Source organism: Tamlana flava, assembly GCF_041287255.1.
Taxonomy (GTDB): Bacteria; Bacteroidota; Bacteroidia; order Flavobacteriales; family Flavobacteriaceae; genus Tamlana; species Tamlana flava.
The window spans coordinates 57,672-173,014 of the sequence record NZ_JBGGTX010000003.1; the positions used below are offsets into that span (position 1 = coordinate 57,672).

Below are 115,343 nucleotides of genomic sequence, written 5' to 3' on the forward strand. Positions count from 1 at the left end.
ATGATGTTCTTGGTATGATGCTATTAGGTATAGCTTTTTTTAAAATGAATATCCTTTCGGCTGAAAAATCATTTAGGTTTTATGGAATCATGGCTATTATAGGTTACAGCATAGGGTTAACGGTAAATTATTACGAAACCAAATTAATAATAGACAGCGGCTTTTCTTTTCTTGGAATCTCAAAATCCTATCTAACCTATGAACTTGGGAGAATACCGGTGTCATTGGGACATATCGCTATGATTATGCTTTTTTGCAAAATGCCAATCTTAAACTGGTTGAAAACAAGTCTCTCAGCAGTTGGTAAAATGGCATTAACCAATTATGTCATGCATTCGGTATTTGCACTATTCATTTTTACAGGGGCTGGATTTGGATTATTTGGTAAATTGCACCGTCATGAACTTATGTATATCGTATTTTCGATTTGGATTTTCCAACTTATCATTAGCCCAATCTGGTTAAAATATTTTTATTTTGGCCCATTGGAATGGATTTGGAGAAATCTTAGCTATCAAAAAAAATACGTATTCAGAAAATAAAACATTCAACTTATGTTAAAATCTACCCGAATTGAATCCATAGACATTTTAAGAGGAGTTGTTATGGTTATAATGGCCCTTGACCATGTTAGGGACTATTTTTATTACGGCTCCTTTTTTAATGACCCCACAGATTTAGAAACAACAACCCCTATTTTGTTTTTTACGCGGTTCATTACGCATTACTGTGCTCCTGTTTTTGTTTTTTTGGCGGGTACTTCAGCGTTTTTGTATGGTAGCAAGAAAACTAAGCCCGAGCTTTTTAAATTCCTATTTACAAGGGGTATTTGGCTTATTATTCTGGAAATCACTGTCAATAACCTGATTTGGAAATTTGACCTCACCTTCAGTCGATTAATTCTTCAAGTTATTTGGGCCATTGGATTAAGTATGATTGCACTTTCATTTTTAATATTTTTATCAAGGAGAGCTTTAGTTCTTATAGGTCTTATCATAATTGCTGGCCATAACACGCTTGACCAAATCGTCATGAATGGAAATAGCTTGAAGTCTAGTATTTGGTATATTTTGCATCAAAGTAACTTCATTTATATTTCGGACACACACCGCATAGGTGTTTTTTACCCAGTATTGCCATGGATTGGTATCATGATTTTGGGTTATTGTTTGGGGGCATTGTATAGCAAAAACTATGAGCCCGCATTAAGAAAAAAATGGTTGCTCATTATAGGAAGCTCAGTCACAGTACTTTTCTTTGTAATAAGAGGTATTAATATTTATGGAGATTTAATGCCATGGGAGGTGCAAGATACAACCACAAAAACAATTATGGCGTTTTTTAAGGTAACCAAATATCCACCATCGCTAGCTTATACTTTAATTACACTGGGGCCAGCGCTGCTGTTTTTATACGGTATCGAATCTGTAAAAAATAAAATAACCGACTTCTTTTTGGTTTTTGGTCGTGTACCCTTATTTTACTATTTCCTACATGTGCTAGTTATTCACTCTTTGGCTTTGTTTGGTATGTTGATATTTGGCGGAAATTGGCAACACATGATCATTACGGCAGAAGTATTTGACAACGCATTGCTAATTAATTACGGATACTCCCTATTTATAGTTTATTTGGTTTGGATTGGTGTTATAGCCTTCCTATACTTCCCAAGTAAAAAATATATGCTCTACAAGGCAAACAACAAGGATAAATGGTGGTTAAGTTATTTATAACTACTCCCTTAATTTACCTGCAAAGAGGCTTACGTTTGAATTAAAGGGGTTCCCTGATGCGCGCCTTAGTATAACCACCTGACCACAATGCCAAATTGCGTCGCTAATTGGCCCGTTTATTAAATTCCAAAAAGGAAATTTTTCATTATCAAATTGTGAAATGTCTTCGGTTGTTCTTAAAATACCTGAAGCCTCTTTTAAATTTATCAAGGTTTGCCTTCGCTTGTCATCAAATGATAGTTCTTTAATTTTATCTTCTCTTTTTTCTGATGATATACTTGTGAGTATAAAGTTTGAAAGCCCAAAAATATGATCAATAGTTTCTTCACAGGAACGGCCAGATTCACTCGGCCTATAACCTAAGTCCTCTTTCCCTAAACCATGGGTGGCCCAAAAGTATCTAAACCCTAAGCCATCAATCATTCTGGACACTACAGTACCTGCCGAGTAATTTTCGGAATGTTCTGGTATTTCATGATAAGGTAATTTATGTTCGTCCTGTGCCATGGCAAATATTGATGATATTAAAGTTGCTATTAAAATTGAAATTTTCATGCTGCACTAAATTTATCGGTTTTTTATATTTTTTTTTAATGGTACAGGGTTAGTTCCATACTTATCAAATAAGTAAACTAAAGCGGCCATGGTTGCAGCCCCTAATTCAAGCTCTCTTTTATTAATGGCATCAAAAGTATCGTTGCTGGCGTGGTGATGGTCAAAATAACGTTGGCTATCGGGCCTTAATCCTGCAAGAACGTTAGATTCTGTTTTTAGCGGACCTACATCGGCACCACTACCACTTTTTTCAAAATGGTGAATTAAATAAGGCTTAAATAAGGGTTGCCAACTGAGTACTTGTTCAAAACTAGCATCTGTACAATCAAAACTGAACCCTCTTGGCGTAAACCCTCCTGAATCACTTTCAAGCGCAAAAACATGGTTTTCCCCTTTTCGTTTTGCTTCTTCAGCATATTTATTCCCACCACGCAATCCGTTTTCCTCGTTCATGAATAACACCACCCTTATACTCCGTTTTGGTTTAACTCCTGAATTCTTCAACAAGCGCAACACATCCATAGATTGAACAACGCCCGCACCGTCATCGTGCGAGCCATCACCCAAATCCCAAGAATCTAAATGTCCACCAACTACCATATATTCTTCTGGAAATTCGCTTCCTCTTATCTCACCAATAACATTGTACGATTGAACATCCTTTAGCTGTTTACAACTTTGCTTAAAATATAACTTGGTGCCCTTATTCAATTTCAACATGGCACTTAACAACTCTGCATCATTGGTGCTAATTGCAGCAGAAGGAATACGTTTTTCAACCGGTAGGTCCTCATAGGTCATGCTTCCTGTATGTGGTAAATCGTCCAAACGCAAATTCAGAGAACGCACTATTACACCAATTGCACCAAACTTTGTGGCCTCCATAGCCCCTTGGTAGCGCTGGTTAAAACACCCCCCATAAGCCTCAAATGTTTGGATTAAATCTGGTTGCATCGGGCGGTTATAGAAAACTATTTTACCTTCTATGTTCTCTTTCCCGAGGGCTTCAAGCTCCTCAAAATTCTGTACCTCAACCACATTGGCTTTAATACCCAATGCTGGTGTAGCTACCGAGCCACCTAATGCACATATATTTACATTAGTTGTTTTTCCTGGTGCACTTTCAATAAAAGCAAACTCTTTGGCTCCCCTGACCCATCTGGGCACCATTACAGGCTGTAACGAAACCTTATCGAGTCCTAATTTTTCAAGTTCCTCTTTGGTGTAAGCTACGGCTTTTTCTGCTCCTAAGGAACCCGACAACCTACTACCTATTTGATTTGAAAGATAATTTAACCAATCGTAACTTTTACCATTGGTTAAAGATTGGGTGTAGATGGTTTTAAGAACTTCTTGGTCCGTTTGGGCATTACCAACGGAAATTAGGGAAAAAGTGAGTAAGGCTATTTTTAAAATCTTCATGTACTTGTTTTAAGTATAAAGATAATATTTCTGTATAGCTGCGAAATAGCCTGAACTATAAATTTATGTTAATAGCATTTGGTGGTTGCATTAACGACTGAAGTCCTTCGACTGCGCTCAGGATAAACTCAATCCTTTTTTGAGGCACGAAAAAAAGATACAGTGGAAAGCGTGTTAAAATGCCCAAAAATATCTTTAAACAAATGCTTTACCATTTATGTAAACATGCTCTATTTGATGATTTCCAAAAGTATAGGGAATAACATGATAAGAATTTATGGGCTTGGTTAAAATTAAATTTGCCCGTTTGCCAACCGTTATAGAACCCACTTCCTTTTCTAAACCCATGGCATAGGCACCATTTATAGTGGCTGCGTTGATACCTTCTTCTGGAGTCATTTTCATTTTAATACACGCGGTTGACACCACAAAATTCATATTGCCCGAAGGTGATGAGCCTGGGTTATAATCAGTTGCCAAAGCCAAGGGTAAACCTACATCAATCATTTTTCGTGCCGGTGTGTACGGAATGCCCAAAAAGAAGGAACAGCCCGGTAACGCCACGGGAATGGTTTGGGTGCCCTTTAAGGCTTCAATATCTTCTTGTCCCATTTCCTCAAGATGGTCCACCGAAAGTGCGTGGTGCTTTACACCTGCATGCACACCACCAATGGATGTAAATTGGTTTACATGGATTTTTGGTATTAACCCGAACCGTTTGCCAACCTCTAAAATACGTCCTGTTTCATCAACCGAGAAATAACCTTCTTCACAAAATACATCAATATAATCGGCAAGTTTGGCTTCTGCCACCAACGGAATCATTTCATTAATAATGAGTCGCAAATAGCCTTCTTTATTGTTTTTAAACTCGGTTGGAACGGCATGTGCCCCTAAAAAAGTGGCTTTTATGGGCAGATTGAATTCTTCTTTTAAACGTTTGATAACGCGAAGCATTTTAAGTTCGGATTCTACTGTTAAACCGTAACCCGATTTAATTTCAACGGCACCCGTGCCCAATGCGATAATTTCATTTAAACGCACCTTAGTATGTTGGTATAAATCTTCTTCTGAAGTTTGCTGAAGCTTCTTAGCCGAATTTAAAATGCCTCCACCCCTTTTGGCAATTTCTTGGTATGACAAGCCTTTTATTTTGTCTACAAATTCACTTTCACGGTTTCCAGCATAGACCAAGTGTGTATGTGAATCGCACCAAGTTGGCAATATCATTTTCCCTTTAGCATCAATGGTTTCATCTGCCTGCACCTTTGGACAGTTTTTCATGGCTCCAAAATCACTGATGATGCCATTTTCCACCATTAAATACGCATTTTTTATTGTGGGCAATTTGCCCATAACCTTACCAGAAACAAATACAACCGATTTATCCCTAACTTGAATGAGTTCTTTTATGTTTTTGAATAAGGTTCGCATTAAAATAAATTTTCCAATAAATTGTCTTCTACTAAGTTAGGCAAAGTTACCTTTAAATTGGGGGTGCGTTCCATTTCTCTTTTAATAGCAAATAATGCCTCTTCATTTCTTGCCCAACTTCTGCGGGCAATCCCATTGTTTACATCAAAAAATAGCATACTTTTTAATCGCTCTTCAGCTTCTTTGGTGCCATCCAGTAGCATACCGAAACCTCCATTAATCACTTCGCCCCAACCTACGCCACCACCATTGTGGATGGAAACCCAAGTAGCACCACGAAAGCTGTCTCCAATAACATTTTGAATGGCCATATCGGCCGTAAATTTACTACCATCATAAATATTGGAAGTCTCTCGGTAAGGGGAATCGGTCCCACTTACATCGTGGTGGTCTCGACCCAAAACCACAGGGCCAATATCTCCAGAGGCCACTGCATTATTAAAAGCTTCCGCTATTTTAGCCCTACCTTCCGCATCGGCATAAAGAATGCGCGCTTGAGATCCAACCACCATATTATTCTTTTTGGCATCCTTAATCCAAGTGATGTTGTCCTGCATTTGAAGTTGGATTTCCTCTGGTGTATTCTTCATAATTCTTTGAAGTACTTTCATGACTATGTCGTCGGTTTTATCTAAATCCTCCGATTTTCCGGAAGTACATACCCAGCGGAATGGACCAAATCCATAATCAAAACACATGGGGCCCAAAATATCCTGCACATAAGAGGGGTGTTTAAAATCGATATTATTTTCTGCCATTACATTGGCTCCAGCACGTGAGGCTTCCAATAAAAAGGCATTTCCGTAATCAAAGAAATAAGTTCCTTGTTCGGCGTGCTTATTAATTGCTTCAGCATGTCTTCTTAAAGAGGCTTGTACTTTTTCTTTAAAAACTTCGGGGTTTTCACGAATCAATCGGTTGGATGCTTCAAAAGATAACCCAACAGGATAATACCCGCCAGTCCAAGGAATGTGCAACGACGTTTGGTCTGACCCCACATGAATAAAAATGTCTTCGTCAGAAAAACGTTCCCAAACCTCAACTACATTGCCGATAAAAGCTATTGAAACGATTTCTTTTTGTTCTTGGGCCTTTTTTACTCGATTAACCAATTCATTCAAATTATCAACCAAAACATCCACCCAACCCTGCTCATACCGTTTTCTGGCTGCCTTTTCATTGACTTCGGCCGCAACAGTAATGCAGCCGGCAATATTCCCAGCTTTTGGCTGTGCCCCACTCATACCACCTAATCCTGCGGTTAAAAATATTTTTCCTGCAGGTGTTTCACCTTTCTGCAATTTCTTCCTAAAAGCATTCATAACTGTTATGGTGGTGCCATGCACAATACCTTGCGGGCCAATGTACATGAATGACCCTGCGGTCATTTGTCCGTATTGCGTAACACCAAGCGCATTGAATTTTTCCCAATCGTCTGGCTTGGAATAATTGGGAATCATCATACCATTGGTCAAAACTACTCTCGGAGCATTTTTAGATGACGGAAATAAACCCATGGGATGCCCCGAATACATGTGCAATGTTTGCTCGTCGGTCATGTTAGCCAAATACTGCATGGTTAAAAGATACTGCGCCCAATTTTGAAACACCGAACCATTGCCGCCATAAGTAATTAACTCCTCAGGGTGTTGTGCCACAGCAGGGTTTAAATTATTTTGAATCATAAGCATGATGGCTGATGCTTGTGATGATTTTGCTGGATATTCCTCGATACCTCGTGCATACATTTTATAAGTTGGTTTAAACCGATACATATAAATGCGTCCAAAATCTTTCAATTCTTGGGCGAATTCTGACGCCAATTCTTCATGCCATTGTTTTGGAAAGTATCTTAAAGCATTGCGAAGAGCCAAACGCTTTTCATCTTTCGTTAAAATATCCTTGCGTTTTGGAGCTCGGTTAGCATCTGCTGGATTATTATATTTTGGTGGCAATTCTTTGGGAATGCCTTGTAATATCTGCTCTTTAAACGTCATCTTTAGTTTTATCTTAAATTGAAGGCTTTATTCTTTACAAGCTCAATCATGTTATGGATATCGTCTTTTAAAATTCTATCATCTTCAAGTTTTGGAACTTTCTTTCTGATGATTTTATGGTTTTCTTCAATGATATCTGAAAATGTATTGGGTCTTCTAAACTCCAAAGCTTGTGCGCCATACATCAATTCTATAGCAAGTATTTTTTCCAAATTTTCCAAAACCTGATTGAATTTACGCCCTGAAATACTGCCCATGGACACATGGTCTTCTTGCCCCAAAGAGGTTGGAATGCTATCTGCCGATGGTGGAAAACACAATGATTTATTCTCGGTCACCAAAGCCGCTGTGGTGTATTGCGGAATCATAAAACCTGAATTCAATCCGCCACCAGTAGTTAATAATCGTGGTAATCCAAACTTACCTTCAATGAGCAAATAACATCTTCTATCTGAAATGTTGCCTAATTCGGCTGCAGCAATCGAGCAATAATCCAAAGCCATCGCCAACGGTTGTCCATGAAAATTTCCCCCTGAAATCGCTTCGGTTTCACTCAACACAATGGGGTTATCGGTTACGGAATTCATTTCAATTTTGGCCAATTTCAGTAAATGATAATAGGCATTTCTTGAAGCGCCGTGTACTTGGGGAATACAGCGCATGGAATAAGGGTCTTGCACACGCTCGCAATTTTCGTGCGAATCGACATTTTGGGAGCTGTAAAGCAACATCGTCATGCGTTCAGCGACTTCAACCGTACCCCTAAACGGACGCAGTTTATGCAATTCATCACGAAATGGTGCCGAACTTCCTTGGTAACCTTCAATACTGAAAGAACCACAAACATCGGCCAAGTCCAATAGGTATTCCATCTTTTTTAGGCCAACAATGGCATGCGCCAAAATAAATTGTGTGCCGTTGATTAAGGCCAATCCTTCCTTGGCTTTTAGTTCAACTGGTTTTAATTGATGGTTTTTTAGCACTTCTTTTGCAGGAAGGAGGTCATTTCCGACCCAAAATTCACCTTCGCCAATTAATGGCAAAAACAAATGAGCCAATGGGGCCAAATCGCCTGAGGCACCCACTGAACCTTGCTCAGGAACTACGGGTAACAAATCGTTTTCAATAAAATATATGATGCGCTCTATCACTTCCAACCTGATACCCGAAAACCCTTTGCAAAGTGCGTGCACCTTACAAATCATCATAAGTTTAGACAGTTGTTTGTCTATAGGTTTTCCCACACCTACAGCATGGGTTATTAGTAAGTTTTTCTGAAGCAGACTGGTTTCCTCTGGAGATATTTTAACATCACATAATGGACCAAAACCTGTATTAATGCCATATACAGGCTTGACGGCATTTGCCATGGTTTCCACCTTTAGCCTGCAATCATTAATGCTTTTAATGGCTTGCTCGGTTAGCGTTGTTTTTAAATCACCCTTGGCAATAGCCAAGACTTTATCTACCGTTAATTTGTCTATTCCGTATGCGAACATATTTCATTATCTATATTTTGATTGAATTTGATTTCTACAAAATTATTGATAAATTTGATGCCTAATAAGACTATTTTATCTATAAAATAATAACTATAAGTTATCAAATTGAACATAGACACCACAAATACCTTTTGGCAGTTGCAGAAACATTACATTTTCGAAAATCGACAAAATACTTATAATTATCTCGAACCTTAGAGAGCAGACAAATAAAGACACATAGTGCATAATGCTATTATGCTTTTAATAAATTTAGGATAATGTAAAATTAGAGCATAAACAGTTGCTCCAAAAGTTATTATAACCAATTTTAGAAACGGTATAATACGAGATAACAAGGATATTAATACACTTTTGGCTACGAATAAAGCACTGGAAAGCGTAGGTTAGAAAACGATATTGGAAATGATTTTACTTTTTTGAGTATATAACAAAGTAAAATGAATAAATACACAACGCATTAAAGTTTATATTAGAAAAAATAGGGGACCAAACTATTTAAAATCGTTATCTGCATTGTATTTTTCTCATCTTCCATTTCATTTACTTTTCCACAATCACTTGAAAACGAAACGCCCAGTGCCATTTTATTCTATAATTCTTTATACCTGCTTTTCCTAATAAATTTGTCAGCTCCTGTTTTCTAAAGCCTCTCAAAACTGAAAGAGGAGCATCGTTTTTCACTAAATACGAACCATTAAAAATACGAGTTAGAAAATATATACTGTAATAAGCGATTGGATTACGGTGCAAATCATTGATTATAAAACCATTTGAGGTGATTTTATAAATATTTTTGAAAATTGAAATCAGTTCTTCATCTGTAAAATGATGACAAAAAAGCGACATTGCAGCCCAATCATATCTGTTTTCATTCCTTGAATCAATATTAAAAACATTTAACTTTTCATAACTAATTTGAGGAAATTCTTTTGATTTATTTTGAGCATAACTTATCATAAAATCATTGGCATCAATTCCTGTAAGTTTTGTTTTGATATTTTTTTTATCAAACCACTTGGCAATCTGACGAAGCGTATCTCCACCACCACTTCCAATATCGGCAAGCGTTACAGTTTTTGCAATTTCATTTTCTTCTATATTCATACTATTTCCAATTTTATTTTCTTTATACAATATGTCCAAAGCCGAAGTCAAAACTTTATACCCCCCCAAAGTAGTATTTATAAACTCTAGCTCATCAAGATTTTTTTTGAGGTCTTCGGAAGCGAGATTAAGATTGTCCATTAATTCACTTTTGTAGGATCGCGTTTTGAAATTCATTTTTTAAATAATTAAACCTAAAAAATTAAAAATTTTAAAGATAACTCTAAATTTTTATTAAAATAATAGACTTCGAAATAGTTTTATTGATTAAACTTAAATTATTGATAAATTTGATGCATAATAATGCTTTTTTAACAAAAAAATAATAACCATGAGTTATCAAATTGAATATAGACACCTCAAGTACTTTTTGGCAGTTGCAGAAACATTACATTTTAGAAAAGCTGCTGAAAAGTTATTCATTTCTCAACCTGGATTAAGTCGACAAATTAAGGAGATGGAAGAAAATCTTGGTGTTAAACTGTTTGACAGACATAATCGTCATGTTAAGTTCACCGCAGCAGGCCTTTATTTGAAAGACGAACTAACAAAAAACCTTAATAGCTTAGAAGCCATATTACATCATGCGAAATTATTAGAAGACGGCAAGGACGGGCAATTAAACTTTGGCTATGTGGGTTCTGCTATGCAAAATATTATACCGGAGTTATTGATAAATTTCACTAAAGACCATCCCAATATTCTTTTTAGTCTCAAGGAAATGGACAACAATAAACAAATTGAAGGTTTACTTTGCCAAGATATAGATATTGGTTTTGTTAGGCTAGAACGTGTTCCTAGAGGCTTGCATATAAAACCCATTTTAAAGGAACCTTTTTGTTTGGTAGTGCCATTAGAACATCAATTAAATACTTCAAATTTTAAACAGCTTTCGCAACTTAAGGACGAACACTTCATTCTGTTCGACCCCGAATACAGCGCATCCTATTATGAAAAAGTGATGGCCATTTTTGATGACAGTGGATTTTCACCCATCATATCCCATAACACTATTCATGCGGGCTCTATTTACAAATTGGTCGAAAATAATTTTGGCGTTTCCATTGTTCCAAAGTCATTAATAGACGAAAACAACTCAAAAATAAAATTCATTGAGCTCAATAAAATTCCACATAGAACTGTCCTGTCCGTAATTTGGAACAAAGAGAATAGAAACCCCATTTTGAACAAAATTTTGGCTCTAATTCATAACAAAAACATAAATTAGTTTAATTGACAAATAAAAGACTATCTTTGCCGCTTCAAACTCAAAAAATTGAGTTAAATTCCTCAGGGTGAGGATGTGTTACTGGAAGTTTAGGTTTAAGTATGTCGATTCACTTCTTATGTAACACTACATAACATAATCGAATACTTATACAAAAGAATGAGCACATTCCAAGATTTAGGTCTTAGTGACAACCTATTGCAAGCCATTGCCGATTTAGGATTTACAAAACCCAGTGAAGTTCAACAAAAAGCTATTCCTATTTTATTGGAATCTGAAGGCGATTTAGTTGCTTTGGCACAAACCGGAACCGGTAAAACCGCAGCCTTTGGCTTCCCGATGCTTCAAAAAATTGATCTTGATAGCAGAACCACACAAGGTTTAATCTTATCACCAACACGCGAACTTTGTTTGCAAATAACCAACGAAATGAAGCTTTATGGTAAGTACTGTAACGGCTTAAACGTTGTTGCGGTATATGGTGGCGCAAGCATTACCGAGCAAGCGAGGGAAGTAAAACGTGGTGCACAAATCATTGTGGCTACTCCTGGTAGAATGAAAGATATGATTAGCCGAAATTTGGTTGACATTACTAAAATTGAATACTCCGTTTTAGACGAAGCCGACGAAATGTTAAACATGGGCTTCAAAGAAGATATTGACGATATTTTATCGCACACGCCCACAGATAAAAGTACGTGGTTGTTTTCGGCCACCATGCCAAAAGAAGTTGCTGCCATTGCCAAAAACTTCATGTTCAATCCAAAGGAAATTACCGTTGGAAACAAAAACGAAAGTACCAGTCAAGTATCACACGAGTACTATTTAGTAAATGCCAGAGACCGCTATGATGCCTTAAAACGATTGGCCGATGCCAATCCAGATATTTTTTCTGTGGTGTTCTGTCGCACAAAACGAGATACGCAAAAAGTAGCCGAACAACTTATTGAAGATGGTTACAACGCAGGAGCGCTTCATGGCGATTTAAGTCAAAACCAGCGCGATTTGGTGATGAACGCTTTTAGAAAAAACCAAATCCAGATGTTGGTCGCAACCGATGTTGCTGCCAGAGGTATTGATGTGGATGATATTACCCACGTAATAAACTACCAATTGCCAGATGAAATTGAAACCTACACCCACCGTTCAGGAAGGACAGGTCGTGCTGGAAAAACTGGGGTTTCTATGGTTATTGTTTCAAAAAGTGAAGTGCGAAAAATTAAGAGTATTGAGCGTATCATTAAAAAGCAGTTCGAGAAAAAGGAAATTCCTGATGGTATGGAAATTTGTGAAGTGCAATTAATGTCGCTCGCCAATAAAATCCACAACACTGAAATCAACCACGAAATCGATAAGTACCTAACGAGCATCAACACGCTGTTTGCAGACACTACTAAGGATGAATTAATAAAAAAGTTCTTTTCGGTAGAGTTTAGCCGTTTTTACAATTATTACCAAAAGGCAAAAAATTTAAATGTTTCCGAAAACACAAGCGAAAGAGATGGTGGACGTGTTTTTAAAGATGGAGGCGACTCAACCCGTTACTTTATAAACGTTGGCGGTAAAGATGGTTTTGATTGGATGAAACTTAAGGATTTCTTGAGGGAGCTACTGGATTTGGGCAGAGACGATATTTTTAAAGTTGAGACTAAAGAAAGTTTTTCATTTTTCAACACCGAAAATGAACTAAAAGAGAAAGTGTTGGCGCACTTTACCGACTTTAAACATGAAGGTCGTTTTGTAAACGTTGAAGTTTCCGAAAACCGTGGCGGTGGTAAAAGACGTGATGGCAAAAAAGGAGGAAAAAGACGCGATGGACGAAAAGGACCAAAACGAGAGGATTTTAAAGCAGGCTCTGGAAACAGAAATGAAAAAAGACGTTCTGAGGGAAAATCGAAGCCAAGACGTTCCAATTCTGGTGATTTTGCCGCGTCGAGACCAAGACGTTCTAGAAGATAGTTAAACTTTTTTGTTAATGTTTAGTCAAAATAAACGCAGAAAAACTTTCCAAAGATTTTCTTTAGTAATTTTATCACTAAATTCGCGATAATAAATGCTATGAAAAAACACCTAGTGCTAATAACTTTTCTCCTTACTTCGGCTTTTGGTTTAGCCCAAGAAGCTGATAAGGTTTTAGGTGTTGTGATAAATCCTTCAGACAATACGCCTTTAGAAAGTGTAAATATTGTTAACCTTAACCAGGTTATTGGTACTACAACAAATGCAGATGGTGAATTCCAAATTTCGGCAAAACCCAATGACACACTGCATTTTTCCTATTTAGGTTTTAAATCCATAAAAGTTAAGGTAACCAACGACTGGCTAAAGTTTGGAAGTTCAAAAATTGAATTAACGGAACTTGCCTTAGCGCTTGAAGAAGTGGTCGTTAACCAATTGAGATTAACAGGCTATTTGGAGGTTGACATTAAACAAGTTCCCTTACCAAACGATAATTATCGCTACAGCATTTCTGGCCTGGAAGGCACAGGTTACGAAGCTGGTAAAAAATCCACGTTGACCAAGGTTGTCGGTTCTATTTTTAACCCGGCAGATTTTCTTCACCGTATGTTTGGCAAAAAACCCAATGAACTGCGTAAGCTGAAAAAAATGAAGGAAGATGACGAAATCAGAAATTTATTGGCTTCACGTTTTGACCGCGAAATGCTTATGGTTCTATTGAATGTAGACCGTGTAGATTTGGATGAAATTGTGAACCAATGCAACTACTCCAAAGGATTTATACAAACCGCTAACGACCTTCAAATTCTTGATGCCATTAGCGAGTGTTATGAAGAATACAAGCTTTTAAATCGAGGGCGAAGTAACAGATTGTAAATAATAAAACAATATAAACTAAAAAAGGAATCAACATTATTGATTCCTTTTATTTATAAATTGAAATGCCATGCTAACCCATTTTACTTTTCTAAAATTATTTTCAAACTCGCCAACCCTTCCTCAAAATCTTTACCCGCGGCTTTATTCATATTAAAAAACATAAAAAAAACGTTTGATGGCGGCTTGCTTTCCCCAGAAAAACCCCAAACCACATTTGTTTTATTTAAGCCAAGAGCCTCGACTTTCAAGTAAGCATCTGATTCTGATTTCCAAGGTTTAAATAACCGTAATTTTGTTTTAAGGATGTCATTTTCAACAACGCCAACAATTTCCTGTTCACCAGAACCCACATCTTTATTGCCTTCCCATTTTGCAACAAAACCAACCTCGCCATCAACCCCAAAAAACTCCTGTTTCATGGTAGGGTCTTTCTTTTTCCACGGCGACCAATAGTCCTGATTTTTCACAAACTTTAGATAGGCAAAAACCTCAGAAATAGGTTTGTTTATGGTAATACTTCTGCTAACATCAAACTGTTTGGGTGCCACAAGTATTAAAATGATAAAAACGAAGGCTATTACCAAAAAAACATACAAAAGAATCATCATAACAATGGAGAATTAATTGGACTACTAAAGATAGTTAATTTTTGGATTCGTAATAGCGCTTTACAATAGCATCATAACTTTTTAACGTTTTCTTTATCCAATCCATTTGTTTAATAAGTCGTTCATTCTCTGATAATTGCCATTCTATCTCAGTTTGCTTCAATTTGGTGGTAACATGTTGCAAAATAATGGCTGCCGAAACCGAAATGTTCAAACTTTCTGTAAAGCCAGCCATTGGAATTTTTAGATAGCAATCGGCAGTATTTAGAACTTCTTCCGATAGACCTTCGGTTTCCCTTCCAAAGAAAAAACATGATTTTTTTGTTACGTCAAATTCGTGCAAAACGCAATCGTCAGTATGCGGTGTCGTGGCCACAATTTGATAGCCCTTTTGTTTTAAGTCTGCAATACAATCTTTGACGGAATGGTACCGATTTAAATCTACCCACTTTTGCGCGCCCATGGCAATTTCACGATCAATGCGCTTAGTGTTCCGTTCTTCGATTATGTTGACTTCCTGAATGCCAAAAACATCGCAGCTTCTTATAACGGCACTCGTGTTGTGCAACTGGTACACGTCTTCAGTAGCCACGGTAAAATGTTTAGTCCGTTTGGATAAAACATACTTAAAACGGTCCCGCCTTTTTGGGGTTAAATGAGCTTCTAAATGTTCCAGGAGTTTTAAATCTATCATAGTCCAAAAATAAGCATTGTGTCATTAAGAGGAACGAAGTGACATAGTAATCTTTTTTATTTGAAGTTCCATTAAAAGATTGCCACATCACGCCTTGGGCGTGATTCACAATGACGTTAAAGTTATTATCTTTATAATATGAAACATGTTGTTGTACTAACAGGAGCTGGCATGAGCGCCGAAAGCGGCATTAAAACCTTTAGGGATGCCGACGGACTATGGGAAGGTCATGACGTAATGGAAGTGGCAACGCCACAAGGCTTTGAGGCAAACCCTAGGTTGGTTTTGGATTTTTACAACCAACGCCGAAGACAACTTTTTGAAGTAATGCCCAACCAAGCCCATTTTGATTTGGCAGAACTTGAAAAAAACTATAAAGTAAGCATCATTACCCAAAATGTGGATGATTTGCACGAACGAGCAGGAAGCACCCAGGTGACCCACCTGCATGGTGAACTTTTAAAAGTGCGAAGCACTTACGATGAAACCGATATTTTGGAATGGAAAACCGATTTGCTTTTAGGCGACACCTGTAAGCTAGGTTACCAACTCCGCCCCCATATCGTTTGGTTTGGCGAAGATGTACCCATGATTGAAAAAGCAGTTGATATTTGTGAAACCGCAGATGTGTTGGCCATTATTGGCACCTCCATGCAAGTTTACCCCGCCGCTGGTTTAATGCACTATGTGCCACATAATACCCCAACTTATTTTATTGACCCCAAACCCAATATTGCAAGCCAAAAACACCTAACCGTAATTGCAGAAACAGCTACTGTTGGGGTAAGACGGATGATGGGTTTGATGTAAAAATGGCTTCTGAAATTCGCTTTACGGTTTGATATTTTATTAATTTATTTTGAAAGATATTTATTGGCCGATTGACTTATTGCCTTATAGGATAGAACTCCCTCATAGATGTTAAAGCAATCAATTGTACCGATCCAGGTTCGATCTTGTTCAAATCCACTCTTTCCAAGAAACGCAAGTTTATTGCTAATATTTGCTATAATATTTAATGATTGACCATCTGTAGAATTTTCACCAACCAATTTCCCGTCTATATATAGCCGCATGTTTTCATTGTCAAAAGTGGTCACTATGTGATGCTTTTTCCCATCGTTTAGAGGCCAATAAGAGACTTCTGATGATCCATCCAATGGCCATTCATTATTTGTGCAGTTGATGGTTGCCTTCGTCAAATTTCCATTCATCACGGACTGAAAAATAAAGTTGGTTGCAAAGTATTCTACTGAATCCCCAAAATACGAAAACATAGTGAAAGGAGATTTTTCAGTAACAGACTCCAAAAAAGCTTCTAAAGTAATTGATGCGTAGCTGTTTATGTTAATTTTTTCACCCGGAAGCGAAACATATTCCCCTTGATTTGCCAATATTAAATGGCCATCTCTAATCTTTGCACCCCCAATAAGTTTTCCGTGTGCTTTTCCTTTTCTGTCGTTTGCTGTTACATTATCAAAGGTGTAGGAATGCATAAGTTCAGCATGTACATTATCCTTATTATCAAAATCCGAATCATCATGGTTTTTATAATTCCTAAATTCTTGAATAACCAAATCGGGAAAATTAAAAAATAATTGAGGTGGAGTAATATCATCATTGGTCAAAATAACAATCAATAGCCTTATTTCAGGACATCTGTCAATCCTTGCCCGAAACCCTGGGGAATGACCCGAATGATACAGTCTATCACCTAAGTCGGACTTGTTAATTATAAAACCATAGCCAGTGTAATTTTTTCCAGGTGCAAAAATTCTAGCTTGCCGTTCCTTGCCATAGGGCGTAAACATTTTCATTTTTGATTCCTCTGAAATTAGTGTGTTGTTATACAAGGCTCGATCCCACTTAAGTAAATCTCCGGTTGTTGAGTATAGGTTTCCTCCACCTGTGCGAATTGGCCCGTAAATAAATTTTGAATTGTAGGTATCCTTTTCATTACCTGAGTAGCCGGAGGCTCTGTTCATAATAATCTCGTTTGGGGTATCACACCCTGAGTTTTCCATTTCGGCTTTGTCAAAAATGTGTTCCTGCAAAAACTCACAATAGGTCTTACCAGAAACTTTTTGAATAAGAGATGCCATTATAAAATAACCTAGTCCGGAATAATGAAATTTTTCGCCAGGTGCTGCAACAAGGGGCTGTGTTTTGAGATTATCTATTATTTCTTCAAACGGTCTATATAGCATCATACTATCTTGCCATCCAGCCATTTGCTGTGGCACCACAAGACCGGCAGTATGCGTTAATAGCTGGTGGATGGTCATGTCTTTCCATGTATCTGGAATGTCAGAAAAATAGTCAGAGAGTTTATCTGTTACCTTCAGTTTCCCTTGTTCCTGCAATATCATGATAGCCATCGCAGTGAATTGTTTTGTAATGGAACCTATCCTGAATTTGGTTTCTGAAGTGTTCTTAACATTTAATTCTATATTGGCTAATCCAAAGCTTTTCTCATAAATAGGTTTACCGTCTACCGCAACTAATACATTTCCACTGAATTTTTTGAGATTTTTGAAGTAGCGGGTAAAACTCGTAGTATCAATTATTTCTGGGAATGAATCTCTGGAATCATTCAGGTTTTGCTTGTTCGATTCAGAGTTCAGCAAAAAAAGAGTAATCATCATAAAAGCAAAACCCCATTTGAAAGTGTTCTTCATGATTAAATAATTATAATTTCTTATTATCAAAATCACATAAGCACAACTCCAGGTAACTTGTTGATTTAAAGTTAGTTAAAAACTTCTATTAAGTCAAGGTTTGTTTTTAGCTTCAATCCATTTGCCCATAAACTTGGCGCTTTGTAAAGTATGGTGCTGTAGCATTTGCCCTGTAAAGTTGTTTAGCCTTTTGTGGTAAAGGAATTCAGTTGTTTCCAAAACAGTCTTTAAAAACCTTTTTTGATGTTTGGTTTTATTAAATCGGGCATTGATAATCTCAAATCCCTTTTGCTGTTTTTCTACCCAAAGGGTTTCGTTTTTAAATAATTTTACCACTTTTTCTGTAAATGCCTCGGGCGTATCTTCTATAAATCCGTTGGATGGCAACCCTCCAAACATACCTTCTGCCGCAATGGGGGTCATGACGCATGGTGTACCGTTTTGCATAGCGTCAACCAATTTGCCCTTTAAACCTGCACCAAACCTAAGTGGCGCTAAACATATTTTTGCTTCCTGCATCACTTGTTTGACATCATCGGTAAAACCATTTATCAAAAACCCTTCCTTTTGGTTATACAATTGATTCACTTTTTGTGAGGCATAAGCACCGTAAACATGTAGTTCAACTTTTGGGAGTTGCTTGCGTATCAAAGGCCAAATAGCCTCCTTTAAATATAAAACAGCATTATAATTGGGCTCATGTAAAAAATTACCAATACTTACAAAATGGTTCCGTTCTTGAAATTTTGGTAAGTTGTTAATTTGCTCTTTTGAAATACCTTCCAACATAAAGGGCAAATAAAACAGCAAATTTTCATCAACTTTAAAATCCTTTTTAAGGACGTCCATTTCAGATTCAGATATAATCAAAGTCAAATCACTTCGGTAAATACTGGCTATTTCCCTTTTTGCAGTATCGTTAAACAAATACGCCCTATTGAAAGTAACGCCGTCTTTAAAAGCTTGCTGCCTTCCTTTGCGTAGACCATGTAAATCTTCTGTGTCTAAAATTTTAACTGCGTTTGGGCAATGTTCTGCAACACGCCAACCAAATTGCTCTTCAACCATAAAGCGGTCAAAAAGCACAACATCAGGTTGCAACTCTTTTATAAATGCATCAAAACTGGAATCGTTTAATTTTATGGGTACTTGTGAAACCTCAATTGAGGTTAGGTCAAATGCATTTTCATTTTTCGCACAGGCACTAGCAAAGGTTATTAGGTAATTTTGCCCCTGAAAAAATTCAATAAGCTGCATCATTCGGCTACCGGCAGCAGAACTTTTTGGCTCTGGCCATACAAAACCAATAATAAGAAGTTTTTTAGCCACTAATTCAAGAATGTTTTATCTGGCAACATTTGTAAATCACAAAGTTATCTTACACAACGCTTTCACTTCCCCTTTGGGGAAGTATAGGATAGGGCTTCTACTCTGGCTCTGCAGCAATACTGTACTTAAACCGTACCATTTTTGCCCAATCCACAACAGATTTTATTTGTTCGTCACTTAATCTAGCTTCAGTGTGCGTCCAAGTGTATGAAAGCAATGGCATATCCTTTTCCTCAACCTTTTCAATGAGTTCTTCAAATTTATGGTCTTTTCGCTTAATGGAATTATCTACCCAATTAGAAAAATTAAAATGCTTTTTACCGTCCTTAACATGGGCAGCCAACCAATAATTTACAGGGGTAATATTGTTGTACCACGGGTATCGAGTAACATCGCTATGGCAGTCGTAACAAGTCTCCTCCAAAATCAGTTTTACATCCTCTGGCGGATTGGTTTCAGCCAAAAAAGGCTCAATGGAACTTAAGTCTCCTTGATTTTTTTCGGGCCCGAAAAATTGGGCTACCACCAATAGAAGCACTGCTACCAAAAGTATTTTTTTTATAGTCTTCATTTTAATATTTTTAATTATCTATAAAAATAACAAAATCGCTTTGACTACCGCCGAACTTTACAATGAATTAAATGACGTAAATCAATCTCGTGAAAAAAGGTTGTTTTATGCGAATATGGTAATTGGAAATCCCGATTTATTACCAAAACTTTTGGATATTCTTTTTGATGTAGAAGATAAAATGTCGGAGCGTGCAGCTTGGATTTTTGAATTTGTTTGCAGAAAAAACATCAATCTCATTATTCCCTATCTGGACACTTTTACCGAAAACATGGGCAAAGTAAGTAGGGATTCCGCAGTACGGCCTGTTGCGAAAATTTGTGAGCTGGTGGTTTTGGCTTATTGTGACAAAGCGGATAACCCAATCAAATGGGCTTTGACCAACACGCATAAAGAGCGCATTATCGAAACCTGTTTTGATTATATGATCAATAACGAAAAAGTGGCTCCAAAAGCTTATGCCATGAGTGCCTTAAATCTGTTGGGGAAAGATTATGATTGGGTGCATCCAGAATTGAAGCTAATTTTAGAACGTGATTTTTACGAACAAAGTGCCGCTTTTAAAGCACGGGCTAAGCATATTTTGAATAAAATAAAGAAAGGCCAAAAAGACTAAATATAATTCATTAAAAAAATGAATTTTCAATTAAATTAAGGCATCAAACTTCGTACTTCTATCTTCGTACTTCTAACTTTCTTTCCTATCTTTGCAACCTTAAAATTCAAACCGAATATGTCATTATCACCACTCAACGCCATTTCTCCAATTGACGGGAGATACAGAAGTAAAGTAAGCGAGCTAGCACCCTATTTTTCCGAGGAAGCATTAATAAAATATCGCGTTTTAGTTGAAATAGAATATTTTATTGCGCTTTGCGAAATTCCGCTACCTCAACTTAAGTCGGTTGACCATGGTGTTTTTGATAGTTTAAGAGGCATTTACCAAGATTTTTCCGAAGAAGATGCTCTGGCCATCAAGAAGATTGAAAGCATCACCAACCACGATGTTAAGGCGGTTGAGTACTTCATCAAAGAGAAGTTTGACAAGTTAGGTTTGAGCCAGTTCAAAGAATTTATCCATTTTGGGCTTACTTCACAAGACATAAACAACACGGCCATTCCGTTAAGCATTAAGGAAGCCATGAACAACGTTTATGTACCGGAATATTTAATTGTTTTGAATAAACTGAAGGATTTATCGAAAGATTGGGCTTCAATTTCCATGTTGGCCAGAACACATGGGCAACCGGCTTCTCCTACTCGATTGGGAAAAGAAATTCAGGTTTTTGTAACTCGTCTGGAAGAGCAGTTCAATCTATTGAACGACATACCAAGTGCTGCTAAATTTGGTGGTGCAACGGGTAATTTTAACGCCCATCACGTGGCATACCCAAATATTGATTGGAAGGCCTTTGGAAGTAAATTTGTTCAAGAAAAATTAGGCTTGCGACATTCATTTCCAACTACTCAAATAGAGCATTACGACCACATGGCGGCTTTGTTTGATACGTTAAAGCGCATCAACACCATCATTATTGATTTAGACCGAGATATCTGGACTTATGTCTCCATGGACTATTTCAAACAAAAAATAAAAAAAGGTGAAGTTGGAAGTTCGGCCATGCCACACAAGGTAAACCCGATTGATTTTGAAAACTCTGAAGGCAACCTAGGTATTGCCAATGCTGTTTTTGAGCACCTTGCCGCAAAATTGCCAGTTTCAAGATTACAACGCGATTTAACCGACAGTACCGTTTTACGAAATGTTGGCGTACCATTTGGCCATACTCTTATTGGATTTAAATCTACCCTTAAAGGGTTGAACAAACTTTTGTTGAACGAAAGTAAGTTTGCCGAAGATTTAGAAAACAATTGGGCAGTAGTCGCCGAGGCCATTCAAACCATATTGCGCCGTGAAGGTTACCCTAATCCTTATGAAGCTTTAAAGGGATTAACGAGAACAAATTCCAAAATAAATCAGGACTCCATTTCAAATTTTATTGATACCTTAGAGGTATCCAACACAATAAAAGACGAATTAAAACGTATTACACCTAGCAATTACACTGGAATTTAATTTATGTTAAGCGACAAGCAATCTTTAATACTTTCAGGAATAATGGCCATTGGCATTTTTGTTTTTGGAATTTTAGACCTCTTAGATAATTTTGTTGTTTTAACACTCATGACCATTGCCTTCTTCACGATTATTCTCAATCTTCTTTACTTGAGTTCGAAAGCCGAAGAAGAACCGCAAGAACAGGAATTAGAGGAATAAAAAAAAGACAACCCATAAAACTGGGTTGCCCTCTCATATCAACATAACTATATATTACTTGAAGAAATTTGTGATGCGCTCGATTTGCGCTTCTTCAAGATTTGCGTTTTGCATGGCGTTAATTAAGGTTATCATTTTATCGGGACTCATGTCGTCTCCCAAAATCCTAACAATGGCAAAGCCTAATTCTTTTGAACTTCCAAGGAGAATAACCTCATCTGCTTCGTCATCCGTTCCTATATACTTTACCCGTATTTTATTGCCTTTATCGCTAAATTCCATTAAATCGTTGTACTTGCTGTCACTCAAAATAGTCTTAACCTTGGCAAGTTCGGCTTCGTAAGACGTGACATCTTTTTCATTGGCTTTGTAGCCTAAAAAATTCAATTTATCCACCGAATCATATGCCTCCTTTTGTTCTTCGGTAAAACCAGATTTATCAATTTCTATCATCGATAATGGAAAATCCTGGGATATGAAGTTCTTGGCTTCTTGATGGTCTACATAATAGCGTTGCAAACTAACTTCATTACCGCAGCTTGATAAAAAAGCTGCGGTAGTTAAAGCATAAACTAAATATTTAAATGTTCGTTGCATGATTGATGATTTCTTATTTTCCTTTTTCCAGATGCTCGCCACCAGGAATATTCATTTTTGATGTAAGCTTAGATATTTCATTCAAATCGATATCGCCGGTTAGCGCAACAACAACCGTTTCAATTTTACGCTCCTTGCCATTAATTTCAATATTGCTTTCTATCTTTTTATCAATACCATTCACAAAAATTAAAAGCTCCTTAACATGGTCGGCATCCCTGCCTTCCTTTACATAAAAATTAACCTCAGTGCCGTCGTCTCTTACTTCCATAAGCTCCTCTAAACTACTTGAACGCGATTTAACCCATTTCGCAATATCTGTTGAAATTACTTTATTATCGGTTACTATGGTTTTAAAGCTGGTAATACTTTTTACCATATCCATGTAAGCCTTGGCTTCGGCATCATCGGTATCAATGCCAATTTTGGCTATCATTTGAAACATTTTTGGTTTAATGTTTACATAAGTTACATCTACATTTTCACTGTATTTTTCGAAGATGTCCTTTTGGGCCATTCCCACTAAAGGCATTAACATAACGGCCATTACGAATACGATTAATTTATTTTTCATTGTTCTTGTTTTTAAGTTGTTTTTTTCTGTTCGTTTCTTTTTTTGATTTATACTGAAACTGGTTCAGTACATGTTAATTTTTAAAAATTATATTTTTTGTGTTTTCAATTTCGTTGAGATACCCCAAAGTTGATGTTCCTTTGTTCATTTCATTTAAGTATCCAATGGTTGATGTACCTTTGTTAAGTTTTTCAGAAATCATTGCTAACGATCTTGAAACCTCTTCAAAAGCTTTTTCTGGTTCACAGTACGTACCTACTAAATCCGTTTCACAAGAATCGGCATTAAAAAGCGACATCGTAAAATAAACTCCCAACATTAGAACCGCTACGGCTGCGACAGAAATCCATTTGTAATTAAATATACGTTTGGTGTTTAATGGAATGTCCTTAGTAAACTGTTCCTGCTGATTTACCAAAAAATACGCAAACATGGGTTTATAATGCTCTAAATGCGGCGCAACCGTGTCGCTGGTAAAATAGTTTTTCAACACTTGCTCTTCTTTTAGGGTGGTTTCACCGTTTTCGTACTTTTCCAGTAATTTTTCTATATTATTTAATACCATAATTATGAGTATTAGTTAATTGTTCACGAATTGTTTTTCTCGCTCTTGATAAGGCTACACGTACCGCATTATTATTCATATCCAGCATTTTGGCAATCTCATCAAAATCATATTCTTCTATATCCCTCAATTGAATAATCATGCGTTGCTGTTCTGGTAGTTCTTCAATAATTTTCGACACCCAACTTACACTGTCATTCAACTCAACTTGCTTTTGTAATGCTATTTGCTTATCCTCGTAATTACTATGCACAATCTTTAAGTTCTGCGCTTGCTTTGATTTTAACTTGTCAAAACAATAATTTTTTGTCATAGTCATGGAAAAGGCTTCAACATTTTTATACTCTTGAATCTTTTTCTTGTTATTCCACAATTTCAACAGAACTTCTTGAGTTGCATCTTCAGCTTCCTCTGTAGATACCAGCAATCGTTTGGCTAAACGAAACACTTTATCCTTAAAGGGCATTACTATATTTAAAAACTCTGTTTGAGTCATTTTGATTGGCTTACTGAAACAGCTTGGTTACCGCTGTTTGATATTACGACGAACCACATTCCATTTTGTTACAAAAATTTTTTATATCGCAATAATGTAAGTATTTTTAGAGTTTTATAGACTACTTATATTAAAAATGCTTTATGAAAAATTTAAAAGCCCTAATCCTACTTTTTAGTGTTTCTGTTCTGTCTTTCAGTTGTTTTGAAGATAACGATGATGTACCTATTGCCACCAGTGAAATAAACGATTTTGTTTGGAAAGGCATGAATCTTTTTTACTTGTATAAAGATAATGTTCCGGATTTGGCCAACGACCGTTTTTCAAGCAATTCCCAATACGCCAATTATTTGGAAGGTTTTAACAGTCCCGAAAGTTTATTTGAAAGCTTGATTTACCAAAGGCTGACCATAGACCAATTTAGCTGGATTACTCCAGACTATTTTGCCAATGAAGATCTTTTGAATGGCCGAGGGCTGACCAACGGTATGCAATACACTTTTATTAGTCGGTCAACCACAGATCCAACAAGATATGGCATTATATTATATGTTTTACCAGATAGTGACGCTGATGACAAAGGTTTAAAACGTGGTGATATTTTTTATGCTGTAAATGGCACAGAGTTATACTATAATTCACTAGCAGACAACAATTATTCTTTATTAAACGATACAAACTATAGCATAGACCTTGGCACTTATAACACCAATGGCACTTCTGATACGGCTGATGATTCGGTTACTCCACTTGGAACTACTGTAACATTAACCAAAGAAGAACTCACCGAAAACCCAATACACGTGAGTAAAGTTTTAAACGTTGGTGGTAAATCTATTGGCTATTTAATGTATAATGGATTTAATGGAAGTTCTGCAGAATTAAACAATGTGTTTGCCACATTTAAATCTGCTGGCGTTACAGATTTGGTTGTTGATTTACGTTATAATCCAGGTGGATTTACCAGCAAAGCTATTTTGCTGACCAGTTTAATAACTGGACAATTTACTGGCGAAGTACTTAATATAGATCAATTTAATAGCGAATTACAGGCTGAGTTTGAAGCAAGCAATCCCGAATTTTTGGAAGACAGGTTTATTGACAATGAAAACGGCCTATCGTTAAACAGCTTGAACTTGAGTAAAGTTTATTTTTTAACGACTAGATGGAGCGCTTCCGCAAGTGAGTTTACTATCAATTCCTTGACTCCGTACATTGATGTTGTTCAAATAGGTTCCAATACACGAGGTAAATACCAAGGTTCTTGGACGTTGTATGATTCTCCAAATTTTCTAAAAGAAGGCGCCAACCCAAACCATACTTACGCCCTTCAACCATTAATATTTAAATACTCAAACATTCAAGGCAATACCGATTTTATTGATGGACTTCCGCCCGATACGATGTTAAACGAAACCAGATTGAACTTAGGTATTTTAGGTGATGAAAATGAACCGCTTTTAGCTGAGGCCATTTCGCAAATTACGTCAAGTGGCAAACAAATTAGTAACAAATCTGAAAACATTGAGGCCCATATCCCATTTGAAATATTGCAATCGGCCAATGGTAAATTGATAGATGATAGAGAAATTCCTCTCGATATCATTCAACCTATATTTTCTAAATAAGTACAAAATTTTAGATTTTAGATTTTCATTTTGAACGGATTCTTTCTTAAAACAAAAAGTCCCCGGGGCAATACCTCGGGGACTTTTTGTTTTAAAATTTAATGAAACACTTTTTTTAAGGTTTCTATAAATTAATATTTAGGCCTAAAATTATGTTTCTTCCTTTGGTTGTATAGCCCAAAATTTCGAAATAATCTTCGTTGAGTAAATTGCTAACATTTGCAAAAAGCTTTAATTTATTTTCGATTATTCTGTGACTGAAATATAAATCGATTAAAGAAAAAGCATCCAATTGCACATCTTGGTAGGTTGAAAAATCGGTATCTGTTCTTTTACCAACAAATTGATAATTTATGGATGCAATTGTATTTTTACAAAAATTGTATCCTAAGCTTGCATTGACTTTATGTTTTGGCACTCTTAGGCGCACACCATCTTTTACTTCAGTAAAGGTATAATTGGCACTTACCGTTAAATCTTTAACCAGGCTAACCTCCGTTTCTGCCTCAAAACCGTGAACCGTTGCTTCTGTGGTAGCATTTTCATAAGCACTGGTATAAATAATCGTATTCTGTTCCTTTCGGTTAAAATAAACTCCATTTAAACGAACCCTTTGTTTTTGGCTGAATTCAAATCCGCCTTCAATGGTTTTATTCTCTTCTGGCTCCAGGTTAGGGTTAGCCCCAAAAAAACCGAATAATTGAGATAAATTAGGTGCAATAAACGAGGTAGCATATGAGCCAAAAACCTTAGCATAGCCGTCGTTTACCGAAATGCTGTATGAGGGATTTAGACTATATACAAAATGAGAGCCATATTCACTGTGGCTGCTAAACCTTGCACCAGTGTTAATGTTCAAACCAAAATCAGACACATAAACCATATTGATGTACGGATCAGTGTTGGTAAAACCTTCCTCTGCACCAAACAAACTTTTGTAATTACCATAATTTACACCCAAAATGGTATAGAAGGCATCATTAAAGACATATTTGTTAAAAGCATCGAATACATAACTTTCTGCTTCATGTATTGAAGAAAAATCGGAGATGGTCTCACGGTCAATCTTGGTATAAGCAGCATTAATTTGAAAACTTCCATGTTCATAGCTAATTTTCGGAGACAACCCTACTCGCTTTTGTTGTGAACTATATTTATAGTCCGTATCTGAAAAAGTGTAAGTTGGCGGTGGGAAACCATCAATATCAGATTTAAAATTATCATAACTCGCAAATGCTGTCAATTCAAAAGATTTATAAAACCCATAACCTAATTTCATATTGATATTATACCTCGAAAAAGGGTCTTTCTCTGGGTTCTCAGATTTTGCCCCTGATAACCCATCGGCATATCGGTTTCCAAAACTTGCCAAATAGGCCAGCTTCTTAACGGACCCATTAACAAAAACGTTATTGGTAAAACTAGCTCCGTTATAATTCAAATCATCTTGAGTTTGGTTAGTTCCAACAGCGGTTAAAAAACTTCCTGAAAAACTATCCTCTGAAACCTTTTTTGTGGTAATGTTTATCACCGCAGTAGCAGCTGCATTTCCGTAAAGTGTACTGGCCGCCCCTTTTATGATTTCTATTGATTCAACAGTGTTTAAATCTAATAGCCTTAAATCATAATCGTTTGAAACACTTGAGGGGTCGTTTATTTGAATGCCATCAATGAGCACCAAAACCTGTCGATTGTTTCCACCCCTAATGTAATTTCCAAGATTTTGACCTTCCACACCTCGGCTTCCGTTAATTTCTATACCACTTTTTGTATTGATTAATTCGGAAATGGAACGGCCTTGATTGTTTTCAAGTTCTTTTCTGGAAATCTTAACAACCGTTTTCCCTGAATTTTCTCTTTTCAATTCAAAACGGGAATCTGAAACTACAATTTCATCTAGCTGTTCCACCTTTGTTGAATCGATTTGGTTTTGCGAAAAACCAAAAATAGACATACCAAAACACAGCACGCCTAAAACATTTGTTTTTTTGTTCATTTTAATGAATGATTGCTCGAGAATCGCATGGATTATCATACGCAAACTTTTATCCCGAAAGTTTAACTTATAAATTTTGAAAAAGGCAGGTCTCCTGACTTGCGTATCCGTGCTGGTCTTCCCAAAGTTATCATTGCCAATCACGCTTTTTGGCACGATGTGGCAATCTCTTACTTCAGTGACACTAAAAGTATAACACGAATCTCTTTTAAGAGATGCCCAATCAAGTTGGGCACTATGCTTACAGTTGCGGGAACAGTTCTGGAATTACACCAGATTCCCTTTTAATCTATCCACGTGAAATGGACAAAACCAAATTTCAATACAAAAGTAATTTATTAAAAGAAATTGCACCCATTGAAATTATTTTTTCTTGCTCATTTTATAAACGAGGTAAATAAAGCCCAAAAGAAAATGGGCTATAATGACACCAGCAACTATGTATAGTGTTAAATTTGAACCATCTCGCATAAGATTAACTTTAACCAAATGTATAGTTTTTGCAAAAGGAAATAAGTTACCTATGTTACTTGGCTAGAGGTTAAATTTAGGGTCAGATGTTTCGTGGTTATAACAATTAGTCTTATTTTTGAACTATCAAAAAAACATCATCTCATTATGGGTTCTTTATTTAGTAAAAGACAGTTAATCATTATAGCTTTTATAGCAGTTGCTATTGTATTTCGCCTTGTACCTCATTTGCCCAATGTTACGCCAATTACGGCCGCTGCCCTGTTTTCGGGAGTTTATTTTACTGATAAAAAACTAGCTTTTATAATTCCGCTATTAGCTATGGCCATCTCTGATATATTTTTAGGTTTTACGCTAACTTCGGCATTCGTTTATACTGCCTTGATTTTGGTTGGATTGATTGGCATCTATTCTAAAAAAATGAACTTTAAAAGCATTTTAATTAGCAGTATAAGCTTCTTTCTTATAACCAATTTTGGTGTTTGGCTAATTTGGTATCCGTTAAACTTAAACGGTTTATTGGAATGTTACACCTTGGCCATTCCGTTTTTTAGAAACTCATTAATCGGTGATTTCTTTTTTGCCGGTGTTCTATATTTTGGATTCAATTTTGTATCGAACAGATATTTGAAAGTAGCCTAATCGTCTTCAAATTCTTGTCAAAATAATTGATTTCAATTTTCAAGCATGACTAAGGCGTTGCGCCTCTGGTTGAAATTCGCTATATTTAAAGGATTGATTTGCTCCTAAAATCAACCTGATACAATCATTTTTTTCAATTTTCATTCCCTTGAATTGATAAAGGCTAAAAGTTATGGACTTTTACTAACATTAATCTTGGCATTATGAAAATTAAGCTTGCTATCCTATTTACATCAATAGTTGTATTGTTTACCCTTCTCTTTAAAATTTCTCCCGAAGAAACATACGATTACTCAAAAAAGATTGGAGCAAATTCAATAAGCTGTACACCGGCAAATTTTTTGTTAAAAAATGTTGATACTACAAAGCAAATTGCTCCTTTATTCGAAAATTTAGGAACCCACGCTTATAAAGTAAGCACGAATAATGCCCTGGCACAAAAGTTCTTTAACCAAGGTTTAAGGTTAACCTATGCATTCAACCATGCCGAAGCCCATCGTTCGTTTATGGAAGCGGCAAGGCTAGACCCTAATTGCGCCATGGCGTTTTGGGGACAAGCCTATGTTTTGGGACCTAATATTAATGATCCATTGCCAGATGAAGAACGCAAAAACAAATACAACGAAGCGATTAAAAAGGCCAAATTATTGGCAGAAAATGCTTTGTCTAAAGAGCAGGCATTGATAGAAGCATTGTCACACAGATATTCCACCAATCTAGAAGCTGAAGTTGAAGGCTTGAATAAAGCCTACATGGAAGCCATGACAGAAGTTGCGAAGAACTATCCGAATGATGCCGATATTTTAACGCTATTTGCCGCTGCTGTAATGAATACCGTGCCGTGGAATTATTGGGACAAAAAAGGCAATCCTTCCCCGAACATTCCAGAGGCAAAAACTGCTCTTGAGCAGGCCATCAAAATAAATCCGAATCACCCAGGGGCACACCACTATTACATCCATATGGTTGAACTCCCAAAACCGGATTTAGCCGTGCTCAGTGCCGAAAAACTGGGTGGTTTAATGCCTGCCGCAGGCCATATCGTACATATGCCATCACACATTTACATTAGGGTTGGCAGATATAAAGACGCTGTAACTGCCAATCAAAAAGCGATTCTCGCGGATGAGGATTATATCTCACAATGCTTTTCACAAGGTATGTACCCGCTTGGTTATTACCCTCACAACATTCATTTTTTATGGTCGGCATCAAGTTTATTGGGTGCGAGTGATATAGCTATAGATGCAGCAAAGAAAACTGCCGAAAAAGTTCCCGTTGGAGAAATGAAAGAACTTCATTTTTTACAAAATTTTGCCTCTACACCACTTTTGGCCTATACTAGATTTGGTAAATGGAACGACATTTTAACGTTTCCAAAACCTAATAACGAAATCAAACATTTAAAACTTATTTGGCACTACGCGAGAGGTGTCGCCTTTGTTAGAAAGAATAATGTAAAAGAAGCACAAGAAGAACTTGACTCCATTGCCGACCTAAAAAAAGACCCAGAAATGGAAATAATAATTGCCACTGGGTTTGATTCTGGCACAACCATAGCCGCTTTAGCTTATGAAGTTGTAGCTGGGGAAATTGCGTCAGCAAAGAACGATTTGGAAAAAGCCATTAAACATTTTGAAAAAGCCGTAGAACTTGAAGATGCCCTCATCTACAACGAACCTTCCGCATGGCATATACCGACAAGACAAAACTTAGGAGCTGTCCTTTTGAAGGCTGAAAAATATAAAGCCGCAGAAAACATTTTCAAAGAAGACCTAGATATTCTCCGACAGAATGGTTGGTCCTTAATGGGCTTGCACAAAAGTTTGAAAGCGCAGGGAAAATTAACCGAGGCTGAGAAAATAAAATACGAATTTGATGTGGCTTGGAAGGATGCAGATATAGCGTTAAATACTTCCATTTTATAATAACAACGTTTTCCTTTTTAAATAATTAAACCACAAATACCGATGTATATTTCTATAAATTCTTATCAAATTTTAAGATATATATTAGTTGCAAACATTGTAAAAAAGTGTAACATGATACTTTCAAGGCAGATTCTAACCATATTATTGTTGTTAAGCACATTAGGGTGCAAAAAAGCATATGATCCAAATCCTGAGTTAATTACAATTGATTTAGAAAGGGGCGATTTCATTCTATGCAGTGCAGGTCGGTTCGGTGATGTTGACTTTTTAACATCATGCAGTGAAAATACTAGGGAAACATTTAATCTTGCTATCTCTCTTTTACATTCTTTTGAATATGTTGAAGCTGAAAAAGCATTTGTAAAAGTTATTGATGCTGATCCTAGTTGTTCCATGGCCTATTGGGGTGTCGCTATGAGCATATATCACTCACTTTGGATGCAATCGGATAAAAGTTATTTGCAAAAAGGTGTTAAACTTTTAGAAATCGCAAATAAATTTCAACTGAGTGAAAAAGAAAAAGATTATTTAGATGCCATCTGCGTTTTTTATATGGATTGGGAAACGGTGAAACCGGAAACCAGAAAGAATCTTTATGAAAAGAAAATGGAAACTCTTTACCACAAGTATCGAAATGATGCCGAAACTGCTATTTTTTATGCTTTGGCGTTGCGAGCTGCTGCCAATCCTAATGATAAAACATATGCAAAACAAAAAAAATCCGGCAAAATTCTGGAAGACCTTTTTGAAAAATATCCAAATCATCCAGGAATTGCACATTATATTATCCATAATTATGATTATCCAGAATTAGCATATAAGGCACTGAACACCGCAAGACGTTATGCCCAAATAGCTCCTGCTTCTGCACATGCCCAGCACATGCCTTCCCATATATTTACGCGATTGGGGCTTTGGGAAGAATCAATCAAGTCAAATATAAACTCAACTGAATCTGCCCGTTGCTATTCGGAAAGCATTAATCCCTCTGGTCATTGGGACGAAGAATTACATGGCATGGACTATCTTGTCTATGCCTATTTACAGATTGGCGACAATTCAAAAGCAAAAGAACAATATGATTATTTAAAAACTTTTGACCTTGTTTTTCCAGCCAATTTTAAAGTGGCTTACAGTTCTGCCGCCATTCCAACACGTATTGCCATTGAAAACAAAAATTGGTTGGAGGCATCGACTTTACAACTTCCCAAATCAAATATTGATTGGGGTTCATTTCCATGGCAAACTGCCATTCTTCATTTTGGTAAGATATTGGGGCTAGTTCATATTGGTAGTATTTCTGACGCAGAAAACGAACTTGAAATACTAAAAGGGTTACACCAGGAACTTGCTGACCAAAATGATAATTATAAAGCCAATCAAGTTTTGATACAAATAAATTCAGCTGAAGCCTGGATTAAATTTGCCAAAGGAAACCGCAAAGAAGCGCTAGTCTACATGTTAAAAGCCTCTGAATTAGAAAGCAATACATCCAAACATGCTGTGACACCCTGTGAAGTATTACCTGCAGATGAGCTTTTAGGTGATTTATATTTGCAATTGAATGAACCAACCCAGGCCCTAAAAGCCTATGAGTTTAGTTTGAAAAATCATCCCAATAGGTTCAATAGCATATATGGAGCTGCGACTGCTGCCAAATTATTGGGTCATGAAAATAAATCAAAACATTATTTTGAATCACTTGTTAAACTTACCAAAAATGCTGGATGTGATAGACCTGAGCTAAATGAGGCTAAAAAAAACTTAAATTTAATTTAATAAGGTTCAATACTTTGTAAAGTTTTTCCAAATTCTCATCAATTTATAATTCCAATACTTAATCATGAATTTAAAAAATTTATCTTTGGGATTATTTTCTTTATCCAAAATGAGCGATAGCCTTATTCTTATTCTTGCCATTTTAATTTCTTCGGCCATTGGCGGCTATTTAGGAATGCTTTTCACCAAACTGAAGAGTAAAAGTGAACAAAGCACGCTTGAAGAGCGCCAAAAACAAATGGGTTTGACCATTGAAGATTTAAAACAAAATTTGACTAAAATTGAATTGGAGCGTGAAGAAATTCGTCGTGAAAAGGAATTGTTAAATTCAGAATTGGCGAGGAAAAATACAGAATACGAAAACCTTCAGCAATTAAATTTACAGCGTGATAAAGAAATTGAAGAACGCCAAGAACAACTTCGAAAAGATTTTGAACTTTTGGCCAACAAAATTCTAGAAGAAAAGTCCAGTAAGTTTACCGAACAGAACAAGGAAAACATTAAAAATATATTGAATCCGCTTCAAGAAAAAATCAAAACCTTTGAAGAAAAAGTAGATTTAAGCCAAAAGGAAAGCATCAGCATGCATTCGGCCTTAAAAGAGCAGTTGCTCGGCCTGAAAGACCTCAACCAACAAATGACCAAAGAGGCCAGTAATTTGACCAAAGCTTTAAAGGGCGACAGTAAAATGCAAGGCAATTGGGGAGAGCTTGTTTTGGAGCGCGTTTTGGAAAAATCTGGTTTAGAAAAAGACCGCGAATATTTTGTTCAGCAAAGTTTCACTTTGGCCAATGGTTCGCGGGTATTACCCGATGTGGTTCTACATCTGCCAGACAACAAGAAAATGATTATCGACTCCAAAGTATCTTTAACCGATTATGAGCGTTTGGTAAATGCTGATGATGCCGATAAACCCCAATACCTCAAAGCCCATGTAAACTCGGTAAAAAAACATGTGGATCAACTTTCGGAAAAGAACTACCAAGACCTTTACGATATTGAATCGCCAGATTTTGTATTAATGTTTATTCCTATTGAGCCCGCTTTTGCCGTAGTGGTAAATGAGGATAATTCCATTTACAATAAAGCTTTCGAAAAAAATATTGTCATTGTTACGCCATCAACCCTTTTGGCCACATTGCGTACCATTGACACCATGTGGAACAATGAAAAACAACAACGAAACGCCATTGAAATTGCACGTCAAGCAGGAGCTTTATACGATAAGTTTGAAGGCCTGGTGAATGACTTAACAGGTGTTGGTAAAAAAATTGATGCTGCAAAAAGCGATTATTCAGCTGCTATGAACAAATTGGTTGAGGGCAAAGGAAACCTTATTACAAGCGTTGAAAAACTGAAAAAAATGGGAGCGAAAGCCAAAAAATCGCTTCCAGAAGCTATTATAAAACGATCTCAAGAAGACGAATAAACTCAAAAACATGTTTAAACACGCCAAAGAATCACAAGTAACCATAACCCAACTCATGCTGCCATCACATTCCAATTTTAGTGGAAAAATACATGGTGGGCATATTTTAAATTTAATGGACCAAATTGCCTTTGCATGCGCGTCAAAACACTCCAGGCATTATTGCGTTACGGCATCCGTAAATCGAGTTGATTTTTTGAATCCCATTGAAGTAGGTGATTTAGTTACTCTAAAGGCATCGGTTAATTATACTGGACGAACTTCTATGGTTATTGGATTGCGCGTTGAAGCTGAAAATGTTCAAACAGGCCAAGTAAAACATTGCAATTCTTCATATTTCACGATGGTTGCCAAAGATGAAGATGGCAGAAATGTAAAAGTACCGGGATTGATTTTAGACAGTAAAGACGGTGTGAGACGCTTTGCCAGAAGTATAGCAAGACAGGAACAGGCCAAAACAAGAAGCACCAAATTCAAATCTTCAGAATTTAAAATTGAAGAACATTTGGACCTTGTAAAGACCCAAAATGTCAAGCTAGAGTTGATGTTGTAATTGGCTATTGGAAAGTCAATCTTAAAACAGCATTTGGCGTAAAGCCCAACGAACGTTGCACAATTTCGTCAACACTTTCATTATCCAAACGGTAATAATTATTCACTTGGTTTTCCCTATCTAAAACATTCCATATGGAAACACCAAAATACCCTGTACTAGCTTTACCAAGATTAAAATTATACAGTGCAGACATGTCTAGTCGGAGATAATCTTCTAAATTAGAATTGTTGGTTGGCTCATAATTTATGTCGCCATCAACAATCTCATTACCAAAAATAGGTCGAGTTGTGGGTTTACCAGAATGCCAGTTCAACCCTGTTGATATTTTTAAATTAGACCATGTATAGGTTGCACCAATAGTAGCCGTATGCGAAATATTATAATTGCTAGGGAAATAATCTGGTTCCAAACTTTCAAACAAATACCTATTGCCCATGTATGAATAGCTCAACCAAGTATTAAAACCATCAATATGCTTTCTAACTAGCAAATCTAATCCCTTAACATCATAATTACCACTTTGCCTTTCAAATTCATATTGATTTTGAAACCCTTGACTTTGGGTGGTAATACCCTTTACTTGCTTATAGTATCCCTCAAAATTTATAAGCCAACCTTTATGGCTATAACTGAGTCCGCTTGATATTTGTCTACTTCTAATTATTGGAATGGTGCTGTTATTGGACATTTGCCATCTGCGTTTTTCAATACCTAAAAAATCATTTTGCAGATTAATGACCTGAGATGCATTTTGGTTTTTGAACTCACCTAAAACATCCAAAGTAAGATGCCTGAAAATACGTTGACTGAAGCTCAGTCTTGGCTCCCAAATTGATTTTTTAAACTTATCACTATAATTATAACGAACACCGAAGTTTATGTTGGTATTTCTGTTGGAAGACCTATAGCCCACTTGCGAAAAAATAGCATGGGTCCTTACAACTTCAGATACTAGGTTTCTAAACAAAGGCACATCAACATCATCTAAATTTGTAATTTCGGTTTCAACAACATGATAGCCAACCAACAATTGTAAGTTTTCGAATAAATTATAGTCAGCCTTAATTTTTGCACTCGTTTCAGATACTATGTTTTCTTGTAAAAATCTTTGTGAATCCAAAATGTTGGCATTAATGGCCCTGAGTTTATAATCGGTTTCAAACACTTCAAACGTTGTTTGCAACCTATTGTTCCAAAATCGATTGTAGTGCAAAGCGCCCGCAATACTGTTTTGTTTTAAGCTGCTTTCCCTAGTTTCTTCCTCTTGGTTTACAACGGCATTTTCATCAAATTGAAGTTGATTTGACACATTGATAAAGTTTAACCGCAACTCATCTTTATCGCTTATTTTATAAATCCACCTTAAAGAGGTGTCGTAAAAATCAAATTTTTTACCAGTATTGGTTATAGTGGTGGCATTATTGGCAACCTCTGTATTCTGTGCTATTCTATCAAAAAAAGCGGTGTATGTAGGCGTTTCAACAAAATCGTTTATGGACTTTCTTGCTGCTATTTGAATGGACGATTTGTTACCAAGTGGTGCATCTACAAAGGCATTGACATCCGTTAAGTTAATACCTAATGTTCCTTTAAATCGGGTGTTTATTTCTTGCTCTGTCTTCATGGCAATAGTACCTGAAACACCATCGGTATAGCTTGCATCACTTCCATTCTTTACCAAAGAAACCGTTTGGGTTATCTGCGGATTGTACATCGAAATCAACCCAAAGAAATGGCCCGATTGGTACATTTTTATGCCATCCCAAAGGATTAGATTTTGATCGTGCGTACCACCCCGAATATTGATGTTTGAAACTGTTTCATTAATACTTTGAACACCTGGAAAAGCTTGAACCGATTGCAAAACATCGTTATCAATAACCCCGGGCAAAATATCGAAATTTGAAAAATCAATTTCGTAAGACCCTCGACTTAATTTATTGATACCACTAGTTATATAATTTGAAATCAAAACTTCAGACAAAGATTGAAAGTAAGGTACTAGAAAAATATCATCACATCCTGTTTTTGACATTTGATTTGGAGATATATCAATAGGCCTGTAACCTAAAAATCGTATGGTAATTGGTTCTAAAGGACTTTCAATTTTTATTTGAAAAAAACCATTATCATCGGTTATTATAGAATTGTTTCCTGATTGAACGGTAGCGGCCAACAATGGTTGAAGATTATCTCTGTCTTTCACATAGCCACAAAATTGAAGTTCAATTTTTTTCAACTGAACCAAAATGACGCCTTCAGACATCATTGAATAAGACAACCCTGTTTCAGCTTCTAGGTACGTTAAAGCCTCTGAAAGCGATAAACTTTTTGCTGGAGGCACCAATAAAATGTTTTCTACAGTGTCTTCCGCATAATTAAATTGAATGTTATATTGCTCTTGAAGTATATTTAATACACGTGAAAGTAATTCTTGTCCATCCTTGTCTTGGGCATTGACGCCAAGCTGGACAAAAAACAGTAAACTAAAAAAAATAAATGCTTTTTTAATTTCCTTTCCCATGAATAATTACCAAGTTTGAAGAACTCAATTCGTAGGTGATATTCATTGGTTTTGTAATATAAACAAGCGCTTTTTCAAGGTCATCATGGGGGAAACCACCTGTAAATAATCTGTTTACATCAATATTTTTAAAAGTAACTTGAATATCATATTGTCTTTCCAATTCAGATAAAACCTCTTTAACGGGAATAGCGTTAAATTCACTCATGTTATTAGTCCATTTTGGCATCAAGGCTTTTGTTTTTCCTTCACTAAACGCGCCATTAAGAATTTGATATGTATCTCCGGCCAACAACCTTCTGGTTATGCTATCTGAAACTACTTTTACAATACCTTCAAAACATTGTACCTCAAAATAGTTATTGCGTTGCTTAACATTAAATTGGGTACCAACAACAGTAACTGTTCCTCTGGTTGTCTTTACATCAAAGGTTTTTCCTTTAGCAACTTTAAAATAGGCCTCTCCATCTAATTTTAAAGCTCTATTGTCATTCCAGTTTTTGGTATTGTATTCAATTGAAGACAAGGCGTTTAATTCAACTTTCGAATGGTCTGGCAATTCAATTGTTGTTTTTTGACCGGCCAATGTTTCCACATATGTGTTGCTATTGAAGACGAATGTAAAATAAAGGCCCAAAGCCACAACAATAACGCTCGCTATCTTTAAAAATGGCTTAAACCAATTTAATTGCTTAACTTGACTTTTTGAAGCTTTATATTTATCCTTAAATGTATCAAAGTCTTGCAATTTATTAAAATGGGAGGCTTTAAAATGGCTTGCATTTTCAATGATATATTGATTTAGAGCAGCATCATCTAACTTATCGAATGCCTGTTTCTCGGTATCGCTAAGTTCGTCTTTCAACCATTTTTTTATTAAGTTTTCTCTATCCATGTATCCTTAACTTTCTTATATAACAATTTGATAACAAAATCTCCTGATTATTTTATTTTAAATCCTTCCAACTCATTTCTCAAAGTGTCAAAAGCACTATAAATTCTGTATTCTACAACCTTTTGCGTTACACCTAAAAGGTCGGCAATCTCCTTGTGTTTTTTCCCTTCAACCTTACTGAGCAAAAAAGCCACACGCTGTTCCTCACTTAACTTTTCTAAAACATTTTGATACCGCTGTAAAAATTGTTCTTTTTCCAATATAAACTCAGGATTTTCATTGGTATAATTCTTTGGCTTTTCCAAATGATATTTTAAAACCACTTTTTGGTGCTTAATTTCGTTCAACATCAAATTATTTGCCACGGTGAACAAAAAAGATTTGGCTTTGCTTAAGGTTACTTTTTTACAATTGTCCCATAACTTAATAAAGGCATCCTGTACCTTATCAGTCGGATTATATTGCTCACCGTATTTGTAATGTAAAAAATTTTGAAGGTCTTGAGCATACTTGTTATAAATACGCTCAAAAACAGCGTCTTCACAAATATTGTCGTTAAGTTCTTTTGGCAAGGTTCTATTTTTGGGCTAAAGTTATGTAAAAAAAATATTAAAATTTTTCAGGAGTTTTGAAATAACTGTTGTTCCATTATAAAAAGCTTCAATAAACCCTTTAAATTTTTGCTATGATTAATCCAACTAACCTAACCGAATTGGTTCATTCGTTAAAAGAAAAAGAAATCATCTACCACAGAATGAAAATTGCCCACCTTTCCAAATCAATTTTGGAACACCCAGAGGAAAAGTCACTGTCAATTTTCTTAAAACAATCCCTTGAAAGATTGGATGTCCTTTTAACCGCATAACCAAGGTTCTTTATAATTGACAAACACAAGCTCCAATATCTTGAATCAGAAACCAAAAAATATAAATAATTTAATTAGTCTTATTTCCCAAATCAAGGAACGGGAAATACACCTTTATGAAGAAAAAATCAATTATCTAAGATACTTGACTCAAACCGACCCAAATAATAAAGTTTACGCCTACCGGTATCAATTAACGCGTGTCAGGTTTGAAAACCTTATTGAAACAGCAAGAAGATTAAAATATCTAGAAATAGACTCAAAAAATAAAAATTAATTTTTTTTCAGGAGTTTTTAATCTTAAGTTGTTTCATTATAAAATGCCCCTAAAAACGAAAAAAACAAAAATGAAAACATTAATAAAAATCGGTTGGTTCTTTTCCCTCTTAATGCTTATAGTTTTTACATCTTGCAGAACAGAGGAATCAGAATTTATACAAACACCACCGGAAGAAGGCTTGACACTAAACTCTTCGGTTGCAGACTTAATGCAAAAAACGTGTACCAATGACGGCTCCAACGATAACATTATTGATTACGCCAATTGTTTCAATGTAAAATTGCCTGTCACGGTAACTGTAAATAGCATTGAGATGGACATAAATTCTGAGGAAGATTTCGATAAAATTGAGTTTATTTTTGATGATTCTGATGATGACGTTGATACCCTAACAATTTCTTATCCAATTCAAATAGTATTTGCCGATTTTACTGAAATTACAATTAACAGCAATAGTGAATTGGCTAATTACGCAAGCCATTGTAATGGTGAAAATGAATATGATGACGATATTGAGTGTTTGGATTTTCAATACCCCATAACTGCTTTTTTATATAACTCCAACAATGAAATAATCGACTCTATAACTTTAGATTCTGATAGGACTTTATACAATTTCATTAAGAATTTAGATCAGTTCGACTTGGTATCAATCAACTTTCCTATTTCGGTAGTACTTTCAGATGACACTGAAATAGTCATCAACGATTTGGTTGAGTTGGAAAACACCATTAAGGCCTATGACAACTCTTGCGATGAAGATGATGATTATAACTACAACGATGATGATTGCAATAATTGTACTCCAAGCGACTTAATTGATTTATTAACGGGCTGTTCAGGCTGGATTGTAGACAAATTGGAACGTTACGGCAATGACTATGATGATTACTACAAAGATTATCTATTCAATTTCCATACAGATGGAACCATTTCAGTGTACTATGCTGGCGGAACAGATTACGGTACCTGGTCTGCCTCTGGTTCAGGAAACAATATAGTTATCACAATCAATATCCCCGAATTACCATACTGTAATAATGATTGGATTTTACATGAAATATCGCAGTACTCTGATTCTAAAATTGATTTAAGAGTTGGAGACAATGACAGAATTCGATATGAAAATACTTGTATATAACCCCAAAATTTTAACCATTTTAAAAATGAAAACTATGAAAACAAAATTTATTTATGGACTACTTACCATGTTATGCTTCTCGCTAATGTCATCGACCTGTTCCCATGATGATGACGATTTAAACATCATTGACAATAGCGCGGAAATCAGTGAAATAAAAAACACAGTTGAAAATAACAGTTGGCAGATAACCAGCTTTGTGGACTCTGGAGTTGATGAAACAAGCCACTATACAGGTTACTCCTTCGCCTTCAATTCCAATGGTACGCTAACAGCAACCAAAGGAAGCGAAACCGTAAACGGAACGTGGTCTGTAACCGATAGTAATGATAGTGACGACGATAGCAATAGTAGTGACGATATTGATTTCAACATCAATTTTGCATCGCCAGCTATGTTTAATGACGACCTAACTGAAGATTGGGAAATTGTAACCCGTAGTGCAACAAAAATTGAATTAATCCATATAAGTGGAGGTAATGGTGGAACAGACACCTTAACCTTCCAGAAAATTTAAGCTAGTGGAAATGCTCAATATGAAAAAGAAAGATTTTTCAATTATCAAATCTCTTTGTAAAAAGAGAGAATATTTGGTTGGCTAGCTAAACTGCTCCGGTGTTGATTTGTCGGGGCAGTTTAAAAATTTTAACTTCGGATAATTAGTTGAAAAATTTAAAATCATATGAAAAAATGGTTAATATTAGTTGTCTTTATTATTGCAGGGATAAGCATATATGCCTACTTGAACAAAAACCACAGAGATATAGCCAGCGAGGCCTCAAGCTTTAATCTCAGTTCGGAAAAACTAATCGCAGAGTTTTCTATCAACCCCATAGATTCAGAACAAAAATACCTCAATAAAACTATCGAAGTTTCAGGTTTGATGACAAACCTAAACCCCGACAATCTTACCTTAAACGATAAAGTATTTTGTCAATTTTCAAATGAAATTAGACAAACACCATCAAACAATTCCCAAATTATAATTAAAGGACGGTTTATAGGCTATGACGATTTATTAGAAGAAATCAAATTAGACCAATGTACAATTATTAACAATTTATAACACGAAAAAATCATGAAATCAAAATTACCAACCTTCGTTTTAATATTTCTTGGAATATTGAATATCAATTCTCAAACCACTGAGACTTATCAAATTAATTGGGCCATTGGCACAAATGGTCCTGCAGCCAACAAAACAATTGAAGTTGGAGATACCATAGAATGGGTATGGGCTGATAGTTTCACGCACAATGTGAATTCAAAACCCGGAAGTGCAGAAACTTTTGATAGTAACTTTCATAGTGGTATTGGATATACATTTCCATACACATTTACAGTTGTGGGGACAAATGATTATCAATGCGACCCTCATTTCACATCCATGTTTGGTACAATAACGGTAGTTCCTGAAGGCACACTCAGTTCGAATGACTTTTCAATCAGCGAATTTTCAATATCACCAAACCCAGTAGGAACTACTATTAACTTAAAATCGCTAAATGAAATAGAAATACAAAGTATTTCCATTTACAATTCTTTAGGGCAAAATGTCTATTCAAGCAACACCATTAGGAATTCAGTTGATGTAGCGCACTTAAACAAGGGCATCTATTTCTTAACCCTTAAGTCTGACAAAGCGAGCCACACCAAAAAGTTCTTAAAACTCTAAAGCTATTTTATGAAATATATTATATTCATATTATTCCCCATTTTGGCATTCTCACAGGATGATTTGCTTAATGAAATAGACACTGACACCGCAAATTCATCAGTTGCTACGGCCGCCTTTAAAGGCCTAAAGATTGTGAATTTTGAGTCGACCAAACTAGTCGCAAAAAAGGAACTTACATTCATCGTATCACATCGTTTTGGGAGTGTTGAAAATGGTATTGACGATTTTTTTGGATTGGACAATGCCGTCACTAGGCTTCAATTTGTTTATGGTATATCTGATTGTTTTAACATAGGTGTGTCCAGAAGTTCACTATTTAAAATATACGATATCACAGCAAAATATAGACTTATACAGCAGCGCGAAAATGGCTTTCCTTTTACTATTGTAGGCTTTAATGCCATTGTTATCAACACCGGTTTGGATAAGATTAGCCTGCCCTTATTAGAGTTCAAACATCGTTTGGGCTATACCACACAGTTGCTTATATCTAGAAAGCTCAATTCCAATTTAACCCTAGAGTTGGCACCTACATTTTTTCATGAAAATTTTGTGGTAATAGATGAGCAAGACAACGCCCAAATGGCACTCGGAATTGGTGGAAGATACAAACTAGGGAAACGGTGGTCCATTAATGCCGATTATGGCTGGCATCTTAATAGAGCCCGTAATTCGCCATTTAACAATCCGTTGTCCATCGGGTTTGACCTAGAAACTGGTGGCCATGTATTTCAAATGCATTTCTCAAACGCGCAGTCTATGAACACCAATGGCTTTTTAGGACAAGCCGAAGGCGATTGGGGCGATGGCAACTTTTATTTCGGATTTAACTTAAGCAGAAGATTTTAAAAAATTAATCCCTTAAAAATTGAAAACTATGAAAATCAAAAAATTAATTTATCCAGTAATTATGGCATTGATGATTTTTGGCTGTTCAAGCAGTAGCACGGAAGACCTCAATGATCAAAATCCCAATCCAGATCCTAACCCAATTACCAAGGTTACTTACGATGCCGACATTAAATCAATTATATCCAGCAGATGCATTGGATGCCATGGAAATCCACCAACACAAGGCGCTCCGTTTTCCCTTACCACCTATAACGACGTAAAATCTAGAGTTGCTGGTATAATTAGTCGCATTAAAAGCTCATCAAATCCTATGCCCCCGGCACCTAATAGCCCCCTAACACCAGCTCAAATTGAGCTTATTGAAAAGTGGCAAGCCGATGGACTTTTAGAAAATTAGGAATGATATTTGAAACATACCTTTTTAAATATAAAAATGGCGCAAAACTCTTTAAAATGAAAAACCTTATTGTCTTATTATTTTTTCTAAGCTTAAATGCTTTTTCACAGAACAAATACCTAACAAAAACGGGTTCGGTTACTTTTGAAGCTTCTATTCCCTCTTTTGAGGAAGTAAAAGCGATCAACAATTCTGTAACCGCCATTACAAATTTAGAGAATAATGAATTTGCGGCACTGGTTTTGGTTAAGGGTTTTCGGTTTAAAAATGCCCTTATGGAAGAACATTTTAATGAAAATTATGCCGAATCTGACAAATACCCAAAAGCTACTTTTAAAGGTGAAATCTCCCAAGTATCAAATAAGCATCTAATTGATGGCACTTTAACATTTCATGGCAAATCCAAACAACTTAAAGATATTCCTGTTACCTATGTTATGAAAGAAGGTATCATTATGCTCTCAGGTAGTTTTAATGTAAAAGTTTCCGATTTCGATATAAAGATTCCGAAGATTGTACAAAACAAAGTTTCTGAAAGTGTTAATGTATCCTTTGTTTTTGACCTTGCGTCCAAATAGAAAAAGCCGCTATAAGCGGCTTTTTCATTTTATTTACTTAAGTACATTTTTCGTCTTGAATACAGATCGTAAAACTGGTCGTCCTTCAAGCTATCAATAAATAAGATACTTTCACCTGTACTCTTCATTTCAGGACCAAGTGTTTTGTCAACATTAGGGAACTTATTGAAAGAAAACACTGGTTGTTTGATGGCGTAGCCTTCCAATTGCGGGTTGAATGTAAAATCCTTAACTTTATTCACACCCAACATCAATTTAGTGGCATAGTTTACATAGGGCTCTTTATAAGCTTTCGCGATGAACGGCACCGTTCTGGATGCTCTTGGGTTAGCCTCGATAATATAGACAATATCATCTTTTACGGCAAACTGAATGTTAATTAAACCAACTGTATTAAGCGCTAAGGCAATCTTTTTTGTATGGTCCTTTATTTGTTGCATAACAAACTCACCCAAGTTGAACGGCGGTAATGTTGAGTTACTATCGCCCGAGTGGATACCACAAGGCTCGATATGTTCCATGATACCTATAATGTAAACCTCTTCTCCGTCACAAATGGCATCGGCTTCAGCTTCAATGGCACCTTCTAAATAATGATCTAAAAGCAGTTTGTTGTTCGGAATGCTTTGTAGCAAGCTAACAACATGTTTTTCTAACTCCTTTTCGTTGATTACAATTTTCATTCCTTGTCCGCCCAATACGTAAGATGGTCTTACCAAAATTGGAAAATCCAATTCTTTTGCCACTGCTAACGCTTCATCAGCAGTTTCAGCCGTATCAAATTTTGGATAAGGAATGTTGTTATCTTTTAATAAAGTAGAAAAACTTCCTCGGTCTTCAGCCAAATCTAGTGACTTAAAGCTTGTTCCAATGATTTTTACACCGTAGCGATCTAATTTTTCAGCAAGTTTTAATGCCGTTTGCCCACCAAGCTGAACGATAACACCTTCTGGTTTTTCATGCTTAATGATATCGTAAATATGTTCCCAGAATACGGGTTCGAAATAAAGTTTATCGGCAGTATCAAAATCAGTTGAAACCGTTTCGGGGTTACAATTAATCATAATGGTTTCATAACCACATTCTTTTGCAGCATAAACACCGTGTACACAGCAGTAATCAAACTCGATACCTTGCCCAATACGGTTTGGTCCCGAGCCTAAAACGATGATTTTTTTCTTCTCAGTTACTATACTTTCGTTATGTGCATATCTTTTACCATCGGCCGTTTCCATATCACTTTCAAAGGTTGAATAGTAGTATGGTGTTTTGGCCTCAAACTCGGCCGCACAAGTATCAACAAGTTTGTAAACCCTGTTGATACCCAATTCCTCTCTTTTGTTGTAAACCTGACTTTCCAAACAACGCAGCATGTGGGCGATTTGTCTATCACCGTAACCTTTTTGTTTTGCTTCAAGCAACAAATCTTTTTGAATGGTATCGATATTGAAAGTCGATATTTCTTTTTCAAGGAAATATAATTCTTCGTACTGCTTTAAGAACCACATGTCTATCTTAGTAATCTCGTGGATTCTACTCAGCGGAATGCCCATTTTTATAGCATCGTAGATGATGAAAACTCGATCCCAAGAAGCATATGTAAGTTTTTCTATAATTTGCTCGTAGTTGGTATTTTCTTTACCATCGGCACCTAAACCGTTACGCTTAATCTCTAATGACTGTGTAGCTTTGTGCAGTGCTTCCTGGAACGAGCGCCCAATACCCATTACCTCACCGACGGCTTTCATTTGAAGGCCCAAAGTACGGTCGGATCCTTCAAATTTATCAAAGTTCCAACGCGGTATTTTTACAATTACATAGTCTAAAGTAGGTTCAAACAATGCCGAAGTTGACTTTGTAATTTGGTTGTTCAATTCATCCAAATGGTAACCCAAAGCCAATTTGGCTGCAATTTTTGCAATCGGGTAACCTGTGGCTTTACTTGCCAGTGCAGAAGAACGCGATACACGTGGGTTGATTTCAATAGCGATGATATCTTCATTTTCATCCGGAGAAACCGCAAACTGCACGTTACAACCGCCTGCAAAATCACCGATACTGCGCATCATGTGTATGGCCATATCACGCATTCGTTGGTAAGTTCTATCACTCAAGGTCATGGCTGGGGCTACGGTAATAGAATCTCCAGTATGGATTCCCATAGGATCCATATTCTCGATAGAACAGATAATAACCACGTTATCGTTTGAGTCCCTTAACAGCTCAAGTTCATATTCCTTCCAGCCAAGCAATGCCTTGTCTATCATCACCTCATGGATAGGAGAAATTTCTAAACCATTACGTAATAGTTTATCGAAATCTTTTTCATCATAAACAATGGACGCTCCGGCTCCACCTAAAGTAAACGAAGAACGGATACACAAAGGAAAACCAAACTCTTGTGCAATTTCCTTTCCTTTAAGAAATGAAGTTGCAGTAGCTTGGGGCGCCATGGGCACACCAATTTTTGTCATCAATTCCCTGAATTTTTCCCGGTCTTCGGTAATGTTTATCGCATCAATATCAACACCTATAATCTCAACTCCGAAATCTTCCCAAATTCCTTTTCCATCGGCCTCAATACATAGGTTTAAGGCTGTTTGTCCGCCCATAGTTGGCAAAACAGCATCAATTTGTGGATGTTCTTTTAAAATCTTAATTATCGATTTGGTAGTCAAGGGAAGCAAGTACACATAATCGGCCATTGATGGGTCCGTCATGATTGTAGCTGGGTTGGAATTTATCAAAACCGTTTCAATTCCATCCTCTCTTAAGGACCTAAGGGCTTGAGATCCTGAATAGTCAAATTCACATGCTTGCCCAATTACGATAGGCCCCGAACCAATAATTAAAATAGATTTTAGTTTTTCGTTTTTCGGCATTTTCTTTCTGGTTATATGTTGGATTTTAATTCGCTACAAAAATAGGGATACGCAGATATAAAAAAAGGCGTTACACTTAAGTAACACCTTTATATTATCAACAATTGTTAATCATTATTTTTTATGTCTAGCTTCAGATGACACAGATAATCTCTTTCTACCTTTAGCTCTTCTACGCGCCAATACCTTTCTACCGTTAGCAGAAGCCATTCTTTCTCTAAAACCGTGCTTGTTTCTTCTTTTTCTTTTAGAAGGCTGAAATGTTCTTTTACTCATTATCTTATATCTTTAAAACTGAATCGTATTTTCTTAATCTATGGCTTCCTTCAAAACCGAGGGCAAATATACAAAGGCTTTATTAGTTTGCAAACCTTTTTTTTAAAATATTTCTTATTTTATTTTCAACTAATTAAACACAGCCTAACACCTTTATTTAATTGGGAAAATCATTATTTTTTGTTGCATGGCAATATGCTAAATCTAATAAAAATTTAGTTTCTTTGCAGTCTAAAATCACTTTTAAGGGTCTTTTTCAATAAAAACCAACTCGAAAATCATTTCAATTTACTAGAATTATGTTCAATAAAATTATAAAACTCATCATTGCCGCAGGTATTATCGCCTATGCTATTTATCAATTTACCGAAGGATATATAGGCAATGGTATTATGTTCATACTTTTATCATTAATTTTTATTTTTCTCTATTTTAAAAATGAATTTATCCTTCTTGCATTTTTACGTTTAAGAAAGCAAGATTTTATTGGTGCGAAAAAATGGTTGGATAAAATTAAAAACCCTGAATCTGCATTAGTAAAAAAACAACAAGGTTATTATAACTATTTGCACGGCATCATGGTATCTCAAACCAATATGAATGAAGCCGAAAAATATTTCAAAAAAGCGGTTTCGTTAGGATTGACCATGGACTATGATTTGGCTATGGCTAAGTTAAATTTGGCCGGTATTGCTTTTTCGAAAAGAAGAAAGCAGGAAGCACAAAAATTGCTTTCCGAAGCCACAAAACTTGACAAACGAGGCATGCTTACCGAGCAAATAAAGATGATGAAAGATAATATGAAGCGTGCACAAATGCCTAACCAACATTATGGTGCAGGCGCTTCTTTACGCGCGCAAAAAAGAAGAGGCTAGATTAGAGGGGACCACAACCTACAATACGATTCTTTTAGTTTTTCTAAGTTAGGTCTATCACCCCACTTAGCGGGTTCAATTTTCTCGCAGTCTTTTAAATCTTCAATGAATTGTTGCTTTAAGGTTTTACTTTGTTCAATGTTGTAAATAAAAGCGTTGACCTCAAAATTTATATTGAAGCTTCTATAGTCCATATTTGACGTTCCAACGGTCGAAAAAATATCATCCACAACCATAGTCTTTGCGTGAACAAAACCTTTTGTAAACCGATAAACTTCAATATTGGCCTCCAATAACTGCTCTAAATATGAGTTTGTGGCATGCTTAACCATCCATGAATCAGACTCTTTTGGAATAATTACCTTTACCTCAACACCACTTTTTGATGCCACTTGAAGCGCCATAATCATTTGGTCGTTAGGCACAAAATAGGGCGTTGTAATGTAAACATAATCTTCTGCGGTGGTGATGGCCGTAAATATGGCCTCCATAATATAGGCCCAGTCGGTATCAGGCCCACTGGCTGCAATTTGAACGGCTACATTGTCATTACAGTCAACTGCTGGAAAATATGATTTGTCAATTTCTAATTTCTGACCTGAAACAAAATGCCATGTGGTTAAAAAATTAATTTGCAACGATTTAACGGCCTCACCAACAATTCGAAGGTGTGTATCGCGCCAAAATGAATTGTTGTATTCATTTACATACTCATCGGCAATGTTGACACCACCAACATAAGCAACTTTTCCGTCAATAACTGCAATTTTGCGGTGATTTCTGTAATTCATTTTACCCGTGAATCTTGAAAAAATAACAGGCATAAAAGGGTAAAACTCAATACCAAAATCATTTAAAGTTTGCTTTGTTTTTGATGATAACTTGCTACCAACATCATCATAGGTCAATCTAACTACAACACCATCCTTGGCCTTGGCACACAAAATCTCCAAAATTTCCGTCCAGATGGTTCCATCCATCACCACATAATATTCCAAATGAATATGGTGTTTTGCTTCCTTTAAATCTTCTAACAAGTATTCAAATTTTGCGTCACCATTTTTTAAAATTTCTATTTTGTTACGCAGCGTTAAAGGTGAAGTTTTATCACTATAAAGGAGTTTTACCAATTTCGACTTACCATCAAGGAAATTGTCAACTTTCTTCACCTCTCGTTCATCAAGCTCCAATTCATCGTTTATGGACTTAATAACCGATTGATTGAGTACATGTTTTCTGCTAAAAATTTTATTCTTGCGATACTCCTGCCCAAAGAGATAGTAAATAAGCAACCCCAGAAAAGGGAAAAAAACCAAAACAACAATATAAGATAGTGTTTTGGTTGGGTTGATATTTTTAAGCACAACCGTTATAACCGCAGATATGGCTATAACATAGTTGAGAACAATTAATATAATCCAGATATGGTTTGCCAGAAATTCAACCACCAAAGATTAGTTATAATAGCCCTTTTCAGGAATATCAATAAAATATTGTTTTCTCGACCTATTGTTTAAATGGGGTTCGCGCAACCAAGGGTTATGTATTTTCAACAATTTGTAGTTAATGCCAAATTGTTGGGCAAACTTTGTAAAATCGGTTACAGCCGTATCAACCTCAACTTTGTAAGTTGGCACTTGAGAATACAAATCTTTCTCCCTAAAATTGAAACCATATTTTCCTGGGTTTGATAAAATTTCCTTTAAGGCCACGATTCTAAAAACATAACGACCTGTTTCTTCACCCAACAACAAATCGTAATAGCCAGAAACACCTTGCTCTTCCAAACGTCTTGAAACCCCAGCATTTCCCGCATTATAAGCCGCCGCCGCAAGGGTCCAAGAACCTAAATCTTCCTTAGATTTCAAAAGGTATTTACAGGCAACCTCAGTTGCTTTTTCCAAATGATAACGCTCATCAACATTGTCGTTAACCTCTAGGCCATTTTCTCTTCCTGTGGCCGGCATAATTTGCCATACCCCTCTTGCTCCTGCTGGGGAAACCGCATTGGTCAGTCCACTTTCAATAACAGCTAAATATTTAAAGTCATCTGGCACCCCGTATTTTGCCAAAATTGGTTCGATAACCGGGAAGTACTTTTTGGCACGTTTAAACATTAACAACCCGTTGCTCTGCCAATAAGTGTTAACCAAAAGCTCTCTGTCAATTCGTTCTAAAATATCCGGATTTTTAATCGGCATGGGTTCTCCCGAAAAATTTAAATCTTCGGGAACTTGAATGGCATAAACATTATAATCGTTTATGAGCTTTTTTTCAAAGTTTTCATCGGTTGGTGCGTCTTGCAGCGCGTAAATAAATAGGGCACATAAACTTAATAATCCCACCAGCGCCAACGCTTTCTGTACTATCTGCATCTTTAAAAAGTTTTGATAAAGTTAAAAAAAATCGACCTAGTTATCTAAAATTATTCTTGGTAAATTTTCATTGAACCATTTATGCTTATTAATAATCATTATATGCGTTCCATTTTTAACAACAATACAATGATCAATGTATTTAATTGGAAAGACAGGATCTTGGTCACCATGTATATGCACAATATCCGACCGGTAATCCTTCTGGCTCCAACAAACCATATTTTCGATAGCCCAGCTTAAATATTTATTGTCATTGACAGAAAGGTACTTTTTGTAAAGTTCAAAACGTTTGGAAACAGTTGATCCAAAAATATACTTTTCAAAAAGCTCCATCTTGCTAGCCAGTTGCGTTGGAATAATTTTATAAGCACCTGTGTTTTTGACCAGAATCATTTTTTTGGGCAATTCAGAAGAAGACTTTACACTTGAAATAATGATAAGTTTTCTGGCATTGATATGCTTATCCATTTCTTGAACCAAAACTCCCCCAAAGGAGACACCCACCAAAACTACATTGTCGTGCTTAATATTTTCGCAAATCCGCGAAGCATAATCGCTAATCGACTCATTTTCAGAAGGTATCATCCATTCCAAGAAATGCATTTCAAAATGACTTTCTGGCAACTTAATATACTCAAAAATTTTAGGGCTCGCTGCCATTCCTGGCATAAAATAAACATGTATTAGCTCTTGAATCATAGGGCATTAACCTCCCATTTCCTTTATTTTTCTGATTTTTTTTCGTAATTTTGTACAAAGTTATACAAATAGTATTCACTTTCTACATTCCTAAAAATTAAAATAAGTTATCATGGTTGAAACAGCAGAATTAATTGACAATGAATTCTTGCGTCAATATGAAATTAAAATTGACGGTCATTTAGCAAAAATTGAATACTCATTGCAAGAGCGAAAGATTTTTTTAACCAAACTGATTATTCCCGAAGACCTTAAAAACGAGACCTTTAAAAAAGATTTTTTAGCTCTTGTTTTTAACCAAATTGAAGGACGCAACCTAAGTGTAGTTCCTACCAGTCCTGAAATTGCAAAATTTGTGAGAAGCAACAGAAAGTATAAGCGTATGCTTCCTGTTGGTGTTAGAATTTAAATGTTTGATTTAAGAATAAAAAAATCCGAAACATTAATCTGTTTCGGATTTTTTTATTCTATATGCTGACTCAAGTCTATTCCACCATAGCATTCACAAAACCAAACCGAACCAATCCATCTGCATCAATTTCAGTAAGCTCAACCTCGTGAAGGGTGTTCACTAATTCTGGATTCCATGGTGCTTTTACTTTTACATAGTTCTCGGTAAAACCATGTATGTAACCTTCTTTATTCTCATTCTCGAACAACACCGTTCTTGTAGTTCCCAATTGGCTTTCGTAAAAGGCACGACGCTTTTTAACTGATAGGCCGCGTAACATTTTACTGCGCTTGTTCCTGACATTTTTTTGCACAACACCGTCCATTTCAGCGGCTTCGGTATTATCGCGCTCAGAATATGTAAATACGTGCAAGTATGAAATATCCAATTCATTTAAAAAATTATAAGTCTCGAGAAAATGCTCGTTAGTTTCACCGGGAAAACCAACAATAACATCAACACCTATACAGGCATTTGGCATTACCTCTTTTATTTTTGAAACTCGATCTACATACAATTCACGCATGTAGCGGCGCTTCATTTTCTTCAGGATTTCATTACTACCAGATTGCAACGGAATATGAAAATGCGGTACAAATGCCCTTGACTTTGAAACCAAATCTATAGTATCATTTTTTAGCAAATTTGGCTCAATTGATGAAATTCTTAGACGTTCGATGCCCCCAACTTTATCCAACTCTCTTACCAAATCCAAAAATGTGTGCTCGTGCTTTTTGTTGCCGAATTCGCCTTTTCCGTAATCACCAATATTAACCCCGGTCAATACAATTTCCTTGATGTTCTTTTCTGAAATTTCCCTAGCGTTATTAAGTACATTTTCCATAGTATCGCTACGTGAAATACCTCTTGCCAAAGGAATGGTACAATATGTACATTTATAATCGCATCCATCTTGAACCTTCAAAAAAGCACGGGTTCTATCGCCTATTGAATAACTACCTATGTAAAAATCGGCTTCTTCAATTTCACATGAATGCACCTCGCCATAATCATTTTTTGAAAGGTCATTGAGGTAATCTGTAATCTTAAATTTTTCGGTGGCCCCAAGAACCAAATCTACACCATTTATATCGGCCAATTCATTGGGTTTCAATTGCGCATAGCAACCAACCGCTGCAATAAACGCTTCAGGATTAGATTTTTGCGCTTGCTTCACAATGGTCTTAAAACGTTTATCGGCATTCTCGGTAACCGAACACGTGTTTATCACATAAATATCCGCTTTTTCAGCAAAGTCAACCCTATCAAAACCTTCATCCTTAAAACTTCTGGCAATAGTAGAGGTTTCTGAAAAATTCAGTTTGCAACCCAAAGTGTAAAATGCGACCTTCTTATCCATTATCTTTTGTCATCCTGCGCTTGCTTCAGGATCTTTTAAAATTTATCTTTACAGCTAAAAGATTGCAAATTTACAACTAATAAATCATATGATAAAACCTATTCTGGCTCAAATAACAAGCTATTTGTCAATTGGTTGTATTGCCTTTCTAGTTCTCTCTTGCACAAATGACCCAAACGCCAATAAAGACCATCTGGTTTTTCGTTATAACGAATATGCTAACATAAACACGCTAGACCCTGCTTTTTCAAGAACCTTACAAGACAATTCCGTTTGCAACCAATTATTCAATGGCCTAGTGCAATTGGATGATGAACTCAACATCCTGCCTTGTATTGCAAAAAACTGGTCGGTCTCAGAAAACGGTTTAACCTATACCTTTAACTTACGTAATGATGTAGATTTTCATAAGCATGAACTATTCGGTAAGGATTCTACAAGAACTGTAAATGCTTCAGATTTTGAATATAGTTTAAATAGGCTGAAGAATCCAAAAATTGCTGCACCTGGTAGCTGGGTTCTGAATAAAGTGGACGATTTTAAAGCTGTAAACGACACTATTTTCGAAATCAATTTAACACAACCCTTTCCTGCATTTATAGGGCTTTTAACCATGAAATATTGCTCGGTTGTACCAAAGGAAATTGTAGAGCATTATGGTTCTGATTTTAGGGCGCACCCCATAGGCACTGGTCCCTTTAAATTTAAACGCTGGGAAGAAAACATCAAACTAGTGTTCAGGAAAAATGAAAATTATTTTGAAATCGATGAAAACGGCACTCAACTCCCCTATCTGGAAGCTGTTGCACTCACTTTTTTACCCGATAAACAAAGTGAATTTCTACAATTTGTTCAAGGTAATTTAGATTTCCTGAACAGTTTAGACACCTCATATAAAGACGAATTATTAACGGCAGATGGGCAGCTAAGAAACAAATACACCAAGACCATAAATATGATTCGAGGCCCTTATTTGAATACGGAATATTTAGGGTTTTATTTAGATTCGGACAAACCCGAAATACAATCGGAATTAATCAGGAAAGCCATAAATTATGGATTTGACCGAAAAAAAATGATGGTCTATCTAAGAAATGGGATTGGCAACCCTGCCAACGGAGGTTTTATTCCAATTGGGCTTCCAGGATATGATGAGTCCATCGGTTTTAGCTATCAGCCAGAAAAAGCAAAACAATTGGTTGAAAAATTCAAGAAAGAGAGCGGCATAACAAAACCTGAAATTACTTTGGTTACTACGAGTAACTATTTAAGTTTTTGTGAATTTATACAAAGGGAACTTGAAAAAGCTGGACTGACCATTAATGTAGATGTAATGCCCGAAGCAACCTTAAGGTCGGGTCGCTCTAACGGAAAAGTAGATATGTTTAGAAGTTCATGGATTGCCGATTATTTGGATGCTGAAAATTATTTATCCATTTTTTACAGTAAAAATTTTGCTCCGAAGGGCTCTAACTATTTTCATTACAAAAGCGATAGGTTTGATAGTTTATACAATAAAGCCTTTACCATTACAGGCATTGAAAAACGTAAGCATTTGTACAAAACCATGGATTCTTTGGCCATGGACAAAGCCATTATGGTTCCGCTTTATTATGACGAGGTGATAAGGTTTACACAAAAAAATGTAACAGGCTTGGGCATAAACCCCATTAATTTATTGGATTTAAGATATGTTAAAAAAGAAAAAACAAACTAGTCTTATTCCTCAAGTTTTTTACCTATATCGTTAATTTCATCCTTAACAACTACAACAGATTTTTTCCATCGGTTTTCAAGCAATGTATAAAAACCCCAGACAGTCAACAGCCCAATTGGTAGTGCCAATAAATTGATGCCAAAACTAGATTCCCAATCAAATCCCCAACTAAAGAAAAATAAATCCAAAATGGCAACCAATATGAGCATAATCATGCCAGAAGCATAATAGATAACCACACTTAAAATGGCATAAAGCCATTTGTTTTGATTGTACCCCTCAGATAAATCGTAAAAACGTTTGCCAATGAAATAAATGAGTAAAATTCCAAGCATAAGTTTTTTATTTTTTATTAAAGTAATTTATTCTCTCCTGTATTTTTTAGTTATTTCAAAGACATGCTCTAAAATGCCCTTGTCTTGTTCTGAAAAAGCAACATTTCTTCTGGACATAACTACTTCAGCTACTTCAAATGCTTTTTTTGTTTGAAATGTTGTAAAACCAGAACTGCCTCCCCAACTGAAACTTGCCACAAAATTTCTTGGAAAACCACTGCCAAATATATTGGCACTTACGCCTACCACGGTACCGGTGTTGAACATGGTATTAATACCGCATTTACTGTGGTCGCCCATCATAAGCCCGCAGAATTGCAAACCAGTTCTGGCAAAACTTTCAGTTTGGTAGTCCCACAAACGAACTTCGGCATAATTGTTTTTTAAATTGGAGTTGTTAGTATCTGCCCCCAAATTGCACCATTCACCCAAGACGGAATTTCCTAAAAAGCCATCGTGCCCTTTATTTGAATACCCAAAAATAACCGAATTGTTGACCTCACCACCAACCTTGCTATGAGGTCCGATAGTGGTTGGCCCATATATTTTTGCTCCAAGTTTAATGCCCGCACCTTCACACAAGGCAAGAGGTCCGCGAATAATAGAACCTTCCATGATTTCAGAATTCCTACCAATATAGATTGGCCCATTGCTGGCATTAAGCGTTGTGAATTCCAATTTCGCGCCTTCTTCTATAAAAATATTTTCGGCAGCAATAACATTATTACTTGACGGAATGGGCTTTGATTTTCTTCCTTTAGTAATTAAATTAAAATCTTCCTGAATGGCCTCACCATTTTTTGAAAAAATATCCCAGGTGTGCTCAATCTTGAAAATATCCTCCGCAAACTCAATGGCTTCAAAGGCATCAAAATTTATATCTTCTTGGGCTTCCTTGGCAAAGAAAGCAATTACATCTTCGTCTTTAAAAATAGCTTGGTTTTCCTTTAAATCGCGAACCATTTCAACCAATTCAAAATTGGGCAGATAAGATGCATTTATCATCACATTTTCGTCCATTTCCACCATTGGGTATTTATCAGACAAATAATCTTCGGTTATTGTGGTGGTTGTGGTATCTAAAAAAGACTCCCATTTTTCCCTAATGGTTAAAATACCAACTCGAATATCGGCAACGGGCCTGGTAAAAGTAAAGGGCAACAGATTATTGCGTGACGGACCATCAAAAAGAATGTAGTTCATAAAAAGTTTGAAGTTTGAAGTTTGAAGTTTGAAGTTTGTTCACTTCTATCTTCAACCTTAATTACCATTTTCAAAAATAGTTTAATTGCATAAAACAAAAAAGCCTTTCAATACTGAAAGGCTTTAAAATTATGAACGGACTAAACTTATTTTTTAAATTTAGCGTATTTGTTTTTGAATTTATCAATACGACCAGCAGTATCTACCAATTTAGATTTACCAGTGTAGTATGGATGAGATGTTCTTGAAATCTCCATCTTAACTAATGGATACTCCACACCATCAACCTCAATAGTTTCATTAGTATCTGCGGTAGATTTTGTTAAAAAAACATCGTCGTTAGACATGTCTTTAAACGCCACTACTCTATAATTTTCTGGATGTATACCTTTTCTCATCGCTTTATGCTTTTTGTACTTTCAATTTTGGAAGTGCAAATTTAAGTATTTTTTACAAATGCACAACACTTTTTATTATTTTTTATTTTAAGTGCAAATGTAACGTTTTGCTATCTTTGGATACTAACAGCTAACTAACAAAATTTCAGAGAAATCATGGAAAAATCATTAAAATCTATTGCTGCAAATTACGGATTGTATTTGGGTGTTTTACTTGCCCTAATTACGGTTCTTACATATGCCATAAACATAGAATTGCTAACCAACATGTGGCTAGGCATTTTTATTTTATTAATCATTATTGTAATGGGCATAATATCTGTGGCGAAAACAAAACAAGCGCAAGATGGTTTTACAAGTTTTAAGGAGTCATTCACTTCGTATTTTATTACGGTTCTTATCGGGTTGTTAATTAGCACTTTTGTTTCTTTTTTATTGTTCAATGTCGTTGATACCGAGGCTGCGGAAGTTTTAAAGGAAAAAACCATAGAACAAACGGTTCAAATGATGGAAGGTTTTAATGCACCAAGTGAGGCCATTGATGAAGCCGTTAAAAAAATGGAAACGCAGGACCAATATTCCTTGGGCAATATTTCAAAAGGTTTGGCTGGGTATCTTGTGTTTTTCAGTATTATAGGATTAATAGTTGCAGCAGCCTTGAAAAAAAGTAACCCAGACGCCGAATAAATTCAGTATTTTTGAAGCAACAAATATTGAATTTAACTGAATGGACATATCTGTAGTTATACCACTACTTAACGAACAGGACTCTTTAGTCGAATTACATGATTGGATTGCAAAAGTGATGCAATCCAATCAATTTTCGTACGAAATCATTTTTATTGACGATGGCAGCACCGATGATTCTTGGCAAATAGTTTCAAAATTATCATTACAAAACAACAATGTTAAGGGGATTAGGTTTTTGAAAAACTATGGCAAATCGCAAGCACTTCATGCTGGTTTTGAAAAAGCGCAAGGTGATGTAATAGTCACCATGGATGCTGATTTACAGGATAGTCCCGATGAAATCCCTGAACTTTACAAAATGGTAGTTAACAAAGGTTTTGACTTGGTTTCAGGCTGGAAAAAGAAACGATATGATTCTGTTATTTCTAAAAATCTGCCTTCAAAATTGTTTAATTGGGCTGCCAGAAAAACATCAGGCATAAAATTGAATGACTTCAACTGTGGACTAAAAGCCTATAAAATTGATGTGGTAAAAAATATTGATGTAAATGGAGAAATGCACCGTTACATTCCTGTGCTATCAAAAAATGCCGGATTCACAAAAATTGGTGAAAAAGTGGTGCAGCACCAAGCCCGAAAATATGGAGTGACCAAATTTGGCATGAACCGCTTTATTCATGGTTTTTTAGACTTGATTACCATTTGGTTTCTATCTCATTTTGGAAAACGCCCCATGCATCTTTTTGGTGCTTTGGGTGTTATAATGTTTCTAATAGGGCTTGCTTTTTCGGCTTATCTAGGAGTTGACAAACTATTTTTGAATCCGTCAGGCAGATTAATTACCCAACGTCCTCAATTTTACATTGCCCTTGTTACCATGATTATTGGTACACAATTTTTTGTGGCCGGTTTTTTAGGCGAACTAGTTTTGCGTAATAAACAAGACAAAAGTCGCTACTTAATTAAAGAAAAATTGAATTTCAGTTAAAAATTTCCACCTGTTTTAATTACCTTTAAAAGATCAACTAATTACAAATTAATCAATACCAATTGTTTAATTTTGAACCAAACTCTTCAAGATATTATGATACACATTGAGCCAAAGATTTTAGAAAGAATAAATGCATGGTTAACTCCCGCATTTGATGATGAAACGCAATCAACAATTAAAAACAGTATTGCGAATAGCCCGAAAGATATTCAGGAAAGTTTTTATAAAGATTTAGAGTTTGGCACAGGTGGTATGCGTGGCATTATGGGAGTTGGCACAAACCGAATTAACAAATATACACTTGGTAAAAGCACACAAGGTTTAAGTAATTATCTACACAAACAATTCTTAGGAGAAACGCCAAAAGCCGTTATTGCTTATGATTGCCGTCACAACAGCAAAACCTTGGCTAAAGTGGTTGCCGATGTGTTTTCAGCAAACGGTATTGAGGTTTATTTATTTGAAGATTTAAGGCCCACACCTGAGTTGTCTTTCGCGGTAAAACATTTAAATTGCCACTGCGGTATTGTTTTAACGGCTTCGCACAACCCACCGGAATATAATGGCTATAAAGTGTATTGGCAGGATGGCGGTCAATTGGTGCCTCCTCACGATAATGCCGTAATTGATATGATAAATGAATTGGATTATGCCGATATTAAATTTGAAGCAAATGATTCATTAATCCATTATATAGGAAAAGATGTTGATCAGGCCTTCATAAAAGCATCCGTTAAAAACGGTTCTGTTGGAGCAACCCAAGCAGCAAAGGACGATTTAAAAATTGTGTTCACTTCGTTGCATGGCACATCTATTACAGCAGTTCCGGAAACATTGAAACAGGCTGGCTATAAAAACGTGCATATTGTAAAAGAACAGGAAGTTCCAGATGGTGGTTTCCCTACAGTAAAATCACCTAATCCCGAAGAACCTGCCGCTTTAAAAATGGCCTTGGAACTGGCTGAAAAAGTTGGTGCTGATATTGTTATTGGAACAGACCCTGACTGTGATAGATTGGGTGTTGCTGTGCGCAATTCTGAAAACGAATTGCAATTGCTCAACGGTAACCAAACCATGATCATGATGACAGATTTTCTTCTAAAACAATGGAAGGCAGATGGAAAAATAAAAGGAAAAGAGTTTATTGCAACCACTATCGTTTCTACACCTATGCTAAATAAATTGGCCGATGCCTACGGTGTGGGCAACAAAATTGTATTGACAGGTTTTAAATGGATTGCCAAATTAATACATGATTTTAAAGACCTTAGCTTTATTGGAGGGGGTGAAGAAAGTTTTGGCTATTTGGTCGGTGACTTTGTTCGCGATAAAGATGCTGTTACCTCAACCTTATTGGCTTGCGAAATTGCAGCCATAACAAAATCTAAAGGAAGCTCATTTTACGAGGAACTTTTAAAACTTTATGTTGAGCATGGCCTTTACAAAGAAAAATTAGTATCGCTTACTAAAAAAGGCATTGAAGGCGCAGAGGAAATCAAACAAATGATGACCGATGCCCGCAACAATACACTTAAAGTAATTAATGGCACAAAAGTGGTTAAGTTTGAGGATTATGATTTATCCATTCGAAAAAATATGGTCACAAACGAGCAGAGTACCATTGATATTCCAAAATCAAACGTGTTGATTTATTATACAGAAGATGGCAGCCAAGTAGCCTTAAGGCCGAGCGGAACCGAGCCAAAAATAAAATTCTACGTAAGTGTCAATACAAAATTAGATAGTGTGGCTAATTTTAAAAAGAAGGAAGCTGAGCTTGACGCAAAAGCCGAAGCTATTTTAAAGGACATGAAATTAATTTAATGAATCATTTTTTTAACATTTTAAGGTACGCCAAACCTTATAAAAAATATGCAATAGGACACATTATTTCTAATGTGTTTTTTGCTTTATTTGGCACACTATCATTCATAGCATTAAAGCCCATGCTTGATGTTATTTTTGATAACACAAAAACTCCTCCAGAGACAGAGCCAGTATATTCCGGGTTAATGGATATCGGACATTTTGCGGAAGACTACCTTTTATTTCAAATGAATTTGTTTACCGGTGGAGACAAATCAAAAGCCCTAATTTTTGTTGTCGCCTTGATTGTTGTAATGTTCCTCTTAAAAAACATTTCGGGCTATTTGGCCAACTATTTTTTGGTTTTTTTACGTAACGGGGTTATTCGAGACCTAAGAAACGCTGTTTATAAAAAAACAATGGAATTACCGTTATCCTTCTTTTCAGAACAACGTAAAGGGGATATTTTGGCACGGGTAACTGGAGATGTACAAGATTTGCAATATTCCTTCTTATCAGTACTTGAGTTTATGGTACGGGAACCATTGACTATAATCTTCACTATTGTTGCTATGCTCATTATTAGTCCGCAATTAACACTTTTCGTTTTTATTTTTATCCCCGTAATGGGCTTCCTGATTTCAAAAATAGGAAAAAGTTTAAAACGAAAATCGGACCGTGTTCAAAAGGAACAGGGTGTATTTTTATCTACTTTAGAAGAAACACTTACTGGCTTAAGAATTATTAAAGGGTTTAATGCGGAAGAAAAATTCAATGAAACATTTCAAGAGTCCACCGACAGATTTTACCATTTCTCAAATAAATTATTGAACCGACAAAATTTGGCCTCACCGGCCAGTGAGTTTTTGGGTATTTGCATGATTTCGGTCATTCTGTGGTACGGTGGAAATTTGGTATTAAACAGTGGTGCAAATTCAATTTTAGACGGCAGCACATTTTTGGTTTACATGGGGCTTTCCTATAACATTCTAACCCCGGCCAAAGCTATTTCCAGAGGACTTTATAACATAAAAAAAGGTGGTGCTGCAGCAGAGCGCATTCAAGAAATTATTGATTCGCCAAACAACTTAAAAGACAAGCCAAATGCCATTGACATAACAGGATTCGATACAAAAATTGAATTCAAAAACATTTCATTTAAATACCAGGATGAGTATGTTCTAAAAAACTTTTCATTAACCATTCCTAAAGGGAAAACAGTGGCATTAGTGGGGCAATCGGGCAGCGGAAAATCCACCATAGCCAATCTCATTACACGTTTTTACCATGTAAACAATGGAGAAATTCTTTTAGATGGCAAAAATATTGAAGACATTACCACAAGCTCTTTGCGCAAACAATTGGGCATTGTAACCCAAGATGCGATCCTTTTTAACGACACGATAAAAAACAATTTGAAATTGGGCAACAACAATGCATCAGTTGAAGAAATCATTGAAGCCTTAAAAGTTGCCAATGCTTGGGAATTTGTAAAAGATTTACCCGAAGGTATAGAAACCAATATTGGAGATTCCGGAAACAAGCTTTCCGGCGGCCAAAAGCAACGCCTAAGCATTGCTAGAGCCGTACTTAAAAGCCCTCCTATTATGGTTTTAGATGAAGCTACATCGGCTCTTGATACCGAAAGTGAGCGTTTGGTTCAAGTGGCTCTGGAAAATATGATGAAAAATAGAACATCCATCGTTATTGCGCACAGGCTTTCTACTATTCAAAATGCCGATGATATTGTTGTACTTAGCAAAGGTGAAATAGTCGAGCAAGGCAAACACAACGAACTCATTGCTAAAAAAGGTGTTTACAAAAAACTTGTAGAAATGCAAAGTTTGGAATAAAATCAAGAAACTATATAAAAAGAAAAAAGGATAGAGTTTGGGGGCATCTATCCTTTTTTGTTATGCTAGATTTGGGGCCATCTAACAACATAAATAGGTTTCTAGTACAAACATAAAGCATAAAAGCCTATCTCACAAGAAAAAATGCATTTAATCGTATTTTAATTACACTTTATCGATATAATATTTTTTAAATATCTGATTTTCAATATTTTAATTTTTTAAAAAAAAACTGAAAATAGGCCTTAAACTTTTAGTATATTTAGTAGTCTAAAAACTAAACAATTTTTGTGACGGACGAAGCACAGCTGGTTGAACAATTACAATCCGAACAACATAAAGAAAAAGCCTTTAGAGTGATGATAACGCTCTACAAAGAACGGTTGTATTGGCAGATTCGAAACATTGTTAAATCGCACGACGATGCCGATGATGTGCTTCAAAATACATTTATAAAAATCTTTAAAAATATTCATAACTTTAAAGGAGACAGCAAATTGTTTTCCTGGATGTATCGCATTGCAACCAACGAATCCATAACTTTTATCAATAAAAATGCCAAACGTTTACAAACCACTACCGAGGAAGTACAGCAATTAGCCATAAAGAATTTGACATCAGATGTGTATTTTGAGGGCAATGATATTCAATTGAAATTGCAAAAAGCCATTGCATCATTGCCCGAAAAACAGCAATTGGTTTTCAATATGAAATATTTTCAGGATTTAAAATATAAAGATATGTCCGAAATTTTGGAGACCAGCGAAGGCGCCTTGAAAGCATCTTATCATCTAGCGGTAAAAAAAATTGAAGACTACTTAACTAAAGATTAAACCTTTACCAAGAATAACAGTCTTATTATCAAGATGAAGAAAAACAAAATAAATAACATCAAAGAAACTGGTTTTAAAGTACCTAACGACTACTTTAACAACCTTGAAGACGTTGTTATGGCTCAAATAAAACTGTCCGAAAAAGTCAGCCACTCTGGTTTCAAAACACCAAGTGGGTATTTTGATACTTTAGAAGACCGTATTATTGAGAAAACTTCAGTAAAAAAAGCAACAAAGGTAATTTCGTTATTCAACAAAAAAAACCTCATCTATGTATCTGGAGTTGCCGCCGCCGTATTGTTGCTTTTCAATTTATCAATATTTGAAAGGGATCCATGGTCATCTTTAGACACCGAAACTGTTGAAAATTATTTATTGGATGAAAATATTGTGGATTCCTATGAACTGGCATCCTTGATGACTGAGGAAGAGTTGGCAGAATCAGATTTTACAGATGTTGATTTTGATGATGAAAACGTAGAAACCTACTTGTTAAACCATTTAGATGTTGAAGATTTAATTACTGAATAAAAGCCTATAATGGGCATTTGGCAATTAATTGCCTCTGTTAACCAAAATGAAAAAAGACTTAAAATAAGCTATTGCAAAAATTTAAATAAATGAAACATTCAAAAACTAAAATTTTGTCACTCACTAAAATAATTATTTGAATGTTACATGTGACCATTGTAAAACAATAAAAACAACCACATGAAAAAAATTATTCTCCCCATTTTAATGTTTTTAGTGTCTTTAAGCACATTTGCCCAAGACAAAAGAGACCAAATTAAAGCACAGAAAGCGGCCTTCATTACTGAAAGATTGTCCTTAACAGAAAGTGAAGCCCAACAGTTTTGGCCCATTTACAATGCCTATGACGATGTCACCCACAAACTAAGACATGAGGATATTAAAAATATGCGCCGTGAAATAAAAGACAATATCAATACACTTTCAAATGAAAGAGCAAGTCAGCTTTTAAGCGATATGGCTGCTGCCGAAAGTCAATTATGTGAAGAAGAAGCAAAACTGAACAACAAGTTGAAAAAAATTATTTCGCCTAAAAAAATAATAATGCTCAAAATTGCTGAAGAAGATTTTAAAAAGAAACTATTTGAGCAATGGAAAAAAATGCGGCGCGACCGCCCAAAACCATAATTTCAACGGGAGCTGTTTGCCCCTTTATTTTGCCCAAAACTTTCCTGGATTGATAGTTATCGGCATTAAAGCTTTTAATGTACCTTTGCATCCTTAATTGAACACAATGCGATTACACAGAAATTTATGCTTTGCGGTTATTGATGGATTGACCCAAATTTTTAATGAAGACCAGTATGCCGATAAGGTCATCCAGCAGCTATTAAAAAGGGATAAACGTTGGGGTTCGCGCGATAGAGCTTTTGTTGCCGAAACCACCTATGAAATTGTGCGCTGGAAACGCCTGTATGCTGAAATTGCTGATGTAAGAGAACCTTTTGATCGTGATAACCTGTGGCGCATGTTTGCCGTTTGGGCAACACTTAAAGGCATAAAATTACCCGATTGGAAATATTTTGAAAACACACCAACCCGTAAAATAAAAGGGCGTTTTGATGAGCTTTCAAAAATTAGAAAATTTAGGGAATCCATCCCAGATTGGATTGATAATGTTGGTTTGGAAGAATTGGGTGAAGACCAATGGAACAAAGAAATAGCCATGCAAAACGAGCAGGCCGATGTCATTTTACGTGTTAACACGCTAAAGACCTCCAAAGAAAAACTACAAAATATCCTATTTGACGAAAACAGTATTGAAGCTGAATTCATAAAAGGCTATCCTTCTGCGCTAAAACTAAAAGAGCGTGCCAACGTTTTTGTTACTGATGCTTTTAAAAATGGACTGTTTGAGGTTCAAGATGCGTCATCACAATTGGTGGCCGATTTTCTTGATGTAAAACCAGGCATGAAAGTGGTCGACACATGTGCCGGTGCGGGTGGCAAAACTCTGCACATAGCTTCTTTAATGGAAAACAAGGGGCAAATTGTCGCTATGGATATTTATGAAAGTAAACTCAAAAAATTGAAAGTTCGTGCCCGTAGAAACGGCGTGCATAACATTGATTTAAAAGTCTTGGATTCCACCAAACCTATCAAAAAACTATACGATAAAGCCGACCGTGTTTTAATTGACGCCCCATGTTCTGGTTTAGGTGTTTTACGCAGAAATCCAGATGCCAAATGGAAGCTGGAACCTGAGTTTTTAGATCGTATTAGAGTTACCCAACAAGAGGTCTTGCAACAATATTCAAAAATGGTAAAGCCTGAAGGAAAAATGGTTTACGCCACCTGTTCGGTATTGCCATCTGAAAACCAAAACCAAGTTGAAGCCTTTTTAAAATCGGAAGCTGGAGCAAACTTTAAGCTGATAAAAGACAAAAGAATATTGGCCCATACTTCTGGTTATGATGGGTTTTATATGGCGTTGTTAGAGCGAAAAGGTTAAATAATTTATATCATTCTAAACTAGTTTTAGAATCCTGTCTTGCTTATCTTGGTTTTATGAAAACCAAAAAGATCGTATTTATTGGTAAATGTCTTGATGGTTTTATCGCTGGAAAAAATGGCGAGTTAGATTGGTTGGATATGATTCCCAACCCAGAACAAAACGACATGGGCTACCAAGCGTTAATGGATGAGATTGATGCCATTGTTATGGGAAAGACCACCTTTGAAACCGTCATAGGTTTTGATATTCAATGGCCCTACAAAAAGCACGTATTTGTTTTAAGCCATTCGCTGAAAGAAATTCCTAAAGACTTAAAGAATAAAGTTACCCTGTTAAAAGGTGATGAAAATGAAGTATTAAAAACCATCCACAGCAAAGGGTTTTACAATTTATATATTGATGGTGGTAAAGTGATACAAAAATTTTTAGCAAAAGATTTAATCGATGAGCTCCGCATTTCCACCCTGCCCATACTTTTAGGCAACGGTGTTCCGCTATTTGATGTGCTCCCAAAGACCTTGGAATTTACCCATATAAAAACCGAATTTTTTTTGAATGAGATTGTTCAGAGTTGCTATAAACGGAAACGTTGAATCGATTTAAATGATTGAGAATTTAAAATCACACATTTCACACATCTTAAACGAAACCATCTCAAAAGTTTCACCAGTTCATGGTGGCGATATATCAACCGCTTATAAAATTGAAACGGGAAAAAACTCATATTTCATTAAAACAAACAAATCTTCAAATGCGTTGCACATGTTTCAAATTGAAGCTAACGGGCTAAATACAATTGGCAACACCAATACCATAAAAACACCAAAAGTTTTAGCCTATAACAGTCTGGAAAACACTGTTTTTTTATTGATGGAATTCATTGAAAGTAAATCGCCTTCTCTCAAAGATTTTGAAAATCTGGGCAGTCAACTTGCCAAATTGCACCAATGTTCTGCAGAAAACTTCGGGTTGAATCAAGATAATTTTATTGGTAGTTTATCACAAAGCAATAGGCAGCATAAAACTTGGGTTGACTTTTACACCTATGAACGTTTGTTACCCCAAATTGAACTGGCCAAACAAAAAGGCTTACTTTCAAATGCCGAATGCCCCTCTGGTCAAAACATCCAAATTCAGCTTCAACCCTTATTTCAAAATATAAAACCTGCTTTATTGCACGGCGATTTATGGAGCGGCAACTATTTAATTTCAAAAGATGGCACACCATATTTAATCGACCCAGCTGTGTATTATGGTCATCACGAAGTAGATATTGCCATGAGCAAATTATTCGGTGGTTTTGGGAATAGGTTTTACGAGACCTACCAGGATTATTTTCAACCAGACGAAAACACCTCCGCACGAATAGAAATTTACCAATTGTATTACTTGTTGGTTCATTTGAACTTATTTGGGCGCTCTTACCATGGCTCAGTAGTAAACATTTTCAGAAAATACTTTTAAAAAACCGTCTGTTCAAAACCTAGTGCATAACTCTTCTTTTTCCATTTTATATTTAGATAAAATTCCATTAAAAAGACCTAAATTTGCACTTTCTTTTAACACACAAATCCATACCTAATGATTCATTTCTTTGGAAACGTAACCAGCAAAGTTTTTGCAGTGCAAACCACAAAAGAATTATCAACCGAAACCATCTTTAAACTAACATGGCTTTTTGGCAACCAGCCTAAAATAGAACAAGCTTCATTGGGTGCTTTTTTTGTTGGTCCACGCGCGGCCATGATTACACCTTGGAGTACAAATGCGGTAGAAATCACCCAAAACATGGGCATTCAAGATATTATTCGTATTGAGGAATTTGAAGCAGTTGCTGAAGATTTTAAGGATTTCGACCCGATGATTTCAGAGAAATTTAATGGATTGAATCAGGAATCATTCACCATAAACATTAAGCCAGAGCCTATTTTGAATATTGAAGATATTGCTGCTTACAATGTGCAAGAAGGTTTGTCTTTGAGTGATGAAGAAGTTGAATATTTAGAAGGCGTGTCGAAAAAAATTGGCAGACCATTAACGGACTCCGAAGTGTTTGGATTTTCGCAAGTGAACAGCGAACACTGCCGCCACAAGATTTTCAATGGTACATTTGTGATAGATGGAGAAGAAAAACCAACCTCTCTTTTTAAACTCATTAAGAAAACATCCGAAACAAATCCGAATGATATTGTTTCGGCATATAAAGATAATGTGGCTTTTATAAAAGGCCCGCAAGTGGAGCAATTTGCTCCAAAACGTGCAGATGTCCCAGATTTTTATACGATTCAAGATTTCGACTCTGTAATTTCGCTTAAAGCGGAAACACACAACTTCCCTACTACTGTTGAGCCTTTTAATGGTGCAGCAACGGGTTCAGGCGGTGAAATCCGTGATAGATTGGCTGGTGGGAAAGGCTCTATTCCTCTAGCTGGAACCGCAGTTTATATGACATCTTATTCAAGATTGGAAGAAAATCGCCCCTGGGAAAAAGCCTTTCAGGAACGTGATTGGCTCTACCAAACACCAATGGATATTTTGATAAAAGCTTCAAATGGGGCATCAGACTTCGGAAACAAATTTGGTCAGCCACTTATCTGCGGTTCAGTATTGACTTTTGAGCATGAAGAAGATGCACGGAAACTTGGTTTCGACAAGGTCATTATGCAAGCAGGTGGCATTGGTTATGGAAAAACTTCTCAAGCCTTAAAAGACACACCTAAAAAAGGTGATAAAATTGTGATTCTTGGTGGTGAAAACTACCGCATTGGTATGGGTGGTGCTGCGGTTTCATCAGCCGATACTGGTGAGTTTGCCTCAGGAATTGAATTGAATGCCGTACAGCGTTCCAATCCTGAAATGCAAAAACGTGCTGCCAATGCTGTTCGTGGTATGGTTGAAAGTGATGAAAATTTTATCGTTTCCATCCACGACCACGGTGCTGGTGGACACTTAAACTGCCTTTCGGAATTGGTTGAGGATACTGGTGGTAAAATTGATTTGGATGCGCTTCCTGTTGGAGACCCAACTTTATCGGATAAAGAAATTATTGGTAACGAATCGCAAGAACGTATGGGATTGGTTATTGGTAAAAAACACATTGACTTTTTATACAGAATTGCCGACCGTGAGCGTTCGCCCATATACACTGTTGGCGATGTTACGGGAGATGACCGATTCACTTTTGAGTCTAAAACCAATGGGCATAAACCCATGGATTTAGCCATGGAAGACATGTTTGGAAGCTCCCCAAAAACGGTAATGACCGACAAAACAATTAAAAGAAATTATAGTGATATTGCCTATAACCCTGATGAATTTTACAGCTATCTAGACCAAGTATTGCAACTTGAAGCAGTGGCTTGTAAAGATTGGTTGGTTAATAAAGTAGACCGTTGCGTTGGTGGTAAAGTTGCTAAACAACAATGTGCTGGGCCGTTACAATTGCCTCTTAACAATGTTGGTGTTATGGCATTGGATTACAAAGGAAAAGAAGGTATTGCCACTTCTATTGGCCACTCGCCCATCTCGGGGTTGATTAATCCGGTTGCGGGAAGTAGAAATTCCATCACAGAAGCATTGACGAACATTATTTGGGCTCCATTGAAAGATGGTCTAAAATCGGTTTCGTTATCGGCAAACTGGATGTGGCCCTGTAAAAATGAAGGTGAAGATGCCCGTTTATACGAAGCTGTTGAAGCCGTTTCAGAGTTTGCCATTGATTTAGGGATTAATGTACCTACTGGAAAGGATTCTCTTTCCATGAAACAAAAATATCCTAATGAGGATGTGATTTCTCCAGGTACTGTCATTATTTCGGCAGCAGCCCATTGCAACAACATTACCAAAGTTGTTGAACCCGTTTTTAATAAAAATGGAGGTAATATTTACTATATCAACCTATCTCAAGATAATTTTAAATTAGGTGGTAGTTCGTTTGCCCAAATTTTAAATAAAATTGGAAAAGAAACACCAATTGTTAATGATGCTGCCTACGTCAAAAATGTATTTAATACCATTCAAAATTTAATTAGGGACGGACTAATTGTTGCAGGACATGATGTAGCTTCTGGCGGTTTGATTACTACGCTTTTGGAACTATGTTTTGCCGACAACAATCTTGGTGCTGAATTGGATTTATCTACGTTAAACGAGAAAGATTCCTTTAAAGTTTTATTTGCTGAAAATGCAGGTTTGGTGATTCAATCAAAAGGCGTTTCAATTGAAAACGTATTATCTAAGGCAAACGTTGAATTCTTCAACATTGGAAAAGTTACCGAAAGCGACACGTTAAGTGTGATTAACCACACTGATGTATTTATCATGACGGTTTCAAGGTTGCGTGATATTTGGTACAAAACCTCCTTCCTACTCGACCAAAAACAAACGGCCAACGAGTTGGCACAAGCCCGTTTCGACAATTATAAAAACCAACCGCTAAAATATACATTCCCAAATCATTTCACGGGAAAGCTTCCTGTAATTGACTCGAGCAAACCAAAACCTAAAGCAGCAATTTTACGTGAAAAAGGAAGTAATTCTGAGCGTGAAATGGCAAACGCCATGTACCTTGCCGGTTTTGATGTAAAGGATGTGCACATGACCGATTTAATTTCAGGCAGAGAAACCCTAGAAGACATCCAATTTTTGGGTGCCGTTGGAGGCTTCAGCAATTCTGATGTTTTGGGTTCTGCAAAAGGTTGGGCAGGCGCAATTAAATACAACGAAAAAGCCAACAAAGCCATTCAGGATTTCTTCAATAGAGAAGACACGCTTTCCGTTGGAATTTGTAATGGTTGCCAATTGTTTATGGAATTGGAAGAAATAAATCCAGACCACGAAATCCATGGAAAAATGCACCACAATGATTCCCATAAACATGAAAGCTCATTTACCTCTGTGAAAATTCAGGAGAATAATTCGGTGATGCTGTCAACACTAGCTGGAAGCACTTTAGGTGTTTGGATTTCGCATGGCGAAGGTAAATTCAATTTGCCTTATGCTGAGGACAAATACCATATCGTTGCCAAATATGGTTATGAAGGTTATCCGCATAACCCAAACGGGTCTGATTTTAACACTGCTATGATGTCTGATAAAACGGGACGTCATTTGGTAACCATGCCACATATTGAGCGCTCCACCTTCCAATGGAACTGGGCATATTATCCTGAGGGGAGAAAGGACGAGGCTACGCCATGGCTGGAAGCTTTTGTGAACGCCAGAAGGTGGATAGAATCTCACTAAACTTTATAGTGGCTAATAAAAAACAAAAACATCTTTCTTAAAATAGAAAGAGGTTTTTACATTTTATAGTAATGGGAAGTACTTTAAATAAAATTTCATAATTTAATAACTTCCTAACCAACTTACTATGAGAATTCTTTTTCTCTACATATTCTGTATTTTTTGTACAATAGGATATTGCCAGAAAGATAGTCTTAAAGTAAAGGAATTGCTTGATATAGCCTATTCCTATGAAAAGACTAGCTTGGACAGCTCTATTTATTACTACAAAAAAGCATCTGAATTAGCTTCAAACATAAAATATTGGATTGGTGCTGGACGAGGAATGAGTTATGCAGGAATTGTTTTTAGTGACCATGGCATGAACGATTCTGCTATCATTTATCATAAAAAATCAATTCCTCTATATGAAAACGCTAGATACCCTGCTGGAAAAGCATCTTCTTTGATAAACCTTGGTAATGTTTTTCAATTCTTAGGAGACTATGAAAAGGCAACCGATTATTATTTTCAGGGAATTGAAGTATATGAAAAAATTGCCGATACCGTTAATCTGACCTATGCATACGGAAATTTCGCCTCACTTTTCACAGATTTTGAAATATTTGAAAAGGCAAAATATTACCAATCCAAAGCCCTAAATTATAGCAAACTCATTAATGACTCTGTTGGTGCGGGATATCTTTTGAATGATTTAGGGGCTACTTATTTAAACTTGAATAACAAGGATAGTGCTTTAGTCAACTTCAAAAAAGCAACCCAAATCTCAGAAAACTTGGATGATGACGAATTAAAGTATTATATAAATGATAATCTCAGTGATTATTATATAAAGGAAACTGACTTTTTAAAAGCTCTTAAATATGCCAAAATCTGTTATCACAATGCCTTGAAAACTAAAAAACCTTACCATGAATGCCGTGCATTAAAGACTTTAGGATTGGTGAATTTAAAACTTAATAGAATTGACAGTAGTTTTTATTACACCCAAAAATCACTGGACATAGCAAAAAAAATAAATGCCAAAGAATATTTAATGGACGGTTACTACCTGTTAAGTCAAACTTACAGAAACCAAAAAAATTACAAGGAAGCCTTCACTTACATGGAACTTTATATGGCATATAAAAATGCCGTTCTCGGTCAAAGGAAACAGCAATACATCACAAGGATAGAGCAACAATATCAATTAAAGAATAAAGACAACGAGATACTGCGCCAAAGACTTACTATTGAACAAAATGATGTACTGATTCAAAAAAAGAGAAATCAAAATGGACTATATTTAATCGGTCTCATCATTTTTTCGTTTACGTCATTTATATTTTGGTATAGGCACAAACAAAAACAAAAATTTCATGCTCAAACAATAGAAACCTTAAAAAAACAAAAAGAATTGGCTAGTTTGGAAGCATTGATTGAAGGTGAGAATCTAGAACGCACTCGAATTGCAAAAGATCTTCATGATAGTGTAAATGGCAATTTATCTGCTATAAAACATAACCTTTCCTCCATATCAAAAGCGAATTTAAAAAATAATGAGCATAAAATTTTTGATGAGGCCATTGACATGTTGGATAATGCTTGTGAGCAAACAAGGAATATATCACATAACTTAGTACCACCTTCACTCTTAAATTATGGATTATTGGAGGCTATAGAACAGTATATAAATCGGATAAATTCTATTGAGCCTGTTAAAATAACTTTTCAAAGTTTTGGAACGTTAGAACCATTGCCGAAAAAAATTGAAACTACTATTTATCATATCATCCAAGAATTGATTACCAATATTGTGAAACATTCCAAAGCCATAAAAGCGTTGGTACAGATAACTACCGATAAAACCAACTTGCATATTACGGTAGAGGATGATGGCATTGGCTATGATTTAAATGAGAAAAGCCACGGGCTTGGATTGCAAAACATTCAATCCAGAATAGAATTCTTGGATGCCGAAATGGATGTACAAACAGACAATAAAGGTACTTCAGTAACAATAGACATTATCCTTTTAAAACATAAAATATCATGATAACAGTTATGGCAATAGATGATCACCCAATGGTGCTAAGAGGTATTGAGACCATGTTAAAGAATTCTCATGATGTAAAGATTATTGCATCGTTTAAAAGTTGTCATGAAGCCTATCAAAGTATTAAAAGCGATAAACCTGATATTTTATTATTAGACATTAATTTACCCGATTGCAACGGCATAGAATTTTGTAAAATTTTAAAAAAAGAGAGCTCTTCCATTAAAGTTATTGCATTGACAAACTTAAATGAAACATCATTTGTGAAAAATATCATCAGAAATGGAGCAAAAGGCTATTTATTGAAAAACACCTGTAAAAATGAGCTAGAATTGGCCATAAAAAAAGTCTACAAAGGCGAACAGTATTTGCAAAAGAGCATTCAACAACGATTGCTCGACGAATCTTTTGGAATTACTTCTAGAAAAACATTTATTCCTAAATTAACGCGTCGCGAAAAAGAAGTACTTAAACTCATAATCGATGAATTGACCACACAGGAAATAGCTGATAAACTTTTTATTTCAACAAAAACTGTTGAAACACATCGCTCCCACCTTATTCAAAAGCTCGACGTACGCAATACCGCCGGGTTAGTGCGCATTGCCATAGAAAAAGGGCTTACAAATTAATTCTTACGAAAGTTTAGCTTCTCTTTAAGTCCCCGAATAAACTCAGGGAAAACCCTGATTTACAAATACCATGGGTTCTATTGATTCATAACCTCTTCTTTATCAGGAACTTTATAGACTATTAATCAACTAAAATTTTTTAATCATGAAAAAATTATTCTTTTTCGTTGTAATGCTGACGGGAACTAGTTTTACAATGCAGTCACAAACAGTTCGATATGTCGACAATAATCCAAGCGCGCCAACCAATGCAGGTTTTAATTACACAACTGTGCAAGCAGCAATAGATGCTTCTGTTGCTGGAGACATTATCTATATTCAACCATCACCAAACAGTTATGGAGACATACAAATGAATAAACGCATAATCCTTTATGGTATTGCTCATAATCCGGAGCTTAATGCAGGCCAAACTGCAACTGTAAGCAATATACTTTTTAGATATGGTGATGCGTCTGGTTCAAAAATTTCTGGCTTAGTAATTAATGGTATTTATTTAGACAACGGAACATACCAAAATAATAATGTTATCATAACCAATAATAGAATTGCAACCATTCAAGGTAATAGTAGAGTAGACCGTGCAAATCAGGCTGTGATATCGGGCAATTTCTTTTATAGCGGCTCATCCGTTGCTGTTGATAATTATAATTCACAAGATTGGTTGATAACCAATAATACCTTTTCAAGGCCTAATAGTTATTGGGGGTATTCTCTTTTTCAGAGAATGAACAATACAACTTTTTTAAATAATAACATTATTTTATCCAGACAAAATGGAGATGGAAGTGCTAGAGTACAGCTTTTTACAACATGCAATGGAACTCAAATAAAAAACAACATCTTTGTATTCGTTGGAACCTCTGTTGCTGACTTTACTAGCTTGGGAAGCAATTCTTCTTTATTTTTTCAAAACAACTTGACTTATGCCCCTTCAAGCTCCCTAAACCCTTTAGGTGGAAGTAATATTGATGATCAAGACCCACTATTTGTGTCTTTTAACTCAGCCACCGAGCTGAACAATCGTAATAATGACTTACATCTACAAGGAGGTTCACCTGGAGCAGGTGCAGGTACAGATGGTTTTGATCTTGGCTTATATAATGGCACATTCCCATACAGCATTCCAGGTTATCCTACAGAGCTCCCTTATTTAACAGATTTTGTAATAAACAATAATATTTTAAGCGAAGGCACAGATTTAAACATCAATGTAAAGGCTAATGCCAATACCAACTAACCACTAATTAATTAATGAAATGAAACGATTAAGTATAATTTTATTATGCCTGTTGTCGTTTATATGTGGGTTTTCGCAAATTACGAATGCTGAATACTTTTTTGACTCTGATCCAGGAATAGGAAGTGGTACCGCCCTAGCCATAACGCCCGGAAACACAATAGATCAAAATTTTAGTATTCCAACAACGGGTCTATCAGACGGCATTCATAAACTATATATAAGGGTGCAAGCCGGCGGTAATTGGAGTTTATATGACAAGAATGTGTTCTATATTAATCCAAACCAAAGCAATTCAGCACTTATTACGGCAGCCGAATATTTTATTGACTCCGACCCCGGCATAGGTAATGGAACGGCACTGGCAATGAATGGCAATGTTATTGATGCAGATTATAGCATTCCAACTACAGGGTTATCCGACGGAATTCATAAGCTATATATTAGGGTCATAAATGCAGATGGTACCTGGAGCGTATACGACAAAAATGTGTTCTATATTAATCCAAACCAAACCAATACGGCAAATATAGCTGGAGCAGAATATTTTTACGATACTGACCCAGGAATAGGCAATGGTACAGCTTTAGCTATGTCTGGCAACAATATCGATCAAAATTATAGTATTCCTACAACAGGACTAACCAGCGGCGTTCACAAGCTATATGTACGCGTTATAAACGATGATGGCACTTGGAGTATTTACGACAAGAATGTGTTTTACATAAATCCCAATCATTCTAATACAGCCAATATTGCAGGTGCAGAATATTTTATTGATACAGATCCAGGTGTTGGCAATGGAACTTCACTAACAGTTTCAGGCAACACGATAAATCAAAATTTCAATATTTCTACTACAGGTCTATCAATGGGAGTACACAAACTATTCGTACGTGTTATTAACGACGATGGTGCTTGGAGTATCTATGATAAAAATGTGTTTTATATCAATCCTAATCAAACAAATACAGCATTGATTTCTGAGGCTGAATATTTTATTGATACAGATCCTGGTGTTGGTAATGGATCTCCTCTAGTAATGACTGGAAATAGTGTAGATGAAATATACAATATTCCTACTACCGGAATGACTGATGGTACTTATACACTTTATGTTCGTATTATAAATGCCGATGGCTCATGGTCCATATATGATGGCAAACAATTTACAGTAGGTCCAGCAGATACCGATATGGATGGCATTTTAGATGATGTAGACAACTGTCCACTAATAGCCAATACAAGTCAGGAAGACATCGATTTAGATTCAATTGGGGACGTATGTGATAATTGTCCAAACGACGCCAATAATGATCAAGCAGATGACGATGCCGATGGTGTAGGTGATGTTTGTGATGCGTGCCCCGGATTTGACGATAACATAGATGTTGATATGGATAATTTTGCTGATGGTTGTGATTGCAACGATGACAATGCTGGTATAAATCCTGACGCAAATGATATTCCAGATAACAGTATCGATGAAAACTGCGACGGATTTGATCTTAAAACTTGGTATGCCGACACGGACAACGATTCATACGGAGACTCTAACGCAACGACCACAGCTAATACACAACCGGTAGGCTATGTTGCAGACAACACGGATTGCGACGACACCAATATAAACATATATCCAGGCGCAACCGAAATCCCTGACAATGATATAGATGAAGATTGTGATGGATTTGATTTAAAAACCTGGTATGCAGATACAGACAACGACAATTTTGGCGATTTAAATAATACTCAGGAAGCTAATACGCAACCTACAGGATATGTTGCAGATAACACAGATTGTGATGATACAAATGCCAATATCTATCCTGGAGCAACCGAAATTCCGGACAACACAATAGATGAAGATTGTGATGGATTTGATTTATTAACATGGTTTGCCGATAGTGACAGTGATACTTTTGGTGATATTAATTCAACCACAACGGCTAATACCCAGCCAGCTGGTTATGTTTCAAACAATACCGATTGCGATGACACCAATGCCAATGTCTATCCAGGAGCTGCTGAGATTCCAGATAATGACATCGATGAAGATTGTGATGGATTTGATCTGGTAACATGGTATGTTGATGCAGATGGAGATAACTATGGCGATCCAAATGTTTCCCAAACCGCCAATACACAACCAGTAGGCTATGTATCTGACAATACCGATTGTGATGATACAAATGCTGGTATTAATCCTGGCGCAACAGAAATCCCTGAAAATGGAATCGATGAAGATTGCGATGGTTCAGATAATGCAATATGGTACGAAGATGCTGACAACGATGGTTTCGGAAACCCAAATGTTAGTCAAGATGCCAACACACAACCAACAGGATATGTGTCGGACAAAACCGATTGTGATGACACCAATGCCGATGTGTATCCAGGTGCTAATGAAACTCCTGATAATGATATTGATGAAGATTGTGATGGATTCGATTTACTTACTTGGTACGCAGATGCTGATGGTGATTCCTATGGTAATCCAAATGAAAGCCAATTTTCCAATACGCAACCCAATGGATACGTCTCAAACAATACCGATTGTGATGACACAAATGCCAATATCAATATAAACGTAACAGAAATTCCTGATAATGGTGTTGATGAAGATTGTGATGGATTCGATTTACTTACTTGGTATCAAGATTCTGACGGTGATGGATTTGGAAATGCAAATGTTACACAATTAGCCAATACGCAACCAACTGGTTATGTTTCTGATAATACCGATTGTGATGACGCAGAGGCAAATAATTACCCAGGAAATACCGAGGTTTGCGATGGCATTGACAATGACTGTGATGGTCTTATTGATGACGAGGATGATTCATTGGAGGGCGCTCCATTATGGTATGCTGATACTGATGGCGATGGCTACGGTGATCCATCAAATACTGCAATGTCATGCACTGCACCGGAAGGTTTCATCTCCGACAACAGTGATTGTGATGACGGCAATGTAGATATCTATCCAGGCGCCACTGAAACACCTAATGATGGCATAGACCAAGATTGCAATGGCAGCGACCTTATCATTGGTGATGCAGACGATGACGGTGTATTGGATAACGTAGACAATTGTATTAACACTTACAATCCCGATCAGGCGGACGAAGACAATGATGGCATTGGTGATGAATGTGATATCAAAGGTATTATTGTTCCTAATGGGTTCTCTCCAAATGATGACGGCATAAATGATACATGGGTAATTGAGAACATTACATCCTTCACAAGAAGCATTGTTAAAGTATATAATCGATGGGGAAATAAAGTCTTTGAGAGCCACAATTATCAAAATAATTGGAACGGAAAATCGACAGAGGGCGGAAGCTCGATTCGATTGCCTGTTGGAGCATACTTGTATATAATTGAACTAAATGAACCTGGTTTCAAACCGGTTCAAGGATGGATTTATATTAACTATTAATACAAAGAAGATGAAAACAATAATAAAAAACACTTGTGTATTACTAGTCCTACTGCTCACAAATACATTATTTGCTCAACAAGACCCATCCTATACGATATATCAATATAATATGAATGTTATTAATCCAGCTTTTGCAGGAATCAATGATTATAATGAAATAAACATCAATTTCAGAAGTCAGTGGGTAAACCTTAAAGGTTCCCCAGAAACAAGAAGTTTTTCTTTAGGAATACCAATGAATGACAGAGTTGGTTGGGGGCTTTCAGTAGTGAATGATGAAATATTCGTGCTTAATGAAACGGATGTTTATATTGACTTTTCATATAGAATTCCTGTTGGACAAAACTCTAATCTTTATATGGGTCTAAAAGGAGGTGGTTCATTTGTAGACATTGATCTAAATAGACTAGGCATCAAGAATGACCCAGTTTTTATGGAAAATGTGAACAACTTCAACCCAAATGTCGGAGTAGGATTTTTACTTAAAAGCCAGAAGTACTATATAAATATCTCTGCACCTGCTCTCTTAAAGAGCAAAAGGTACGAAAAGGACGGTGTGGTAGTGACTAATGCAACAAATAGGTTACACGCCTATTTGGGAGGTGGTTACACAGTAGCATTAAATCAAAACATAAATCTCATTCCTTCTTTTATGTGTCGATTTGTTAATGGGGCACCTGTATCGCTAGACCTCACTTCCACAGTCGACATATATGAAAAGGTTGAATTTGGGGCTTCGTATAGATTGGATGAATCACTAAGCATATTGGGGTTATTTGAACTTGCCGATTGGTTTATGTTTGGATATGCCTATGAAAATACTCTTACTGATGTTAAAGACTATAGCAGAGGATCACATGAAGTACTAATAAGATTTAAAATTCACTAAAAACCATGGTTACAAAACAAGTTAAAAAGCCAATTGAACTGTATTTTGAAACCCACGACACAAAATATCTTGCGGAAGACGTTGTCTTCATAGACATGAATTCCAAAGGTTTAACTGTTGGGAGAGAGGCCGTGGGAAATATGCTTCATTATGTTTATAATCTAGCATTTGACGCCCACGCCGAAATCACAAATACAATTATTTGTGATAACAACGCGGTACTTGAAGCTAATTTCATAGGAAAACATATTGGAGAATATGCGGGAATTCCAGCTTCGAACAAATCGGTAAATGTGCCTCTCTGTGTCACTTATGATCTCGAAAATAGCTTGATAAAAGTGGCAAGAATATATATGTTGGAATCTGTTCTCATGGAACAAATCAATTCAAAATAAAACTTTAAAGCTTTTATTTTGATGATTAGAAATCCTTTTAAAATATGATGTTTTAAAAAGTGAATAATTGATTTAACTAAAAAATAAACCTCTTTCTAAAAATAGAAAGAGGTTTTTATTACTATTAATCTAAATAACTAGTAAGCCAGTTTCAAATTTCTCTCCTCAATGCCTTTGTAGGCTTTCAATACCAACCTTTTCATAAGCAAGGAAATTATCAAAGCCACCACAAACAATCCTGCAAATACTCCAAGAGTTGCATCCAATGAACCTGTAGCATTTTTAACAACATCATAAATCGTAGGACCTACAACTCCTGCCAACCCCCAAGCCGTTAAAACCATACCGTGAATTGCCCCTAATTGTTTAGTGCCAAACAAGTCACCTAAAAACGCAGGCAATGTTGCAAAGCCTCCCCCATACATGGTGATTACGGTAAATAGAATAATCAAAAATGTTATTTCCATCGAAATTTTTGGCAATAAATAAAAAGCCAAAATTTGAAACACAAAAAATAGAATGTAGGTATTTGCCCTTCCTAAATAATCGGACAAACTAGACCACATAATTCTGCCCAAACCATTAAACACACCTATCAATCCTACAATAGCTGCAGCCTCCATAGGCGTATAATTCAATTTCTCTTGCATCATTGGGCTAGCCGCAGAAATAATGGCTATACCACAAGCAATATTTATAAATATCATAATCCAGATATAATAAAATCGAGTGGTTTTTAATGAGGCATTGGCATCAATATTGGCCATATCAGTTTTTAACGTTTTGCCTTCTCCAGGATTATATCCGGCCGGCATGTAGTTTTCTGGAGGTCTTTCAATATATCTTGCCGATGATAAGATTAATACGGTATAGATGGCTCCTAAAATGTAAAAGGTATTTGAAACACCAACCGAATCAAACAAAGATTGCATGACTGGTCCAAATATCAGAGCAGCAAACCCAAACCCCATAATTGCCATACCTGTAGCAAGACCACGTCTATCAGGAAACCATTTTACCAATGTGCTTACCGGAGTAATGTAACCTAGTCCTAACCCTATGCCTCCAATAACACCATAACATAGATAAAATAGAATCAATGACTCTAATTGAACGGCCAGACCTGAGCCTAAAATACCAATACCATAAAATATTCCCGCAGTTGTACCACTTATTTTAGGACCAACTTTCTCAACCCATCTTCCTAAAAAGGCAGCGGATAGCCCCAATAATAGGATGGCTATTTTAAATGCCCATTTAATGACGCTTCCGTCTACATCAAAAATCTCTTTTACCGGATTGGTCATTACGGAATATGCATATACCGAACCAATTGAAATATGGATTCCTACTGCCGAAGCAGCAATCAACCATCTGTTTTTTAATTTATTTGCATTCATAATTGTTTAATTTTTAGCTACCCAATGCCAACTAGTTTATTCTTACTTCTTTAAAATAGTTCTGTAAAATAGCCGCAGCAGTAGCCAATTCATCTTTTGTGTTTTCACGGGCATCTTTAAGTTCATAATCCCAACCTAAAGCTTCCCATTTATGTATCCCTAATTTGTGATAAGGTTGTATTTCAATTTTCTCAATAGTATTGTAATCCTTAAAATGTTCACCCAAAGCGTGCAACAATTCCGGCTTGCTTGTTATTTCAGGAATCAATACATAACGCAACCACATTTTTTTTCCGGACAATTCCCTGTGCTCAGCCAAATCAAATGCTATCTGTTTATTTGGTTTACCGGTTAAAGCTTCATAACCTTCTTCGGTCATGTGTTTGATGTCCAACATGATTAAATCGGCATAATCGTCAAGCAATTCTTTAGAAAAATGATTCAATATTCTTCCATTGGTATCAACGTTTGTATGAATACCTTCCTCTTTTAATCTTTTAAAGAATTGTATCAATGCCTTTGCCTGCAATAATGGTTCACCGCCTGAAACTGTAACCCCTCCCTTTTTACCAAAGAAAGGTTTTAGGTTTATAGCCATTTTCACCAATTCTTCAATTTGGTATTCCTTTCCACCTGATGTGGCTAACGCATCGGGATTATGGCAATACAAACATTTTAATTTGCAGCCCTGAAGAAACACCACCATTCTAACACCTGGCCCATCATGGGTGCCAAAAGATTCAATAGAATGTACCTGTAATATGTTGTCTGTAGTTTTGATAACGCAAGGATTTAAAATTAGCATCTAAAAAGAAAGCTTTCACTTCCTTTTTAGATGCATTCAAACATATTAATAAAACTAAATGGATTCGTGGAAAGACCGTGTAATGACCTCTTGCTGTTGCTCTCTAGTTAACCTAACAAAGTTAACAGCGTAGCCAGAAACACGTATGGTCAATTGAGGGTATTCCTCTGGATGCTCCATGGCATCCAATAAAGTTTCTTTATCCAACACATTTACATTAACGTGTTGCGCTCCTTTAGAAAAATAACCATCTAATATGGTACCTAAATTTTCAATCCTGTCTTCTTCATTGGCCCCTAATGATTTTGGAACAATGGAGAACGTATTTGAAATACCATCCTTTGAATCTGAATACTGTATTTTTGCAACAGAGTTTAAAGATGCTATGGCACCATTTGAGTCTCTACCATGCATTGGGTTGGCACCAGGAGCAAATGGAATTCCATAGGCTCTACCATCTGGAGTGGCACCTGTTTTCTTACCATAAGCAACATTTGATGTAATGGTAAGAACAGACATTGTAGGTTCTGCATTTTTATAAACTGGCAGTTTTTTTAGTTCATTATTAAAATCAGCTACTGCATTTGCCGCTAAGCAGTCTACTCTATTATCATCATTTCCATATTTTGGAAACTCTCCTTCAATTATAAAATCTATTGTCAAACCTTCTTCATTTCTAATAGGTTTAACTTTTGCATATTTGATAGCTGAAAGTGAATCGGCCACAATGGATAATCCTGCAATACCGTAAGCAATATTAATACTAGGATTAGTGTCTATTAATGCCATTTGAGCCTTTTCATAATAGTATTTGTCATGCATGTAATGAATAATATTCATGGAATCATTATACACGCGTGCCACTTCTTTCATGGCTATTTTGAAATTGGCCATAACTTTATCGAAATCTAAATACTCATTTGTATATTCAGCAACACCATGAATCATTTTTTTACCAGAAAGCTCACAACGCCCACCATTTATAGCCAACAATAATGTTTTTGCCAGGTTAGTACGTGCCCCAAAAAACTGAATGGCTTTACCAATTTCTTGATAAGAAACACAACATGCAATACCATAATCATCTGAACCTCGACTGGTTCTCATTAAATTATCATTTTCAAATTGAATGGATGATGTATCAATTGCAACTTTGGCACAATAATCCTTAAAGTTTTGAGGTAAATTCTCAGACCATAACACAGTCATGTTTGGTTCTGGAGATGCTCCCAAGTTGTATAAGGTATTCAAGAATCTAAAAGCTGTTTTGGTTACTTTAGTTCTTCCATCGTTAAACATACCACCAATCGCTTCAGTTACCCATGTTGGATCGCCGGCAAATATTTCGTCGTAAGCACCCATTCTAAGATGGCGAACCATTCTTAGCTTCATAACAAATTGGTCTATATATTCTTGTGCTTCTTCTTCAACAATCAAGCCTTCCTGCAAATCATGCTCAATATAAATATCTAAGAAGGCAGATACATTACCCAAAGACATTGCAGCACCATCTTGTTCTTTCACGGCTGCTAAATAAGCCATATATGTCCATTGCACTGCTTCTTGTGCATTTTCAGCAGGACGCCCTAAATCCAAATTGTATTTAGCGCCCAATTCAATCATTTCTTTCAAGGATTTTATTTGCTCAGACACCTCTTCACGTAAACGTATTGTGGCTTCTGTCATTGGGCTTTTTATATTTTGTAAATCAGCTTTCTTGGCTTCAATTAGAAAATTGATTCCATATAAAGCTACACGACGATAATCTCCAATGATTCTCCCCCTAGCGTAGTTATCTGGCAATCCTGTTAAAAAACCTAAAGAACGAAATTTTCTAATTTCTGCTGTATAGGCATCAAATACCCCATCATTATGTGTCTTCACATATTTGGAAAACAATTCTGAAATGTTATCATTTGTTTTTAGGCCAAGTTCTGCCAATGCTGTTTCCACTACCTTGAACCCTCCAAATGGCTTCATGGTACGTTTTAAAAGTTCATCTGTTTGCAATCCAACGATTACTTCATTTTCCTTGTCAATATAACCTGCATCAAATGCACTAACTGTGGAAATGGTATTTGTATCTACCGAACGAACTCCATTGTTTTTTCTTTCTTCTTTGGTAGCTTGTTTACATATTTCCCATAATTTTTGAGTTTTGGCACTTGGTCCCACCAAAAACTCATGAGTACCGTAATAAGGTGTGATGTTGTTGATTACAAAATCCCTAACATTTACTTCTTTTTTCCAAGTTCCGTATTTAAATTGCTTTACTTCCATTTTATTAATATTTTGTTTTTTTAAGAACCATTTCTGGTTACTGAGACAAAATTAGCTGACATATAAATCGAAAAACCTGATTAAAGTCATATACCGCCAGTGTTAAAGAAATACTTATTAACGAAAACGTTTGAAATCAAAAAAAAATTGAAAAATTTTTTCCCCCTTAGAGATAAGGAGATAAAATACCCTATCGAAAAAGCAATAATTACTAAAAAAAATAAAACCCACAAACCAAAAAAATCGATTCGTGGGCTTGTGATTAATTAAGATAAAAATCCTTAAAGATTTTTTTTCGCTACTTGAGGCCACACCAATCTAGGCATTGACATTATAAATATGAAGCAACGCAAAAAGTTCGCACCATAAAAAAAAGAGCTTGGTTTAACGCAAATCCTAACTTTTAAATAACAATTAAAAAAGTCCCGAGGAGAAAATTTACCTCGGGACTTTTTTCATGAAAACTAAGAAATATAACCTATCAAATTCTTTCTTTAATCACAGCTTGGGCTGCCACCAATCTGGCAATTGGCACTCTAAAAGGTGAACAACTTACATAGTTCATGCCAGTTTTATAGCAAAACTCCACAGAGCTTGGCTCGCCACCGTGCTCACCACAAATCCCGACTTTTAAATTTGGTTTAACGCTTCTACCTCTTTCGGCTCCCACTTTAACCAATTGGCCAACACCTTCTTGATCCAAGACTTCAAAAGGATCTACTTTTAAAATACCTTTTTGAATGTATATTGGTAAGAACTTACCAGCATCATCGCGGGAATAACCAAAGGTTAATTGGGTCAAGTCATTTGTACCAAACGAGAAGAAATCTGCTTTTTCCGCAATTTTATCGGCCATTAAAGCAGCTCTAGGAATCTCAATCATAGTACCAACCAAATATTCCACCTTATCATTTCGTTCTTCAAAAACCTTGTTGGCAGTATCTCTAATGATTTTTTCCTGTGCCTCAAACTCTTTTAATGTACCAACCAATGGCACCATAATTTCGGGAACCACAGTCATGCCTTTTTCTTTTAGATTAAGTGCAGCTTCAATAATGGCACGTGTTTGCATTTCAGTAATTTCTGGATACGTGTTACCCAATCGGCAACCACGATGACCCAACATTGGGTTAAACTCCTCCAGTTCGGCCACTTTATTTTTCACGGCCTGAAGTGAAATATGCATCTCATCTGCCAACTCTTTTTGCGTTGCCAATTGGTGAGGTACAAACTCATGTAATGGTGGGTCTAATAATCGAATAGTTACAGGTAGACCTTCCATGGCTTCAAAAATACCTTCAAAATCTTCACGCTGCATTGGCAATAATTCTTGCAAGGCTAGTTTTCTACCTTTAACGGTATCTGCTAAAATCATTTCGCGCATCGCCTTGATTCTATCCACTTCAAAGAACATGTGTTCTGTTCTAGTCAGTCCAATTCCTTGGGCACCAAAGCCTCTTGCAACACGTGCATCGTTTGGTGTATCGGCATTGGTTCTAACTTTCATAACACCATATTTATCTGACAGCTCCATGATTTCAGCAAACTCACCGGTTAACTCGGGCTCACGGGTAGCAACTTTACCTTCAATAATGTTTCCGGTAGAACCATTCAATGAAATCCAATCGCCTTCATGGTATTCATGTCCATCAACAGTAAGGGTTCTGGCTTTATAATTGATTTTTAAAGCACCCGCTCCAGAAACACAACATTTACCCATACCGCGGGCAACAACAGCAGCATGCGAGGTCATTCCGCCACGAGCGGTTAAAATACCTTTGGCAATGTGCATACCTTCCAAATCTTCGGGAGAGGTTTCAATACGAACCAAAATACTGTTTTTGAATTTGTTGGCTTCGTCGGCAAAAAATACGATTTTACCAGTTGCAGCACCCGGAGATGCTGGTAATCCTTGTGCGATTACGTGTGCCGACTTCAATGCTTTAGGATCAAAAACAGGGTGTAATAATTCATCCAACTTGTTAGGTTCAATACGTAATAGAGCCTCTTTATCATTTATTTTGCCTTCTTTTAAAAGATCGACTGCAATTTTAACCATAGCGGCACCTGTGCGTTTACCATTTCTGGTTTGAAGAATCCACAGTTTTCCATCTTGAATGGTAAACTCCATATCTTGCATGTCACGGTAGTGATCTTCAAGTTTTTGTTGATAGCTATTCAACTCCGCATAAATAGAAGGCATCAATTCTTCAAGAGAAGGATATTTTTCCAAACGCTCGGCTTCTTCAATTTTAGCCAATTCTGCCCAACGTTGTGAACCTAATTTGGTGATTTGTTGTGGTGTTCTAACACCCGCAACTACATCTTCACCTTGTGCATTGATTAAATATTCACCGTTAAAAACATTCTCTCCAGTTCCGGCATCACGTGTAAAACAAACGCCAGTTCCTGAGTTATCACCCATATTGCCATAAACCATGGCCTGTACATTTACAGCAGTTCCCCAATCTTCCGGATACCCATGCATGTTTCGGTAATAAATGGCACGATCACCATTCCAGCTATTAAAGACGGCAACTATAGCGCCCCAAAGTTGATCCCAAGGATTCGATGGGAAATTATGTCCGGTTCGTTTTTTTACAGCTTCCTTAAAATCATAAACTAAATCTTTTAAATCCTGAACAGTAAATTCGGTATCTAGTTGAATCCCTCTTTTTCCTTTTAGATTTTCCATAATTTCTTCAAAAGGATCGATATCTTCTTTTGAAGCTGGTTTCATTCCTAAAACTACTCCACCATACATTTGAATAAAACGGCGATAGGAATCCCAGGCAAAATGTTCATTATTGGTTTTTTTGGCTAAGCCAACAACCACTTCATCATTTATACCAAGGTTTAAAACAGTATCCATCATACCAGGCATGGAAACCCTTGCTCCAGACCTAACGGACACCAAAAGCGGATTTTCCTTATCACCAAAAGAAGAGCCCATTAGATTTTCAATATTGTCGATGGATGCCTCCACTTCACTTTTAATCATTTCAACCACCGCATCTTTTCCCAATAAATTGTATTCGGTACAAACTTCGGTTGTGATGGTGAATCCAGGCGGTACCGGAATACCAATTGAACTCATTTCAGCTAAATTGGCTCCTTTTCCTCCCAAAAGATTTCGCATTTTGCTATTCCCATCAGCAGACTTGTTACCAAATCTGTACACATGGGTTTTCTCTGCTTCAAGTAATTCCATAATATTTATATTTTTAATTTTTTGAACGTTTTTAATGTCCCTGTAAAATTAATTTGGTATTTGATGCTTTTCAATGACATAAGTCATATTATTTATGGTTTTAAAAGATGAAATATTTGAAGTTCAGGCTGTAAAGTATAAATGGGAATCAGCCCTTCAATCTCACTATTTGAAAATCATTTTTAATTTCATATTTTGCAATACTAGACTTTACAAATAAGCATGAAAGAAATAACCAGACTTTTTGATTTTCCTTATTACCAGCTAAAAAACCATCCTTTGGAAGCGTGCTTGGTCACAAAATATAACGGCGAATGGGTAAGCACTTCTACGCAGGAATACATTGATAAGGCGAATGCAATTAGCAGGGCTTTGCTAAAACTTGGCATAAAAAAGAATGATAAAATTGCCGTTATTTCTTCTACCAATAGAACCGAATGGAATATTGTTGATATTGGCGTTCTTCAGGTTGGCGCACAAAATATTCCTATTTATCCAACAATTAGTGCCGAAGATTACGAGTATATTTTAAACCATAGCGAATCTATTTACTGCTTTGTTTCAGATGACGAGGTTATGGAAAAAATCAATCAGGTAAAACCCAAAACCCAGCTCAAGGAAATATATACCTTTGACCACATAAAAGGTTGCAAGCATTATTCAGAATTATTGGAACTTGGTAAAGACAACAGTAATCAAAATGAGGTTGAAGACCGAAAAGCTGATGTAAAGCCAGAAGAATTGGCAACCATTATTTACACCTCAGGAACCACGGGCAAACCCAAAGGGGTTATGTTGTCGCATAACAATATTGTATCCAATGTGCTTGCTGCCCGTAAAAGGTTTCCGTTATCATTTGGTGACAGAGCTTTGAGCTTTCTTCCTATCTGCCATATTTTTGAACGTGTTTTCACCTATCTATACCAATATGTAAGCATTGAAACCTATTTTGCTGAAGCTATTGAAAAAATAGGTGATAATGCTAGGGAAATTAAACCTTCCACCATGACGGTAGTACCAAGGTTGATTGAGAAAGTTTACGATAAAATTATTGCCAAAGGAGCCGAATTAACCGGATTGAAAAAGAAATTATTTTTTTGGGCGGTTGAAGTAGGCGCTAATTATAAACCATATAAACAAAATGGCCCTTGGTACGCCTTTAAATTGGGCATTGCCCGCAAGCTGATTTTTAAAAAATGGCAAGAAGCGTTGGGTGGCAATATCGTTTTCATGGCCTCAGGAAGTGCTGCCTTGCAGCCAAGATTGGGCAGAATTTTTGGGGCGGCAAATATGCCAATTATGGAATGTTATGGGTTAACTGAAACATCTCCAGGAATATCAGCCAGCGATAAACGCAATAACAATTGGAAAATTGGTTATGTTGGCAAAGTGATTGACGGCGTTGAAGTAAAAATTGCTGAAGACGGCGAGATTCTTTGCAAAGGCCCTAACGTTATGATGGGTTACTATAAAGACCCAGAAAAAACGGCCAGTGTGATGACCGGAGATTATTTCCATACAGGAGATAAAGGCGAAATTGATGCTGATGGTTTCCTTAAAATTACGGGACGCAAGAAAGAAATGTTTAAAACATCTGGCGGTAAGTACGTAATCCCCACATTACTTGAAAACGAATTAAAACAATCGCGGTTTATAGAACAAATTATGGTTATTGGTGAGGGTGAAAAAATGCCTGCCGCATTAATACAGCCCAATTTTGAGTTTATCCAAGAATGGATTGCGCAAAAGAAACACAAAATAGGGAAGTCTTTTGAAGACATTTCAAACTCTGAAATTGTTCAAAAAAGAATTCAAAAAGAGATTGATAAATGCAACCAGAAGTTTGGTAAATGGGAACAAATAAAGGCCTTTGAATTAACGCCCGAAATCTGGTCCATTGAAAGCGGGCATTTAACACCAACTATGAAAATGAAGAGGGACATCATCAAACAAAAATATGCCAGTTTGATTGAAAACATATACAGGCCCTAATAGGAAAAATATCAATTCTTCCCAAAAGTTAGAAAAACAAAAATTTTTGGAATTTTAGCAAAATTTGTTATGCATGCATAACAAATTTTGCTATATTTGGTGCAGTCAGACCAAATTTAGCCCTATTCTAGTTAAATAGCAAGATAAAACTTAATAGCTAATTACATCTGTCAAAGAACGTTAAAACCAAAACTATTTGATGAAAGATAAAACCATTGATTACGTATTGCGAACAACTTGGCTTTGTGTTCAAAAAATGTACAACGAAGAAGCCGCAAAATTTGAAAGTACAATGGCAACAGGCTTCACTCTATTGAGCATTGACCCCGAAAAAGGCACACCATCAACAGCCTTGGGACCAAAAATGGGTATGGAAGCCACCAGTTTATCCAGAATATTAAAAACAATGGAAAAAAGGGGACTGATTGAACGCCACCCTAATCCAGATGACGGTCGAGGCGTTATTATTATGCTTACCGAATTTGGTCGTGAAAAAAGAGCCCAATCCAGAGAAAAGGTTTTACAATTCAATGAAACCATTAGAAGTCATATTTCCGAAGAAAAAATCAACCATTTTTATGAAGTCGCCGAAGTGATTAATGATATGGTCAGCAATAAAAAAATATTTAATCAAAACGATTAGTCATTTATAAAATGAGTAAAAGAAGAATTAAAAAAGTAGCTATTGTAGGTTCAGGTATCATGGGAAGTGGTATTGCTTGCCATTTTGCCAATATTGGCGTAGAAGTGCTTTTGTTGGATATTATCCCTAGAGAACTTAACGACAAGGAAAAAGCCAAAGGTTTAACTTTAGAAGATAAAGTGGTAAGAAATAGGTTGGTCAACGATGCTTTGGCCACTGCATTAAAATCTAAGCCCTCGCCTATTTACCATCAAAAGTTTGCCAGTAGAATCATGACAGGTAATTTAGAGGATGACATTGCCAAAGTTGCCCACGTTGATTGGATTATGGAAGTTGTGGTTGAAAGACTTGATATTAAAAAGCAGGTTTTTGAAAAACTTGAAAAACACAGGACACCAGGAACGCTCATTACCAGTAATACATCAGGTATTCCCATAAAATTTATGAGTGAAGGGAGAACTGAGGATTTTCAAAAACATTTCTGTGGCACCCACTTTTTTAATCCAGCACGATACTTAAAATTATTTGAAATTATTCCTGGGCCTAAAACCTCTCAAGATGTGTTAGACTTTCTAAATGGTTATGGTGAACAGTTTCTTGGGAAAACTTCGGTAGTTGCTAAAGACACACCTGCATTTATCGGTAATCGCATTGGTATATTTGGCATTCAAAGCTTGTTACATCAGGTAAAAGAGATGGATTTAACCATTGAAGAAGTAGACAAACTTACTGGCCCGGTGATTGGTCGCCCAAAATCGGCGACATTCCGAACGGTTGATGTGGTTGGATTGGATACTTTGGTGCACGTTGCTCATGGGATTTATGAAAATTGTCGAAATGATGAAGCGCACGAATTATTCAAACTGCCAGATTTCATCAATACCATGATGGAAAACAAATGGTTGGGTAGCAAAACAGGAAAGGGTTTTTATAAAAAGGTAACAGGTGCTGATGGTAACACTGAAATTCTGTCTTTAGACCTGAACACCTTAGAATATAGGGCAAAAAAATCGGCAAAATTCGCAACCTTAGAACTTACAAAGTCGGTTGATAAAGTCATTGACCGTTTTCCAATTTTAATCTCTGGTAAAGATAAAGCAGGTGAATTCTATCGTAAAAACTTCACTGCCATGTTCGCCTATGTTTCCAAAAGAGTTCCTGAAATTTCGGATGAACTATTTAAAATTGATGATGCCATGAAGGCAGGCTTTGGGTGGGAGCACGGTCCTTTTCAAATTTGGGATGCCGTTGGTGTTGAAAAAGGCATAGAACTCATGAAAGCAGAAGGTTTGGAGCCCGCCCCTTGGGTAAATGATATGTTGGCTTCGGGCAGTTCTTCATTTTATACCGTAAAAAAAGGGAACACTTATTTTTATGATATTCAATCCAAATCGCAACAAAAAGTACCAGGTCAAGACGCCTTTATCATATTGGATAATATCAGGAAATCCTATCAAGTATTCAAAAACGATGGTGTTGTAATTGAAGACTTGGGAGATGGTATTCTTAATTGTGAATTCCAGTCTAAAATGAACACCATTGGAGGTGATGTTTTGGCAGGATTGAACAAAGCAATTGATTTAGCAGAAAAAGATTTTGACGGCTTGGTAATTGGTAACCAAGGAGCAAATTTCTCAGTTGGTGCCAATATAGGCATGATTTTCATGATGGCCGTTGAGCAAGAATATGAGGAATTGAACGGAGCCATTAAGTATTTTCAAGATACGATGATGCGTATGCGCTATTCGTCTATACCAACCATTTCAGCGCCACATGGCATGTCTTTGGGCGGTGCTTGCGAACTATCTATGCACGCTGATAAAGTTGTGGCCGCTGCCGAAACCTATATGGGACTTGTTGAATTTGGCGTTGGAGTAATCCCTGGTGGAGGTGGTTCCAAAGAGATGGCCTTGAGGGCTTCAGATACTTTTAGAAAAGGTGATGTAGAATTGAATGTTTTGCGCGAGCATTTCCTGACTATTGGCATGGCAAAAGTATCTACTTCAGGCTACGAAGCTTTTGATTTAGGGGTGCTTCAACGAGGAAAAGATATTGTTGTGGTCAATAAAGACCGCCAAATTGCCACTGCAAAAGCCCATGCCAAATTACTAGCGGAAGCAGGTTACACAAAACCTGTAAAGCGCAACGATGTGAAAGTTTTGGGAAAACAGGCTTTGGGCATGTTTTTAGTTGGAACCGATTCTATGGAGGCATCAAACTACATTAGCGAGCACGACCACAAAATAGCCAACAAACTCGCCTATGTAATGACTGGAGGTGATTTGTCTGAACCTACATTAGTCAGTGAGCAATACCTATTGGATTTGGAACGCGAAGCATTCCTTAGTTTATGTACTGAACGAAAAACATTAGAACGAATTCAGCATATGCTTAAAACCGGAAAACCATTGCGAAATTAGACAGATAAGATTGTTAGATTTCTAGATATTTAGAAATCTGAACGGTCTAAAAATCTAATCACCTAAAAATCTAAAATTATGAAACAAGCATATATAGTTAAAGCATATAGAACTGCAGTTGGTAAAGCACCCAAAGGCGTTTTTCGTTTTAAAAGAACGGATGAATTAGCGGCTGAAACCATTAAGTATATGATGGATAAATTGCCCAATTTTGACAAAACCAGAATTGATGATGTTATTGTTGGCAACGCCATGCCTGAAGGTTCACAAGGTTTAAACATGGCCCGTTTAATTTCGCTAATGGGTTTAAATATTGTGGATGTACCCGGTGTAACCGTTAATCGTTTTTGTTCTTCGGGTGTCGAGACCATCGCCATTGCTGCTGCTAAAATTCAAGCAGGAATGGCCGATTGTATTATCGCAGGAGGTGCAGAAAGTATGAGTGCCGTTCCTATGACAGGATTTAAACCTGAATTGAACTATGACCTAATAAATTCTGGTCATGAAGATTATTATTGGGGCATGGGAAATACCGCTGAAGCTGTTGCGAATCAATTCAAAGTGTCCCGTGAAGACCAGGATAAATTCGCATATAATTCACACATAAAAGCTTTAAAAGCTCAAGCCGAAAATCGTTTTCAAGACCAAATTGCACCGATTGAAGTTGAAGAAACTTATATTGATTCCAATGGAAAAAAGGCAACAAAATCCTATACAGTCACCAAAGATGAAGGCCCGAGAAAAGATACAAATTTGGAAGCCTTGGCTAGATTAAAACCTGTTTTCGCCCAAGGTGGAAGTGTAACGGCTGGGAATTCATCACAAATGAGTGATGGAGCAGCTTTTATTTTAATCATGGGTGAAGATATGGTGAAAGAATTAAATTTAGAACCTATTGCCAGATTGGTAAATTACGCTGCCGCCGGTGTTGAACCACGAATTATGGGTATTGGTCCGGTAAAAGCCATTCCAAAAGCATTAAAACTTGCTGGCTTGAAACAAAATGATTTAGAATTAATAGAACTTAACGAAGCGTTTGCATCACAATCCTTAGCAGTGATACGGGAATTAAACTTAAATCCAGATATCGTAAATGTAAATGGAGGTGCCATTGCTTTAGGTCATCCACTAGGCTGTACTGGAGCTAAACTTTCGGTTCAATTATTTGATGAGATGCGCAAACGAAACATGAAAGGAAAATATGGTGCTGTAACCATGTGTGTTGGTACAGGGCAAGGTGCTTGTGGCATATTTGAATTTTTAAACTAAACATAGAACTCAAATCTAAATACTATAAAACTATGGGAACTAAAGAAAAAGATATTTTACGCGGAGGCCAATTCTTGGTAAAAGAAATTGACTGCGAAGACATTTTTACACCTGAAGATTTCAACGAAGACCAGCTTATGATGAAGGAAGCTGTTACTGAATTTGTTGATAGGGAGATTTGGGCAAAAAAAGCACAATTTGAGAAGAAAGATTATGCCCTTACTGAATCTTGCATGCAGAAAGCTGGAGAATTAGGGTTTTTAAGTATTGCTGTTCCTGAAGAATATGGTGGAATGGGCATGGGCTTTGTAGATACCGTGTTGGTTTGCGACTATATTTCTGGGGCAACAGGTTCTTTCAGCACAGCATTCGGAGCTCATACGGGTATTGGCACCATGCCTATTACATTATATGGCAATGAAGAACAAAAGCAAAGATATGTCCCTAAACTGGCAACGGGCGAATGGTTTGGTTCCTATTGTTTAACCGAACCAAGTGCAGGTAGCGATGCCAACTCCGGAAAAACAAAAGCCGTACTTTCGGAAGATGGAACACATTATAAAATTACAGGTCAAAAAATGTGGATTTCCAACGCCGGATTCTGTAGCCTAATGATTGTTTTTGCCAGAATAGAAGACGATAAAAACATCACTGGCTTTATTGTTGAATACGACCCAGAAAATCCTAATGGTATCACCATGGGTGAAGAAGAACACAAATTAGGCATACGTGCTTCCTCAACCAGACAGGTATTTTTTAATGACACCATTGTTCCAGTTGAAAATATGCTTTCAACCAGAGGAAACGGTTTTAAAATTGCCATGAATGCCTTGAACGTTGGAAGGATTAAATTGGCGGCAGCTTGTTTAGACGCCCAAAGACGAACCATCACGGAATCCGTTAAATATGCCAACGAGCGCATTCAATTTAAAACGCCAATTTCAAGCTTCGGCGCCATTCGTCAAAAACTTGCAGAAATGGCTACCAACTGCTGGGTAGGTGAAGCGGCTACCTATCGTGCTTCAAAAAATATTGAAGAACGCATTACCATTCGTAAAAACAATGGCAAAGATTCACATCAGGAAGCCGAATTGAAAGGTGTTGAGGAATATGCCATTGAGTGCTCCATTCTTAAAGTAGCCGTTTCGGAATTCGTTCAAAAATGCACTGATGAAGGCATTCAAATATTTGGAGGTATGGGCTTTTCTGAAGAAACACCAATAGAATCTGCTTGGCGCGATGCCCGAATTTCCAGAATTTATGAAGGCACAAATGAGATCAACAGAATGCTTTGTATCGGAATGCTCATCAAAAAAGCCATGAAAGGTCATGTTGACCTGTTGACTCCAGCCCAAGCAGTAGCTGAAGAATTAGTCGGAATTCCTTCTTTTGAACCACAAGATTTCTCAGAATTGTTTTCAGAAGAAAAAAGCATCATCAAAAACCTTAAAAAACTGTTTTTGATGGTTGCTGGTGCAGCTTTAAAGAAATACGGAGAGAAAATTGAGCAACAACAGCAATTAATGTTAGCAGCTTCCGATATTTTAATCCAAATCTATTTGGCAGAATCAGCCATTTTAAGAGCAGAGAAAATGGCAAAAAAAGAAGGAGAAGAAAATGCAAAAGAACAAATAGCCATGGCTAAATTAAATTTGTTCCATGCTATTGACGTTATTGAAACTGCTGGAAAACATTCAATAATTTCATTCTCCAAAGGAGATGAACAACGCATGATGCTCATGGGCTTAAGACGCTACATTAAATATGTAAACATGCCCAATATTATTGAACTAAGACACATTATTGCCCAAAAAGTAATTAATGAAAATAAATACTGCTTCTAGGCAGATTAAAAGTGACTAACTCAATTTTTAAAAGCGCCTTGAAATTATTTCGGGGCGTTTTTATTTTCAGTATTTTAGATAAAATTTTAAACATGAAAAGATTAATTTTTATAGGCATTTTATGCTCAACAATGTTAAGTTTAGCACAGAAAGACCAACAGTTGTACGATATTATAGATGCTGTTTCTGCTGATAGAATTGAAAAAGACATAAGGACGTTGGTAAACTTTGGTACAAGAAATACCTTTAGCGACACCCTATCAAACACCAGAGGTATTGGGGCTGCAAGACGTTGGATTAAAAAAGAGTTTGAAGCCATATCGGAAAATTGTGATGGCTGTATTGATGTGTTTTATCAAAAAGATTTTGTTACAAAAAAAGGAAATGACCGCGTACCCCATGACGTATGGGTTGTTAATGTAGTTGCCATTCAAAAAGGTACAAAATACCCCAATAGATATATTATCATGAGTGGTGATATTGATTCAAGAAATAGCGATGGATCAGATTTCACAAAAGATGCACCTGGTGCAAACGATAATGCATCAGGAATGGCAGGAACTATTGAAGCGGCCAGAGTGCTTTCAAAATATAAATTTGAAAGCAGTATCATATATGTTGGGCTTTCTGGCGAAGAACAAGGTCTTTTTGGTGGCGCAGGCTTAGCTAAATATGCCAAAGAAAAAGGCTGGGAGATTATTGGTGTTTTAAATAATGATATGATTGGAAATATAAAAGGTGTTGATGGCGTAATTGACAATCGCACCTTTAGGATTTTCTCGGAACCTGTGCCCCCAAATGAAACAGAAAGGGAACGTATGATGAGAAGGTATTATGGCGGTGAAGTGGATGGTATTTCACGTCAGTTAGCCCGCTATGTATACAAAAACGTTGAAACCTATATGCCAGAAATGAACCCGATGATGGTTTACAGGTTGGACAGATTTGGTCGAGGCGGACATCATCGTCCATTTAATGACTTAGGTTTTGGCGGTATCAGAATTATGGAAGCACATGAAAATTATAATCAACAGCACCAAGATATCCGTGAAGAAAATGGCATTAAATATGGCGATGTTATTGAACACGTAAACTTTGATTATGCAAAAAAACTAACCGCCGTAAATGTAATAAATTTGGCTAGTTTGGCATCAGCCTCCCCTGCTCCAGCCAACGTCAGTATCGGTGGTATTGTTGAGCCTTCAGTAAAGTTAAAATGGGACAAAGTTGATGGGGCCAAAGGCTATAAAATTTATTGGCGCGACACCACTTCTCCAACTTGGGACAACAGTAGATATGTAGGAGATGTTTCAGAATTTATGTTGGATGGTATTGTTATTGATAATTACTTTTTTGGAGTCGCTTCGGTCAATGAAAATGGTTTTGAAAGCGTCGTTGTATTTCCAAATAAAGTTTTTAGAGATTAAAAAATAAAATAAATGAAGAATCTATTTTGCCTTTTGGCTCTTATTTCAATCCATATTACTTTTGCCCAGAATTTGCTTTCTGAAAAACCTGCTTTTACAAGACAGGATACATTAAGGGGAAGCATAACCCCCGAACGCGAATGGTGGGATTTAACATATTATCACCTCGATATTAAAGTTGACCCTGATGATAAATTTATTTCAGGAAAAAACACCATTCAATACAAGGTTTTAAAAAATCAATCGGTCATGCAAATTGATTTGCAACCACCTATGAAACTTTCAAAAGCAGTTCAAAATGGCAAGGAGTTGGAAATAAAGAACGATGGCAACGCCCATTTTATAAAACTATCTGAAAATCAAGAAATAGGTGAAGTAAAAAGTTTGGAAGTATTTTATGAAGGCCATCCAAAGGAAGCCATAAGAGCACCATGGGACGGAGGCATTTCATGGAAAAAAGACGCCAATGGCAATCATTTTATTGCTTCATCGTGCCAAGGTTTGGGTGCAAGTGTTTGGTGGCCTTGTAAAGATCATATGTACGACGAAGTGGATAGCATGCTCATTAGTGTTAATGTACCTTCAAAACTACTTGATGTTTCCAACGGAAGACTAAGAAAGGTTGAGCAAATTGGTGACACAAAAACGTATTCTTGGTTTGTGGGCAATCCTATCAACAACTACGGAGTCAATATAAATATTGGCAACTACGTCCATTTTTCTGAGGTCTATGAAGGCATGGCTGGAAATCTTGATATGGATTACTATGTCTTAAAAGACAATTTAGAAAAAGCCAAAAAACATTTCAAAGACGCTCCTAAAATGATGAAGGCCTTTGAATATTGGTTTGGTCAATACCCATTTTATAAAGATGGTTATAAATTGGTTGAGGTTCCTTATTTAGGCATGGAGCACCAAAGCAGCGTTACTTATGGCAACCAATTTAAAAATGGTTATTTGGGAAATGACCTATCGGGTACAGGTTGGGGTCTAAAATTCGATTTTATCATCATACATGAATCTGGGCACGAATGGTTTGCTAACAATATTACGACTAAAGATGTTGCCGACATGTGGGTTCATGAAGGTTTCACTGCTTATTCTGAAAATCTCTTTTTGGATTATTATTACGGAAAAGAAGCTTCGGCCGAATACGTTATTGGCACCCGCAGAAATATTGAAAACGAAAGACCTGTAATAAGCTATTATGATGTTAACAGTGCAGGCCCAATAGACATGTATTATAAAGCCTCCAACATGTTGCACACCTTACGTCAACTTATTGAAGACGATGAAAAATGGCGAAAGATTCTTCGTAAAATAAATGTTACGTTTTATCACCAAACCGTAAATTCCAAACAAATTGAAGACTTTCTTTCAAACGAAACGGGCATTGATTTAACCGAATTTTTCAATCAGTATTTAAGAACCACAAAAATTCCAACATTAGAATATGAAATAAACAAACGCGAACTTAAATACAGATGGACCAATATTGTGGACAAGTTCGATATGCCCATACAAATCAACATAAATGAAAAAGAACAATGGCTATTTCCTAAAGCAGAATGGAAAACATTAATGCTGGACGATAAAATCAATTCATTTAATGTTGATGCCGATTTTTATGTTTATACGAAAAAGATTTAGCCTTGGCGCAATTACCTGAATTATATTTTAAAAAGGATATTGAATGGCGTGTTTGGTTGCACGAAAATCATAAATCATCAACAGGCATTTACTTGATTTTTTTTAAAGTAGAACATAAAAATGAAAGCATGCGGTGGGAAAAAGCCGTTAAAGTTGCGCTATGTTATGGCTGGATAGATTCTACAGTAAAAAGCTTGGGCAATGGAAAAAGAAGGCAATACTTCACCCCAAGAAATGAAAAAAGTGTTTGGAGTGCATTGAACAAAAGGTATATCGAAGAATTGATTACGGATGATTTAATGCACGAAAGCGGATTAAAAACCATCGAAATCGCAAAACAAAATGGAAGTTGGACCGCTTTGGATGATGTTGAAAATGGTGTGATACCTGAAGATTTGCAAAATGAATTTGATAAAAATACCATAGCTTTTAACAACTACCGAAACTATGCTCCTTCATACCGAAAAAGCTATCTATACTGGCTAAATCAAGCCAAACGAGAGGACACACGAAAAAAGCGCATTACCCAAATTATTCAATTATGTGCTGATAATATAAAATCTAGAGACCAGTATTAATCTTATACTGCTAATAAATACTCGATTCCATCGATCTTTGGTTAATTGAACTGTTGAATATTGCTAATATGCGCTTAGCAATACCTGTCCAACCAAAATTACGCCTTGCAAAACGGGCGCCTTCAACAGATAGTTCATTGCGTAACTTAGGATATAACAAAGGCATAGACATCATGGCACCAAATTCCAAAGGTCTGTGCGGGTCGGCGAACAACGCCTGATTTCCAAAATCAATTAAATCATAAAGACCACCATGAACCGTCACTACACTTGGCGTACCACAAGCCATGGCTTCAATAGCAACCATTCCAAATGGTTCATACCTTGAAGGCATAGCGAAAATATTGGCCGATCGATACACATTTGCCAAATCTTTATCTGCTACATAATTTTTCCAGGTTATCTTATCTAAAACCCCAAGTTCTCCAGCAAGCTTTTTTAAACCCGCAACACCTTTATCATCTTGAGCAGATTGGTCGCCACCAATTGCAGCGACTAATCTTGCCTCGGGGCAAAGTTCAAAAACGGTTGGCAATGCCTGCAAAAGCAAATCATATCCTTTGTTATGTGCCATTCTACCTAAAGCCAAAATATCTGTGGGGTGTATATCATATTTTTCACGAATTTTGTCGTTCTCTTTTGACGGTATGGGATAAAATCTGTTTTCATCAATTCCCGGGGGAATCATACCACAATTTCTTGGCAGAACATCGTATTGCTGGGTAAGTAAATCAACTTGCGGCAATGTAGTAGCAATAACATAATTACACATTTGATATACAAAATATTCTTTTCTAATTCGCTCCTTAAAGCGGTAGTTTTTTTCCATTTCCTCTTCTTCCATATCACTTCCCATGGTATGCTGTTTCCACCAACCCAAAGAATGGGGTGTATGAACATGCGATATACCCAACTCTTCAGCAATTTTTTGTCCTGCCCAACCAGCATCCCAATAATGACTGTATACAATATCGTATTTTTTATTTTCCTTTTTTATGGCTGCCAAACAATTGGTAACAAACTTTTTTAGGTGATCGTGCATATCTTCTTTCCTAATGAACTTTTTACCCCCAAAAGGAATGCGCCATACACTATAATTTTCATCGACATGATCGTATTCTGGTTGGTCTTCAAATTGTCGTGTTACCAAATCTACACGCTTTCCCAATCTACTGAAACGCTCGGCAAGTTCTAAAACATAAACTACTTGTCCTCCTGTGTCTGGTTTTCCTAATTCCGCATTGGCACCTACATATCCGTGCAAAGAGATCATCAATATCGACTTCATTATTTCAAATTTTATTATTTATTAATTATTTTTAAATCATGACAGGCTGAAATATATTGGGCTGCCGACCAAGCTTGATAAGCCTTTCCCATAGCTTTACCCGTTGTGCCATGTGCCCATTCGGTGAATTCCCATTCTTCGGTCAATCCTTCCTTGTTTATCAAAGCCAACTTATGTAGCTCAGAAATGGCAACATCTTTCAACCCTAATTTATTGATAAACTTTACCCAGAATCCGCCAACAAATGGCCAGATGCCTCCATTATGGTAATGGTTGGGAAGATTTAATAAATTAACCGTATAGTAAGGTCTCCAATCTGGGTCTCCTGGCGTAACCACGGGATAGACATTTGAGACCGGAAAAGGATCATTAACACCAACACCCAACATAAATTTCAAGGTCTTGTGTGCTTTTTCGGCATCTACCGCACCATGTAAAAAGGCCAAAACATTCCCAAAAACATCACAGCGCCAACTAAAGTCAAATGGTGTTGTTTGAGCTATTAAGTAAGAAGTGTCCCCCAATGTAAACTGGCGTTCTGCAAAAGAGACCGACTGAAACAATTTTTGCTGTGTGGAAGGCCAGAAGTTTTGCAGTATCTCCTTTTTAATAACCTGAGACCATCTTATGTACTTACCCGCATCCTCGTAATCTCCTAATATTTCTAACATTCTCCCAAAGCATACATTGGCACGATACCATAAAATTTCATCGTATAAGATGTTATAGCTTCCACCAAACAAATCCGTCCAATCGCCAGCTTCAGGTATTTCCAACAAAGCATCGTTATTGCTATCGTGCGCTCCTAACCAACGCATGGTTTCCTTTATATCATCAATATATTTTCGAAGAAAATCAATATCTTTTGTCACATGAACATATTCATAGAAGGCAATAACCACCCATATACCACTATCTATAGAGCAAATACCCCCAACTCCCGAATAATCAGCCATGTTATCCTTAATTCGAACATTGGATGGAATTTGACCATTATGAGAAATATGCTCAAGTAAAGTCACTAAGGTTTGTCTCTGGCACTTATGAATTTCTTCATCGCGAATTAAAGGAAGTGAACCAATAACTGTTATTGCGCCATCTCTAGCCCAAACACTGTGATAATTTTCGTCAGTACCACTAGCTTCATTATCTTTTATTGAGCAGGCCGAAAAACCTAAGGGTGTAATATTCTTTTTTAGTGCCTTAATGGCCTTGGTATACCCTTCTTTTATGAGGGCTATTTTTTCATCTTCATCTTCCGAAGCAATATTTATCCTTTCCTGTTGAATAATGAAATCCTCAGAATGATCCTTTTCTATAACGAACTGCGCTTCTTTTGGCAAAATACCGTAATAGATGAGGCCTTCAATAACGCCGTCTCCATGTTCTCCTTCTGCATGATATATTTGTCTGTACTTAGTGAATTTATAAAGTTCTTCGTGAGCATTCGCCACTACTATTCCGTTAATATTCTTTAGGTTGAACATAGCAGAATCATTTCCACTATCGCCAGCCACTAAAACATCGCTTGAATCTAAACTGAGCTTTTTAAGCAACCATTGTAGCGCATTGCCCTTATTTGCCCATTTCGGAAGAATATCCAAAAACTTTTCCCCAGAATAGACTACATTAATATGCATGTTGGCATTGGCAAAATTCTGTTCTATTTCAGTGATGTGTTCTGGTGTGGCATCATGAAAAAAATAGCTTCTCTTGTAGGAATGTTGAAATCTGGAAGGTTGCTCGCTAATTGGATGGTCTATGTTCTGTATAATGCTTTCCACGGTTTCCAAATCCCAGCCATCGTCAAGAACATCATTAAATTCCTTTACCACCGATTGATTTGGGTAATCATATATATGTGTGCCTACACCAGAAATAATATAATCTGGCTCTGGCAAAACGCCTTTTTCAATTAGATTTTTAACATCGTCAATTAATCGACCTGTATTGTAGGTAAGTAAAATATCTGTTCCATTTTTATACTTTTTCCAGATTTTAGGAAAATTACTTTTTAGGGTATGAAACTCAACCAAGGTGTTATCAATATCAAAAGATAAGAGCTTGATGAAACTCTTATTTGCAAGATTTGCTGCCATAAATTAAAAAACATTCTTTTCGATTTTTTGATAATTTTCAATTAAAAACCATCAAAAAAGAATCATTATTTGCATAATATACATAAAAAAGATACTAAAACCTACATTTATGAAAGCTTGTGTCTTTTTTTATCAGAACGCAAAAATTAGATATGTTTTAATATGGATTTAAAAATATTAGAAGATCAAAGTCCTAATTTACCAATGAATAAAATGGTCAAATTCCGCTGATAAAGCTTCCATAAGGGTCTTTAAATTGTACGCCTTCAGAGAACCTAAATTTACTCAGCAATTTAAACTCAACTAAAGCCCAAAGCAGAAATTCCTTTACAAAATAGCTGTCTTGTTTTGATAGTTTAGGTTGGTATTTACCCAATAAATCGTCTAACGGCGAAATGGCGCTTAGCAAGTTTTTATATTCCTTATCGCGTAAATCGTCCAATAATTCGAAACCTTCCTTTTGATTGAAAAACCATGACACAATATCATCGTAAGGTCCAACCTCATCTTGCTTTTGTAGTTTCTCAATTTTCGGAAAAAACTCGGGAAACAAACTTTTTACAGCTTCACCAATTAAATTATATGCTACTACTGCAGCTCCCTCCTGCTCACCTTCATAAACCAATTCCACTTTACCAGTTATGGAAGGAATGATGCCCACAAAATCAGATAACCTAACGGTAGTTTGCCCATCACTGTTTATTAAAGCACGCCTTTCTCCAGTGCTCATTAAATTTTCTAAAGCTGTTATACTTAAACGTGCACTAACGCCACTTTTGGAATCGATAAATTCACTTTCGCGGGCTTCAAAAACGATTTGCTCCAACAGATCCCTGGCTAAATCTGGCACAATTACGGTGGCTTTTTGGCTTTCAACCACTTTGGCTTCCTGTTCGGTAATTTGTCTGGCTGTTTCAATATCGACAGGATAGTGCGTTAAAATTTGTGAACCAATCCTATCTTTTAAAGGGGTTACGATGCTTCCCCTATTGGTATAATCCTCAGGATTTGCCGTAAACAAAAATTGAATATCGAGTGGCAATCGCAACTTGAAGCCCCTAATTTGAATATCGCCTTCCTGTAAAATATTGAACAAGGCCACTTGAATTCTGGCTTGTAAGTCTGGTAATTCGTTAATCACGAAAATGCATCGGTTAGCCCGTGGAATCATGCCATAATGAATCACTCGGTCATCAGCATAACTCAGCCTTAAATTTGCGGCCTTTATAGGGTCTACATCACCAATGATATCAGCCACTGTAACATCGGGAGTGGCTAATTTTTCCGCAAATCGCTCACTTCTGTGCAACCAAGATATCGGCGTTTTATCTCCTTTTTCCTTTATCAACTCTATGGCATATCGTGAAATAGGTTTAAAAGGGTCGTCGTTAATTTCTGAGCCCTCAACATAAGGAATATACTCATCCAATAAATTCAACATTAATCTAGCCAAACGGGTTTTTGCCTGCCCGCGCAACCCCAATAAATTTATGTTATGACGTGATAAAATAGCGCGTTCCAATTCTGGGATTACTGTATTTTCATAGCCATGCACTCCGTCAAAAGTGGTTTCTTTATTTTTTATTTTCTTTATTAAATTATCCCTTAACTCATCTTTTATGGATTTACTTTTATATCCTGATGCCTTAAGTTCGCCTAATGTTTTAATATTTTCTAATTTCATTTCTTATCCTCTAATTCTTTTTTTTCTGTTTGTTTCATAGTCTTCAAAAATCATTTCACCCAAGCCTTTCAGCCCTGTATAAAATGCTTTGCCTTGGTTAGCATAAGTAAACTCCCTAACAAATTGCATCAAATAATTGTCCTTGGCAATCATAAATGTTGTGATAGGTATATGGAGACGACGAGCTTGCTGCGCCATCATATAGCACTTATTTACAATTTTTGGATTTAACCCAAAGCTATCCTTAAAGTAATCACCATCTGGCAAACGCAAACAACTGGGCTTGCCATCTGTAATCATGAAAATTTGCTTGTTAGTATTGCGTTTTCTTCGGAGTAAATCCAATGCCAGTTCTAAACCTGCAACAGTGTTAGTATGATATGGGCCCACTTTTAAATAGGGCAAATCCTTTATTTCAATTTGCCAGGCATCATTTCCAAAAACCAAAATATCCAAGGTATCCTTTGGGTAGCGGGTTGTAATGAGTTCGGCCAATGCCATGGCCACTTTTTTGGCTGGTGTAATTCTATCTTCACCGTATAGTATCATACTATGACTGATGTCAATCATGAGCACCGTACTCATTTGAGATTTATGAAGTGTTTCCTCAACAACCAAGTCGTCTTCTGACAAGGTAAAATCACCTATACCTTGACTTATTTGTGCGTTTTTCAAACTCTCGGTCATCGACACCTTATCTAAAGCATCACCAAATTGGTAATCCCTAAAATCACCTGTATGTTCATCACCTATTCCTGGGCTTTTGCTTCTGTGGCTTCCTTGCCCACTTCGTTTAATTTTTCCAAAAATTTGATCGAGTGCCTGCTGCCGTATAGCCCGTTCAGTTTTTGCAGTAATGGCCAAAGAGCCATTACCATCAGAATCTATCTCTTCCCTGAGATAACCTTTTTTCTTTAGGTCTTCAATAAAATCGTCTATGGTATAATCTGGAGTCGTGAGGTTGTACTCTTTGTCCAGCTCGCGCAACCAATCAATAGCTTCATCAAAATCACCCGAAGTATGGGTTATCAATTCCTTGAAAATATCAAAAAGTTTATCAAAGGGCGATTGATTGGGCGCCTCGTAGGTTTTAAATACAAATCCTTTTCTTGAAGTATTCTTGTCTGTCATAGCTGCATAAAAATACCAATTTTTTATACAACAGTTAAAAGAATATAATTGGATTTATTTATAGCAATAGAAGCAAAGTAAATGAAGGCTACTCAACACGCTTAAGCCCTTCTAGATCCTCAATTCTAATTTGCTTACCAACCGTAGAAATAAGCCCTTCCTTTTTAAATTGGGAAAGCACCCTAATAGCAGATTCTGTAGCCGTACCAACAATATTGGCAAAATCTTCACGAGACAATAAAACGCTCAAGGTATTATCTGGATTTACACCAAAACTGTTGTAAATGTATATTAAAGTTTCGGCCAAACGTTGCTTAACAGACTTTTGTGCCATATTAACAATAAAATCGTCGGCTTCCTTTAAATCATGGGCCATTTCTTTGAGCACCTCAAATGAAAATTTTGGGTTTTTTTGAAGGTCGGCTATTATTTCACTTTTAGGAATAAAACACACTTCCATATCATTTAAAGCAACAGCTTGAAGATTTGAACTCTCGTTTGAAATCAAGGAACGTTGCCCCAATAAATCGCCCTTAACGACCATTTTCACAATCTGATCCTTTCCGTTTTCACTTAATTTTGAGAGTTTGCAAATTCCATCCTTAACACAATAAACACCATTTATGGTTTCGCCTTCCTCAAAAATCACCTCGCCCTTTTTGATTGTTTTGGTTGTTTTACAACCTGAAATACGCACCAATTCTTCTTTGGTCAACGCTTTTAAGGAATTGAATTGTTTAATGATACATTGTTCGCACTTACCCATACCTGTTTTTTAAGTTCGGTAAAATTAATGAAAACATGATAATTATCATATTAATTTATCCTTTTACTTTAGACTTTTGCCGCAGGTATAAATGAGCAAATTTTTTATGGAGCATAAAACATGTTTCCACTGTGGTTTAGACGCTACATCCTCCGAAATTATTTATGATGACAAGCCATTTTGTTGTAATGGCTGCAAGACTGTTTATGAAATTTTTTCGGAAAACGACTTAACCTGCTACTACGATTTACAGCAAGCACCGGGCGCTACACCAAAGGATATTGAGGGTAAATACAACTTTTTGGAAAACACCAAGATTATTGAACAATTGCTGGAGTTCAAGGGTGATGATACCCAAATTGTGACCCTTTACATTCCGCATATTCACTGTAGTTCCTGTATTTGGATATTGGAAAACCTAAACAAGCTTAACAAAGCCATCAGCGCTTCAACCGTAAACTTTGGCAAGAAAACCGTTAGAGTAGCTTTTAACATGGAAGCCTTGACGTTAAAAAGTCTGGTCGCCCTTCTAAGCAGTATTGGCTATGAGCCTTTTATAAGTCTCGACGACTATAGCGTTGGAAAAAAGCACGTAAACCGATCTTTGATTTACAAATTGGGCGTTGCAGGCTTTGCCTTTGGCAATGTCATGTTTTTATCATTCCCAGAATATTTTCAGGTTGGCGAATTTTGGCTCGAGCAATTTAAACCGCTTTTTAGGTGGCTTATGTTCGCCTTTTCATTGCCTGTGGTTGTTTACTCGGCTCAAGACTATTTTATTTCGGCATATAAAGGCTTAAAATCTAAAATTTTAAATATTGATGTGCCTATTGCCCTAGGCATTATTGTGCTGTTTTTAAGAAGCACTGCCGAAATTATTTTTGATGCGGGATCTGGCTTTTTCGATAGTCTTACGGGCCTAGTATTCTTTTTGTTGCTCGGGAAATTTTTTCAGCAAAAAACCTACTCGTTTTTATCGTTTGAACGTGATTATAAATCGTATTTCCCAATTGGGATAACAAAAATAGCAGATGATGGCAAAGAGGAATCCATTCAAGTTTATGATATTGAAAAAGGCGACCGACTTTTAATTCGAAACGAAGAACTTATTCCGGTTGATTGTATTTTGATAAAAGGAAATGCGCAAATAGATTATAGCTTTGTAACGGGCGAATCAAAAACCGTATCGAAACAGTCGGGCGACAAGCTTTACGCCGGCGGAAAACAACTTTATGGAAGTATTGAAGTTGATGTTTTAAAATCTGTTGAGCAAAGTTACCTTACACAACTTTGGAGCAATGACGTTTTTAAAAAGGATAAAGAATTAGCTTTTACCAACATAACCAACAAAATAAGCAAGCATTTTACCATTGCCATTTTAAGCATAGCCATTTTGGCCACTGGTTTTTGGTTTTTTGTTGATTCCAGCAAAGCGTTGAATGTGTTTACTTCAGTGCTGATTATCGCATGCCCATGTGCAATTGCTTTAGCTGCCCCATTTACTTTTGGCAATATTTTACGCATTTTAGGGAAGAAGAAATTCTACCTTAAAAATGCTTGTGTTATTGAGCAACTAGCCAAAATAAACACGGTTATTTTTGACAAGACCGGAACCATAACGGCAAACAAAGAAACCCAAATTAATTATGAAGGTCTGGAGCTTTCTAAATCGGAAGAAACACTTCTAAAAAGTACTTTGAGAGGATCTAACCATCCTTTAAGCCGATCTTTATATAACCTTTTGGACCAGCACGATATTTTAACCCTGGATGCCTACCAAGAACATTTGGGTCAAGGCATTGAAGCCAAGTACAAAAACAAACACATTAAAGTGGGTTCCGCCCCTTTTGTTGGGAGCTCCAATGATGTTTCTACTTTAAATACTACAGTACATGTCAGCACGGACAACACCTATAAAGGAAAATTCACATTTTACAATGCGTATAGAAAAGGACTGTCCAAGTTGTTCAATAAACTAAAAAAAGATTATGATTTAGTTATTCTTTCTGGCGACAACTCGGGTGAGAAAGAAAATCTGACTAAGCTGCTTCCTGCAAAAACAAAGCTACTCTTTAACCAAAAGCCTCAAGACAAACTTGATTATATCAAGTACCATCAAAGTGAAGGCGCCAATGTTTTAATGGTTGGTGATGGTCTGAATGATGCCGGTGCATTGGCACAAAGTAATGTGGGCATTGCCATTTCTGAGAATGTTAATGTGTTCTCACCTGCATGTGATGCCATTTTGGATGCCTCAAAATTCAATCAGTTGTACCATTATATCAAGGTCTCGAAATCAGCCATCAAAATAATTAAATGGAGTTTTTTGCTCTCGTTTATTTATAACTGTATTGGGCTGTATTTTGCCGTAACGGGCAAATTGTCGCCTGTGGTAGCAGCCATATTAATGCCTTTAAGCTCCATAAGTATTGTGGCGTTTACCACAATTTGCACCAACATTGTAGGAAGAAAATTGAAATAATGGAATGCACCTACTTGGGCGGATAGGTGCGTTAGGGATTGCAGTGAATAGCTTTTGACGAGGTGTGCATCGAGCCAAAACTTGCAGCGTAAAGCCCGACCCGACAGGGTAACGCCAAAATAAAAAATAAATAAAAAAACATGGAATATGACAAATGTCATCTTTTGGATAGGAGTATGAAAGTAATTTTGAACCGTAACTTCAAACAGGTATGAGTGTTATATATATTTTATTAGCCATAAGCATTGTTGTGGCCGTATGTTTCTTTTTTGCCTTTGTAATGGCGGTAAAAAAAGGACAATACGACGATAGCTACACACCTTCTGTGCGCATGCTTTTTGAAGACGAACTGGTAAAAGAAAAATCCGATAAATCAATACTAACCAAAAAAGATTAACAACTATAATTATGGAAATGCAACAGTTTCATTACGATAACAAAATCGTTAAAAATTTCTTATACGCGACCATGCTTTGGGGCGTTGTGGGAATGCTGGTGGGTTTACTGCTGGCATTTATGTTTTTATTCCCCAATTTAACCGACGGCATTTCGTGGTTAAGTTTCGGTAGATTGCGCCCACTGCACACCAATGCGGTTATTTTTGCCTTTGTAGGTAATGCCATTTTTGCCGGTGTTTACTATTCTGCACAGCGTTTGTTAAAGGCCAGAATGTTTAGCGATGTACTGAGCAAAATTAACTTCTGGGGCTGGCAACTTATTATTGTATCGGCCGCTTTAACGCTTCCTTTGGGTATTACTACATCAAAGGAATATGCTGAATTAGAATGGCCTATTGATATTGCCATTGCATTGGTTTGGGTTGTTTTTGGTTGGAATTTAATCGGTACTATTTTAAAAAGAAGACAACGCCATTTGTACGTTGCTATTTGGTTTTACATTGCCACGTTTGTAACAGTTGCCGTACTCCATATTTTTAACAGTTTGGAACTTCCTGTAAGTGCCTTAAAAAGTTACTCTGTTTATGCAGGCGTGCAAGATGCCTTAGTACAGTGGTGGTATGGCCATAATGCGGTAGCCTTCTTTTTAACCACACCGTTTTTAGGCTTGATGTATTACTTTGTGCCCAAGGCCGCAAATAGACCCGTGTACTCATATAGACTTTCTATAGTCCACTTTTGGTCGTTAATCTTTATTTATATCTGGGCCGGACCCCACCATTTATTATATACTGCTTTACCCGAATGGGCACAAAACTTAGGTACTACATTTTCTATTATGTTATTAATGCCTTCTTGGGGTGGTATGATAAACGGTTTATTAACTCTTCGAGGTGCATGGGACAAAGTAAGAACTGACCCTGTTTTAAAATTCATGGTAGTAGCTATTACCGGATATGGTATGGCAACCTTTGAAGGACCAACACTATCATTAAAAAATGTAAACGCCATTGCCCATTTTACAGACTGGATTATTGCCCACGTACACGTAGGGGCGTTGGCTTGGAATGGCTTCCTTACTTTTGGTATGATTTACTACTTAGTACCAAGATTATTTAAAACAAAATTATACTCTTTAGGACTGGCAAACCTACATTTCTGGATAGGCACCTTGGGCATTATTATGTATGCATTGCCTATGTATGTTGCAGGATTTACACAAGCAAGTATGTGGAAACAATTTAATCCTGATGGTACGTTAACTTACGGTAACTTTTTAGAAACCGTAACCGAAATTATCCCAATGTACTGGATGCGCGCCATCGGTGGAACCTTGTTCATCACTGGTATGCTCATTATGATTTACAACGTAATTGTTACCATTAAACAAGGTAGTAAAGTTGAAAACGAATTGGCAGAAGCTCCAGCTCTTGAGCGTGTTACTAAAAAACGAACTGCCAGTGAAGGATGGCATACTTGGTTGGAAAGAAGACCAATTCAATTAACCATCTTGGCTACGGTAGCGATTTTAATTGGTGGTATTGTTCAAATTGTACCAACTATTATGGTAAAATCCAACATCCCAACTATTGCAAGTGTTCAACCATATACTCCACTTGAACTAGAAGGTCGCGACATTTATATCCGTGAAGGCTGCGTGGGCTGCCATTCACAAATGATTCGTCCGTTTAGAAGTGAGGTAGAACGTTATGGCGAGTATTCAAAAGCAGGCGAATATGTTTACGACCATCCATTCCTTTGGGGAAGTAAACGTACAGGACCCGATTTACACCGCGTTGGTAGCAAGTATTCAGATAACTGGCATTTCAACCACATGTACGACCCACAAAGCACTTCTTCTGGTTCTATTATGCCTCGTTATCCTTGGCTGATAAAAAACGAATTGGATAAATCGCAAACCGAAGCTAAAATGAAAACCATGGTTTCTTTGGGCGTACCTTACTCTGATGAAGATATTGCTAAGGCTCAGGAAAGTATGGCTGCCCAAGGTGAGCAAATTGAGCAAAACCTTTATAGCGATCCTGATTTCGCAAAAACTTATGAAGCAGACAAAAAATATGCTGCCGAAAACGGTGAACCATTTGTTGAAATGAAAAACAGGGAGATTACAGCGCTTATTGCTTATTTACAGCGATTGGGAACTGATATCAAAGTAGAAGCAACAGCACAAAACTAACCATCAAAATAAAGCATCATGTTAAAATTTGTAAAAAACCATATGGAGAGCATTACGGGGATTGAGATATACCCCATAATTTCCCTACTCATTTTTTTCACCTTTTTTGTCGTGCTTTTTTGGTGGGTATTTACTGCGAAAAAAGACTATATAAAAAAAGTTAGCAACATTCCATTAGACAACCAAAACGACGATATATTATGAGACGATCATTCCCATCTTGGATAAGAGTTCCTGTAGCATTCTTTATAATTTTTGGAGCGGTAGAATATTTTATCGATTCAGGCGAAAAACCGGCATTTGTTGAATACCCTGCCGTTATGTTGTTCCTGTTTTTAGTGCTTCTAATATTAATCGCCATTGAAGCCATAGTTAGCGCTTTGGAAAACGTTATGCTCCATAAATTGGATGAAGAAGCCAAAGCCCGCTTTTTGGCCGAGAAAGAGAAAGCATACCAGTTTACTTGGTTGAAAAACATTTACAAGAAACTTTTAGGACAAAAACCAATAGAAGAAGAAGGTGAGATTATTTTAGACCACAATTATGATGGCATAAAAGAATTGGACAATAGTTTACCACCCTGGTGGCTGTACGGTTTTTACGCCAGTATCATTTTTGCCGCCGTGTACCTATTAAGATACCATGTGTTTGATGGCCCAGGGCAGTTTGACGAATTGGAATATGAACTAGCCCAGGCAAAACTAGACTTGGAAGAATACAAAAAAACAGCCAAGGATTTGGTAGATTTCAATACCGTTGAAGTTTTAGTGGATGCAGCCGATTTAAAAGCTGGTGAAAACATTTTCCAAACCAATTGTGTTGCATGTCACAAATCTGATGGCGGCGGTGGTATCGGGCCAAACTTAACTGATGAATATTGGATTTTGGGCGGAGGCATAAAAAATGTTTTTCACACAATTTCAGAAGGTGGCCGTTCGGGTAAAGGTATGATTGCTTGGAAACAAAGTTTGAAACCTTACGAAATCGCACAGGTTGCAAGTTATGTGTTGCAATTCCAAGGTAAAACACCGGCAGAACCTAAAGAACCTCAAGGTGACCTTTGGGCTAACGATGAAGTAAAAGCAGAAAATTCAGAAACAGCTGAAACAACAGAAATAGAGGTTACAGAAGTTGACTCTACAGCAACACTTAAGGCTGATTAATAGCAAACAAACAACTTCAAACTAAACCACTAAACCTGTCAGATTATAAAAATCTGGCAGGTTTAAAATGAAAACACACAGAGTGGAAACCCCAGACAACGAAATATTTAGAGACTCTATTGGAACGATTACCGAAGAAGGCAACCGTGCTTGGGTGTACCCCAAAAAACCCAGTGGAAGATTCTACGACTACCGAAAATGGGTTAGTTATTTCTTGTTGGCGTTTTTGTTCCTTTCACCGTTCATTAAAATAAATGGAAACCAATTTTTAATGTTCAATGTTTTGGAACGCCGGTTTAATATTTTCGGTTTTCCGTTTTGGCCGCAAGATTTCCATTTGTTTGTCATTTCCATGATTATTGGCGTGATGTTTATTACGCTATTCACGGTGGCCTTTGGCCGTATTTTCTGCGGATGGATTTGTCCACAAACCATTTTTATGGAAATGATTTTTAGACGCATTGAGTATTGGATTGATGGAGATAGAAACAAACAACGTAAATTGGACCAACAAAAATGGGATGCCGAAAAAATAAGAAAGCGCCTTTTAAAATGGTTTATCTTTTTGGTGATATCCTTCTTTATTGCCAATATATTTTTGGCCTATTTAATTGGCAGCGATAAACTTATAAGATACATTACAGAAGGTCCGTTAAACCATTTAAGCACCCTGTTCCCACTGCTCATTTTTACGGCTGTATTTTACTTTGTGTTTTCTTGGTTTAGAGAACAAGTTTGTGTTATAGCCTGTCCTTACGGAAGGTTGCAAGGAGTATTACTGGACAACAAATCAATTGTTGTTGCTTATGATCATAAACGCGGTGAAGCAGAAAATGGCAGAAAGAGTTTCAGGAAGAATGAAGACCGCGATGCACTTGGCTATGGCGATTGTATAGACTGTTTGCAGTGTGTGCATGTCTGCCCAACCGGAATTGATATTAGAAACGGCACGCAATTGGAATGTGTTAATTGTACCGCATGTATTGATGAATGCGACCATATTATGGAAAGTATCAACAAACCCAAAGGCTTGATTAGATACGCCAGCGAAGATAATATTGAAAAGAAAGCACCGTTTAGGTTAACCGCCCGAATGAAAGGCTATATAGTGGTTTTAACCATTTTAATTGGTTTATTGACTGGCATGCTTTTCTTGAGAAATGATGTGGAAGCCACTATTTTAAGATTACCTGGACAATTATACGAACACAAAGAAAACAACATTATAAGCAACGTATTCACCTATAAATTGGTGAACAAAACCACTCAAGATATTGAGGACGTGAGCTTAAAATTAATATCCCAAAAAGGTGAATTGAAATTGGTATCAACAACTGAAACCATAACCGTGCCGAAACAAGGCTTTGCCGAGGGTACATTGTTCATAGAAATAAACAACTCGGCATTGTCGGGCGATAGAAATAAAATTAAAATTGGTGTTTACCAAGGCGATGAACTTATTGAAACCACAACGGCCAATTTTTTAGGGCCACGTAGTTATAGGTAAATATGAAGACCGAAGCACAAAGATGGAAGTCTGAAAACGTAGATTAAAAAAAAAACAGCATTATGAAAATTAATTGGGGAACCGGAATTGTAATAGCCTTTATAGGTTTTATAAGCTTCATCATGTACTTCATCATTACCATGAGCGTTAGCGATAAGTACGACCACGATTTGGTAACGGAAGATTATTATGCCGAAGAGCTTAAATACCAAAATGATATCGATAAGTTGAAAAATGCCAATGATTTGGAAACCAACATCAGTTTTGAAAAAACTGCTGAAGGATTGCTAATTAATTTCCCTGAAGATTTAGAATATAAAAAGATTACTGGAAAAATGTTCCTATATAGGCCATCTAACAAACAATTAGACTTTGAAACTGCAATTTCTCTGTCTAAACCATACTTGCTCATACCTGACAATCGTTTGGTAGATGGCCGCTGGAACATTAAAGTAGATTGGAAATACCAAGATAAATCTTACTTGTACAAAGAAACAATAAATTATTAATATGTTAATTTCAGCATTTGTTTTAGGGTTGCTGGGCAGTTTCCACTGTGTGGGAATGTGCGGCCCTATTGCATTTATGCTTCCGGTTGATAGAACAAATAACTTTAAAAAACTATCACAAATCACCTTTTACCACTTTGGCCGGTTGCTTGCCTATAGCATCATTGGGTTGATTTTCGGTCTCATTGGAAAAAGCCTCTATATTTTTGGTTTCCAGCAGCAACTATCAATTATTATTGGCATAATAATGATTTTAATTGTGCTGATTCCACAAAAAACCTTCAACAAATACAGCGTTGCAAAACCGATTTACAAACTCATTAGCAAAGTAAAGTCCGCTTTGGGCAATGCCCTAAAAAGAAAACGAACCGACACATTTTTAACCATCGGCTTTCTTAATGGGTTTTTACCTTGTGGTTTGGTTTACATGGCTGTTTTTGCTGCTATTGCCAGTGGCAATGCATTGAACGGCAGCGTCTACATGGCTGTTTTTGGTCTTGGAACCATTCCTTTAATGACAACGGCCATATATTTTAGTCAGTTTTTAAAAGGCACTGCCAGACAGCGTATCCAAAAAGCCATTCCAATTTTTGTTGTGCTTATCGGCATACTATTTATTCTACGCGGATTGGGATTGGGCATTCCTTACATTTCTCCCGAACCTGTTTATGACATGGTTTCAAATGGTATGAGTTGCCACTAGGCAAAACCATTTAATTTTTGCCTGATTTTTTCACCTATAAGGTTTATTGATTATATATCGATAAAACTGATAGTTTATATTTCTTTATTAAAAGTAATACTATTATATTTGCGAATATAAATTTCATTTATGAAAAATTTACTTTCTAATTTAAAAATTTCGGTGCCAGAAAAAATCTATGTTAAAGACCCAGAATCTTCAACATTAGGCAAACGCATCATTGAGCAAAGCATCCTTCTAATTGATGAGCTAGGTTTTGATAGTTTCACCTTCAAAAAATTGGGAGCGGTTATAGGCTCAAACGAAAGTTCTATTTACCGCTATTTTGAGAGCAAACACAAACTATTGCTTTATTTATCGTCGTGGTATTGGGCTTGGGTCGAGTACCAATTGGTTTTTGAAACCTACAGCTTAAATCCAAATGAAAAGCTTAAGAAAGCCATTGAAGTGGTTACCAGAAGCACCAAAGAAGATTCAAATTTTTCACACATTAACGAAGTTATTTTAAACCGAATTATAATTAATGAAAACTCAAAATCCTTCTTAACCAAAGAAGTAGACCAAGAAAACAAAGAAGGCTATTTTGTTGTTTACAAAAGCATTGTGCACCGCCTAAGAGATATGATAATAGAAATCAATCCCAATTATGAATTTCCATCAAGCCTTGCCAGCACTATTTTGGAAGGCAGCTTACACCAGCATTTTTTGAAGGAGCATTTTATATCAATAACCGACTGTAATGCTGGTATTACCCCAACCCAATTTTACAAAAACCTTGTACTCAAAACTTTGACCGTCTAAATTATGGAGCAATCTAAAATGACACCCTGGAGACGCCTAATCGGCTTACTTCAATTGGAAAAACGAGACATTCGCCAAATTTTCTATTATGCTATTTTTGGAGGTATCGTGGCTCTGTCCTTACCTCTGGGAA

98 protein-coding genes and 1 riboswitch (2 of these 99 cut by a window edge) are annotated in these 115,343 nt (G+C 36.5%); of the genes, 61 read left to right on the top strand and 37 right to left on the bottom strand.

The window, feature by feature from the left end; all coding sequences use genetic code 11:
- Both ACB104_RS09335 and ACB104_RS09340 read left to right on the top strand, forming a co-directional pair.
- Positions 1 to 542, top strand: partial view of a DUF418 domain-containing protein gene (locus tag ACB104_RS09335; protein ID WP_370478165.1) — the end only. The gene continues 754 nt to the left of window position 1, outside the view; the window shows 542 of its 1,296 coding nt (coding positions 755–1,296); the start codon falls outside the window, past its left edge; the stop codon is at positions 540 to 542.
- Between the two features lie 12 nt (positions 543 to 554).
- Positions 555 to 1,733 carry an acetyltransferase domain-containing protein gene (locus ACB104_RS09340; protein ID WP_370478167.1) on the top strand — a complete coding sequence of 393 codons (1,179 nt, stop codon included), beginning with the start codon at positions 555 to 557 and terminating at the stop codon, positions 1,731 to 1,733.
- On the opposite strand, the gene ACB104_RS09345 is transcribed toward ACB104_RS09340, so the two are convergent.
- From ACB104_RS09345 to ACB104_RS09370, 6 genes are all read right to left on the bottom strand, one after another.
- Positions 1,734 to 2,288 (bottom strand): hypothetical protein, encoded by a 555-nt coding sequence (locus ACB104_RS09345; protein ID WP_370478169.1) that lies wholly within the window; start codon positions 2,286 to 2,288, stop codon positions 1,734 to 1,736.
- 12 nt (positions 2,289 to 2,300) lie between these two features.
- Positions 2,301 to 3,710 carry a M20/M25/M40 family metallo-hydrolase gene (locus ACB104_RS09350; RefSeq protein ID WP_370478171.1) on the bottom strand — a complete coding sequence of 470 codons (1,410 nt, stop codon included), beginning with the start codon at positions 3,708 to 3,710 and terminating at the stop codon, positions 2,301 to 2,303.
- A 195-nt stretch (positions 3,711 to 3,905) separates the two neighbouring features.
- Positions 3,906 to 5,144 (bottom strand): imidazolonepropionase, encoded by a 1,239-nt coding sequence (gene hutI / locus ACB104_RS09355; protein WP_370478172.1) that lies wholly within the window; start codon positions 5,142 to 5,144, stop codon positions 3,906 to 3,908.
- Positions 5,144 to 7,141, bottom strand: a complete 1,998-nt coding sequence (gene hutU, locus ACB104_RS09360; protein WP_370478174.1) for a urocanate hydratase — start codon at positions 7,139 to 7,141, stop codon at positions 5,144 to 5,146. Before hutU ends, hutI begins: the two co-directional genes overlap by 1 nt.
- An 8-nt stretch (positions 7,142 to 7,149) precedes the next feature.
- The gene (gene hutH / locus ACB104_RS09365; RefSeq protein ID WP_370478176.1) at positions 7,150 to 8,640 is read right to left on the bottom strand and encodes a histidine ammonia-lyase; all 1,491 of its coding nucleotides are present in this window, start codon (positions 8,638 to 8,640) and stop codon (positions 7,150 to 7,152) included.
- 546 nt (positions 8,641 to 9,186) lie between these two features.
- Positions 9,187 to 9,891: a methyltransferase domain-containing protein gene (locus ACB104_RS09370; protein WP_370478178.1), complete on the bottom strand. Its 705-nt coding sequence runs from the start codon at positions 9,889 to 9,891 to the stop codon at positions 9,187 to 9,189.
- A 190-nt stretch (positions 9,892 to 10,081) separates the two neighbouring features.
- Here ACB104_RS09370 and ACB104_RS09375 point away from each other — a divergent pair, with 190 nt between their 5' ends.
- The 3 genes from ACB104_RS09375 to ACB104_RS09385 all read left to right on the top strand — a co-directional run bounded on the left by ACB104_RS09375 (position 10,082) and on the right by ACB104_RS09385 (position 13,813).
- Positions 10,082 to 10,978, top strand: a complete 897-nt coding sequence (locus tag ACB104_RS09375; protein ID WP_370478179.1) for a LysR family transcriptional regulator — start codon at positions 10,082 to 10,084, stop codon at positions 10,976 to 10,978.
- 159 nt (positions 10,979 to 11,137) lie between these two features.
- On the top strand, positions 11,138 to 12,937 hold the full coding sequence (locus ACB104_RS09380; protein WP_370478181.1) for a DEAD/DEAH box helicase: 1,800 nt from the start codon (positions 11,138 to 11,140) through the stop codon (positions 12,935 to 12,937).
- A gap of 99 nt (positions 12,938 to 13,036) precedes the next feature.
- A complete protein-coding gene (locus ACB104_RS09385) occupies positions 13,037 to 13,813 on the top strand; it encodes a carboxypeptidase-like regulatory domain-containing protein (protein ID WP_370478183.1) in 777 nt (258 codons plus the stop codon).
- 83 nt (positions 13,814 to 13,896) lie between these two features.
- Here the strand turns inward: ACB104_RS09385 and ACB104_RS09390 are convergent, their stop codons facing one another.
- Together ACB104_RS09390 and ACB104_RS09395 are read right to left on the bottom strand one after the other, a co-directional pair.
- A complete protein-coding gene (locus ACB104_RS09390; RefSeq protein WP_370478185.1) occupies positions 13,897 to 14,424 on the bottom strand; it encodes an SRPBCC family protein in 528 nt (175 codons plus the stop codon).
- Positions 14,425 to 14,458: 34 nt separating this feature from the next.
- On the bottom strand, positions 14,459 to 15,118 hold the full coding sequence (locus tag ACB104_RS09395) for a TrmH family RNA methyltransferase (protein WP_370478186.1): 660 nt from the start codon (positions 15,116 to 15,118) through the stop codon (positions 14,459 to 14,461).
- 138 nt (positions 15,119 to 15,256) lie between these two features.
- On the opposite strand from ACB104_RS09395, the gene ACB104_RS09400 reads away from it, so the two are divergent.
- Positions 15,257 to 15,928 carry an SIR2 family NAD-dependent protein deacylase gene (locus ACB104_RS09400; RefSeq protein WP_370478188.1) on the top strand — a complete coding sequence of 224 codons (672 nt, stop codon included), beginning with the start codon at positions 15,257 to 15,259 and terminating at the stop codon, positions 15,926 to 15,928.
- Positions 15,929 to 15,972: 44 nt separating this feature from the next.
- On the opposite strand, the gene ACB104_RS09405 is transcribed toward ACB104_RS09400, so the two are convergent.
- The 3 genes from ACB104_RS09405 to ACB104_RS09415 form a co-directional block, all read right to left on the bottom strand.
- Complete coding sequence (locus ACB104_RS09405) at positions 15,973 to 17,796, bottom strand: serine hydrolase (RefSeq protein WP_370478190.1); 1,824 nt, start codon at positions 17,794 to 17,796, stop codon at positions 15,973 to 15,975.
- A gap of 93 nt (positions 17,797 to 17,889) precedes the next feature.
- Positions 17,890 to 19,125, bottom strand: a complete 1,236-nt coding sequence (locus ACB104_RS09410) for a glycosyltransferase family 4 protein (protein WP_370478192.1) — start codon at positions 19,123 to 19,125, stop codon at positions 17,890 to 17,892.
- A gap of 97 nt (positions 19,126 to 19,222) precedes the next feature.
- The gene (locus ACB104_RS09415) at positions 19,223 to 19,696 is read right to left on the bottom strand and encodes a heme-binding domain-containing protein (protein WP_370478193.1); all 474 of its coding nucleotides are present in this window, start codon (positions 19,694 to 19,696) and stop codon (positions 19,223 to 19,225) included.
- A 40-nt stretch (positions 19,697 to 19,736) separates the two neighbouring features.
- Here ACB104_RS09415 and ACB104_RS09420 point away from each other — a divergent pair, with 40 nt between their 5' ends.
- From ACB104_RS09420 to ACB104_RS09430, 3 genes are all read left to right on the top strand, one after another.
- The gene (locus ACB104_RS09420) at positions 19,737 to 20,312 is read left to right on the top strand and encodes a HEAT-like fold family protein (protein WP_370478195.1); all 576 of its coding nucleotides are present in this window, start codon (positions 19,737 to 19,739) and stop codon (positions 20,310 to 20,312) included.
- Positions 20,313 to 20,429: 117 nt separating this feature from the next.
- Positions 20,430 to 21,773, top strand: coding sequence for an adenylosuccinate lyase (gene purB, locus ACB104_RS09425; RefSeq protein WP_370478197.1), 1,344 nt, complete (start codon positions 20,430 to 20,432; stop codon positions 21,771 to 21,773).
- 3 nt (positions 21,774 to 21,776) lie between these two features.
- A complete protein-coding gene (locus tag ACB104_RS09430) occupies positions 21,777 to 21,974 on the top strand; it encodes a hypothetical protein (RefSeq protein WP_370478198.1) in 198 nt (65 codons plus the stop codon).
- 54 nt (positions 21,975 to 22,028) lie between these two features.
- Here ACB104_RS09430 and ACB104_RS09435 read toward each other — a convergent pair whose 3' ends face one another.
- The 4 genes from ACB104_RS09435 to ACB104_RS09450 all read right to left on the bottom strand — a co-directional run bounded on the left by ACB104_RS09435 (position 22,029) and on the right by ACB104_RS09450 (position 24,206).
- Positions 22,029 to 22,571, bottom strand: a complete 543-nt coding sequence (locus ACB104_RS09435; RefSeq protein WP_370478200.1) for a GFO_1091 family lipoprotein — start codon at positions 22,569 to 22,571, stop codon at positions 22,029 to 22,031.
- 13 nt (positions 22,572 to 22,584) lie between these two features.
- Positions 22,585 to 23,145: a GFO_1090 family protein gene (locus tag ACB104_RS09440; RefSeq protein ID WP_370478202.1), complete on the bottom strand. Its 561-nt coding sequence runs from the start codon at positions 23,143 to 23,145 to the stop codon at positions 22,585 to 22,587.
- A 73-nt stretch (positions 23,146 to 23,218) separates the two neighbouring features.
- Positions 23,219 to 23,710: a PG0215 family putative anti-sigma factor gene (locus tag ACB104_RS09445; RefSeq protein WP_370478203.1), complete on the bottom strand. Its 492-nt coding sequence runs from the start codon at positions 23,708 to 23,710 to the stop codon at positions 23,219 to 23,221.
- Positions 23,697 to 24,206 carry a GFO_1088 family ECF-type sigma factor gene (locus ACB104_RS09450; protein WP_370478205.1) on the bottom strand — a complete coding sequence of 170 codons (510 nt, stop codon included), beginning with the start codon at positions 24,204 to 24,206 and terminating at the stop codon, positions 23,697 to 23,699. Before ACB104_RS09450 ends, ACB104_RS09445 begins: the two co-directional genes overlap by 14 nt.
- 143 nt (positions 24,207 to 24,349) lie before the next feature.
- Between ACB104_RS09450 and ACB104_RS09455 the strand changes: the two genes are divergently transcribed.
- Positions 24,350 to 25,834 carry a GFO_1087 family putative carboxy terminal peptidase gene (locus ACB104_RS09455; protein WP_370478207.1) on the top strand — a complete coding sequence of 495 codons (1,485 nt, stop codon included), beginning with the start codon at positions 24,350 to 24,352 and terminating at the stop codon, positions 25,832 to 25,834.
- 124 nt (positions 25,835 to 25,958) lie between these two features.
- Here ACB104_RS09455 and ACB104_RS09460 read toward each other — a convergent pair whose 3' ends face one another.
- Complete coding sequence (locus ACB104_RS09460; RefSeq protein WP_370478208.1) at positions 25,959 to 27,830, bottom strand: TonB-dependent receptor plug domain-containing protein; 1,872 nt, start codon at positions 27,828 to 27,830, stop codon at positions 25,959 to 25,961.
- A gap of 67 nt (positions 27,831 to 27,897) precedes the next feature.
- Positions 27,898 to 28,162: riboswitch (cobalamin riboswitch) on the bottom strand.
- Positions 28,163 to 28,448: 286 nt separating this feature from the next.
- On the opposite strand from ACB104_RS09460, the gene ACB104_RS09465 reads away from it, so the two are divergent.
- The 5 genes from ACB104_RS09465 (at position 28,449) to ACB104_RS09485 (ending at position 34,635) form a co-directional block, all read left to right on the top strand.
- The gene (locus ACB104_RS09465; RefSeq protein ID WP_370478210.1) at positions 28,449 to 28,943 is read left to right on the top strand and encodes a DUF6580 family putative transport protein; all 495 of its coding nucleotides are present in this window, start codon (positions 28,449 to 28,451) and stop codon (positions 28,941 to 28,943) included.
- Positions 28,944 to 29,146: 203 nt separating this feature from the next.
- Positions 29,147 to 30,871 carry a tetratricopeptide repeat protein gene (locus ACB104_RS09470; RefSeq protein WP_370478211.1) on the top strand — a complete coding sequence of 575 codons (1,725 nt, stop codon included), beginning with the start codon at positions 29,147 to 29,149 and terminating at the stop codon, positions 30,869 to 30,871.
- Between the two features lie 114 nt (positions 30,872 to 30,985).
- Positions 30,986 to 32,653, top strand: coding sequence for a tetratricopeptide repeat protein (locus ACB104_RS09475; protein ID WP_370478213.1), 1,668 nt, complete (start codon positions 30,986 to 30,988; stop codon positions 32,651 to 32,653).
- A gap of 109 nt (positions 32,654 to 32,762) precedes the next feature.
- A complete protein-coding gene (locus tag ACB104_RS09480) occupies positions 32,763 to 34,082 on the top strand; it encodes a DNA recombination protein RmuC (protein WP_370479082.1) in 1,320 nt (439 codons plus the stop codon).
- A 10-nt stretch (positions 34,083 to 34,092) separates the two neighbouring features.
- Entirely contained in the window at positions 34,093 to 34,635 is a 543-nt protein-coding gene (locus tag ACB104_RS09485) for an acyl-CoA thioesterase (protein WP_370478214.1), read from the top strand.
- Between the two features lie 4 nt (positions 34,636 to 34,639).
- Here the strand turns inward: ACB104_RS09485 and ACB104_RS09490 are convergent, their stop codons facing one another.
- From ACB104_RS09490 to ACB104_RS09500, 3 genes are read right to left on the bottom strand one after another with little or no spacing between them, the layout of a single operon-like run.
- Entirely contained in the window at positions 34,640 to 37,162 is a 2,523-nt protein-coding gene (locus tag ACB104_RS09490) for a TonB-dependent receptor (RefSeq protein WP_370478215.1), read from the bottom strand.
- Positions 37,146 to 38,057 (bottom strand): FecR family protein, encoded by a 912-nt coding sequence (locus ACB104_RS09495; RefSeq protein WP_370478217.1) that lies wholly within the window; start codon positions 38,055 to 38,057, stop codon positions 37,146 to 37,148. The genes ACB104_RS09490 and ACB104_RS09495 overlap by 17 nt, the downstream gene beginning before the upstream one ends.
- Positions 38,058 to 38,104: 47 nt before the next feature.
- Entirely contained in the window at positions 38,105 to 38,629 is a 525-nt protein-coding gene (locus tag ACB104_RS09500; protein ID WP_370478218.1) for an RNA polymerase sigma factor, read from the bottom strand.
- A 113-nt stretch (positions 38,630 to 38,742) separates the two neighbouring features.
- Between ACB104_RS09500 and ACB104_RS09505 the strand changes: the two genes are divergently transcribed.
- The 8 genes from ACB104_RS09505 to ACB104_RS09540 all read left to right on the top strand — a co-directional run bounded on the left by ACB104_RS09505 (position 38,743) and on the right by ACB104_RS09540 (position 43,848).
- A complete protein-coding gene (locus ACB104_RS09505) occupies positions 38,743 to 38,922 on the top strand; it encodes a hypothetical protein (protein ID WP_370478220.1) in 180 nt (59 codons plus the stop codon).
- A 347-nt stretch (positions 38,923 to 39,269) separates the two neighbouring features.
- Complete coding sequence (locus ACB104_RS09510) at positions 39,270 to 40,343, top strand: hypothetical protein (protein ID WP_370478221.1); 1,074 nt, start codon at positions 39,270 to 39,272, stop codon at positions 40,341 to 40,343.
- Between the two features lie 34 nt (positions 40,344 to 40,377).
- The gene (locus tag ACB104_RS09515; RefSeq protein ID WP_370478222.1) at positions 40,378 to 40,860 is read left to right on the top strand and encodes a hypothetical protein; all 483 of its coding nucleotides are present in this window, start codon (positions 40,378 to 40,380) and stop codon (positions 40,858 to 40,860) included.
- Positions 40,861 to 41,025: 165 nt separating this feature from the next.
- On the top strand, positions 41,026 to 41,409 hold the full coding sequence (locus tag ACB104_RS09520; RefSeq protein WP_370478223.1) for an OB-fold protein: 384 nt from the start codon (positions 41,026 to 41,028) through the stop codon (positions 41,407 to 41,409).
- A 12-nt stretch (positions 41,410 to 41,421) separates the two neighbouring features.
- Positions 41,422 to 42,018 carry a T9SS type A sorting domain-containing protein gene (locus ACB104_RS09525; RefSeq protein WP_370478225.1) on the top strand — a complete coding sequence of 199 codons (597 nt, stop codon included), beginning with the start codon at positions 41,422 to 41,424 and terminating at the stop codon, positions 42,016 to 42,018.
- 9 nt (positions 42,019 to 42,027) lie between these two features.
- Positions 42,028 to 42,870: a DUF5777 family beta-barrel protein gene (locus tag ACB104_RS09530; protein ID WP_370478227.1), complete on the top strand. Its 843-nt coding sequence runs from the start codon at positions 42,028 to 42,030 to the stop codon at positions 42,868 to 42,870.
- Between the two features lie 28 nt (positions 42,871 to 42,898).
- The gene (locus ACB104_RS09535; protein ID WP_370478228.1) at positions 42,899 to 43,270 is read left to right on the top strand and encodes a hypothetical protein; all 372 of its coding nucleotides are present in this window, start codon (positions 42,899 to 42,901) and stop codon (positions 43,268 to 43,270) included.
- A gap of 56 nt (positions 43,271 to 43,326) precedes the next feature.
- Positions 43,327 to 43,848 carry a YceI family protein gene (locus tag ACB104_RS09540; protein ID WP_370478230.1) on the top strand — a complete coding sequence of 174 codons (522 nt, stop codon included), beginning with the start codon at positions 43,327 to 43,329 and terminating at the stop codon, positions 43,846 to 43,848.
- Between the two features lie 29 nt (positions 43,849 to 43,877).
- Here the strand turns inward: ACB104_RS09540 and carB are convergent, their stop codons facing one another.
- Both carB and rpmH read right to left on the bottom strand, forming a co-directional pair.
- Positions 43,878 to 46,730 (bottom strand): carbamoyl-phosphate synthase large subunit, encoded by a 2,853-nt coding sequence (carB, locus tag ACB104_RS09545; RefSeq protein WP_370478231.1) that lies wholly within the window; start codon positions 46,728 to 46,730, stop codon positions 43,878 to 43,880.
- A gap of 114 nt (positions 46,731 to 46,844) precedes the next feature.
- A complete protein-coding gene (gene rpmH, locus ACB104_RS09550) occupies positions 46,845 to 47,006 on the bottom strand; it encodes a 50S ribosomal protein L34 (RefSeq protein WP_188651059.1) in 162 nt (53 codons plus the stop codon).
- 299 nt (positions 47,007 to 47,305) lie between these two features.
- On the opposite strand from rpmH, the gene ACB104_RS09555 reads away from it, so the two are divergent.
- Positions 47,306 to 47,881 (top strand): DUF2892 domain-containing protein, encoded by a 576-nt coding sequence (locus ACB104_RS09555; protein WP_370478233.1) that lies wholly within the window; start codon positions 47,306 to 47,308, stop codon positions 47,879 to 47,881.
- Here the strand turns inward: ACB104_RS09555 and cls are convergent.
- Genes cls through ACB104_RS09570 form a run of 3 tightly spaced genes read right to left on the bottom strand, consistent with a single transcriptional unit; the run spans position 47,878 to position 50,958 of the window.
- A complete protein-coding gene (cls, locus tag ACB104_RS09560; protein WP_370478235.1) occupies positions 47,878 to 49,329 on the bottom strand; it encodes a cardiolipin synthase in 1,452 nt (483 codons plus the stop codon). The genes ACB104_RS09555 and cls overlap by 4 nt on opposite strands.
- Before the next feature lie 6 nt (positions 49,330 to 49,335).
- Positions 49,336 to 50,256, bottom strand: a complete 921-nt coding sequence (locus ACB104_RS09565; protein ID WP_370478236.1) for a lytic transglycosylase domain-containing protein — start codon at positions 50,254 to 50,256, stop codon at positions 49,336 to 49,338.
- A 36-nt stretch (positions 50,257 to 50,292) separates the two neighbouring features.
- The gene (locus ACB104_RS09570) at positions 50,293 to 50,958 is read right to left on the bottom strand and encodes a lipase family protein (RefSeq protein WP_370478238.1); all 666 of its coding nucleotides are present in this window, start codon (positions 50,956 to 50,958) and stop codon (positions 50,293 to 50,295) included.
- A 112-nt stretch (positions 50,959 to 51,070) separates the two neighbouring features.
- Here ACB104_RS09570 and ACB104_RS09575 point away from each other — a divergent pair, with 112 nt between their 5' ends.
- Positions 51,071 to 51,367, top strand: a complete 297-nt coding sequence (locus ACB104_RS09575) for a GNAT family N-acetyltransferase (protein WP_370478239.1) — start codon at positions 51,071 to 51,073, stop codon at positions 51,365 to 51,367.
- 76 nt (positions 51,368 to 51,443) lie between these two features.
- Here the strand turns inward: ACB104_RS09575 and mtaB are convergent, their stop codons facing one another.
- The gene (mtaB, locus tag ACB104_RS09580) at positions 51,444 to 52,769 is read right to left on the bottom strand and encodes a tRNA (N(6)-L-threonylcarbamoyladenosine(37)-C(2))-methylthiotransferase MtaB (RefSeq protein ID WP_370478241.1); all 1,326 of its coding nucleotides are present in this window, start codon (positions 52,767 to 52,769) and stop codon (positions 51,444 to 51,446) included.
- An 88-nt stretch (positions 52,770 to 52,857) separates the two neighbouring features.
- Between mtaB and ACB104_RS09585 the strand changes: the two genes are divergently transcribed.
- Positions 52,858 to 54,486, top strand: coding sequence for an ABC transporter substrate-binding protein (locus ACB104_RS09585; protein WP_370478243.1), 1,629 nt, complete (start codon positions 52,858 to 52,860; stop codon positions 54,484 to 54,486).
- Between the two features lie 2 nt (positions 54,487 to 54,488).
- Here the strand turns inward: ACB104_RS09585 and ACB104_RS09590 are convergent, their stop codons facing one another.
- The 3 genes from ACB104_RS09590 to ACB104_RS09600 form a co-directional block, all read right to left on the bottom strand.
- Positions 54,489 to 54,821 carry a hypothetical protein gene (locus tag ACB104_RS09590; RefSeq protein ID WP_370478244.1) on the bottom strand — a complete coding sequence of 111 codons (333 nt, stop codon included), beginning with the start codon at positions 54,819 to 54,821 and terminating at the stop codon, positions 54,489 to 54,491.
- 27 nt (positions 54,822 to 54,848) lie between these two features.
- Positions 54,849 to 56,024: a GlmU family protein gene (locus tag ACB104_RS09595; protein ID WP_370478246.1), complete on the bottom strand. Its 1,176-nt coding sequence runs from the start codon at positions 56,022 to 56,024 to the stop codon at positions 54,849 to 54,851.
- A gap of 146 nt (positions 56,025 to 56,170) precedes the next feature.
- Positions 56,171 to 56,422: a type B 50S ribosomal protein L31 gene (locus ACB104_RS09600; protein WP_167918659.1), complete on the bottom strand. Its 252-nt coding sequence runs from the start codon at positions 56,420 to 56,422 to the stop codon at positions 56,171 to 56,173.
- Positions 56,423 to 56,578: 156 nt separating this feature from the next.
- Here ACB104_RS09600 and ACB104_RS09605 point away from each other — a divergent pair, with 156 nt between their 5' ends.
- From ACB104_RS09605 to ACB104_RS09685, 17 genes are all read left to right on the top strand, one after another.
- A complete protein-coding gene (locus ACB104_RS09605) occupies positions 56,579 to 57,109 on the top strand; it encodes a DUF4199 domain-containing protein (protein ID WP_370478247.1) in 531 nt (176 codons plus the stop codon).
- 40 nt (positions 57,110 to 57,149) lie between these two features.
- The gene (locus ACB104_RS09610; protein ID WP_370478249.1) at positions 57,150 to 58,100 is read left to right on the top strand and encodes a glycosyltransferase family 2 protein; all 951 of its coding nucleotides are present in this window, start codon (positions 57,150 to 57,152) and stop codon (positions 58,098 to 58,100) included.
- Positions 58,101 to 58,196: 96 nt separating this feature from the next.
- Positions 58,197 to 59,927, top strand: coding sequence for a phospho-sugar mutase (locus ACB104_RS09615; RefSeq protein ID WP_370478251.1), 1,731 nt, complete (start codon positions 58,197 to 58,199; stop codon positions 59,925 to 59,927).
- Positions 59,927 to 61,762 (top strand): ABC transporter ATP-binding protein, encoded by a 1,836-nt coding sequence (locus ACB104_RS09620; protein WP_370478252.1) that lies wholly within the window; start codon positions 59,927 to 59,929, stop codon positions 61,760 to 61,762. The genes ACB104_RS09615 and ACB104_RS09620 overlap by 1 nt, the downstream gene beginning before the upstream one ends.
- Before the next feature lie 290 nt (positions 61,763 to 62,052).
- Positions 62,053 to 62,595 carry an RNA polymerase sigma factor gene (locus ACB104_RS09625; protein WP_370478254.1) on the top strand — a complete coding sequence of 181 codons (543 nt, stop codon included), beginning with the start codon at positions 62,053 to 62,055 and terminating at the stop codon, positions 62,593 to 62,595.
- Positions 62,596 to 62,628: 33 nt separating this feature from the next.
- Positions 62,629 to 63,126 (top strand): hypothetical protein, encoded by a 498-nt coding sequence (locus ACB104_RS09630; RefSeq protein ID WP_370478255.1) that lies wholly within the window; start codon positions 62,629 to 62,631, stop codon positions 63,124 to 63,126.
- 180 nt (positions 63,127 to 63,306) lie between these two features.
- A complete protein-coding gene (locus ACB104_RS09635; RefSeq protein ID WP_370478257.1) occupies positions 63,307 to 63,753 on the top strand; it encodes a sensor of ECF-type sigma factor in 447 nt (148 codons plus the stop codon).
- A 106-nt stretch (positions 63,754 to 63,859) separates the two neighbouring features.
- Positions 63,860 to 65,077 (top strand): RsmB/NOP family class I SAM-dependent RNA methyltransferase, encoded by a 1,218-nt coding sequence (locus ACB104_RS09640; RefSeq protein WP_370478259.1) that lies wholly within the window; start codon positions 63,860 to 63,862, stop codon positions 65,075 to 65,077.
- 56 nt (positions 65,078 to 65,133) lie between these two features.
- Entirely contained in the window at positions 65,134 to 65,673 is a 540-nt protein-coding gene (locus ACB104_RS09645; RefSeq protein WP_370478260.1) for a dihydrofolate reductase family protein, read from the top strand.
- Positions 65,674 to 65,683: 10 nt separating this feature from the next.
- Positions 65,684 to 66,544: a fructosamine kinase family protein gene (locus ACB104_RS09650; RefSeq protein WP_370478262.1), complete on the top strand. Its 861-nt coding sequence runs from the start codon at positions 65,684 to 65,686 to the stop codon at positions 66,542 to 66,544.
- A gap of 117 nt (positions 66,545 to 66,661) precedes the next feature.
- Positions 66,662 to 70,324 carry a phosphoribosylformylglycinamidine synthase gene (gene purL / locus ACB104_RS09655; protein ID WP_370478264.1) on the top strand — a complete coding sequence of 1,221 codons (3,663 nt, stop codon included), beginning with the start codon at positions 66,662 to 66,664 and terminating at the stop codon, positions 70,322 to 70,324.
- Between the two features lie 127 nt (positions 70,325 to 70,451).
- Positions 70,452 to 72,359 (top strand): tetratricopeptide repeat-containing sensor histidine kinase, encoded by a 1,908-nt coding sequence (locus ACB104_RS09660; protein ID WP_370478265.1) that lies wholly within the window; start codon positions 70,452 to 70,454, stop codon positions 72,357 to 72,359.
- Positions 72,356 to 72,991, top strand: coding sequence for a response regulator (locus tag ACB104_RS09665; protein ID WP_370478267.1), 636 nt, complete (start codon positions 72,356 to 72,358; stop codon positions 72,989 to 72,991). The genes ACB104_RS09660 and ACB104_RS09665 overlap by 4 nt, the downstream gene beginning before the upstream one ends.
- A 145-nt stretch (positions 72,992 to 73,136) precedes the next feature.
- Positions 73,137 to 74,231, top strand: a complete 1,095-nt coding sequence (locus tag ACB104_RS09670; protein WP_370478269.1) for a right-handed parallel beta-helix repeat-containing protein — start codon at positions 73,137 to 73,139, stop codon at positions 74,229 to 74,231.
- 19 nt (positions 74,232 to 74,250) lie between these two features.
- Entirely contained in the window at positions 74,251 to 77,676 is a 3,426-nt protein-coding gene (locus ACB104_RS09675) for a MopE-related protein (protein WP_370478270.1), read from the top strand.
- Between the two features lie 10 nt (positions 77,677 to 77,686).
- A complete protein-coding gene (locus tag ACB104_RS09680; RefSeq protein ID WP_370478272.1) occupies positions 77,687 to 78,568 on the top strand; it encodes a PorP/SprF family type IX secretion system membrane protein in 882 nt (293 codons plus the stop codon).
- Between the two features lie 5 nt (positions 78,569 to 78,573).
- Positions 78,574 to 78,963 carry an ester cyclase gene (locus ACB104_RS09685; RefSeq protein WP_370478274.1) on the top strand — a complete coding sequence of 130 codons (390 nt, stop codon included), beginning with the start codon at positions 78,574 to 78,576 and terminating at the stop codon, positions 78,961 to 78,963.
- A 137-nt stretch (positions 78,964 to 79,100) separates the two neighbouring features.
- Here the strand turns inward: ACB104_RS09685 and ACB104_RS09690 are convergent, their stop codons facing one another.
- The 4 genes from ACB104_RS09690 to ppdK all read right to left on the bottom strand — a co-directional run bounded on the left by ACB104_RS09690 (position 79,101) and on the right by ppdK (position 86,659).
- Positions 79,101 to 80,363, bottom strand: coding sequence for an L-lactate MFS transporter (locus ACB104_RS09690; RefSeq protein WP_370478275.1), 1,263 nt, complete (start codon positions 80,361 to 80,363; stop codon positions 79,101 to 79,103).
- A 31-nt stretch (positions 80,364 to 80,394) separates the two neighbouring features.
- Positions 80,395 to 81,168 carry a pyruvate formate-lyase-activating protein gene (gene pflA, locus ACB104_RS09695; RefSeq protein ID WP_370478277.1) on the bottom strand — a complete coding sequence of 258 codons (774 nt, stop codon included), beginning with the start codon at positions 81,166 to 81,168 and terminating at the stop codon, positions 80,395 to 80,397.
- 54 nt (positions 81,169 to 81,222) lie between these two features.
- Positions 81,223 to 83,448, bottom strand: coding sequence for a formate C-acetyltransferase (gene pflB, locus ACB104_RS09700; protein ID WP_370478278.1), 2,226 nt, complete (start codon positions 83,446 to 83,448; stop codon positions 81,223 to 81,225).
- A 481-nt stretch (positions 83,449 to 83,929) separates the two neighbouring features.
- Positions 83,930 to 86,659 (bottom strand): pyruvate, phosphate dikinase, encoded by a 2,730-nt coding sequence (ppdK, locus tag ACB104_RS09705; RefSeq protein WP_370478280.1) that lies wholly within the window; start codon positions 86,657 to 86,659, stop codon positions 83,930 to 83,932.
- A gap of 222 nt (positions 86,660 to 86,881) precedes the next feature.
- Between ppdK and ACB104_RS09710 the strand changes: the two genes are divergently transcribed.
- From ACB104_RS09710 to ACB104_RS09745, 8 genes are all read left to right on the top strand, one after another.
- Entirely contained in the window at positions 86,882 to 88,651 is a 1,770-nt protein-coding gene (locus tag ACB104_RS09710) for an AMP-dependent synthetase/ligase (protein ID WP_370478282.1), read from the top strand.
- Between the two features lie 199 nt (positions 88,652 to 88,850).
- Positions 88,851 to 89,294, top strand: a complete 444-nt coding sequence (locus ACB104_RS09715; protein WP_370478283.1) for a MarR family winged helix-turn-helix transcriptional regulator — start codon at positions 88,851 to 88,853, stop codon at positions 89,292 to 89,294.
- Between the two features lie 11 nt (positions 89,295 to 89,305).
- Positions 89,306 to 91,714 (top strand): 3-hydroxyacyl-CoA dehydrogenase/enoyl-CoA hydratase family protein, encoded by a 2,409-nt coding sequence (locus tag ACB104_RS09720; protein ID WP_370478285.1) that lies wholly within the window; start codon positions 89,306 to 89,308, stop codon positions 91,712 to 91,714.
- 78 nt (positions 91,715 to 91,792) lie between these two features.
- Positions 91,793 to 92,983, top strand: a complete 1,191-nt coding sequence (locus tag ACB104_RS09725) for an acetyl-CoA C-acyltransferase (RefSeq protein ID WP_370478287.1) — start codon at positions 91,793 to 91,795, stop codon at positions 92,981 to 92,983.
- Between the two features lie 32 nt (positions 92,984 to 93,015).
- Positions 93,016 to 94,827 carry an acyl-CoA dehydrogenase FadE gene (locus tag ACB104_RS09730; RefSeq protein ID WP_370478288.1) on the top strand — a complete coding sequence of 604 codons (1,812 nt, stop codon included), beginning with the start codon at positions 93,016 to 93,018 and terminating at the stop codon, positions 94,825 to 94,827.
- A 92-nt stretch (positions 94,828 to 94,919) separates the two neighbouring features.
- Complete coding sequence (locus ACB104_RS09735) at positions 94,920 to 96,254, top strand: M28 family peptidase (protein WP_370478289.1); 1,335 nt, start codon at positions 94,920 to 94,922, stop codon at positions 96,252 to 96,254.
- A gap of 12 nt (positions 96,255 to 96,266) precedes the next feature.
- On the top strand, positions 96,267 to 97,904 hold the full coding sequence (locus ACB104_RS09740) for a M1 family metallopeptidase (RefSeq protein WP_370478291.1): 1,638 nt from the start codon (positions 96,267 to 96,269) through the stop codon (positions 97,902 to 97,904).
- 2 nt (positions 97,905 to 97,906) lie between these two features.
- Entirely contained in the window at positions 97,907 to 98,482 is a 576-nt protein-coding gene (locus ACB104_RS09745; RefSeq protein WP_370478292.1) for a YdeI/OmpD-associated family protein, read from the top strand.
- A 10-nt stretch (positions 98,483 to 98,492) separates the two neighbouring features.
- Here the strand turns inward: ACB104_RS09745 and ACB104_RS09750 are convergent, their stop codons facing one another.
- From ACB104_RS09750 to ACB104_RS09770, 5 genes are all read right to left on the bottom strand, one after another.
- Positions 98,493 to 99,770, bottom strand: coding sequence for a glycosyltransferase (locus tag ACB104_RS09750; RefSeq protein ID WP_370478293.1), 1,278 nt, complete (start codon positions 99,768 to 99,770; stop codon positions 98,493 to 98,495).
- A 14-nt stretch (positions 99,771 to 99,784) separates the two neighbouring features.
- Positions 99,785 to 101,869: an HAD-IIB family hydrolase gene (locus ACB104_RS09755; RefSeq protein ID WP_370478295.1), complete on the bottom strand. Its 2,085-nt coding sequence runs from the start codon at positions 101,867 to 101,869 to the stop codon at positions 99,785 to 99,787.
- A gap of 217 nt (positions 101,870 to 102,086) precedes the next feature.
- Positions 102,087 to 103,553: a magnesium chelatase gene (locus ACB104_RS09760; protein ID WP_370478296.1), complete on the bottom strand. Its 1,467-nt coding sequence runs from the start codon at positions 103,551 to 103,553 to the stop codon at positions 102,087 to 102,089.
- A gap of 3 nt (positions 103,554 to 103,556) precedes the next feature.
- A complete protein-coding gene (locus ACB104_RS09765; protein WP_370478297.1) occupies positions 103,557 to 104,684 on the bottom strand; it encodes a vWA domain-containing protein in 1,128 nt (375 codons plus the stop codon).
- An 88-nt stretch (positions 104,685 to 104,772) separates the two neighbouring features.
- Positions 104,773 to 105,450, bottom strand: a complete 678-nt coding sequence (locus tag ACB104_RS09770) for a Crp/Fnr family transcriptional regulator (RefSeq protein WP_370478299.1) — start codon at positions 105,448 to 105,450, stop codon at positions 104,773 to 104,775.
- Positions 105,451 to 105,556: 106 nt separating this feature from the next.
- Here ACB104_RS09770 and ACB104_RS09775 point away from each other — a divergent pair, with 106 nt between their 5' ends.
- The 10 genes from ACB104_RS09775 to ACB104_RS09820 all read left to right on the top strand — a co-directional run.
- Positions 105,557 to 107,932, top strand: coding sequence for a heavy metal translocating P-type ATPase (locus tag ACB104_RS09775; protein WP_370479084.1), 2,376 nt, complete (start codon positions 105,557 to 105,559; stop codon positions 107,930 to 107,932).
- A 211-nt stretch (positions 107,933 to 108,143) separates the two neighbouring features.
- Positions 108,144 to 108,329, top strand: coding sequence for a cbb3-type cytochrome oxidase assembly protein CcoS (gene ccoS, locus ACB104_RS09780; protein ID WP_370478300.1), 186 nt, complete (start codon positions 108,144 to 108,146; stop codon positions 108,327 to 108,329).
- 11 nt (positions 108,330 to 108,340) lie between these two features.
- A complete protein-coding gene (ccoN, locus tag ACB104_RS09785; protein WP_370478302.1) occupies positions 108,341 to 110,527 on the top strand; it encodes a cytochrome-c oxidase, cbb3-type subunit I in 2,187 nt (728 codons plus the stop codon).
- 18 nt (positions 110,528 to 110,545) lie between these two features.
- Positions 110,546 to 110,731, top strand: coding sequence for a CcoQ/FixQ family Cbb3-type cytochrome c oxidase assembly chaperone (locus tag ACB104_RS09790; protein WP_370478304.1), 186 nt, complete (start codon positions 110,546 to 110,548; stop codon positions 110,729 to 110,731).
- Positions 110,728 to 111,690, top strand: coding sequence for a cbb3-type cytochrome c oxidase N-terminal domain-containing protein (locus ACB104_RS09795; RefSeq protein ID WP_370478306.1), 963 nt, complete (start codon positions 110,728 to 110,730; stop codon positions 111,688 to 111,690). Before ACB104_RS09790 ends, ACB104_RS09795 begins: the two co-directional genes overlap by 4 nt.
- 82 nt (positions 111,691 to 111,772) lie before the next feature.
- Positions 111,773 to 113,197 carry a cytochrome c oxidase accessory protein CcoG gene (gene ccoG / locus ACB104_RS09800; protein ID WP_370479086.1) on the top strand — a complete coding sequence of 475 codons (1,425 nt, stop codon included), beginning with the start codon at positions 111,773 to 111,775 and terminating at the stop codon, positions 113,195 to 113,197.
- A gap of 62 nt (positions 113,198 to 113,259) precedes the next feature.
- A complete protein-coding gene (locus ACB104_RS09805) occupies positions 113,260 to 113,706 on the top strand; it encodes a FixH family protein (RefSeq protein ID WP_370478308.1) in 447 nt (148 codons plus the stop codon).
- A gap of 1 nt (position 113,707) precedes the next feature.
- Positions 113,708 to 114,409 carry a sulfite exporter TauE/SafE family protein gene (locus tag ACB104_RS09810; protein ID WP_370478309.1) on the top strand — a complete coding sequence of 234 codons (702 nt, stop codon included), beginning with the start codon at positions 113,708 to 113,710 and terminating at the stop codon, positions 114,407 to 114,409.
- A gap of 129 nt (positions 114,410 to 114,538) precedes the next feature.
- Positions 114,539 to 115,210: a TetR/AcrR family transcriptional regulator gene (locus ACB104_RS09815; protein ID WP_370478311.1), complete on the top strand. Its 672-nt coding sequence runs from the start codon at positions 114,539 to 114,541 to the stop codon at positions 115,208 to 115,210.
- Positions 115,211 to 115,213: 3 nt separating this feature from the next.
- Positions 115,214 to 115,343 carry the beginning of a peptidase domain-containing ABC transporter gene (locus ACB104_RS09820; protein WP_370478312.1) on the top strand. The gene runs 1,538 nt beyond the window's last position, so the window shows 130 of its 1,668 coding nt (coding positions 1–130); the start codon lies at positions 115,214 to 115,216; its stop codon lies beyond the right edge, outside the window.

What these genes read in the sequence shown, in the direction of transcription:
- ACB104_RS09630 (WP_370478255.1), top strand. Translation starts at nt 62,629, where the DNA reads ATGAAGAAAAACAAAATAAATAACATCAAAGAAACTGGTTTTAAAGTA.
- ACB104_RS09640 (WP_370478259.1), top strand. Translation starts at nt 63,860, where the DNA reads ATGCGATTACACAGAAATTTATGCTTTGCGGTTATTGATGGATTGACC.
- ACB104_RS09490 (WP_370478215.1), bottom strand. Translation starts at nt 37,162, where the DNA reads ATGGGAAAGGAAATTAAAAAAGCATTTATTTTTTTTAGTTTACTGTTT.
- hutH (WP_370478176.1), bottom strand. Translation starts at nt 8,640, where the DNA reads ATGTTCGCATACGGAATAGACAAATTAACGGTAGATAAAGTCTTGGCT.
- ACB104_RS09440 (WP_370478202.1), bottom strand. Translation starts at nt 23,145, where the DNA reads ATGAAAAATAAATTAATCGTATTCGTAATGGCCGTTATGTTAATGCCT.
- carB (WP_370478231.1), bottom strand. Translation starts at nt 46,730, where the DNA reads ATGCCGAAAAACGAAAAACTAAAATCTATTTTAATTATTGGTTCGGGG.
- ACB104_RS09370 (WP_370478178.1), bottom strand. Translation starts at nt 9,891, where the DNA reads ATGGACAATCTTAATCTCGCTTCCGAAGACCTCAAAAAAAATCTTGAT.
- ACB104_RS09595 (WP_370478246.1), bottom strand. Translation starts at nt 56,024, where the DNA reads ATGAACTACATTCTTTTTGATGGTCCGTCACGCAATAATCTGTTGCCC.
- ACB104_RS09685 (WP_370478274.1), top strand. Translation starts at nt 78,574, where the DNA reads ATGGTTACAAAACAAGTTAAAAAGCCAATTGAACTGTATTTTGAAACC.
- ccoN (WP_370478302.1), top strand. Translation starts at nt 108,341, where the DNA reads ATGGAAATGCAACAGTTTCATTACGATAACAAAATCGTTAAAAATTTC.
- purL (WP_370478264.1), top strand. Translation starts at nt 66,662, where the DNA reads ATGATTCATTTCTTTGGAAACGTAACCAGCAAAGTTTTTGCAGTGCAA.
- rpmH (WP_188651059.1), bottom strand. Translation starts at nt 47,006, where the DNA reads ATGAGTAAAAGAACATTTCAGCCTTCTAAAAGAAAAAGAAGAAACAAG.
- ACB104_RS09645 (WP_370478260.1), top strand. Translation starts at nt 65,134, where the DNA reads ATGAAAACCAAAAAGATCGTATTTATTGGTAAATGTCTTGATGGTTTT.
- ACB104_RS09755 (WP_370478295.1), bottom strand. Translation starts at nt 101,869, where the DNA reads ATGGCAGCAAATCTTGCAAATAAGAGTTTCATCAAGCTCTTATCTTTT.
- mtaB (WP_370478241.1), bottom strand. Translation starts at nt 52,769, where the DNA reads ATGGATAAGAAGGTCGCATTTTACACTTTGGGTTGCAAACTGAATTTT.
- ACB104_RS09715 (WP_370478283.1), top strand. Translation starts at nt 88,851, where the DNA reads ATGAAAGATAAAACCATTGATTACGTATTGCGAACAACTTGGCTTTGT.
- ACB104_RS09720 (WP_370478285.1), top strand. Translation starts at nt 89,306, where the DNA reads ATGAGTAAAAGAAGAATTAAAAAAGTAGCTATTGTAGGTTCAGGTATC.
- ACB104_RS09675 (WP_370478270.1), top strand. Translation starts at nt 74,251, where the DNA reads ATGAAACGATTAAGTATAATTTTATTATGCCTGTTGTCGTTTATATGT.
- ACB104_RS09750 (WP_370478293.1), bottom strand. Translation starts at nt 99,770, where the DNA reads ATGAAGTCGATATTGATGATCTCTTTGCACGGATATGTAGGTGCCAAT.
- ACB104_RS09585 (WP_370478243.1), top strand. Translation starts at nt 52,858, where the DNA reads ATGATAAAACCTATTCTGGCTCAAATAACAAGCTATTTGTCAATTGGT.
- ACB104_RS09650 (WP_370478262.1), top strand. Translation starts at nt 65,684, where the DNA reads ATGATTGAGAATTTAAAATCACACATTTCACACATCTTAAACGAAACC.
- ACB104_RS09690 (WP_370478275.1), bottom strand. Translation starts at nt 80,363, where the DNA reads ATGAATGCAAATAAATTAAAAAACAGATGGTTGATTGCTGCTTCGGCA.
- ACB104_RS09340 (WP_370478167.1), top strand. Translation starts at nt 555, where the DNA reads ATGTTAAAATCTACCCGAATTGAATCCATAGACATTTTAAGAGGAGTT.
- ACB104_RS09435 (WP_370478200.1), bottom strand. Translation starts at nt 22,571, where the DNA reads ATGCAACGAACATTTAAATATTTAGTTTATGCTTTAACTACCGCAGCT.
- ACB104_RS09520 (WP_370478223.1), top strand. Translation starts at nt 41,026, where the DNA reads ATGAAAAAATGGTTAATATTAGTTGTCTTTATTATTGCAGGGATAAGC.
- ACB104_RS09390 (WP_370478185.1), bottom strand. Translation starts at nt 14,424, where the DNA reads ATGATGATTCTTTTGTATGTTTTTTTGGTAATAGCCTTCGTTTTTATC.
- ACB104_RS09485 (WP_370478214.1), top strand. Translation starts at nt 34,093, where the DNA reads ATGTTTAAACACGCCAAAGAATCACAAGTAACCATAACCCAACTCATG.
- pflA (WP_370478277.1), bottom strand. Translation starts at nt 81,168, where the DNA reads ATGCTAATTTTAAATCCTTGCGTTATCAAAACTACAGACAACATATTA.
- ACB104_RS09505 (WP_370478220.1), top strand. Translation starts at nt 38,743, where the DNA reads ATGATTAATCCAACTAACCTAACCGAATTGGTTCATTCGTTAAAAGAA.
- ACB104_RS09565 (WP_370478236.1), bottom strand. Translation starts at nt 50,256, where the DNA reads ATGCAGATAGTACAGAAAGCGTTGGCGCTGGTGGGATTATTAAGTTTA.
- ccoS (WP_370478300.1), top strand. Translation starts at nt 108,144, where the DNA reads ATGAGTGTTATATATATTTTATTAGCCATAAGCATTGTTGTGGCCGTA.
- ACB104_RS09455 (WP_370478207.1), top strand. Translation starts at nt 24,350, where the DNA reads ATGAAAAATTTAAAAGCCCTAATCCTACTTTTTAGTGTTTCTGTTCTG.
- ACB104_RS09450 (WP_370478205.1), bottom strand. Translation starts at nt 24,206, where the DNA reads ATGACTCAAACAGAGTTTTTAAATATAGTAATGCCCTTTAAGGATAAA.
- ACB104_RS09710 (WP_370478282.1), top strand. Translation starts at nt 86,882, where the DNA reads ATGAAAGAAATAACCAGACTTTTTGATTTTCCTTATTACCAGCTAAAA.
- ACB104_RS09535 (WP_370478228.1), top strand. Translation starts at nt 42,899, where the DNA reads ATGAAAATCAAAAAATTAATTTATCCAGTAATTATGGCATTGATGATT.
- ACB104_RS09775 (WP_370479084.1), top strand. Translation starts at nt 105,557, where the DNA reads ATGGAGCATAAAACATGTTTCCACTGTGGTTTAGACGCTACATCCTCC.
- ACB104_RS09600 (WP_167918659.1), bottom strand. Translation starts at nt 56,422, where the DNA reads ATGAGAAAAGGTATACATCCAGAAAATTATAGAGTAGTGGCGTTTAAA.
- ACB104_RS09620 (WP_370478252.1), top strand. Translation starts at nt 59,927, where the DNA reads ATGAATCATTTTTTTAACATTTTAAGGTACGCCAAACCTTATAAAAAA.
- ACB104_RS09470 (WP_370478211.1), top strand. Translation starts at nt 29,147, where the DNA reads ATGAAAATTAAGCTTGCTATCCTATTTACATCAATAGTTGTATTGTTT.
- ACB104_RS09395 (WP_370478186.1), bottom strand. Translation starts at nt 15,118, where the DNA reads ATGATAGATTTAAAACTCCTGGAACATTTAGAAGCTCATTTAACCCCA.
- ACB104_RS09460 (WP_370478208.1), bottom strand. Translation starts at nt 27,830, where the DNA reads ATGAACAAAAAAACAAATGTTTTAGGCGTGCTGTGTTTTGGTATGTCT.
- ACB104_RS09810 (WP_370478309.1), top strand. Translation starts at nt 113,708, where the DNA reads ATGTTAATTTCAGCATTTGTTTTAGGGTTGCTGGGCAGTTTCCACTGT.
- ACB104_RS09735 (WP_370478289.1), top strand. Translation starts at nt 94,920, where the DNA reads ATGAAAAGATTAATTTTTATAGGCATTTTATGCTCAACAATGTTAAGT.
- ACB104_RS09385 (WP_370478183.1), top strand. Translation starts at nt 13,037, where the DNA reads ATGAAAAAACACCTAGTGCTAATAACTTTTCTCCTTACTTCGGCTTTT.
- pflB (WP_370478278.1), bottom strand. Translation starts at nt 83,448, where the DNA reads ATGGAAGTAAAGCAATTTAAATACGGAACTTGGAAAAAAGAAGTAAAT.
- ACB104_RS09555 (WP_370478233.1), top strand. Translation starts at nt 47,306, where the DNA reads ATGTTCAATAAAATTATAAAACTCATCATTGCCGCAGGTATTATCGCC.
- ACB104_RS09760 (WP_370478296.1), bottom strand. Translation starts at nt 103,553, where the DNA reads ATGAAATTAGAAAATATTAAAACATTAGGCGAACTTAAGGCATCAGGA.
- ACB104_RS09615 (WP_370478251.1), top strand. Translation starts at nt 58,197, where the DNA reads ATGATACACATTGAGCCAAAGATTTTAGAAAGAATAAATGCATGGTTA.
- ACB104_RS09515 (WP_370478222.1), top strand. Translation starts at nt 40,378, where the DNA reads ATGAAAACAAAATTTATTTATGGACTACTTACCATGTTATGCTTCTCG.
- ACB104_RS09740 (WP_370478291.1), top strand. Translation starts at nt 96,267, where the DNA reads ATGAAGAATCTATTTTGCCTTTTGGCTCTTATTTCAATCCATATTACT.
- ACB104_RS09790 (WP_370478304.1), top strand. Translation starts at nt 110,546, where the DNA reads ATGTTAAAATTTGTAAAAAACCATATGGAGAGCATTACGGGGATTGAG.
- ACB104_RS09400 (WP_370478188.1), top strand. Translation starts at nt 15,257, where the DNA reads ATGAAACATGTTGTTGTACTAACAGGAGCTGGCATGAGCGCCGAAAGC.
- ACB104_RS09635 (WP_370478257.1), top strand. Translation starts at nt 63,307, where the DNA reads ATGAAAAAAATTATTCTCCCCATTTTAATGTTTTTAGTGTCTTTAAGC.
- ACB104_RS09765 (WP_370478297.1), bottom strand. Translation starts at nt 104,684, where the DNA reads ATGACAGACAAGAATACTTCAAGAAAAGGATTTGTATTTAAAACCTAC.
- ACB104_RS09475 (WP_370478213.1), top strand. Translation starts at nt 30,986, where the DNA reads ATGATACTTTCAAGGCAGATTCTAACCATATTATTGTTGTTAAGCACA.
- ACB104_RS09345 (WP_370478169.1), bottom strand. Translation starts at nt 2,288, where the DNA reads ATGAAAATTTCAATTTTAATAGCAACTTTAATATCATCAATATTTGCC.
- ACB104_RS09575 (WP_370478239.1), top strand. Translation starts at nt 51,071, where the DNA reads ATGGTTGAAACAGCAGAATTAATTGACAATGAATTCTTGCGTCAATAT.
- ACB104_RS09540 (WP_370478230.1), top strand. Translation starts at nt 43,327, where the DNA reads ATGAAAAACCTTATTGTCTTATTATTTTTTCTAAGCTTAAATGCTTTT.
- hutU (WP_370478174.1), bottom strand. Translation starts at nt 7,141, where the DNA reads ATGACGTTTAAAGAGCAGATATTACAAGGCATTCCCAAAGAATTGCCA.
- ACB104_RS09445 (WP_370478203.1), bottom strand. Translation starts at nt 23,710, where the DNA reads ATGGTATTAAATAATATAGAAAAATTACTGGAAAAGTACGAAAACGGT.
- ACB104_RS09665 (WP_370478267.1), top strand. Translation starts at nt 72,356, where the DNA reads ATGATAACAGTTATGGCAATAGATGATCACCCAATGGTGCTAAGAGGT.
- ACB104_RS09510 (WP_370478221.1), top strand. Translation starts at nt 39,270, where the DNA reads ATGAAAACATTAATAAAAATCGGTTGGTTCTTTTCCCTCTTAATGCTT.
- ACB104_RS09570 (WP_370478238.1), bottom strand. Translation starts at nt 50,958, where the DNA reads ATGATTCAAGAGCTAATACATGTTTATTTTATGCCAGGAATGGCAGCG.
- ACB104_RS09795 (WP_370478306.1), top strand. Translation starts at nt 110,728, where the DNA reads ATGAGACGATCATTCCCATCTTGGATAAGAGTTCCTGTAGCATTCTTT.
- ACB104_RS09730 (WP_370478288.1), top strand. Translation starts at nt 93,016, where the DNA reads ATGGGAACTAAAGAAAAAGATATTTTACGCGGAGGCCAATTCTTGGTA.
- ACB104_RS09815 (WP_370478311.1), top strand. Translation starts at nt 114,539, where the DNA reads ATGAAAAATTTACTTTCTAATTTAAAAATTTCGGTGCCAGAAAAAATC.
- ACB104_RS09770 (WP_370478299.1), bottom strand. Translation starts at nt 105,450, where the DNA reads ATGGGTAAGTGCGAACAATGTATCATTAAACAATTCAATTCCTTAAAA.
- hutI (WP_370478172.1), bottom strand. Translation starts at nt 5,144, where the DNA reads ATGCGAACCTTATTCAAAAACATAAAAGAACTCATTCAAGTTAGGGAT.
- ACB104_RS09415 (WP_370478193.1), bottom strand. Translation starts at nt 19,696, where the DNA reads ATGAAGACTATAAAAAAAATACTTTTGGTAGCAGTGCTTCTATTGGTG.
- ACB104_RS09680 (WP_370478272.1), top strand. Translation starts at nt 77,687, where the DNA reads ATGAAAACAATAATAAAAAACACTTGTGTATTACTAGTCCTACTGCTC.
- ACB104_RS09375 (WP_370478179.1), top strand. Translation starts at nt 10,082, where the DNA reads ATGAGTTATCAAATTGAATATAGACACCTCAAGTACTTTTTGGCAGTT.
- ppdK (WP_370478280.1), bottom strand. Translation starts at nt 86,659, where the DNA reads ATGGAATTACTTGAAGCAGAGAAAACCCATGTGTACAGATTTGGTAAC.
- ACB104_RS09405 (WP_370478190.1), bottom strand. Translation starts at nt 17,796, where the DNA reads ATGAAGAACACTTTCAAATGGGGTTTTGCTTTTATGATGATTACTCTT.
- purB (WP_370478197.1), top strand. Translation starts at nt 20,430, where the DNA reads ATGTCATTATCACCACTCAACGCCATTTCTCCAATTGACGGGAGATAC.
- ACB104_RS09670 (WP_370478269.1), top strand. Translation starts at nt 73,137, where the DNA reads ATGAAAAAATTATTCTTTTTCGTTGTAATGCTGACGGGAACTAGTTTT.
- ACB104_RS09805 (WP_370478308.1), top strand. Translation starts at nt 113,260, where the DNA reads ATGAAAATTAATTGGGGAACCGGAATTGTAATAGCCTTTATAGGTTTT.
- ACB104_RS09465 (WP_370478210.1), top strand. Translation starts at nt 28,449, where the DNA reads ATGGGTTCTTTATTTAGTAAAAGACAGTTAATCATTATAGCTTTTATA.
- ACB104_RS09610 (WP_370478249.1), top strand. Translation starts at nt 57,150, where the DNA reads ATGGACATATCTGTAGTTATACCACTACTTAACGAACAGGACTCTTTA.
- ACB104_RS09605 (WP_370478247.1), top strand. Translation starts at nt 56,579, where the DNA reads ATGGAAAAATCATTAAAATCTATTGCTGCAAATTACGGATTGTATTTG.
- ACB104_RS09725 (WP_370478287.1), top strand. Translation starts at nt 91,793, where the DNA reads ATGAAACAAGCATATATAGTTAAAGCATATAGAACTGCAGTTGGTAAA.
- ACB104_RS09660 (WP_370478265.1), top strand. Translation starts at nt 70,452, where the DNA reads ATGAGAATTCTTTTTCTCTACATATTCTGTATTTTTTGTACAATAGGA.
- ACB104_RS09530 (WP_370478227.1), top strand. Translation starts at nt 42,028, where the DNA reads ATGAAATATATTATATTCATATTATTCCCCATTTTGGCATTCTCACAG.
- ACB104_RS09495 (WP_370478217.1), bottom strand. Translation starts at nt 38,057, where the DNA reads ATGGATAGAGAAAACTTAATAAAAAAATGGTTGAAAGACGAACTTAGC.
- ACB104_RS09430 (WP_370478198.1), top strand. Translation starts at nt 21,777, where the DNA reads ATGTTAAGCGACAAGCAATCTTTAATACTTTCAGGAATAATGGCCATT.
- ACB104_RS09380 (WP_370478181.1), top strand. Translation starts at nt 11,138, where the DNA reads ATGAGCACATTCCAAGATTTAGGTCTTAGTGACAACCTATTGCAAGCC.
- ACB104_RS09480 (WP_370479082.1), top strand. Translation starts at nt 32,763, where the DNA reads ATGAGCGATAGCCTTATTCTTATTCTTGCCATTTTAATTTCTTCGGCC.
- ACB104_RS09525 (WP_370478225.1), top strand. Translation starts at nt 41,422, where the DNA reads ATGAAATCAAAATTACCAACCTTCGTTTTAATATTTCTTGGAATATTG.
- ACB104_RS09590 (WP_370478244.1), bottom strand. Translation starts at nt 54,821, where the DNA reads ATGCTTGGAATTTTACTCATTTATTTCATTGGCAAACGTTTTTACGAT.
- ACB104_RS09350 (WP_370478171.1), bottom strand. Translation starts at nt 3,710, where the DNA reads ATGAAGATTTTAAAAATAGCCTTACTCACTTTTTCCCTAATTTCCGTT.